General features: G+C 62.7%; 119 protein-coding genes (2 of these 119 only partly in view). 37 read left to right on the top strand and 82 right to left on the bottom strand.

The annotated features are described in order from the left end of the window. The 35 genes from NWI01_RS00835 to NWI01_RS20215 form a co-directional block, all read right to left on the bottom strand. Nucleotides 1–1,465, bottom strand: partial view of a DUF935 domain-containing protein gene (locus tag NWI01_RS00835; RefSeq protein WP_210242930.1) — the 5' portion only. The gene continues 98 nt to the left of window position 1, outside the view; only the first 1,465 of its 1,563 coding nucleotides appear in the window; its start codon is at nucleotides 1,463–1,465; its stop codon lies beyond the left edge, outside the window. After that, nucleotides 1,455–1,679, bottom strand: a complete 225-nt coding sequence (locus NWI01_RS00830; RefSeq protein ID WP_210242929.1) for a ClpX C4-type zinc finger protein — start codon at nucleotides 1,677–1,679, stop codon at nucleotides 1,455–1,457. The genes NWI01_RS00835 and NWI01_RS00830 overlap by 11 nt, the downstream gene beginning before the upstream one ends. After that, the gene (locus NWI01_RS00825) at nucleotides 1,672–1,947 is read right to left on the bottom strand and encodes a hypothetical protein (RefSeq protein WP_141381851.1); all 276 of its coding nucleotides are present in this window, start codon (nucleotides 1,945–1,947) and stop codon (nucleotides 1,672–1,674) included. Before NWI01_RS00825 ends, NWI01_RS00830 begins: the two co-directional genes overlap by 8 nt. Next, nucleotides 1,947–3,581 (bottom strand): hypothetical protein, encoded by a 1,635-nt coding sequence (locus NWI01_RS00820; RefSeq protein ID WP_141381850.1) that lies wholly within the window; start codon nucleotides 3,579–3,581, stop codon nucleotides 1,947–1,949. The genes NWI01_RS00825 and NWI01_RS00820 overlap by 1 nt, the downstream gene beginning before the upstream one ends. Then, the gene (locus NWI01_RS18710) at nucleotides 3,578–3,748 is read right to left on the bottom strand and encodes a hypothetical protein (protein WP_181410318.1); all 171 of its coding nucleotides are present in this window, start codon (nucleotides 3,746–3,748) and stop codon (nucleotides 3,578–3,580) included. The genes NWI01_RS00820 and NWI01_RS18710 overlap by 4 nt, the downstream gene beginning before the upstream one ends. Then, entirely contained in the window at nucleotides 3,745–4,296 is a 552-nt protein-coding gene (locus tag NWI01_RS00815) for a hypothetical protein (protein WP_181410317.1), read from the bottom strand. The genes NWI01_RS18710 and NWI01_RS00815 overlap by 4 nt, the downstream gene beginning before the upstream one ends. After that, nucleotides 4,293–4,472, bottom strand: a complete 180-nt coding sequence (locus NWI01_RS00810; protein ID WP_141381849.1) for a hypothetical protein — start codon at nucleotides 4,470–4,472, stop codon at nucleotides 4,293–4,295. The genes NWI01_RS00815 and NWI01_RS00810 overlap by 4 nt, the downstream gene beginning before the upstream one ends. A gap of 180 nt (nucleotides 4,473–4,652) precedes the next feature. Beyond that, on the bottom strand, nucleotides 4,653–5,267 hold the full coding sequence (locus NWI01_RS00805) for a DUF3486 family protein (RefSeq protein ID WP_141381848.1): 615 nt from the start codon (nucleotides 5,265–5,267) through the stop codon (nucleotides 4,653–4,655). 3 nt (nucleotides 5,268–5,270) lie between these two features. Next, nucleotides 5,271–5,564 (bottom strand): VpaChn25_0724 family phage protein, encoded by a 294-nt coding sequence (locus tag NWI01_RS00800; protein WP_141381847.1) that lies wholly within the window; start codon nucleotides 5,562–5,564, stop codon nucleotides 5,271–5,273. Beyond that, a complete protein-coding gene (locus NWI01_RS00795) occupies nucleotides 5,561–5,944 on the bottom strand; it encodes a DUF2730 family protein (protein WP_181410316.1) in 384 nt (127 codons plus the stop codon). The genes NWI01_RS00800 and NWI01_RS00795 overlap by 4 nt, the downstream gene beginning before the upstream one ends. Next, entirely contained in the window at nucleotides 5,941–6,093 is a 153-nt protein-coding gene (locus NWI01_RS18705) for a hypothetical protein (protein WP_181410315.1), read from the bottom strand. The genes NWI01_RS00795 and NWI01_RS18705 overlap by 4 nt, the downstream gene beginning before the upstream one ends. Next, nucleotides 6,083–6,346 carry a hypothetical protein gene (locus tag NWI01_RS00790; protein WP_141381845.1) on the bottom strand — a complete coding sequence of 88 codons (264 nt, stop codon included), beginning with the start codon at nucleotides 6,344–6,346 and terminating at the stop codon, nucleotides 6,083–6,085. Before NWI01_RS00790 ends, NWI01_RS18705 begins: the two co-directional genes overlap by 11 nt. Next, nucleotides 6,343–7,197, bottom strand: a complete 855-nt coding sequence (locus NWI01_RS00785) for a glycoside hydrolase family 108 protein (RefSeq protein ID WP_141381844.1) — start codon at nucleotides 7,195–7,197, stop codon at nucleotides 6,343–6,345. The genes NWI01_RS00790 and NWI01_RS00785 overlap by 4 nt, the downstream gene beginning before the upstream one ends. 107 nt (nucleotides 7,198–7,304) lie before the next feature. Further along, complete coding sequence (locus NWI01_RS00780) at nucleotides 7,305–7,703, bottom strand: hypothetical protein (RefSeq protein ID WP_141381843.1); 399 nt, start codon at nucleotides 7,701–7,703, stop codon at nucleotides 7,305–7,307. After that, on the bottom strand, nucleotides 7,700–7,927 hold the full coding sequence (locus tag NWI01_RS00775; protein WP_141381842.1) for a hypothetical protein: 228 nt from the start codon (nucleotides 7,925–7,927) through the stop codon (nucleotides 7,700–7,702). Before NWI01_RS00775 ends, NWI01_RS00780 begins: the two co-directional genes overlap by 4 nt. Next, nucleotides 7,924–8,091 (bottom strand): hypothetical protein, encoded by a 168-nt coding sequence (locus NWI01_RS19265; RefSeq protein ID WP_210242928.1) that lies wholly within the window; start codon nucleotides 8,089–8,091, stop codon nucleotides 7,924–7,926. The genes NWI01_RS00775 and NWI01_RS19265 overlap by 4 nt, the downstream gene beginning before the upstream one ends. Then, a complete protein-coding gene (locus NWI01_RS00770; RefSeq protein ID WP_141381841.1) occupies nucleotides 8,088–8,603 on the bottom strand; it encodes a GcrA family cell cycle regulator in 516 nt (171 codons plus the stop codon). Before NWI01_RS00770 ends, NWI01_RS19265 begins: the two co-directional genes overlap by 4 nt. Then, nucleotides 8,600–8,788 (bottom strand): hypothetical protein, encoded by a 189-nt coding sequence (locus NWI01_RS00765; protein ID WP_141381840.1) that lies wholly within the window; start codon nucleotides 8,786–8,788, stop codon nucleotides 8,600–8,602. Before NWI01_RS00765 ends, NWI01_RS00770 begins: the two co-directional genes overlap by 4 nt. A 151-nt stretch (nucleotides 8,789–8,939) precedes the next feature. Beyond that, nucleotides 8,940–9,617 carry a regulatory protein GemA gene (locus NWI01_RS00760; protein WP_181410314.1) on the bottom strand — a complete coding sequence of 226 codons (678 nt, stop codon included), beginning with the start codon at nucleotides 9,615–9,617 and terminating at the stop codon, nucleotides 8,940–8,942. 5 nt (nucleotides 9,618–9,622) lie between these two features. Beyond that, the gene (locus NWI01_RS00755) at nucleotides 9,623–10,099 is read right to left on the bottom strand and encodes a hypothetical protein (RefSeq protein ID WP_141381838.1); all 477 of its coding nucleotides are present in this window, start codon (nucleotides 10,097–10,099) and stop codon (nucleotides 9,623–9,625) included. Continuing rightward, on the bottom strand, nucleotides 10,096–10,503 hold the full coding sequence (locus tag NWI01_RS00750; RefSeq protein WP_210242927.1) for a LexA family protein: 408 nt from the start codon (nucleotides 10,501–10,503) through the stop codon (nucleotides 10,096–10,098). Before NWI01_RS00750 ends, NWI01_RS00755 begins: the two co-directional genes overlap by 4 nt. Then, complete coding sequence (locus NWI01_RS00745) at nucleotides 10,500–11,036, bottom strand: host-nuclease inhibitor Gam family protein (RefSeq protein WP_141381837.1); 537 nt, start codon at nucleotides 11,034–11,036, stop codon at nucleotides 10,500–10,502. The genes NWI01_RS00750 and NWI01_RS00745 overlap by 4 nt, the downstream gene beginning before the upstream one ends. Further along, nucleotides 11,029–11,427 carry a hypothetical protein gene (locus NWI01_RS00740; RefSeq protein WP_141381836.1) on the bottom strand — a complete coding sequence of 133 codons (399 nt, stop codon included), beginning with the start codon at nucleotides 11,425–11,427 and terminating at the stop codon, nucleotides 11,029–11,031. Before NWI01_RS00740 ends, NWI01_RS00745 begins: the two co-directional genes overlap by 8 nt. After that, complete coding sequence (locus NWI01_RS00735) at nucleotides 11,424–11,678, bottom strand: hypothetical protein (protein WP_141381835.1); 255 nt, start codon at nucleotides 11,676–11,678, stop codon at nucleotides 11,424–11,426. Before NWI01_RS00735 ends, NWI01_RS00740 begins: the two co-directional genes overlap by 4 nt. Beyond that, nucleotides 11,665–12,078, bottom strand: coding sequence for a transcriptional regulator (locus NWI01_RS00730; protein WP_141381834.1), 414 nt, complete (start codon nucleotides 12,076–12,078; stop codon nucleotides 11,665–11,667). Before NWI01_RS00730 ends, NWI01_RS00735 begins: the two co-directional genes overlap by 14 nt. Then, entirely contained in the window at nucleotides 12,078–12,455 is a 378-nt protein-coding gene (locus NWI01_RS00725) for a transcriptional regulator (protein WP_141381833.1), read from the bottom strand. The genes NWI01_RS00730 and NWI01_RS00725 overlap by 1 nt, the downstream gene beginning before the upstream one ends. Beyond that, entirely contained in the window at nucleotides 12,452–12,832 is a 381-nt protein-coding gene (locus tag NWI01_RS00720) for a hypothetical protein (RefSeq protein ID WP_141381832.1), read from the bottom strand. The genes NWI01_RS00725 and NWI01_RS00720 overlap by 4 nt, the downstream gene beginning before the upstream one ends. Then, on the bottom strand, nucleotides 12,832–13,533 hold the full coding sequence (locus NWI01_RS00715; RefSeq protein WP_210242926.1) for an AAA family ATPase: 702 nt from the start codon (nucleotides 13,531–13,533) through the stop codon (nucleotides 12,832–12,834). Before NWI01_RS00715 ends, NWI01_RS00720 begins: the two co-directional genes overlap by 1 nt. Before the next feature lie 82 nt (nucleotides 13,534–13,615). Next, a complete protein-coding gene (locus tag NWI01_RS00710) occupies nucleotides 13,616–15,772 on the bottom strand; it encodes a DNA-binding protein (protein ID WP_181410313.1) in 2,157 nt (718 codons plus the stop codon). Further along, nucleotides 15,769–16,227 (bottom strand): hypothetical protein, encoded by a 459-nt coding sequence (locus NWI01_RS00705; protein ID WP_141381829.1) that lies wholly within the window; start codon nucleotides 16,225–16,227, stop codon nucleotides 15,769–15,771. The genes NWI01_RS00710 and NWI01_RS00705 overlap by 4 nt, the downstream gene beginning before the upstream one ends. Beyond that, nucleotides 16,224–16,457, bottom strand: a complete 234-nt coding sequence (locus NWI01_RS00700) for a hypothetical protein (protein WP_141381828.1) — start codon at nucleotides 16,455–16,457, stop codon at nucleotides 16,224–16,226. Before NWI01_RS00700 ends, NWI01_RS00705 begins: the two co-directional genes overlap by 4 nt. Continuing rightward, complete coding sequence (locus NWI01_RS18700) at nucleotides 16,454–16,618, bottom strand: hypothetical protein (protein ID WP_181410312.1); 165 nt, start codon at nucleotides 16,616–16,618, stop codon at nucleotides 16,454–16,456. The genes NWI01_RS00700 and NWI01_RS18700 overlap by 4 nt, the downstream gene beginning before the upstream one ends. Further along, nucleotides 16,608–16,808: a hypothetical protein gene (locus tag NWI01_RS00695; RefSeq protein ID WP_141381827.1), complete on the bottom strand. Its 201-nt coding sequence runs from the start codon at nucleotides 16,806–16,808 to the stop codon at nucleotides 16,608–16,610. Before NWI01_RS00695 ends, NWI01_RS18700 begins: the two co-directional genes overlap by 11 nt. Next, nucleotides 16,801–17,127: a hypothetical protein gene (locus NWI01_RS00690; protein ID WP_141381826.1), complete on the bottom strand. Its 327-nt coding sequence runs from the start codon at nucleotides 17,125–17,127 to the stop codon at nucleotides 16,801–16,803. Before NWI01_RS00690 ends, NWI01_RS00695 begins: the two co-directional genes overlap by 8 nt. Continuing rightward, entirely contained in the window at nucleotides 17,124–17,429 is a 306-nt protein-coding gene (locus NWI01_RS20215; RefSeq protein WP_375782163.1) for a helix-turn-helix domain-containing protein, read from the bottom strand. Before NWI01_RS20215 ends, NWI01_RS00690 begins: the two co-directional genes overlap by 4 nt. Nucleotides 17,430–17,503: 74 nt before the next feature. On the opposite strand from NWI01_RS20215, the gene NWI01_RS00680 reads away from it, so the two are divergent. Both NWI01_RS00680 and NWI01_RS00675 read left to right on the top strand, forming a co-directional pair. Continuing rightward, the gene (locus NWI01_RS00680) at nucleotides 17,504–18,322 is read left to right on the top strand and encodes a S24 family peptidase (RefSeq protein WP_141381824.1); all 819 of its coding nucleotides are present in this window, start codon (nucleotides 17,504–17,506) and stop codon (nucleotides 18,320–18,322) included. 220 nt (nucleotides 18,323–18,542) lie between these two features. Beyond that, nucleotides 18,543–19,376 carry a DNA adenine methylase gene (locus tag NWI01_RS00675; RefSeq protein ID WP_141381823.1) on the top strand — a complete coding sequence of 278 codons (834 nt, stop codon included), beginning with the start codon at nucleotides 18,543–18,545 and terminating at the stop codon, nucleotides 19,374–19,376. 422 nt (nucleotides 19,377–19,798) lie between these two features. Here NWI01_RS00675 and NWI01_RS00670 read toward each other — a convergent pair whose 3' ends face one another. The 3 genes from NWI01_RS00670 to NWI01_RS00660 form a co-directional block, all read right to left on the bottom strand. Then, on the bottom strand, nucleotides 19,799–19,972 hold the full coding sequence (locus NWI01_RS00670) for a Flp family type IVb pilin (RefSeq protein ID WP_141381822.1): 174 nt from the start codon (nucleotides 19,970–19,972) through the stop codon (nucleotides 19,799–19,801). 261 nt (nucleotides 19,973–20,233) lie between these two features. Further along, entirely contained in the window at nucleotides 20,234–21,781 is a 1,548-nt protein-coding gene (locus tag NWI01_RS00665) for an MDR family MFS transporter (RefSeq protein ID WP_141381821.1), read from the bottom strand. 149 nt (nucleotides 21,782–21,930) lie between these two features. Further along, a complete protein-coding gene (locus NWI01_RS00660; protein ID WP_141381820.1) occupies nucleotides 21,931–22,449 on the bottom strand; it encodes a YcgN family cysteine cluster protein in 519 nt (172 codons plus the stop codon). Between the two features lie 367 nt (nucleotides 22,450–22,816). Here NWI01_RS00660 and NWI01_RS00655 point away from each other — a divergent pair, with 367 nt between their 5' ends. From NWI01_RS00655 to NWI01_RS00645, 3 genes are all read left to right on the top strand, one after another. Beyond that, a complete protein-coding gene (locus NWI01_RS00655; RefSeq protein WP_301293767.1) occupies nucleotides 22,817–25,048 on the top strand; it encodes a transglycosylase domain-containing protein in 2,232 nt (743 codons plus the stop codon). Between the two features lie 193 nt (nucleotides 25,049–25,241). Beyond that, entirely contained in the window at nucleotides 25,242–25,820 is a 579-nt protein-coding gene (locus NWI01_RS00650) for a DUF1214 domain-containing protein (RefSeq protein WP_141381818.1), read from the top strand. After that, nucleotides 25,817–26,395: a DUF1254 domain-containing protein gene (locus NWI01_RS00645; protein ID WP_141381817.1), complete on the top strand. Its 579-nt coding sequence runs from the start codon at nucleotides 25,817–25,819 to the stop codon at nucleotides 26,393–26,395. The genes NWI01_RS00650 and NWI01_RS00645 overlap by 4 nt, the downstream gene beginning before the upstream one ends. A gap of 93 nt (nucleotides 26,396–26,488) precedes the next feature. Here the strand turns inward: NWI01_RS00645 and NWI01_RS00640 are convergent, their stop codons facing one another. Together NWI01_RS00640 and NWI01_RS00635 are read right to left on the bottom strand one after the other, a co-directional pair. Next, nucleotides 26,489–27,265, bottom strand: coding sequence for a hypothetical protein (locus NWI01_RS00640; RefSeq protein ID WP_141381816.1), 777 nt, complete (start codon nucleotides 27,263–27,265; stop codon nucleotides 26,489–26,491). An 18-nt stretch (nucleotides 27,266–27,283) separates the two neighbouring features. Then, nucleotides 27,284–27,487: a hypothetical protein gene (locus tag NWI01_RS00635; protein ID WP_141381815.1), complete on the bottom strand. Its 204-nt coding sequence runs from the start codon at nucleotides 27,485–27,487 to the stop codon at nucleotides 27,284–27,286. A gap of 238 nt (nucleotides 27,488–27,725) precedes the next feature. Between NWI01_RS00635 and NWI01_RS18695 the strand changes: the two genes are divergently transcribed. Beyond that, on the top strand, nucleotides 27,726–27,905 hold the full coding sequence (locus tag NWI01_RS18695; RefSeq protein ID WP_181410326.1) for a hypothetical protein: 180 nt from the start codon (nucleotides 27,726–27,728) through the stop codon (nucleotides 27,903–27,905). 189 nt (nucleotides 27,906–28,094) lie between these two features. Here the strand turns inward: NWI01_RS18695 and NWI01_RS00630 are convergent, their stop codons facing one another. Continuing rightward, complete coding sequence (locus NWI01_RS00630; RefSeq protein WP_141381814.1) at nucleotides 28,095–28,280, bottom strand: hypothetical protein; 186 nt, start codon at nucleotides 28,278–28,280, stop codon at nucleotides 28,095–28,097. Nucleotides 28,281–28,305: 25 nt separating this feature from the next. Between NWI01_RS00630 and NWI01_RS00625 the strand changes: the two genes are divergently transcribed. Next, nucleotides 28,306–28,512: a hypothetical protein gene (locus NWI01_RS00625; RefSeq protein ID WP_141381813.1), complete on the top strand. Its 207-nt coding sequence runs from the start codon at nucleotides 28,306–28,308 to the stop codon at nucleotides 28,510–28,512. 243 nt (nucleotides 28,513–28,755) lie between these two features. Continuing rightward, the gene (locus tag NWI01_RS00620; protein WP_141381812.1) at nucleotides 28,756–29,076 is read left to right on the top strand and encodes a hypothetical protein; all 321 of its coding nucleotides are present in this window, start codon (nucleotides 28,756–28,758) and stop codon (nucleotides 29,074–29,076) included. A 97-nt stretch (nucleotides 29,077–29,173) separates the two neighbouring features. On the opposite strand, the gene NWI01_RS00615 is transcribed toward NWI01_RS00620, so the two are convergent. After that, nucleotides 29,174–29,359: a hypothetical protein gene (locus tag NWI01_RS00615; protein ID WP_141381811.1), complete on the bottom strand. Its 186-nt coding sequence runs from the start codon at nucleotides 29,357–29,359 to the stop codon at nucleotides 29,174–29,176. A gap of 157 nt (nucleotides 29,360–29,516) precedes the next feature. Here NWI01_RS00615 and NWI01_RS00610 point away from each other — a divergent pair, with 157 nt between their 5' ends. Beyond that, nucleotides 29,517–30,047, top strand: coding sequence for a thermonuclease family protein (locus NWI01_RS00610; RefSeq protein WP_141381810.1), 531 nt, complete (start codon nucleotides 29,517–29,519; stop codon nucleotides 30,045–30,047). 539 nt (nucleotides 30,048–30,586) lie between these two features. On the opposite strand, the gene NWI01_RS00605 is transcribed toward NWI01_RS00610, so the two are convergent. From NWI01_RS00605 to NWI01_RS00595, 4 genes are all read right to left on the bottom strand, one after another. Next, nucleotides 30,587–30,772 (bottom strand): hypothetical protein, encoded by a 186-nt coding sequence (locus NWI01_RS00605; RefSeq protein WP_141381809.1) that lies wholly within the window; start codon nucleotides 30,770–30,772, stop codon nucleotides 30,587–30,589. Between the two features lie 318 nt (nucleotides 30,773–31,090). Next, complete coding sequence (locus NWI01_RS00600) at nucleotides 31,091–31,276, bottom strand: hypothetical protein (RefSeq protein WP_141381808.1); 186 nt, start codon at nucleotides 31,274–31,276, stop codon at nucleotides 31,091–31,093. Continuing rightward, nucleotides 31,273–31,602: a hypothetical protein gene (locus NWI01_RS19480; RefSeq protein ID WP_244613598.1), complete on the bottom strand. Its 330-nt coding sequence runs from the start codon at nucleotides 31,600–31,602 to the stop codon at nucleotides 31,273–31,275. Before NWI01_RS19480 ends, NWI01_RS00600 begins: the two co-directional genes overlap by 4 nt. After that, a complete protein-coding gene (locus NWI01_RS00595) occupies nucleotides 31,599–32,690 on the bottom strand; it encodes a toprim domain-containing protein (protein WP_244613588.1) in 1,092 nt (363 codons plus the stop codon). The genes NWI01_RS19480 and NWI01_RS00595 overlap by 4 nt, the downstream gene beginning before the upstream one ends. 32 nt (nucleotides 32,691–32,722) lie before the next feature. Here NWI01_RS00595 and NWI01_RS18690 point away from each other — a divergent pair, with 32 nt between their 5' ends. The 6 genes from NWI01_RS18690 (at nucleotide 32,723) to NWI01_RS00570 (ending at nucleotide 37,446) form a co-directional block, all read left to right on the top strand. Then, nucleotides 32,723–32,866, top strand: a complete 144-nt coding sequence (locus tag NWI01_RS18690; RefSeq protein WP_210242924.1) for a hypothetical protein — start codon at nucleotides 32,723–32,725, stop codon at nucleotides 32,864–32,866. A gap of 40 nt (nucleotides 32,867–32,906) precedes the next feature. After that, complete coding sequence (locus tag NWI01_RS00590; RefSeq protein WP_141381807.1) at nucleotides 32,907–33,368, top strand: hypothetical protein; 462 nt, start codon at nucleotides 32,907–32,909, stop codon at nucleotides 33,366–33,368. A 69-nt stretch (nucleotides 33,369–33,437) separates the two neighbouring features. After that, nucleotides 33,438–34,256, top strand: a complete 819-nt coding sequence (locus NWI01_RS00585) for a hypothetical protein (protein ID WP_141381806.1) — start codon at nucleotides 33,438–33,440, stop codon at nucleotides 34,254–34,256. A 33-nt stretch (nucleotides 34,257–34,289) separates the two neighbouring features. Continuing rightward, on the top strand, nucleotides 34,290–34,868 hold the full coding sequence (locus NWI01_RS00580; protein WP_210242923.1) for a hypothetical protein: 579 nt from the start codon (nucleotides 34,290–34,292) through the stop codon (nucleotides 34,866–34,868). 256 nt (nucleotides 34,869–35,124) lie between these two features. Further along, nucleotides 35,125–36,342 carry an integrase gene (locus tag NWI01_RS00575; RefSeq protein ID WP_141381804.1) on the top strand — a complete coding sequence of 406 codons (1,218 nt, stop codon included), beginning with the start codon at nucleotides 35,125–35,127 and terminating at the stop codon, nucleotides 36,340–36,342. Nucleotides 36,343–36,477: 135 nt separating this feature from the next. Beyond that, nucleotides 36,478–37,446 (top strand): DUF2336 domain-containing protein, encoded by a 969-nt coding sequence (locus NWI01_RS00570; protein WP_141381803.1) that lies wholly within the window; start codon nucleotides 36,478–36,480, stop codon nucleotides 37,444–37,446. A gap of 153 nt (nucleotides 37,447–37,599) precedes the next feature. Here NWI01_RS00570 and cckA read toward each other — a convergent pair whose 3' ends face one another. The 7 genes from cckA to flgB form a co-directional block, all read right to left on the bottom strand. Next, nucleotides 37,600–40,155, bottom strand: coding sequence for a cell cycle histidine kinase CckA (cckA, locus tag NWI01_RS00565; RefSeq protein WP_141381949.1), 2,556 nt, complete (start codon nucleotides 40,153–40,155; stop codon nucleotides 37,600–37,602). 153 nt (nucleotides 40,156–40,308) lie between these two features. Then, entirely contained in the window at nucleotides 40,309–41,388 is a 1,080-nt protein-coding gene (gene flhB, locus NWI01_RS00560; RefSeq protein ID WP_141381802.1) for a flagellar biosynthesis protein FlhB, read from the bottom strand. 10 nt (nucleotides 41,389–41,398) lie between these two features. Continuing rightward, nucleotides 41,399–42,169 carry a flagellar biosynthetic protein FliR gene (fliR, locus tag NWI01_RS00555; RefSeq protein WP_141381801.1) on the bottom strand — a complete coding sequence of 257 codons (771 nt, stop codon included), beginning with the start codon at nucleotides 42,167–42,169 and terminating at the stop codon, nucleotides 41,399–41,401. A gap of 16 nt (nucleotides 42,170–42,185) precedes the next feature. Continuing rightward, nucleotides 42,186–42,449, bottom strand: a complete 264-nt coding sequence (gene fliQ, locus NWI01_RS00550; RefSeq protein ID WP_011314428.1) for a flagellar biosynthesis protein FliQ — start codon at nucleotides 42,447–42,449, stop codon at nucleotides 42,186–42,188. Nucleotides 42,450–42,561: 112 nt separating this feature from the next. Next, nucleotides 42,562–42,873 carry a flagellar hook-basal body complex protein FliE gene (fliE, locus tag NWI01_RS00545; protein ID WP_141381800.1) on the bottom strand — a complete coding sequence of 104 codons (312 nt, stop codon included), beginning with the start codon at nucleotides 42,871–42,873 and terminating at the stop codon, nucleotides 42,562–42,564. Between the two features lie 15 nt (nucleotides 42,874–42,888). Next, nucleotides 42,889–43,314, bottom strand: a complete 426-nt coding sequence (gene flgC / locus NWI01_RS00540; protein ID WP_011314426.1) for a flagellar basal body rod protein FlgC — start codon at nucleotides 43,312–43,314, stop codon at nucleotides 42,889–42,891. A 29-nt stretch (nucleotides 43,315–43,343) separates the two neighbouring features. Next, entirely contained in the window at nucleotides 43,344–43,751 is a 408-nt protein-coding gene (gene flgB / locus NWI01_RS00535) for a flagellar basal body rod protein FlgB (RefSeq protein WP_141381799.1), read from the bottom strand. Nucleotides 43,752–44,186: 435 nt separating this feature from the next. Between flgB and NWI01_RS00530 the strand changes: the two genes are divergently transcribed. Next, complete coding sequence (locus NWI01_RS00530; RefSeq protein WP_141381798.1) at nucleotides 44,187–45,053, top strand: flagellar biosynthetic protein FliO; 867 nt, start codon at nucleotides 44,187–44,189, stop codon at nucleotides 45,051–45,053. Next, nucleotides 45,050–45,805: a flagellar type III secretion system pore protein FliP gene (gene fliP / locus NWI01_RS00525; RefSeq protein ID WP_141381797.1), complete on the top strand. Its 756-nt coding sequence runs from the start codon at nucleotides 45,050–45,052 to the stop codon at nucleotides 45,803–45,805. Before NWI01_RS00530 ends, fliP begins: the two co-directional genes overlap by 4 nt. Nucleotides 45,806–45,865: 60 nt before the next feature. On the opposite strand, the gene NWI01_RS00520 is transcribed toward fliP, so the two are convergent. The 6 genes from NWI01_RS00520 to fliL all read right to left on the bottom strand — a co-directional run bounded on the left by NWI01_RS00520 (nucleotide 45,866) and on the right by fliL (nucleotide 55,396). After that, on the bottom strand, nucleotides 45,866–47,422 hold the full coding sequence (locus NWI01_RS00520) for an alginate export family protein (protein WP_141381796.1): 1,557 nt from the start codon (nucleotides 47,420–47,422) through the stop codon (nucleotides 45,866–45,868). A gap of 981 nt (nucleotides 47,423–48,403) precedes the next feature. Beyond that, nucleotides 48,404–52,129: a tetratricopeptide repeat protein gene (locus NWI01_RS00515; RefSeq protein ID WP_141381795.1), complete on the bottom strand. Its 3,726-nt coding sequence runs from the start codon at nucleotides 52,127–52,129 to the stop codon at nucleotides 48,404–48,406. 190 nt (nucleotides 52,130–52,319) lie between these two features. Beyond that, complete coding sequence (locus tag NWI01_RS00510) at nucleotides 52,320–53,123, bottom strand: MotE family protein (protein WP_141381794.1); 804 nt, start codon at nucleotides 53,121–53,123, stop codon at nucleotides 52,320–52,322. Beyond that, nucleotides 53,120–53,554: a DUF6468 domain-containing protein gene (locus tag NWI01_RS00505; protein ID WP_141381793.1), complete on the bottom strand. Its 435-nt coding sequence runs from the start codon at nucleotides 53,552–53,554 to the stop codon at nucleotides 53,120–53,122. Before NWI01_RS00505 ends, NWI01_RS00510 begins: the two co-directional genes overlap by 4 nt. After that, nucleotides 53,551–54,756: a flagellar motor switch protein FliM gene (gene fliM, locus NWI01_RS00500; RefSeq protein ID WP_141381792.1), complete on the bottom strand. Its 1,206-nt coding sequence runs from the start codon at nucleotides 54,754–54,756 to the stop codon at nucleotides 53,551–53,553. The genes NWI01_RS00505 and fliM overlap by 4 nt, the downstream gene beginning before the upstream one ends. A 151-nt stretch (nucleotides 54,757–54,907) precedes the next feature. Further along, a complete protein-coding gene (gene fliL / locus NWI01_RS00495; protein ID WP_141381791.1) occupies nucleotides 54,908–55,396 on the bottom strand; it encodes a flagellar basal body-associated protein FliL in 489 nt (162 codons plus the stop codon). Between the two features lie 439 nt (nucleotides 55,397–55,835). Between fliL and flgF the strand changes: the two genes are divergently transcribed. From flgF to NWI01_RS00465, 6 genes are all read left to right on the top strand, one after another. Beyond that, on the top strand, nucleotides 55,836–56,603 hold the full coding sequence (flgF, locus tag NWI01_RS00490; protein WP_141381790.1) for a flagellar basal-body rod protein FlgF: 768 nt from the start codon (nucleotides 55,836–55,838) through the stop codon (nucleotides 56,601–56,603). 12 nt (nucleotides 56,604–56,615) lie between these two features. After that, the gene (flgG, locus tag NWI01_RS00485; protein WP_141381789.1) at nucleotides 56,616–57,404 is read left to right on the top strand and encodes a flagellar basal-body rod protein FlgG; all 789 of its coding nucleotides are present in this window, start codon (nucleotides 56,616–56,618) and stop codon (nucleotides 57,402–57,404) included. Nucleotides 57,405–57,473: 69 nt separating this feature from the next. Then, entirely contained in the window at nucleotides 57,474–58,586 is a 1,113-nt protein-coding gene (gene flgA, locus NWI01_RS00480) for a flagellar basal body P-ring formation chaperone FlgA (RefSeq protein ID WP_181410310.1), read from the top strand. Between the two features lie 5 nt (nucleotides 58,587–58,591). Then, the gene (flgH, locus tag NWI01_RS00475; RefSeq protein ID WP_141381787.1) at nucleotides 58,592–59,350 is read left to right on the top strand and encodes a flagellar basal body L-ring protein FlgH; all 759 of its coding nucleotides are present in this window, start codon (nucleotides 58,592–58,594) and stop codon (nucleotides 59,348–59,350) included. Nucleotides 59,351–59,612: 262 nt separating this feature from the next. Further along, nucleotides 59,613–59,906: a hypothetical protein gene (locus NWI01_RS00470; RefSeq protein ID WP_244613587.1), complete on the top strand. Its 294-nt coding sequence runs from the start codon at nucleotides 59,613–59,615 to the stop codon at nucleotides 59,904–59,906. 114 nt (nucleotides 59,907–60,020) lie between these two features. Next, a complete protein-coding gene (locus NWI01_RS00465; RefSeq protein WP_141381785.1) occupies nucleotides 60,021–61,886 on the top strand; it encodes a patatin-like phospholipase family protein in 1,866 nt (621 codons plus the stop codon). 225 nt (nucleotides 61,887–62,111) lie between these two features. Here NWI01_RS00465 and dksA read toward each other — a convergent pair whose 3' ends face one another. Both dksA and NWI01_RS00455 read right to left on the bottom strand, forming a co-directional pair. Beyond that, on the bottom strand, nucleotides 62,112–62,477 hold the full coding sequence (gene dksA, locus NWI01_RS00460) for an RNA polymerase-binding protein DksA (protein ID WP_210242922.1): 366 nt from the start codon (nucleotides 62,475–62,477) through the stop codon (nucleotides 62,112–62,114). Between the two features lie 247 nt (nucleotides 62,478–62,724). Continuing rightward, complete coding sequence (locus NWI01_RS00455) at nucleotides 62,725–63,144, bottom strand: flagellar assembly protein FliX (protein WP_141381783.1); 420 nt, start codon at nucleotides 63,142–63,144, stop codon at nucleotides 62,725–62,727. 331 nt (nucleotides 63,145–63,475) lie between these two features. Between NWI01_RS00455 and NWI01_RS00450 the strand changes: the two genes are divergently transcribed. From NWI01_RS00450 to NWI01_RS00435, 4 genes are all read left to right on the top strand, one after another. Next, nucleotides 63,476–64,600 (top strand): flagellar basal body P-ring protein FlgI, encoded by a 1,125-nt coding sequence (locus NWI01_RS00450; protein ID WP_141381782.1) that lies wholly within the window; start codon nucleotides 63,476–63,478, stop codon nucleotides 64,598–64,600. After that, nucleotides 64,600–64,989, top strand: coding sequence for a flagellar assembly peptidoglycan hydrolase FlgJ (gene flgJ, locus NWI01_RS00445; protein ID WP_181410309.1), 390 nt, complete (start codon nucleotides 64,600–64,602; stop codon nucleotides 64,987–64,989). Before NWI01_RS00450 ends, flgJ begins: the two co-directional genes overlap by 1 nt. Beyond that, nucleotides 64,986–65,477: a hypothetical protein gene (locus NWI01_RS00440; protein WP_141381781.1), complete on the top strand. Its 492-nt coding sequence runs from the start codon at nucleotides 64,986–64,988 to the stop codon at nucleotides 65,475–65,477. The genes flgJ and NWI01_RS00440 overlap by 4 nt, the downstream gene beginning before the upstream one ends. 180 nt (nucleotides 65,478–65,657) lie before the next feature. Continuing rightward, nucleotides 65,658–66,023, top strand: coding sequence for a hypothetical protein (locus tag NWI01_RS00435; protein WP_141381780.1), 366 nt, complete (start codon nucleotides 65,658–65,660; stop codon nucleotides 66,021–66,023). 119 nt (nucleotides 66,024–66,142) lie between these two features. Here the strand turns inward: NWI01_RS00435 and NWI01_RS00430 are convergent, their stop codons facing one another. The 4 genes from NWI01_RS00430 to NWI01_RS00415 form a co-directional block, all read right to left on the bottom strand. Next, nucleotides 66,143–66,508: a hypothetical protein gene (locus tag NWI01_RS00430; protein WP_141381779.1), complete on the bottom strand. Its 366-nt coding sequence runs from the start codon at nucleotides 66,506–66,508 to the stop codon at nucleotides 66,143–66,145. A gap of 29 nt (nucleotides 66,509–66,537) precedes the next feature. Next, nucleotides 66,538–66,903, bottom strand: coding sequence for a flagellar biosynthesis regulator FlaF (gene flaF / locus NWI01_RS00425; protein WP_141381778.1), 366 nt, complete (start codon nucleotides 66,901–66,903; stop codon nucleotides 66,538–66,540). Nucleotides 66,904–67,163: 260 nt separating this feature from the next. Beyond that, on the bottom strand, nucleotides 67,164–68,774 hold the full coding sequence (locus tag NWI01_RS00420; protein WP_141381777.1) for a flagellin N-terminal helical domain-containing protein: 1,611 nt from the start codon (nucleotides 68,772–68,774) through the stop codon (nucleotides 67,164–67,166). 405 nt (nucleotides 68,775–69,179) lie between these two features. Beyond that, complete coding sequence (locus NWI01_RS00415; protein ID WP_141381776.1) at nucleotides 69,180–70,757, bottom strand: flagellin N-terminal helical domain-containing protein; 1,578 nt, start codon at nucleotides 70,755–70,757, stop codon at nucleotides 69,180–69,182. Between the two features lie 351 nt (nucleotides 70,758–71,108). On the opposite strand from NWI01_RS00415, the gene flbT reads away from it, so the two are divergent. Next, nucleotides 71,109–71,537: a flagellar biosynthesis repressor FlbT gene (flbT, locus tag NWI01_RS00410; RefSeq protein WP_141381775.1), complete on the top strand. Its 429-nt coding sequence runs from the start codon at nucleotides 71,109–71,111 to the stop codon at nucleotides 71,535–71,537. 178 nt (nucleotides 71,538–71,715) lie between these two features. On the opposite strand, the gene NWI01_RS00405 is transcribed toward flbT, so the two are convergent. The 5 genes from NWI01_RS00405 to NWI01_RS00385 form a co-directional block, all read right to left on the bottom strand. Continuing rightward, entirely contained in the window at nucleotides 71,716–73,173 is a 1,458-nt protein-coding gene (locus NWI01_RS00405) for a pyridoxal phosphate-dependent decarboxylase family protein (RefSeq protein WP_141381774.1), read from the bottom strand. Between the two features lie 172 nt (nucleotides 73,174–73,345). Beyond that, nucleotides 73,346–74,851, bottom strand: coding sequence for a flagellar biosynthesis protein FlgL (locus NWI01_RS00400; protein ID WP_141381773.1), 1,506 nt, complete (start codon nucleotides 74,849–74,851; stop codon nucleotides 73,346–73,348). Between the two features lie 21 nt (nucleotides 74,852–74,872). Then, complete coding sequence (gene flgK, locus NWI01_RS00395; protein ID WP_141381772.1) at nucleotides 74,873–76,741, bottom strand: flagellar hook-associated protein FlgK; 1,869 nt, start codon at nucleotides 76,739–76,741, stop codon at nucleotides 74,873–74,875. A gap of 158 nt (nucleotides 76,742–76,899) precedes the next feature. After that, nucleotides 76,900–78,741 (bottom strand): flagellar hook-basal body complex protein, encoded by a 1,842-nt coding sequence (locus tag NWI01_RS00390; RefSeq protein WP_141381771.1) that lies wholly within the window; start codon nucleotides 78,739–78,741, stop codon nucleotides 76,900–76,902. A 186-nt stretch (nucleotides 78,742–78,927) separates the two neighbouring features. Continuing rightward, nucleotides 78,928–80,301, bottom strand: coding sequence for an NAD(P)/FAD-dependent oxidoreductase (locus NWI01_RS00385; RefSeq protein WP_141381770.1), 1,374 nt, complete (start codon nucleotides 80,299–80,301; stop codon nucleotides 78,928–78,930). 220 nt (nucleotides 80,302–80,521) lie between these two features. Between NWI01_RS00385 and NWI01_RS00380 the strand changes: the two genes are divergently transcribed. Continuing rightward, complete coding sequence (locus NWI01_RS00380) at nucleotides 80,522–81,055, top strand: SixA phosphatase family protein (RefSeq protein WP_141381769.1); 534 nt, start codon at nucleotides 80,522–80,524, stop codon at nucleotides 81,053–81,055. Between the two features lie 23 nt (nucleotides 81,056–81,078). Here the strand turns inward: NWI01_RS00380 and NWI01_RS00375 are convergent, their stop codons facing one another. After that, nucleotides 81,079–81,648: a hypothetical protein gene (locus NWI01_RS00375; protein ID WP_141381946.1), complete on the bottom strand. Its 570-nt coding sequence runs from the start codon at nucleotides 81,646–81,648 to the stop codon at nucleotides 81,079–81,081. Between the two features lie 240 nt (nucleotides 81,649–81,888). On the opposite strand from NWI01_RS00375, the gene NWI01_RS00365 reads away from it, so the two are divergent. The 3 genes from NWI01_RS00365 to NWI01_RS00355 all read left to right on the top strand — a co-directional run bounded on the left by NWI01_RS00365 (nucleotide 81,889) and on the right by NWI01_RS00355 (nucleotide 86,231). Further along, a complete protein-coding gene (locus NWI01_RS00365) occupies nucleotides 81,889–82,323 on the top strand; it encodes a hypothetical protein (protein ID WP_141381768.1) in 435 nt (144 codons plus the stop codon). Between the two features lie 554 nt (nucleotides 82,324–82,877). Then, nucleotides 82,878–84,008 carry a lysylphosphatidylglycerol synthase transmembrane domain-containing protein gene (locus NWI01_RS00360; protein WP_141381767.1) on the top strand — a complete coding sequence of 377 codons (1,131 nt, stop codon included), beginning with the start codon at nucleotides 82,878–82,880 and terminating at the stop codon, nucleotides 84,006–84,008. Between the two features lie 132 nt (nucleotides 84,009–84,140). Beyond that, complete coding sequence (locus tag NWI01_RS00355; RefSeq protein ID WP_141381766.1) at nucleotides 84,141–86,231, top strand: hypothetical protein; 2,091 nt, start codon at nucleotides 84,141–84,143, stop codon at nucleotides 86,229–86,231. 155 nt (nucleotides 86,232–86,386) lie between these two features. On the opposite strand, the gene NWI01_RS00350 is transcribed toward NWI01_RS00355, so the two are convergent. The 3 genes from NWI01_RS00350 to NWI01_RS00340 form a co-directional block, all read right to left on the bottom strand. Then, nucleotides 86,387–87,415 (bottom strand): NAD(P)/FAD-dependent oxidoreductase, encoded by a 1,029-nt coding sequence (locus NWI01_RS00350; protein WP_141381765.1) that lies wholly within the window; start codon nucleotides 87,413–87,415, stop codon nucleotides 86,387–86,389. 259 nt (nucleotides 87,416–87,674) lie between these two features. Next, entirely contained in the window at nucleotides 87,675–87,995 is a 321-nt protein-coding gene (locus NWI01_RS00345) for a 2Fe-2S iron-sulfur cluster-binding protein (protein WP_011314384.1), read from the bottom strand. A gap of 110 nt (nucleotides 87,996–88,105) precedes the next feature. Continuing rightward, nucleotides 88,106–88,483 (bottom strand): Hpt domain-containing protein, encoded by a 378-nt coding sequence (locus NWI01_RS00340; protein ID WP_244613585.1) that lies wholly within the window; start codon nucleotides 88,481–88,483, stop codon nucleotides 88,106–88,108. Nucleotides 88,484–88,857: 374 nt separating this feature from the next. Here NWI01_RS00340 and NWI01_RS00335 point away from each other — a divergent pair, with 374 nt between their 5' ends. The 3 genes from NWI01_RS00335 (at nucleotide 88,858) to NWI01_RS00325 (ending at nucleotide 96,880) form a co-directional block, all read left to right on the top strand. Further along, a complete protein-coding gene (locus tag NWI01_RS00335) occupies nucleotides 88,858–94,281 on the top strand; it encodes an apolipoprotein A-IV repeat region-like domain-containing protein (protein WP_141381764.1) in 5,424 nt (1,807 codons plus the stop codon). 297 nt (nucleotides 94,282–94,578) lie between these two features. Next, complete coding sequence (gene dgcA / locus NWI01_RS00330; protein ID WP_181410308.1) at nucleotides 94,579–95,580, top strand: N-acetyl-D-Glu racemase DgcA; 1,002 nt, start codon at nucleotides 94,579–94,581, stop codon at nucleotides 95,578–95,580. A 193-nt stretch (nucleotides 95,581–95,773) separates the two neighbouring features. Then, nucleotides 95,774–96,880 (top strand): hypothetical protein, encoded by a 1,107-nt coding sequence (locus NWI01_RS00325; protein ID WP_244613584.1) that lies wholly within the window; start codon nucleotides 95,774–95,776, stop codon nucleotides 96,878–96,880. A gap of 137 nt (nucleotides 96,881–97,017) precedes the next feature. Here NWI01_RS00325 and NWI01_RS00320 read toward each other — a convergent pair whose 3' ends face one another. Together NWI01_RS00320 and thiD are read right to left on the bottom strand one after the other, a co-directional pair. Then, complete coding sequence (locus tag NWI01_RS00320; protein ID WP_141381942.1) at nucleotides 97,018–97,830, bottom strand: UDP-2,3-diacylglucosamine diphosphatase; 813 nt, start codon at nucleotides 97,828–97,830, stop codon at nucleotides 97,018–97,020. 157 nt (nucleotides 97,831–97,987) lie between these two features. Continuing rightward, nucleotides 97,988–98,800, bottom strand: coding sequence for a bifunctional hydroxymethylpyrimidine kinase/phosphomethylpyrimidine kinase (gene thiD / locus NWI01_RS00315; protein ID WP_141381941.1), 813 nt, complete (start codon nucleotides 98,798–98,800; stop codon nucleotides 97,988–97,990). 178 nt (nucleotides 98,801–98,978) lie between these two features. Between thiD and NWI01_RS00310 the strand changes: the two genes are divergently transcribed. Then, nucleotides 98,979–99,224: an Lrp/AsnC ligand binding domain-containing protein gene (locus tag NWI01_RS00310; protein ID WP_141381761.1), complete on the top strand. Its 246-nt coding sequence runs from the start codon at nucleotides 98,979–98,981 to the stop codon at nucleotides 99,222–99,224. Nucleotides 99,225–99,301: 77 nt separating this feature from the next. Continuing rightward, entirely contained in the window at nucleotides 99,302–99,727 is a 426-nt protein-coding gene (locus NWI01_RS00305) for a CHRD domain-containing protein (RefSeq protein WP_141381760.1), read from the top strand. Between the two features lie 18 nt (nucleotides 99,728–99,745). Here NWI01_RS00305 and NWI01_RS00300 read toward each other — a convergent pair whose 3' ends face one another. From NWI01_RS00300 to NWI01_RS00275, 6 genes are all read right to left on the bottom strand, one after another. Further along, nucleotides 99,746–102,052, bottom strand: coding sequence for a xanthine dehydrogenase family protein molybdopterin-binding subunit (locus NWI01_RS00300; RefSeq protein WP_141381759.1), 2,307 nt, complete (start codon nucleotides 102,050–102,052; stop codon nucleotides 99,746–99,748). Nucleotides 102,053–102,141: 89 nt separating this feature from the next. Further along, nucleotides 102,142–103,668 carry a murein biosynthesis integral membrane protein MurJ gene (gene murJ / locus NWI01_RS00295; protein WP_141381758.1) on the bottom strand — a complete coding sequence of 509 codons (1,527 nt, stop codon included), beginning with the start codon at nucleotides 103,666–103,668 and terminating at the stop codon, nucleotides 102,142–102,144. Between the two features lie 43 nt (nucleotides 103,669–103,711). Further along, nucleotides 103,712–104,860, bottom strand: a complete 1,149-nt coding sequence (locus NWI01_RS00290) for a DegT/DnrJ/EryC1/StrS family aminotransferase (RefSeq protein WP_141381757.1) — start codon at nucleotides 104,858–104,860, stop codon at nucleotides 103,712–103,714. A 15-nt stretch (nucleotides 104,861–104,875) separates the two neighbouring features. Further along, nucleotides 104,876–105,805 carry a Gfo/Idh/MocA family oxidoreductase gene (locus NWI01_RS00285; protein ID WP_375782162.1) on the bottom strand — a complete coding sequence of 310 codons (930 nt, stop codon included), beginning with the start codon at nucleotides 105,803–105,805 and terminating at the stop codon, nucleotides 104,876–104,878. Nucleotides 105,806–106,163: 358 nt separating this feature from the next. Next, on the bottom strand, nucleotides 106,164–107,606 hold the full coding sequence (locus tag NWI01_RS00280) for a mannose-1-phosphate guanylyltransferase/mannose-6-phosphate isomerase (protein WP_141381756.1): 1,443 nt from the start codon (nucleotides 107,604–107,606) through the stop codon (nucleotides 106,164–106,166). A gap of 126 nt (nucleotides 107,607–107,732) precedes the next feature. Next, nucleotides 107,733–108,250, bottom strand: the 3' portion of a protein-coding gene (locus NWI01_RS00275; RefSeq protein WP_141381755.1) for an NAD-dependent epimerase. It continues 502 nt past the right edge of the window; only the last 518 of its 1,020 coding nucleotides appear in the window; its start codon lies beyond the right edge, outside the window; its stop codon occupies nucleotides 107,733–107,735.

Genomic DNA, 108,250 nt, shown 5'->3' with positions numbered 1-108,250 from the left:
GCGCCGCGAGCTCGGCGCGCAGCTCATCCAGCGTGTGACATCGTGTGACAAGGCCGCGCACCTCATCGATCATGCCGTCGATGCCGGGACCGCAGAGCCGTTCGGCCCGCCGCCGCAAGGCGGCGATGTTGTCGGCGGTTTCACTCGCCCGCGACGCGTTGAGCGCGGGCGGCGCGCCGAAACCGCCTCCGCCGAACATGTCGAACGGCGACGATGATGTGGGGGGCGTCAATAGTTCCTCGCCGGCATCCGGGTCGGGTATTCCAAGCTTGTCGTTCATCCAGCTCTTGCTGACCTTGAGCCCGAGCGGAACCAGCGCGCGCACGTTGTTGGCGAGCTGAGTCAGATCGGTCTCGTCATCCTTCCCGATCCGCAGCCGCGGATAGGCCGACTGGTTGCCGTATTCGAGCTTGATCCACGGCCGCACCAGATCCCGGTTCAGAATCGCGGAGAGCGCCTTGGCGTCGGCGCGCTCGATATCCTTCTGCACCTGCCGGTGCTCCTGGCCGACCGCGTGGCCGCCGGCGATCGCGTCGGTGGTCGCGGTCTGGCCGAGCACCGCCTTGGACATCTGCTGATCGAGCCAGTCGCAGCGCTCTTTATAAAGCACATGGCTGGCGCCGATGTTGGGCGCCTGGATGAACTCGATCATCATCGATTCCGGCACGATCGCGGCGCAGTCGCCGGCGATGTTGGCGACTGCGCGGAACAGCGTGTCCTTGTCGTCCTGGCCGGAGCCCGCCGGATACTTGCCGACGCGGACCGGTTGTCCGAACGTCTGCACAAAGATCGCCCAGTCGCGCTGGGAGAAAGCCTTGAACATCCAGAACCACGTCGCCAGCCGCGCGATGCCGGAGCGGATCGGCAGGCCGGACTTCGCGCGCAGCGTCGCCGAGATGAACTTGAAGGGCGTCAACGGCACGTTGCCGCTATTGGTGCGCAGCAACGGCGTCCGGCCGTCGCGGCGGTCGAACGTGAACCAGCGCGGATCGCGATATTCGAGCCGCGCCGGCTGCCACTGGCCGGTCGATGTGTCCCAGATGATCTCGGTCTGGCTGAAGCCTTTGCCGACCGCGTCGAGCACGTCGAACAGTTCATCCTGCAATTCATCGCGGTTGAGCCACGCGCGGATGCGGTCGGCCTGCTCGACGTGGAGCGGATCGTCGCTGGCTGCATCCACGAAAATTTCAAGCTGCGAGACCGATCGCTTGCGGGTGCCGAGCACGCCGACATAATGCATGTCGCGCTCCTCGATCTGCTCGGCCAGCTCAAGGTAATCGAGCGGGTCGCCCTGGTCGGCCTGCCGCAGCATGGTGGCGAGCCGGCGCGGGTTGAGACCGTCGGCCGGATAGCCAGTGATCGGCGTGCGCACGCTGCCGAGCGCCGGACCGGCGACTTCCGCCGTGAGCGTCTCGCGCCGGATCGGCTGACCATCGGGACCGTACAGCACGGGTTTATCGGGCACGGGATTCTCCTTCGATCGGCACCGGCCGGCAGAAAGCGCAGCGCACGACGTCGCGCATATACACATCGTCACGGCGCTTCTGCTCGACCTGCATTGACGCGTCCCGAATGCATTCGGCGCAAATGAAAGTTCGAACCGGACCGGCGAGCATCACGTCGGTTTCCCGATTCGATTTGCCGCAAAATGAGCAATAGACCGGATCGGGCTCAGCCATGATCATCTCTTTCGGTGAGTTGCAGGCCGAGATTGTCGAGCGCCACCAAGAGATAGTCGGCCCATTCTTCGGCGAACTTCCGGTGCCCCTGATCGAGATTAAAAAGGTACCACCCGACAGGGTCGCGCAGTCGCACATCGTAGTGCATCTGCACTTCATATTGCGAAGGCTTTGACGCATAGATCGATGCTGCGATGCGCTCGCGGATATGGCCGGTCGGCTCAACGGTTTCGCCGAACCTGTTCTGGATCGGATACGGCATCGCCATTACCGTATCCCCGCGCCGAGCGGCGGCTTCCACCAATCGCGCAAGCCGTCGTCAACATCGTCCGCCAACCCGGCGTCCGTGCCGGCGCGATCGGTCGAAGCCGCACGGTAATCGAACTCAACGAGTGTGCCGCGCGTGTGCGCGTAGGCCAGCACCACGGCCACCGCGACATCGCCGTGGCGCTTCTTGCCGTCTTTGTCAGTGGTGCGCACGTCGGGGATGCGCGGCACGCCGCGCAGCTTGGTGACGATGGCGAAGTCGTCGAGTTGGTCGGCGCCGGCCGGCAGCGTGATCCAGCTATCCTCGAAGGCGGTCTTGAGCGGCGGGAAGTTTTCCAGGTACCAGTCCGCCGACATCTTCACCTGCTCGACGCGGAGCACGCCGTATTTCTGCGCGGCGACCTCGGCGAGATACGCGCCGTTGCCGGTAGCGTCCATCTTGCCGCCGGTGAAGCGCGGCAGCCGATCGCAAATGTAGAACAGAACCTGACGCTGCTGTTCGAACGGAATGTTCAGCATCTCGACCAGGAACGGCACCGTCCGCCGCAACGTCTTGCCGATCTCGATCGGCGCGATCACCGACAGGTCCGACTTGCGGCCGAAGTCCTGCCCAAACCCATGTTGCCGGTCGGGATCGAGCGCCTTCAAGGCCGGTTCAAGGTGCTGTTCACACCATGCGAGGATGTCGCTTTTCCGCGCTTCTTTCGGCAGGAAGGTGAAGCTGTCCGGCCGCTCCAGGCGGAACACCGGCAGATCGCCGTTCATCCGCGCCTCGACAAGCGGGCGCGGGAAGTATGCGCCACCGCCTTTTGAGGGGATGCAAAACAGCTCTTCGTCGGCGTCGTCGCCGTAGTCGTTGATGACGCCGGCACGCCACGCGGCCTCGGCCTCCGGCGACCAGGTCTCGCCGGTGCGCAGACAGACGCGCTGATAGAGGCCGTCGTGAAGCGCTTCGTCGAAGTCGCAACTCAGGACGTGATAGCTGTTGCGCTTGCCGTGTGCGTCCTCGATCAATTTGTTGAAGTAGTTGTCGGCTCCAAAGTGCGTCGAGATCACCAGAACCCGGCCGCCCCAGATCAGCAGCGCCAGCGCCGCCTTCATGACGCCAGCGAGATCGTCGTGGAACGCCGCCTCATCAATGATGACGAAGCCCTGCCGGCCGCGCAGCGAGCGCGGTCGCGACGCCAGCGCGATGATCTCGAAACCGGACGCAAACTGGATGCGGAACGCCTGGATGCCTTTATCCGGGTTGCCGTCATCGAACATGAATTCTTCGGTGGCCGACACGGCGGCGTTGAACGCCCGTGCCCACATGCCGCACACGTCGATGAACTCGCGCGCCATGTCGAGGTTGTAGCCGATGTAGAAGGTATCCATGCCGCGGGCCGTGCGCGCCTTCGACGACGTCAGAACGGCGTCGGAGCCGATGCCCCACGTTGCCCCGATACGCCGCGACTTTACGCAGAGCACCACGCGGTAAATATGGGTCGCGGTCAGCAGCCGCTTCTGATGGCCGAGCAGCACGCCGTCGATGCCGCTGGCCGATTGCGCGAGCTGCATGCCGACATCGAGGCCGGCGCGGCGAGCCTCGATCCATTCGGCTTCCGTGATCTGGCGCGGCGCGGCGTCGATCATTTCACCCCCGCCAGCCAGAGCATGCCGAAGCTGACGATGGCGACTACCGCACAGATCCCGGCCCATTCATCGCGCTGGCCGTTAAAGGCCATGCCGAGCCATGCGCGCGCGAGCGCGATGAATCCGATCGGGCCGAGGATCGCGGCGACGATGTTGACCCACGTCATGCCGTCCTCGCATCGATCAGCGAGAGCCCGTCCTGCACAAGCTCGACAAGATCAAGTTGACGCCCATCAGTAACGAAATCTGGCTTTCTGGATTTCTGGCCAGCGGGCAGCATCCATCGCGCGGGCGGTGGCACGATCGAAGGGTCGGCTCGCTCCCACCTGAAATATCCGAGCGCGCCGACGGCCGGGATGAAGCCGCAAGGTATGGCTTTCGCCAGCATCAAGGCGCGCGGGCCGAAATACCACCGGCTCTGCGGCGGCTGGCTCGGCTTCGTGACGCTCGTGACATCGACACTGCCGATGATGCCGCCGCGCTGCAGCTCATGAGCCGGCGGGCACGTGACGCCGATCTTCGCCATGAACTCGGCCGCGCCTTCGTATTCGTCGCGCGTCATGCCTTTTGCGGCATGGATCGCGATGCGCCGCTCGATCGGTTTCGGCAGATGCCGCAACATCAGCGGACCACGATTCTCACAGTCCTTTCCATGAAAGATCGCCCAAGCCCAGGGCTGGCGAACCGACAGGGCGATGTCGGGAAGATCGATCAAAGCCCGACCTCCTGCAAGAATCCCTCAAGGCCGACCGGCTGTGCCTGGACGGTGAAGTAGCTTTCGATCCGCTGCCAGATGCGATCATGACGCGCGCACAGCAGCCTGCCGACCTGCTCGACCGTTTCGCGTCGGATCGACCCTTTCGCAATCCGACGCTCGACGCGGCGGCGCATCCTTCGCTCATGCGCCGTGAATTTTTTCCAGTCAGCGCGAATCTCTGCGGGCAGCAACCGCCAGCACTTTCCGCACACGATCTTTGCGTCCGCATCGTCGGCAGAGCTACGCGCGGCCGTACGCCGGCAGTGAGGGTTGAGACATGGAATGCGATCGGGAGACGACGACATGCTGCACCATCATCCCTTCTTCTCGATGCCGAGAATCTGCGACACGATCGCGTCGGCGGTTTCCTGCGAAATGCCCTTGACCTTGGCGACCTGGTTGACGGCGGCCCTGGCCTTGGCGTGCAGTTCTTCCTCGATCTTGCGGCGGCCCGCGTGACTGAGGTTCTGCGATTCCACGGCGTGCTTGAGCGCGCGCGAGGTCATCATCAGCATTTCGGCGGTGTCGCCATCCGGCGACAGATCGCCGGCGTTGCCGAGCATTTCGCTGATCAGCGTCTTGAGCGTCTCGGCAACCATCAGCGTCAGGTTGTCGTCGCCGGACTGTTCCAGCTTCGGCGCGATGACGCGGGCGATCTCGCGGGTTTCTTCTAAGCGGCGGGACAGAATGGCGATGCGCAACGCGGTGCGATTGAAAGCGGAGCGCGAGATCACGGGCGGCTCGGCCGCCGCGTCATGGCTCAATGAAGCCGCCTTCAAGCGCGCGTTGAAGCCGTCGAGGATTTCAAGCTGCGAGAGCTTGCGCTCCTTGAGTTGCTCGAATGCCCACAGCTTGGCCTCATCAGCCCAATCAGGAAGCGTGTCGATCGCCGACAGCCGCCCGCGCTTCGCCCGCCCATGTCGCGCCATGGATCAGTCCCTCGGCCGCGACGGCCGTCGAATGCCTGGGATTATGAGACGACGCTCGACGTGCTCCGCACCCTTCGCCGTCAGTTCCGCGATGACGCACGAGCCGAAGCTCGATAGCTTCACCGCGCCGACGTCGGCGAGCCAGCGCAATTCCTCCCGCAACCAATCGCGAGATTTGTTGATGGCAGCCATATCGAGCACGGAGCCAAGCCGCGAATCGCTGGCCGCACCGTTGTCCTCCGAATGAAGCTCTTTCAGAATGATGAGGCGCGCTTCTTCGCGAATGATATCAGTCATCGGGCAACCTTTTCCAAAAGCACTTCCTGAATCCGATCGGCCATGGCCGAGATCGGTTTGACCTTTTCCGAGATCCCGCGCATCTCGGTGCGTAGCTCGCCGATCGCCAGCTCCAGCCGGTGCGTCGTGTCCTTATCCGGCATGTGCTCGATATGGCTCTGCATGCGCGTGATCTTGTCCTCGGCGACGTCGATCTTCGCGGCCAGATTGGAGACATGATCCTTGCTGGCCTTGGTCTCCACCTTGCCCTCAACCTCGGCGATGCGCGTCTCGTTGCGGCCGGATCGATGTGTGATGACCACAAATATCAGTGTCCCCATTGACGTGATGACGCTGAGCCACGACGCCAGCGCGCCGAATTCGATGCTCAACGCACTCACGGGCGCGCCTTCCAGCATCCAAGTTGCTCGCCGTGCTCGTTGTGGGCGAGGATGCTGGCGGCGGCCGTCAGGTCGTTGCGCGCGATCTCATCAACGGTGCTGGCCCGCATCCGGATCGGCTCCCAGCCGTCGCAGGCGCTACCGTTCATCGTTGTCTGGCACCCAGCGACCAAGACGCTCGCGCAGATCATCACCATTAAGGGTCCGAACCTCATCATTCTTTTTCGCGCGCTCCCGCAGGTTATCGAGTGACTGGCGTTGCTGTTTGGCTTGCTGGACGGCCTTGCCGGCCGAAAACACTTTCGCGAACGCAAGGCCGATCGCGGCCGCGATGCCCAACCCGGCCGCGAGCGCGCGGCCGACCTTCGAGGTGGCGAGCCATGTGATCACCGCGCCGATCATGCCGGCACCCCGAGCACGTCACCCTCGATCGCGCGTCGCGCGACGCGGGACTTGTGCGCGGCATAGATCGAATAGCCGACGCCACCGACCGCGACGACGATTCCGGCGATGGTGAGACCGAGATAGATGTTGGTGAGCCAGTCGGCGGTGCCGAGGAAGGGCTGCAACTGCGCCTGCGCGCCCTGGATAAGCCCGGCGAGCGCGCCACCGCCGACAGCGCTCCTGGTCGAGGTATCAGCGTCGATCGCCGGCTGCATCACGTCGCTGGCATACGCCTTGGCGACGCCGAAGGCTTCGACCGGCGCCGGGCCGACCGAACCGCTCGCCCAGGCCTGGCCGATCGCCTTGACGCTGGCGACACGCGCGCTCCAGCCCTTGCCGAAGGTGGACCACGTTTTCAAGTTCTGCAGCATGCCCAACCGCCGCGCGCAGATCGCGGCGATCAGCGCGTCATGGTCAGGGTGCTGGCGCGCGGCGTTGATGGTGTTGATGCCGACGTGGCCATCGGCCGCAACGCCGAGCGCGCGCTGAAGCCACAGCGCGCTCTGATACGGCCCGGAGTTCACCGCGCCGTCGAACACGACGAGGCTCACGCCGCGCGGCAGCTCGTCGGCGCGAACGGCGTCCCAATATTGCTGCTTGTAAATGGCGTTTCGCTCCGCGATCCAGTCCGGCTGCCCGCGCATCGCCGGCGTCAGGGGCCGCAAATCGCGACCGTGACGGCAGCGATAGGCGTCATAGACGCGCTGAATCACGCCTTCGAGCGTGACGCCGCCCGGATCGCGCGGATGGTGGGAGAAGCCGCCCTCGTGCTTCAGGGTGACGGCGAGCGATTGTTCGAACAGGGTCATCAGTGAGGCTCCGGCAGCGGAGCCTCACGAATCCCGTAATTACCCGATTAGCGCCATCTGACAGGTGTCAGACGATCCACGTGAAACACGGAGACGGAGCAGCGAGGTCAGAAAAGGTCTTTCTGCCTCTTGTCGCGGTGGCCGCCGCGATGATGCGCACGGTGGCGATGCACGGTGCGCTGCGTCACGCCGAGGCGGTGGGCGATCTCATGAGCATGGGAATCGCCCGTCCCGTCAAGCTCATGAATCCGCTCGGCTATGGCGCGGATGAACTGCCGGTAGGTGCCGCCGATCACGAGCGGGATGTCACAGGTCTCGCCGCCGAAGCGCTCGCTGACCATGGCGGCGGCCTTGAGGCCGACGCAGGCGACAAGCCAGTGATCGGCCGGAACCTTCTGCGGGAAGTAGACGCGGGTGCCGCCGCGGCGCGCGGCGATCGCCAGAGCGCCGGCTTCGCCGATCAGCTCCGCAATCTCCGCCAGCACGCCGGGCAGCTTCTCTGTCATCGAAGGATGGTCACGATGACGTTGTTGCGCACGATGTAGGTCAGGCCGTCGGCCTGGATCGTCAGATCCCCGGTGCCGATGTCAGAGGCCGCCTGGACGGCGCGTTTCAGCGAGCCTTCAAGAGCGCTTCGCAGCGCCTCGATATCCAGCCCGCCGGCGCGCTCGACGAACCTCAGCAGCGCATGGTCGGACACGCGGATGATATCGGCGCGGGGTGATTTCATCGGCTGGCCTCCTTGGGATAGCGGCGCGCGAACTCGCGCCGGACAACGTCGGCGAAACCTTCGCCATGCTGTTCCGTCAACTGTGCCAGCAACGCGGCTCTCGCCGGCCAGGAGAGCTTGCTCATCTGCTTAAGCAGGGACTCGATTTTCTCCTGACCGCTCACGGGATCGGCCTCCGTCCGGTGCGCGGCTCGACCGCGCGAGCGTGATGGCCGGAGCAATACGGACCGCCCTGGCGCGCCGGCGCGCCGCAGAAGAAGAAGTCCGGCTCAAGCGGATCGCCGACCGGCCAGTGGCAGCAATCGGCGGTGAGCTGCACGAGGGAGCGGCGCTGGCTGGCCGGAATCGCGAAGTCATCGATCTTCGGCGGCAGCGGCTCGTCCCGCTTTGGCGCGGGACCAGGAGTCCGGGCGCGTGAGGTCCGCGCCGGCTTCTCGCGCGGGCACGCCGCGTGGCCATTGCACGGCTTGGGATGCACCCGGCCCGGCGCGGCCAAACCGGCGCGCGTCACCTTGCTGATGACGGCGTTACGCGTGACGCTGCCGAGCAGCGAGGCGCATTCGGAGGCGCTGATGCCGGCGTTCCAGAGCGATGTAAGAACGCGCACCCTGGTCTCGCTCCAGCCCGATTCCTTCTGTGCCCGCGTGAGCTCCGTGTCCGTGACCGGCCGGTTCATGGGTGCGCCCTCCTGCGGATGTTATAGATCGCGCGAGCCGTTGCTCTGTTTTGAATTCCCGCGCGCGACTTGTTCAGTTCCTGCCAGCGCGCTTTGGCTTCGTCGGCTGCCTCAAGAAGCGCGCGCTCGTCAGGCGTCAGATACTTGCGCCAATCGTATTTTGAATCGCGTTTGATAAAGCTCACGACGAGTGCTCCTTTCCCACATGCGGCGCGCGACAACGCGACCACGCGTTGAAATCTTCGACCCGGCAGCGGCTGCACGGTCGCGGCTCTCCTGCGGCCGACATGACAACGCCTCGCCCCTCGCAACACAGGCAGGTCTCGCGTGCTGTCGTCACGGCCGACCTCCGTGCAGAGCGGCGCGCAGCTTGCCGCCGAGCGCCTTCTGAACGTCATCGTAATGACGCTCATTCATCGCGTTCCAGTCGTGCAGCCATGTGATGCGCGCCGCGTAGCCGAGCAGGTCGTTCATCGGATCGACCGCGCCGCCGATCTTCTTGACCGCGCCGAGCGCGATCAGCCGCGCCCATTGAGCGTCGATAACAGCGCGCTTGCTGGCGATGACGTTGCCGCTATCCGGCCATTCGACTCCGGCGGCGCGGGACAGCCATGCCTTCAGGCCTTCGATCGCAGCGGTCCCCGACCGGGCGTCACGCAGGAAGCGGGTGTGTGACACGCCTGTCTGGCGCTGAAGAAATGACAGCATGGCGCGGTCCGTGCGGTCGCGGGCCACGCCAAGATCATAGGCGGCGATCCACAGCGCACGGAGCTTGCCGCCGATCGGGCTGTCGAGGCCGGCGACCGCGCCGGACGCCGCCGCGCCGCCGGTCGCGTCGCGCAGCTTCTCGATGACGCGCACGGCCTCCCGAGTGCTCAACGCTTTCGCCGACCGCTTGCCGGTCTCGCGCGCGAGAAAATCGCGATAGGTGTCATTATCCATGCCGACACGGGATTTCAGGGTGTGAATGGTCGCGATCATCGACGTGGAGGCTGGCTGAGAAGAGAGGCTCATGTGGATCATCCTTTCTTGGCGAAGCCGTTCCCGTCGCGCGTGCCGAGCGGGACGATCGCGAGTTCAAGATCGACGGCGTTGAGGGCGGCATCGAGCAGGTCGGCGCGCGGCATGCTGCGGAAGCGCCAGAAGCGGAGTGTGTCGACGCCGATGCCGGCGCGCTCGGCCACGTCGGCCAGCGTGGCGCGCTGCTCGTTCATTTCGACGAAAAGCCCGCGCACCACCGGAATGGTGTGTTCGGGAATCTTGATGGCCTGGATGCGCGCCAGATCCTGCGCGGCGCGCTTCTTGAGGATGAACGAAGGATCGGCGTTCATCCGCCGCATCAGTTCCGCCTGCGCGGCACGCCGATCCGCTGTTTGCTGCTTTATCGCGGCTTTCCGCGCGGCCTGAAACTTCGGGTCGGCCTGCAGGGCGCGCATGCGGGCGGCGCGCGCCGCCCGCTCGGCGTCCGACAGGCGGATGGTCCGAGTCTGTTTCATGCCGACGCGACCCGCTCGCCGGCGTCGTCGAGAAACAGGGCGACGGCGTCAACGATGACATCGGCGGGATCGTCCCCGCTCTTGCGGCAATGAGCGCGCAGCGCCACCTCGACGGTCGGCGGCAACGTGTAGCCCGGCAATGGCGCAGCCGCCGCGCCCACAAGCGCGATCGAGCGCTTGCTCCCAAACTGTCTGACGATGTGGCCCCGCTTTTCGAGGCCGGTGACAAGGCGGTGAATGCTGGACTTGGATGACACTCCAAGACCAACGGCGATGTCGTCATATGACGGGCTGGAACGGTATCGCGCGATATGCGCCTGAATGACGTCCAGACATTCTCGCTCGCGCGAGGTCAGGCCGAATTGCGGCGCTAGCGCCATGTGCATCTGCGGCGCAGACATCATGACGCCTCCGCAAGCTGCTCGTCGGCGAACGGCTCGACGGTGAAGGTCTCGCCGGCTGAGGCGATCTTCACGCCGTCAATCTTCTTGGCGAGATTCGGGTTGCGCAGCATCGCGACCTTGTCGATCTCGACCGTCTCGCGCAGGAAGCCTGCGAATTCGGCACCGGCATCCTTGATGCGCGCAATGACATCATCCACCTTGCCGCGAAAGCTGACCTTGGCCGGATTATGCCGCCACGACACCTTGCCGGTGCCGAGATCGACGGTCTTGCTTTTGTCGCCGCCGGTGAGCGTGGCGCGATTGGCGTCGCAATACGTCTGCAAGCCCTTGAACAGGTCTTTCGCCGCTGCCTGCAGCGGTTGGGTCATATCGACGTATTTCTGTTTCGTATCGGCGAGCGCCTGATTCAAATCGGTTTCAAGATGCTCGATATCGCGCATGACCTTGCCGTATTCGGCCAGCATCGCGGTCGCTTCCTCGCGGGATTGCGGCACGCGCACCGCAACGGCAGCCATCGCCCTTGCCTTAACCATTCGTCGTCTCCTTTTCGGTTGGGGTTGGGGTTGGGTCGTTCTCGCGGCCGTAGCCGAGATCGGTCAGCGCCTGGGCGACCATGTCGATTTGAGTATTCACCGCGCTGCGCAGCGCGGTGCGGCGGTCGGCGTTGCCTTCGGCCTGCAGATCGTCGGCGGTGAGCAGCAGCGAGAGCGTGAGTTCGGCGAGCCGCGCGTGATCGCGATACGCGCGCGCAAGCGCCATGATCTCGACAGTTGAGGCTTGCAACGCGCGGCGCTTGCCGCTTTTGAGGATCGCGGCGGCGATGGCGAGAACATCGCTCGCCGAAATCGCCGCGACCTGTTCGGCCAGGGTCGGCAAGGCCGGCGCGACTGGCGGGGCGTCGGGTGTGGTGACGGGATCGGTCATGACGCACCCTGTCGACGATCGCGCGGGCCGAACGCGCTCGGCAACAACCGCACGTTGGTGTCGCCCTTCAGGCACTCTGCGAGCACCTTGAAAGTGTCGAGGGCGATGCCGACTTCCGCCATCGCGGCCTTACTCGCGGCGGCATGGAGATCGCGCCGGAACTGATGCCATGCGGTCGCATCGGGACAGGGATCGCCGCGACACCAGGCGTCGAAGGTGTCGCGCAACAAAGCGAGATCAGCGGCCAGCATCGTTATCCTCCTGAGTGAGACGGGAATGCGGGCAGCCGCCGCGGCAGGCGCGATACAGCTTCGCGCGGATCGAGGATGCGCCGGTGTTGTCCATGCGTTGCTCATTCAGGCAGCGCTTCTGCTCGATCGCGCCGAGCACGGGACAATCAGTCGGCGGCGGCGGAAGAGCTTCGCGGGCACGTTCTTCGATCTTCGCAAGGTTCCCGCTATACTTGTTGTACAGCACACTGCACAGCACGTTGCGGCGGATACCGATGCGATGCGCCGTCTTGCCAAGGTTCGTCCGGTTGGCCTCGATCGCGAGCGTCTCGATCCAGTCGGGCATTGGATCGCCCCAGCCCGCGCGGGCATTGGCGATGAAATCGACGCCGACAGGCTTTTCTCCTTTGCGCGCAAACATCACTCGTCCTCCTGAGTAAGACGGGAATGCGGGCAACCGCCGCGGCAGGCGCGATACAGCTTCGCGCGGATCGAGGATGCGCCGGTGTTGTCCATGCGCTGCTCATTGAGGCAGCGATCGCGGCCGATCTCGCCGACGATCGGGCACACGACCGTCTCGCCCATGAGAGCGCCGCGCACCTTGGCGGCCACGCGGTCGATATCGCCGGGATATCGATGCGCCAGAACGTGGCTGATCACGGCCGACGAATATCCGATGCGCTTGGCGGCTCTCGCCGCCGTGGTGCGGTTGCACTCCTGCGCAAGTTCGACAATCCAGTCGGGCGGCGCACCCCATGCCTTGCGAGCCTTGGCGAGGAAATCGACTTTCTGTTTCAAAGCACGATCTCCTCGCTATGCGGGCCGTCAAAAACCGCCCTTTGGTTACGGTCAAAGATCAGTGAGACCTGCACCAGCATCGGCGGCTTCGGGCCGGTGTTCATGCGCGGCAAGAGTCGCCACGCGTCCGATTTGGCTGCCGCGTCGCGATGGAGCGTGAGATATCCTGCGTCGCGCAGCCGTCGCAGGTATCGATCAGCCACCTCGGGCTGGATGACGAGTGTGTCCGTCGACGCCGCGATGGCCAGCTCGCGCGTTGTGAATGTCTTGAGGCTGCGGATAGCAACCCACAGCGCTTCTTGCGCGGTGCCGCCGATGAGATTGCGCGTCGGCACCGGCACTCGCAACCTCAGCATCTTTCCATGGTTGACGGGCATCACGCGGCCGCCTTGGGCTTGCGTTGATATGCCTCGACGTGCCGGACCTGCGGCGGCTCCCCGGTGAAGAACGGCTCGCTCGCCCGCACCTTAAGATCGATGGCTTTGAGGCCCTGATTGCGGGCGAGCTCGGAGGCGTGGGCCAGATTCACAACGATGCGGCGCGCACGACCGCCAGACGCCGAGCGGATCGTGTCGAGAAGGTCATCCTTGATGGTCACGCCTGGCACGAACGCCCTGGCAAGCTCGCGGGCATCGTCGAGGTCGCAGGGCTGTGCCTGGAACCAGTCGAGCACGCGGTTATGCACACGCTCGACGGTGAGCAGCTTCGCCGGCAGCTTTTCTTCGCCGATCAGGATGATCGGTGCGCCGGAAGATTCCTGCAGCTCGCGCACGATCTCGATCATGCCCTTGTCGACAAGCTTGTCGGCTTCGTCGACAATCAGCGGCCGGTCGGGGTCTTCGCCCAGGCAGGCGATCGCCTGTTCGGCCATATCCGCCGTCGTCGCCTTGACCAGGACGGTTTCGCCAAATTCGCGCAAGATCGCGCGAAGGAAGGTACGGCGAGTCCAGCTATCGCCGACCTCGACGCGGACCGCGTTGGATTTGTTCTGCGCAAATATAGAAGCGTAGGTTTTGCCGTAGCCGGACGGACCGCTGCAGACGCCGAGTCCGGGCAAGTGAGCGGCGCGTTCGATCAAGCGGCGGGTCATGACCATGAAGGCCGCGACATTCTTGATCGGCACCGGGCCTTTGACTTCGTGAGACGAGCGAGACGACATTCTATTCAAGTCCTTTAATTGCAACGGGATCGGCTTCTCCGTATGTGTCGAGAAAGCCTCTGTACTCGGGACCCTCGCGGTACCCACCGAGCCAAAGCAGGTCATCGGCATCCACGAATTCATTGCAGGCGATCCGCGCCTCGATGGCGCGCGCCCGATTCCAGCGCTGGTGTGAGGTCTCCTGCGTCCGCAGCTTGCGGACCTTGGCGGCCGGCGCGGAGGCTTCCTCGGCACGGAGCTGCTCGGCCAACGCCGTGATGGCGTCGGAATGTACAGTTTCAGTCGGCTTCGATGCGCTCGCCGCGGCGGTGAGCGCCGGGGTTTCATGCACTCTTGAAGACTTCGGAAATTCAACCAGCGTGCCGGCATCGACCAGCGATTGCCGATGGATAGCCGAGGCGAAGTCCTTCGCCTTGATCCGCCGCGCCTCGCGCTTAACCTGATCCATGCGCTCGTTGATGTGACGCTTCTGCGCGGCGCGAGCTGCAGCGATCGCCGCCGCCGGATCGACGCCCGCAAGTTCCGGCGCGACCGCTTCGCCGAGATAGGTCTCGCCGTCCGTCTCAAAAACATAGGCGCGGCCCATGTCATCGGTGTCCATCCGCACGAGCACGGTGTCACCGACGTTGAGGAAGCCGCCGATATAATGCGTGTCGTTGATGCGAAGGCCGGTCTTGGTGACCACGCGCAAACCATCCTTGCCCGCGACCGGCGCGAGCAGCATATCGAGGGCGCGGACATCTTCGATTTTGCGGATCGACACTGCCGCCATGGCAGCTTTGGCGAACGGCGTCTGGCCTTTAAGCCCTGCATGGGGCGCGCGGCCATAAACATCCTTGCACCAATCGTCGACCCGCGTCTGCAGCTCCGCGGCCGACAGATCAACCTCAAACATATCCTCCGGCTTCTCGCCGAGGCGTTTTGAAAAGCTCTTCCGATTCTCAATCACTTTGCGGTCGGCAACGCTGTGGCCGATGAATCCGGGAAGTGTCCGCATCAGGCCGCGCTGCAATGTTCCGATTGCGCGCTCGACGTGGCCTTTTTTCTCTGGCGAGAAAGGCGGTGCCAGCTCGACCTCGATATTGAGAGAAGCGAACAGGCGCTGCGTGACGCGGGCGATGAAATCCGAGCCGTTGTCAGTCTTGATCCGATCCGGCACGCCCCATGAGAGGATTGATTTGCGGATGAGAAGACCCACCGCGGCGGCACGCGGCGTCTTGGTCACCAGCGCGACCATGCGGCGCGACCAGATATCTTCGCAGACGTAGACATGGTAACGGCCGTCCGTCGTCAACACGTCCGCCGGCGAGGCATCGATCTGCCACACTTCATTGAGGCGCATCGCCGGATTCGCCACGCGCGCGGCGAAGCGCATGGTTGATTTGAAGCCGTCGGGGTTGCGGATGGACTCGAGCTCGACGCGATAGCTCGCTTTCCATGCCTTCAAGGCGTGTTGAAAGGTGCGGATCGGAGGAAGATCAAACACGCGATCGCCGATCATCACCTTCGGAAAGCGATCGGCGATCAGGGCGCGGATGTGGTGTGCGGTAAGTTGCGGCTGCTTGGCGAGCAGCGCCAGCACCGCGACCTTCAACTCGCCGTCGTTTGCGCGATCGAGAACGCCAGTGCCCTTGCGGGCTGCGGCGCGATCAACCGCCAGCTTCGACTTGCGACCAGCCTTCGCATGGGCGCGCCACCGGGCCAGCGTGCGTGGCGCGAGGTGCTTGACCTCGGCGCGAATCCAGTCAGCAACGTCGAGAGCATCGGGAGCGTTGTAAAGGTCGCAGAAGTGGCGGTCGGAGCGCTTGTGCCCAACGCCGGCCTCCGCGGCGATCTTGTCGGCTAGTCCGAGAATGGCGAGCCGCGCATCGCGGGCCGACGCGGCGCCGCCTTTGACATTGACGGCCTCGGGCTCGGCAGCGGCGTCGCGCGCCATTGAGGCGGGGACTTCAATCGCGTCGATGTGCTGGCCGACATAGGCGACGCGCGCTTCGGAAGGCAGCGAATCGACCGCGTATTCGAGGCCACCGCCGCGCGCGTTACGCAGTCGGGAGGTCCAGCCTTGCCGTTCTGCCGCAAAAAGCACGCCACGCTTGCTTGCTGGCAGGCCGGGCAACCTCAACTCTGCGATCTCGGCGGCGGATAAAAACAACTTCACCGGCCGGCCCTCCATTGAGCGTCGGCGGCATTGATCTCGCGGTCCAGCTTGTCGCGAGCTTCCTTCGCCATTTCGCGGCGGATCAGCGCTTCGTATTTGGCGTGAACCGCGATCACGTCGGTGTCGGCGAGAAGCGCATTCATCAGGCGCAGGTCGCCGGTGACGGCGAGAAGCGCGACCAGACGGTGCGCCGGGATATTATTGCGCTCGTTGGCCACGGATGAATACTGATCGAGCATCGCGACCGTGATGGTCTCGCCGAGGTAGTCGCCCATCATGTTCGCAACGACATCGCGCGATCGGCCGGATTCCTTGATCGCCTCGGCGACGGCGCGGGCAACGCGGGCCGAGCAGCGCGCGGCCTTGACGCGCTCCGGCGCGAAACGCTCAACTACCGGAGGCGGCGTGAAGTCGCGAAACAGGTCCGGCGTGCTGGCATCGCGGCGGCGCGTCATATCCACGCCTCCGGCAGTTCGACGACGATCCAGTTGCGGCGCGGCTCGCGGGCGCGGAGACCATCGAGCAGGTTGAGATATTCGGACTCCAGTCGCGCGACGTTGCGATCGTCGTATTCGCGCGCGCGATCGGGGTGCGCGGTTGTGTACGGCGTCGGGATGGGCGTCGATTGATCGTATCGACCTGTAAAGAAGCGTGGACCGCGCGGTGTGGCGAGCGCGAACCTCATGGCTGCCTCGCGACGTGTACGGCAATAGCCGGCCGGAGGGTCGATGACGCGACGCAGCCTTGATCGTGGCTGATGCGGGCCATCAAGCCGGCGAGCGAGAAACCGGCCAAGACAAGCAGCGCGACGACGAAGCGGAGAAGCTCGAAGCGGTCACGCGGCATGGTTGATCCCCATGGCGAGGGCGACCACTGCCGGCACGATCAGCCTGTAGCCGTCGCCGTTGAAATTGGAGCCGATGGCGATGCCTTCGAAGCCGAGCCTGTGCTCGACGCCGGTGGCGCGGTCGCGGACCAGGAGGCTGGCATCGTCGACGTTGAGCAGATCGACGGTCATCTCGACTGAGTCACGCATGCGTGTCTCCGTCGTTAAGACGCGAGATCAGACCTTCGATTTCGCCCACCATCAGCGCGGCGCGGACGCGGGCTTCAATCGACGTTGTATCGATGTGTGGGGGGAGACGGTTCTCGATCGTGCAACGAGTCACGGCCGGCGACAGGATGGCGCGCCGACCAGCCCATAGACCCGTAAATCCGCTACGATCCAGCTCGCGCGCCAACGCCTCAACCCAGTCGGGAAGATCGCTTCCCCATGCAGCGCGCGCGCGTTCGAAGGCCGGGACTAATTCATCCGCAACCAACTTTGCACAATGGGGGCAGAGGCGCGTCGTCATACGCGCCCCCCGGTCGGGCTCAGTTTTGCTGTACGCTTCTGAGTCGACCTCTGAGCAGCGCTTCGGGTACGAGTTTTGACAATTAAATTTCCCTCACTGTCGAACCAGTGAGGCCAAAGCTCGTGCAGATTTTTGCCAAGGAAATCAGCTATGATTTCGTTGGAAGGCTTGCGTGGGTAAGACAAGGCGGCTCGGAGAGTGGCGTCGGCCAAGCCGTTGTTGCGGGCCAATTCGGCGAGCGACGTATTGCGCTTATGAATTGCGGCTACGACGTCGGCCCGATGCCAGCCTTGAGGGATCATCATTGAGCGATTTCGGTTCAAGAATGAAGTTAGAATCATCGGAAATGCAACGAACGAAGCAATGTTGAGTGAAAATGGCAAAAAAGACAAGCGATTTCGGCTCAGAAACCATCTTCAAGGCCGATGATTTTGCCGAAATCGGTAAGAACCGCTTGTCGGCTAAGCAGATTCGGGAATTTTCGAAGGTTTTAATGGAGGTCCCTGATCACGCCGCATTGCCCGACTGGACGCATCTCACGGTCGGAGATCGGCTAGCGATCGTGTCGACTTTGATTCCCGCGGAGCAGCTAGAAAACCTCATGGGTTCCGGCGCTCGATACGCGATCTCGCGCTATCGTACTGGAGCCAAGGTTCCGGTTGACGCTGTGGCCGCATTGGCAGCAGAAACGATGCTTCCCGTAGATTGGATCGTTTCCGGGCGCGCTCAAGCGCGGCAACCACCGCTCGTGCGGATTACGCCGGACAATCCGCAGGCCGATCCCGACGACGTGCCAATCCAGAAGCTTGCTTTCAAGGCCGCCGCCGGGCGCGGCGCACTGATCCTTGACGAACTCGCCGATCACGTCCGGTTTCCCCGCGCGATTCTTGCTCACGTCGGCGTCGCCCCGCAGCACGCACGCCTGATGGAAGCCAGTGGCGAAAGCATGAAGGAGACGATTCATGATGGCGATACGCTGCTCGTCGACGTGTCGCCGGCGGCGGTGGAGATCGTGGAAGGCAAGATTTACGTATTCGGGCTCGGCAACGAAGCCTACGTCAAACGTTTGCGCCGCACTGGCGACGCGGTCATCATGATCTCGGACAATCGCGAGCTGTTTCCTCCAGAGGAAGCGCCTCGGCATTTGCCGATGCGGATATTCGGGAGGGTGAAGTGGGCCGGACGAAGCCTTTGAGCAGTTCAACCATCCATTAAGCAGAATCGTTGCGAGACGCGGTTGGTGTCCTCTGCCTTGGAGTGGCGGGGGTATCAGCGTTGTGGGAACGCTGACAGCCGCGGGCCTATCCTGGCAGACTGACCCGCTCGACGACCGAATCCGTTCTCGCCGACCCGCCGCTGCTGCACACGGGGTGCACAGCACAGCGACGGTAGGCAGGCCGGAGTATTTTGACGAGATGGAGTCGCGAGTTGTCTACAGGGCCGTCGCGCCGGTTAAGCCGGCGGCCGGTTATATCGGTGGCAAGAAGAAGTTATCCAAGATGCTGGTCGACCGGATCAGCCGGATTCCCCATGAGACCTATGCCGAGCCGTTCGTTGGAATGGGCGGCGTCTTCCTCAGACGCCCGCGCGCCCCGAGAGGTGAGATCATCAACGATCGATCCGGCGACGTCGCGACCTTCTTTCGAATTCTCCAGCGCCATTACGTGCCCTTTATGGACATGCTGCGCTGGCAGTTCACGGGCCGTCAGGAATTCGAGCGATTGAAGGCGAGTGATCCGGGCACGTTGACCGATCTGGAGCGCGCGGCGCGATTTCTTTACCTTCAACGGACGGCGTTCGGCGGGAAGGTTGCGGGTCGCAACTTCGGAGTCGATCCGCTTGGCGGTCGATTCAACGTGACGAAGCTCGCGCCGATTTTGGACGCGCTGCATGATCGGCTCGCCGGCGTCGTCATCGAGTGCCTGCCCTGGGCTGATTTCATCGCGCGTTACGATCGGCCGGGCACGCTGTTCTACCTCGATCCGCCCTATTGGGGCGGCGAGAACGACTACGGCGCGGGAATGTTCGATCGGGTCGAGTTCGAGCGGATGGCCGCCGTTTTAAGAGGCCTTCAAGGCCACTTCATTCTCTCGATCAACGACGTTCCGGATATCCGAAAAACCTTCGCCGGATTCACGATAAAACCGGTCTCATTGACCTATACGGTGGCGCGATCGACCAACGCTCACCCGGCCCGCGAGCTGATCATTTCGCGCCGCCGATTCTGCCGCCGGAGGATTCCCACTTAGGATTCCCACTTGGATAGCGGTCCGATGGCGCATCCCAGAAGGAAACACCTGTATTTGTTGGAATTTTTTGCGTAACCCCATAAGTGGGAATCCACCCAGCGCGTGACGGTTATTTCTTCCCACTTGCTCGGGCCAACCGCGATTTTTCGGGGATTACTTGAGATCGCCCCGTCGGGCTGTGCCATGTGAAGTTGCGCGCGCCGGGGGATCGCCAAGCCCGCCGAGAACGGGAGAAACCCGCCAACGACGGGCACTTCCCGTATTTCTTCGGCTAATCCCGGCCAATCCCGGTTAGTGCCATACAAACTTGCGCGTCACACGTGTGATGTTCCGGCGCAACTGTGGAGCATGGCGTAAACCTACTCCGGGAGCGTCACGCTGTCAAGGTATTTTTTCCTAGGAATCTTTACCGCGCACCGGACCTATTTCAGCAAGCCGTTCAGGGCGTCGAAGCGCTCCCTGAGCGAACCGCCGATGCCGCTCACCGCGGCCACGATGACGATGCTGATGCCGGAAGCGATCAGCGCATATTCGATCGCCGTCGCACCTGACGTGTCCCACAGAAATTCCGACGCAAACTTTGCAAGGCGGCGCAATGCCCAACTCCGCTATCTGGATCCCGCGATATTCCGCGTTCCTTTTTGCAACTTAAAGGCGAAAGATTGCCCAGACCCTAAGCGACGCCCTGAACGAATGCTTAAAGCTGATCCGTCATGGCCGGGCTGTTGAGTTCGTCCAAAAGAACATACTCTTTTTGATTTGACGCGTTTTCTTTACGCAAACCAGATTCCATCCCCGGGTCGGGTCCGAGGACATGGTTCGCTCGAAAACGCTTTACCGACGAAGCTCCGCGCGGATCAGGCCGAAGGGCCGGCGAGCGGCCGCTCTTCCATTCGCGCCAGGAGCAGCGCGGCGACGGCCATCATCGCGGCCGTGGCGGCGAACACATAACGGAACGCCGTCGTGAGGTCCGAAGCCTGGATCGCACTGATCCGGCCGCCGCCCTCATGGCCGATCATGGCGTCGGTTCCCAGCGTCATCAGCAGGATGGCGGCGAACGCGGCGACGACGAAGGAACAGGCGAGCGCGCGAAAAAAATTCATCGCGCCGGTGACGGTTCCGACCTGCTCGCGCATCACCGCATTCTGCAGCGACACCACGCTGACCGGAAAGATGGTGCCAAGACCGAACGCGAACAGCGAGAGCATCGCCAGCAGCGGCCATAGCGGCATCGTCACCGCAGCCATGATCGCGGCCATCACAGCCGCAAAAGCGGTGCCGACGATCGCGATCCGTTTGTAATGGAGGGTATGCGTCATGGCGCGGCCCGCAAGCATCGCGCCGCCGGTCGAAACCGCCGCGATCGGAATCAGCGCCAGTCCGGATTCGCTGACGCCGAGATGATGGACGACCTGATAATACAAGGGCAGATGCACGGTGATCCCGATGATCGCACTGAGCGCGAGAGCACTCGCGGCTATCGCATACGGGACCACCGACCCGCCTATCAGCGACAGCGGGAGGAATGGTTCGGACGCCTTGCGCGCGTGCCAGACGAAGACCGCGGCGAGCGCCAGCGAGACTCCCAGCATGGCGACGATTTCCCGCGAGAGCCAGGCGAAACGGTTGCCGCCCCATGTCAGCACCAGCATGAACACCACAGCCGACGTCATCAACAGCAGGCCGCCGGTCCAGTCCACTCTGCGGCGGCGGTGAAACACCGGGATGCTGCCCATCTTCGGCAACAGCAACGCCAGCGAGACGAATCCAAGCGGCACGTTGATCCAGAAGATCATCGACCAGTGCAAGTGCTCGGCGAATACGCCGCCCAGCACCGGCCCGGCGATGCCGGCCGCGGTCCACACGCCGCTGAAATAAGCCTGATACTGGCCGCGCTCCCGCGGCGTCACCACATCGGAGATGATTGTCTGCACCACAGGCAGGATGCCGCCGCCGCCGATGCCCTGCACGCCGCGCGCCACGATCAGCGTCGTCATGTTCTGCGCCAGCGCGCAAAGGACCGAACCCGCGATGAACAGGCCGAGCGCGGTGACGATCATGGCGCGGCGACCATAGATATCGCTCAGCGTGCCGAACAAGGGCGCGACCGCTGTCGACGCCAGGAGATAGGCCGTGATGATCCATGCCAGCGTGGTGACATCGTGGAACTCGCGGCCGATGGTCGGCAGCGCGGTTGCGACGATGGTCTGGTCAAGGGCGGCGAGAAACATGGTCAGCATCAGGCTGACCAGGATGGTGCGGATCTCGCTCCCGCCCGGCTGGGCGGGCGCCACGACCGGCGGCGCATCGCCCTCACCTTCAGCCAGACCGGGGCGCGCCGCGTCTTCGCCGGACGAAATCGGGGGACCGGACCGACCCCGACCCAGGCGCTCATAGGTATTCATGCGGACGGAATATGATCTGGCTCAAAGGCGCGGGAAGCTGCCGCGGTTCTCTACTTTGCTATTTTATAATGTTGGCGAGAGCCTTCTGACAGCGATGGGCCAACAAAAAAATTACCAACCCACGATCGCAAATCTGTGATCGGAACGGGTCAACGCCGGGGTGGCGGTTTGCGAAGCCGGGCGCGCTTCGGCAACAGAACCGGCCACTGCACGATGTGATCCTCGAGTTCGGAATCGGGAATCTCGTCCTCGGTGCCACGCACCCTTCCGCGCACCGAAACACCCGCCTCATGGACGGTATGGGGGTCGCCGGAAATCAGCGGGTGCCACCAGTAAAGATCGCGCCCCTCCGCGACCAGCCGGTATCCGCAGCTCGGCGGCAGCCAGTTCAGGGTGCGGACATTGTCCGGGGTCAGGCGGACGCAATCCGGAACCTGCTCGGAGCGCTTCGGATAATCCTTGCAGGCGCAGAGCCCGGCATCCAGAAGCCGGCAGGAGACGTGCGTGAAGTAAATGTCGCCGGTATCCTCGTCCTCCAGTTTTTCCAGACAGCAGCGCCCGCAGCCATCGCACAGGCTTTCCCATTCGGCGGGCGACATTTCATCCAAGGATTTGGTCTTCCAGAAGAATCCCTTCTGTTCCGAGGATTGCGCGGGTCGTTCGGTCATGGAGTACGCCGATGGTTGTGTCAGAGAATGCCGATCTCCGTCTATGGGCTTCGCCGGCACTTCGCGCAAGCGCGCCACGCGGGATCAGGGACGCCGCGAGCGCGGCCGCGCCGGGCTGACGTCACGGCCGGCCATTGGTTTATCACCCGCGCTCGGATAGAAGAAAAACGGCTTCCCCGAGAATACCTGAACGTCGTTCCAGCGGAGTTTGGAGACGCCTTCACGAGTGCCTTGGGTTTGCCGTAACGTTCTTGCATGAGGTGGCGGCGGCATCCCGGATCAAAGGCGCCGCCATGCCGCAGATCGATCACAGGCCCCGGTGCTCAACATCCTGCCCCCCGATTGGAAGAAGCGAATCCGGCATATCATGCTGGATCTCGACGCGCGCATCGATTCCACCCTGTTCTCATCAGCGGTCGGCGCGCGCGAGCTTTATGAGCGCTTCTCCACCTTCATGGACCGCTTTTATGTCGGCCATTGGAAACGCTGGGTCTTCGTCGAGCCATTGTCGGAAGCCGCGACCCTGGGTCTCGGCGGTCTCATCCTCCTGCTGGCGCTGGCGCAACCGGCGTTCCGCGAAACCGCCGACGAGGACTGGCTGAAGAAATCCGATCTCGCGGTGACCTTCCTCGATCGCTACGGCAATCCGATCGGCAGCCGCGGCATCAAACACAACGATTCGATTCCGCTGGAGGAGTTTCCGGACAACCTGATCAAGGCGACGCTCGCGACCGAAGACCGCCGCTTCTACAATCATTTCGGCATCGACGTCGGCGGCACCTTCCGCGCGGTGGTGACCAACGCGCAAGCCGGCGGCGTGCGGCAGGGCGGCTCCTCGATCACCCAGCAACTCGCCAAGAACCTTTTCCTCTCCAATGAGCGCACCATCGAGCGCAAGGTCAATGAAGCCTTCCTCGCGGTCTGGCTGGAAACCCGGCTGAGCAAGAACGAGATCCTGAAACTGTATCTCGACCGGGCCTATATGGGCGGCGGAACCTTCGGCGTCGACGGCGCGGCGCATTTCTATTTCAACAAGTCGGTGCGTGACGTCAATCTCGCCGAATCCGCCATGCTCGCCGGCCTGTTCAAGGCGCCGACCAAATACGCCCCGCACATCAACCTGCCTGCCGCTCGCGCCCGCGCCAACCAGGTGCTCGACAACATGGTCGATTCAGGCTTCATGACCGAAGGTCAGGTGTTCGGCGCGCGGCGCAATCCCGCCACCGCGGTCGACCGCCGCGACGAGAACTCGCCGAATTATTATCTCGACTGGGCATTCGAGGAAATGCGCAGGCTGGTCGAGACCTTTCCGCGCTCCTATACCGAGCGCGTATTTGTCGTGCGCACCACGATCGACATGAACGTGCAGCACGCGGCGGAAGAGGCGATCGAGAGTCAGTTGCGGCAGTTCGGCCGCGACTATCACGCCACGCAAGCGGCAACGGTTGTGGCGGATCTCGACGGCGGCATACGCGCCATGGTTGGCGGGCGCGATTACGGCGCGAGTCAGTTCAATCGCGCGACGGACGCCCTGCGCCAGCCCGGATCCTCGTTCAAGCCGTATGTCTACACCACGGCGCTGCTCAACGGCTTCAAGCCGACATCCAAGATCGTCGACGGTCCTGTCTGTCTCGGCAACTGGTGCCCGCAGAATTATGGTCATTCCTACTCCGGCACGGTGACGCTGACCCAAGCGCTGACGCGTTCGATCAACGTCGTGCCGGTGAAGCTCTCGATCGCGCTCGGCAAGGGCGCGAAGAATCCCGCCAAGGCGGGCCGCGCCAAGATCGTCGAGGTCGCTCGCAAGTTCGGCATCGTCACGCCGTTGCCCGATACGCCCTCGCTGCCGATCGGGGCCGACGAGGTCAATGTGCTCGAACATGCCGTTGCCTATGCGACGTTCCCGAACAAGGGCAAGGCGGTGACGCCCCATGCGGTTCTCGAGGTCCGCACCGGCGCCGGCGATCTGGTGTGGCGCTACGACCGCGACGGTCCCCAACCGCGCCAAGTCATTCCGCCTTCAGTCGCCGCCGACATGGCGGGCATGATGAGTCATGTGGTCAGCGAAGGCACCGCGCGCCGCGCGATCCTTGACGGCATCCCCGCCGCGGGCAAGACCGGCACCACCAACGCTTATCGTGACGCATGGTTCGTTGGCTACACCGGCAATTTTGCATGCGGGGTCTGGTACGGCAATGACGACTATTCACCGACCAACCGCCTGACCGGCGGCGCGCTGCCCGCCCAAACCTGGCACGACATCATGGCAGCCGCGCATCGCGGCATCGAGATCAAGGACATCCCCGGTGTTGCCACGCCAACGAAACCGGCCGCAGGCATGACCGCCAGAACCGCCGACAGCCAGGACAATGCAACCCCGGCGCCTCCGCCTATCCTGACCAGGCGCGGAGCCGATATCCTGGTCCGCGTGGAAAAGATGCTTGATGAAGCAGCCCGCACAATCGGAAAAACCTCGGCTGGAGGGGCGGTCAATCCGGTGCGCTCGGACGCCCTCAATCCCACCTCCCCCAACGGCGACGCCAGGAATGTGGCAACCGCGTCCGGCGACCGGGCAATCCCGAAGCCAGGCAAGAACTAGAGTCTGTTTCAACTGCGTTGAATCAGACTCGTCGCTTATCTTTTTGTTTGAGCATGATCTTTTCCGAAAGCCGGTTTCCACTTTTCGGAATCATGCTCTAGAGTCCTCACCGCTTCATGGAAACCGTGAAAGACTCCGTCCTTTTATTTGATCTACAAGTGATCGTCAGATTTCAACACCGGAGCGCCGACCCGTGCGGCTGATTATCATCACCTTGCTGGGTCTCGGTCTCGCCACCGCGATCGGCCTTGGAGCCACCTGGATCACCGCAACGCGCGGCACCAATCTCGGCACGCTGACCATCGGCGCATGGACGGCAAGGCCAAGGATCGGATCCGCCGAGATCGATCCCTATTCACGCGCCGCAATCGCGCGGAGCGGAGAACTACCGATCGGAGCCGGAGACGGCATAGCATTTCTCGCCAAAGCCGATGACGCGCAGCGGCCGCTCGATGGCCGGTGCGAGGTCATTATCGCGGGGATCACACCAGCGGCACGCTTCTGGACGCTGACGCTCCACGACCGCAAAGGCTATCTGGTCGCGAACGCGCTGCAACGCCATGGCTTCACCAGCCAGGAGATCGTGCGGAACTCCGATGGCTCATTCATTGTGCATGTGGCGGCGCGCGCGCGCGCCGGCAACTGGCTGCCGACCGGCGGCATCGAGCGCTATGTGCTGATGCTTCGCCTTTATGATACTCCCGTCGGGGTGGGCACGCGAACCCGACGCGACGCACCCATGCCTTCGGTCACGACAGAGAAGTGCTCATGATCCGCCTGCTGTTTGCGATTGTCGGGGGCATTCTGCTTGGCGGGATCGTTCATCTCGTCAGCGTGTTGGCGCTGCCGCGGATCGCATCCCAGGACGCCTATTCGCGACTGACGGAGATCACCACACTGAACGCCGTAACGCCGTTGCCGCCGGCGGAGCCCGCCAACTCGCTGATGCCGTACATGGATCCCGCATTCGCCACCGCGATCTGCCGCTACGACCTGTCGGACGGATCGATCAAGCTCACGGTGCCTGTGAGCGAGGCGTATACGTCGGTGTCGTTCTATACCCAAAGCAACGTCGCCTATTACGCCATCAACGACCGCTCGGCCGGACGCAAGGTGATTGAACTCAACCTGATGACCGAGGCGCAGCACGCCGATCTGCCCGAAGAAGAGGACGTGACGGCCGCGGACCGTCTCATCATCGATTCTCCCTCGACGACAGGGCTGATCGTTCTCAAGGCGCTGGCGCCTGAGCCGGGCATGATGGAGCAGGCGAGATCCTCTCTCGCCGCCGCAAAATGCCGGCTGCAAACCGAGCCGCCCGTGATGAAGCCGGAAGCGAAACGATAGATATTACTTTGGCGCGTTCTCTTCACGCGAACAGGTTATCCATCCTTGGAGCTCAAGCCCGAGGATAGGCTTCGTTTGAAAACGCAATGTGCGCTATCCACGCGTGCGCAAGGCGCGGCCGATCACGGGGGCCGAGGCCACGGGCGGATTGGCGCTCAACACCGCGAGGTGCCCGATCAGGCGGTCTGCGTCAGCTGCCACACCGTCCGGCGCATGAATCACCAGATGCTCGAGCGCCCAGCGATAGGATGCGATCCGCTGCTCGAGACACTGCTGCACCCACTGCACGATCAGAGTGTTTTCCTCCATGCGAGCGACGGCGTCAGCGCGCTCGCGCGGCGACAGGTCCGACACCAACCTCAAGCTGGCGTTACGCTTGCTGTCGAGATCGAAAACCTGCCGGGCGGTGTTGAAGAACGGGTCGAAACGGGTGAGGTCGTCGCGAACGTCATCGATCAGTTGCGCATAGCGCGAAGCGTGAGATCGATGCGGCTCGTCGAGAAGCAGCCGGCCGTAAGCGGAGCGATCGAATGCAGGCTTTTGCCGCCATGGCGCAGCCAGCGGGTCGTAGTTGCCGAACACACTCTTCCAGGCAGGCCGCGAATGCGGCGGCTCGACCAGCGGATAGGCGAGATCGCGCAACTGCCGCTCGTTGTCGGTCAATTGAAACCGCGACGGCTGGCGACCGATGCTGCCGGTCGCTTCCGCACCCATCCAGCGGTGCATGTCGTCATTGCGTGCGTCCTGACGAACGCGACCAAAGTCGCCGCCACTGCAAGCGGCGAGCGCTGCACCCAGTAGAATCACGGAAAGAAGCGAAGCGAGACGCGATCGTCCCAGACCTGGCGTCGCGAGCGGCGTCTTCTGCATCGGGTGAGTCCGGAAAAATCAGGAGCGGGCGCGCCGGCGTCGCCGCCGCCTGGCAGCCGTCCCCTGCTCGGGATCACTGCCGCCGTGGGTTTCGTCGGTCATGCGGTCGATGCGAATCACCGGCAGGATGACCACCGTTCCCATCACCTGATCCAGGGAGCGATTGACCGCTGACCCCCGCCGCGACGCTCCATCCGCCGGAAACGCAATAACGGTGCCCATGCCAGTCTCTCCTCGGTCCCAGCGCTCGTCGCGATTTGAGCGGCGACGCGGCGGGATTTAGAACCTCGCATGGTTAACGGCATGTTAACGGCAAGCCGTTGGTTTTATTGATGGAGGGGCGACGAACGATAACGGCGTGCGCCGGCATGTTCTCCTGCCGTTCCAGGGTTTGCGCCACAGCACCGCGGCCCCCGTCCCGGTTGATGGACTCCGCCGAAGTTCAGGCTAGGATGCAGGAATGAACGCTCGCGGCTCGCCACTCTCCAAGATCCTCAACCGCGCGGTCAGGGCTTGCCTCTCGACTACGATCGGGGACAAGCGCCTTGCCGAGTTGCTGAGCAGCGACGAGGATCCGGCCGGGAACTTTGACGAGGTCGCCAAGTTGTTGGGGCAGTCGGGAAAACCCCCAAAGCTGTAGTGGCTGCTTGGTTATAATTTGAGCATAATCTCATCCTGAATCGTTATAATTTGAGTGTATACGCAACACCCGGCAGTTGCATTTATTCTAAAGTTCGTCCGATACTACACCTGCCGCTTAACTTGGCGGTACAGGATTGGGGGCCACGAAATGTCAATTCCGCACGGTGGCCGGCTGGAAGCGAACCAATCAGACCTTCTTAATTACGAGCCGCTCAGCAGTGTCGATCACCGCTCTGCGAGAATCGCTGTCAAGCAACATGAATGCCTTTATCAGGCGGACTGCGTCGGCCAGGTGCTCGGTGCGGCCAGCGTCGGCTTCGCCGCGCATCTGCGCGAGTAGGTTCCGCAACGCATCCATGGTGTCGTCGTTCATAATAATGCTTCCTCGGTAGGACAGAATGTCAGATCTCGGGAAACTTGAAGCACTTCAAAAATCGATCGATGACGCTTGGGGGTTAGCCCAGCGACTCGATTTGGAGCTACTTAAATTCCTTCTGGAAATGGCTAAGCTCGAACTTTACCGAGAAATCGAGGCATTAATCAGTTCGAGCGAGGCCGAGCGCCATGAGATGAAAGCGACGCCGCCTTGCCAAACACTTCAATAGCAGCAGATCGTTAATGAGATCGCGGTTTCTATAGTTAACTCAGTTCAATATTACTAACCATTCTCGTCCTCGGAAACTCTAAGCTAACATCAATTCAGTCTATACGATTTGCGCCAGGTCAATAGGACGGGCGAGCGCGATCGCGCTTCCGGAGGGACGCTGGCATCGACGTTGTAAAGATTGGCCCCCGACGCCACCTTGGGTTGGGATGGAATTCCGCCTCGTCCGTCTTAGATTCGAGCGATGGACCTTTTACTCCGTCCCACCGTCACCGCCGGCGATAAGCTGAAAGACGACTATTGCGTCATTCACGAAGGCCGCTCGGTTGGTAGGATCCAGTTGGCCAGCGAGCAGTCTTCGCAGCGAACCGTATGGGAGTGGCACGTCAACCTGCCTCTCCCGATTCCGCGCTGGTGCAACGGAAGCGCCGACAGCCTGGAGGCCGCCAAACAAGGGTGCAAGGATGCGTGGGAGAAGTTCTATGCGTCACTGACGCCTGAGCGTATCAGACGTTGGCACCTTATCGAAGACTTGGCTTTGTCGAATGAGTGGTGGCTGGAATGAACTGGTCCCGCTACTTCAACCGCGACGAACTTGCCTCCTAAACGCGAAGCCGCCAGCCCCACGAGCGGCTGACGGCTTCCTTGCTTAGTTTCGCGTTCTACGGAACGATGTCGCTCCTGCCCGGCGGGGCGTGCTTGATGCTCTCGCCGCTCTTCTTTTCCTTCTCGGATAGGTGCTTGTCCGCCTCGTCCGTCAGTTCTTGCATAGTCTTACCGAGGGTCTTCTGCGGGTCCTGCTTCGGCTGTGCGGCCGGAGGAAAGTTCGAGCTGGTATCGCTGCCCATCTATAAATCTCCTTTGCTAAAGGTAAGGAGACAACGGCACGCTCCGGAATGCGTTCCTTAAGAACCTCTGTTCCATGGTTAAGCAGGCATCTGTCGCCCAAGAAATGCGGGATCCCATCTCGCGAACCTTAGGCGCACGAGAATTTGAAGAGGAACGATGCGACGATGGGATTGGCAGGCGCCGGTAATCCTCGCCCTGTCGGCTTTTGCGATCGTGTCAGCAGCCATGGCAGCACTCGACAAGTGGCCGGAGTTGCGCACCATCCGCATAGCCTCGCTTCTGGATCGCGTACCGTCCGTATCACAAATCAGTCTGCCATCGCTGACTGGCGGCCTCCGGGTGATCGACGGCGACACGGTTGCCTCCGGCGGTGATCACTACCGCCTAGTCGGCTTCGATACTCTGGAGAAAGGCGATCTCGCCCGGTGCGATTCCGAGCGGCAGCTAGCGGCCCGCGCCACCGCGCGGTTGAGCGAACTGATTACGGACGGCGAAGCGCAACTCACGCGCATCGCTTGCGCCTGCCGGCCGGGCACCGAGGGCACTAGGCGCTGCAATTTCGGCAGGCTCTGCGGCGTGCTGACGGTTAACGGGCGAGACGTTGGCGATGTCCTGATCGGTGAAGGTCTGGCACACCGCTATGTCTGCACTGGTACGGGATGCCCGCGTAGGCCGGGCTGGTGCTGACCGAATAGAAAACCCCGCTTCGGCGGGGTTGGTCATTTCTTCTTCCGTTTAACTTGGCTGTTTGATTGTGGTGGTGAGCCGCCATCGAGCACTTGCTTGTTTTACCGCAACGCCAAAGCGGCGCCTGAACCAGTCTATTGCGGCCATATCTGCGCAACCTTACGGTGACAAGACCTTGGCTACTGCACGGTGCCAAGATCAAATTGCCGTTCTTGCCTTTCTCGTTTTACAGCTTGCCCTCCCAGAACTCGTCGGCGCTCCTCTTGCCAACCGGCTTAGTAATTAAATTGAACCTTTAGGAGTGCTGAGAGACATACCCAGAGACAGGAAGTCGCGTTTGAGTAGCGTCAATGAGTTCCGCCACGATTGTTCAGGCCAGACAGAGCATTCTCACTCTTTGGCTCACCCATCTTGCTGCTCAACAGCACCAACTCTCCCTTGAAATGACAGCTATCCGAGATATGAGGCGCGAAGTTACCGCGAGTTCAATCCGCACTCCGGAGCCGCTTCATCGTGAACTCGATATCGCCGCCGGGTAGCTACCGCCAGGATTCGACCGCGGTCATGTAGGCGGCAGCCGGCCAGCGATCGAGGAACGCCCTCGCCGTCTGGCACGCCTGCTCCCGCGGCTGGGTGAAAGTCTCGCGCGCAAACCCGTCATCGGCCTTGGCTTGCCGGCGTCGTGCCGTCATCCGATCGGCAAGGTCTCTCGGGGTGCGGGCCATTGCGATGCTCCACGGAGAGCTTGATGTAAGGGCCGTGCGCAGAACGAAAAGGCCGCCGCATGCCAGCCCCGCGCCGGGATCAAGGAACGCCAATGCGCCGTATCGATTATCTGTACGGGCGGGTCGTTTCGAACCCCGGTCCCCGCCCTCGTCGAACCCCGCCGGCGGTCCTCCCACACCGGCGGGTTTCTCCTTTAGGAACACTCGTCTGCCACGCGGATTGTACCGTCGGAACGGGGCACCTTCCGCGCCCCCGCGACCCCCGAACCCGAACTGGCCCGTTGGTCGTAGCCCCTTCCAGCGGGTCTTTTTGGGAGACTAAGCCACCCGATCCCCCGCGCACTCCATCATCAGCCACCCGAGCAGCAGCAGCGTCACGCCAACGCCGAGCACCTTGCCCGCCAGATCGCTCCCGCTGTCGCAAAGGCGCATCCAGCCGGCTAGGAACGCCAGCGCCGCCCCAAGGCTGAATACCAGGGAGCCTATGGGTTGGAGCAGGGTCACGTCCCTGCCCTCGGATCCACGATCGTGAACCCCGCGATCGATCTCGGGTGAATGCGGGTCTTTCCATGGCCGGAATTGCTGTCGTGGACCAGCCAGGTATTGCCGTGCAGGTGCCGCTTAAGCACGAACACATGGCCCCGTCTTGCCGCGACCATGCCGGGCGCTGGGGCGGCCAGGCTTTCATCACGGCGCCGATGGTGCTCAAGCTCGTTCCAAGGATCGATGATCAGAACATTCAGGCCAAAGCGAACCACGGCGTCTCCGGCGCAATCGAGAACCCAATCGATCGTCGGGTCTTCCGCGTCGTCGTCGATCTCACAACTCATGAACATGAAACGCTGCTCGATGAACTGATCGCCGCCCTGAGGCGAGGATCGAACGGATGAAGATCGGAGGCCGGCTCCCCGAGGTATGCGTTGCGGAGCAATTTTTGCATGTACGGCTTGACCTTCATTTCGAAGGTCGCAATCCCGATGTTCCAGCCATGCTCACGCGCCAGGTTGGCGGCAAGCTGGGTTGTCCATGTGGACTTCCCAGATCCCGGAATACCGAGGACCGTCATGAACAGCCCAAGCTCCATCATCAGGCCCGCCATGCCTTCCTGCACCGGAAGGTCGAGCCTGCCCCAGCCCGTCGTCACCGGCTGCATCGCCGGTGGATCGGGGAATTCGCTCATCCGGTAGATGCCCTTGACCGGATAGGGCGACGCATGGGCGATCATGTCGACGACAGCCGACGCGCCATGCTGGATCAGCACCTCGTTCGCGTCAGGCTTGCTTCCCCCACAATCCGGATAGGTCACGAACGAGCAGCGAACCCGCCCGAGGCGCCGGGCAAGTTCATCCCGCAGGCGGTGACCAGGGCCGTCGCCATCGGTCATCAGAATGAACCGCTTGATCGTTTTCAAACGCTCCCAGTTGTTGACGAGAAACCGGTACTTGTCGTCGTTGTTCGGATCGATGTCGTCCGCCGTTTCAGGGACCGGTGGCAGCTTGTTGCCATGCGCATCCCTGTCTGGCGGCGCACCGTCCGGAACCGACACAGCGAACGGATATCCGGCGGAAAGCACCGCGAGGCAGTCCGGCTCGCCCTCGGTGATGACCAGCGCGGCCGAACCATCGGACAGCTTCGGATCGTCGAGAACGTCGGCGTTGTAGAACGTGCGCCGACCATTCGCCCGTTGCCACATGACTTTCGAACCGTCGGCGCGAGGCCTCCCGCGATACTTGGCGGCAACCTCCGCTTCGTTCTCAAGGTAGGGGAAGACGAGGATATCGCCGCTCGCGTCGGGAACGACCGCGCCGCTATCGCCAGTGGCGTCGCGCGTCGCGCTGTAAATCCCCATACGAGACACGATCTCTAGATCGATCGCGCGCGCCGCGAACCATTCTTCCGCCCGTCGACTGAGCGTCATAGCTTTTGCCGCCTTTCCAGCTACAGTTCTTGATGGCGCCGAAAATCATCGTTCGACCCCGCACCCCTGCCCGCATTCGCCAGCGGGCGATCCAGATGTTTCGTGAATGGGATGCGTCGATGACGCGGGACTATGGCCCGCTGTACTATCGGCAGATGGGATACACGGTGCATTGAGGGATACCGCCGTTACCGCCTCTCCAGGCTTGGAGGGGATATGTTGCAGATTCCGGAAACGTCATCCGCTCTCAAGCCGACGAACGCCCGCCGCCGACGTAAGCGAACGCCCTCGCCGTTCGATGTCATCGACAAGAACATCAGCCCTGTTGAGGTCGAGCCTGACCTTGAAGCGGAACTTGATCGCCTCGCCGGCTTAAATGACGCCTGGGGGCTGGTCAGCATCTATTGGGCCTACATCCATGCTGCAGAAGCAATTCTGGGCGAGGATAATAAGCCGAGAGCGAAAAACGTCTGCGATCTGCTCGGTGGCGAATGGGTCCGCTTGATCAGCAAGAGCTACGTGGTCGCAGATCGGCTGAAGCGTATTTCCATCACTCGCTCCAACGCCGACGTTGTCGCTGCGGTCCTAGTGCATGCGGCGGCTGCCATGGGCGCCACCTTGACCGAGATCGCCGCCTTGGCGGGTGCTCTGGCCATGCGAGAAGCGGAGGCACGATAATGTTGCAGTTCCCCTCGAACACCATGGGTGCCCGCAAAGTCCTGGCGAAGGGCTGACCGGGCAACCATCATGACCACCTTCGCTCATACAGACTCACTTCAGGCCCTTTCCGGGATTCGGATCGCCTTGGGAACGGCGATTCCCGCCGTTCCGTTCAGAGGAAAGGCGATACGGATGATAAATTTCCAGAACAAGACTTGCAGACACGGCCACATCTTGTCGAGCGACACGATGAGAGTGAGGCGAGGGGTTTGCGTTTGCTTGATTTGCGCAGCTGCTGCTTCACGCAGATATCGCAAAAGTGGCAAAGCACCTAAGGCGTCCGAACGCCAGATTCGACAAGTTTTTGCAGCGTTGCGAGAAGGTAAAACGCTCTCATTCATAACACGGGGCTACATCTCGCACGGACAAACAAAGGAAAAGAAGGAGTATGTCAAAGGCTCCATCATAATTGAGGTGCGCAGTCTTCGGGCATTCATGAATGAGAACGTGGCCGCCGGCAGGCTCATTGCAAGATTGGCCAATGAAAATCTCCTTGCCGCGAACAGGGCCGGTGTGTCAAAGCGCGTCACCCAAGTGCGATCGCGTGGTCCCAACCGGAAGCTACAAAACACAAACATCTACGAGCGAATTTTCCGAGCTACTGCCTTGGTGCCGGTTGATATTCGGAATGAAGTTCGGTCAGCCATGAGTTTGGCCGCCGCAGAAGGTCGCATTAGACCCCACGAAACCGAATCGAGAGTTCGAGAATTCGTCACGGCGCACCATCGCCAGTTCTCAAAATACGTCCCGCACGGCGGCGGCATCATGCAGTCGCTGGATCAGCAAGTTTACGACGACGGCCCGACGCGGCTAGGCGATACGGTAACGCATGGCCTGTGGGACTGACCATAGGACGCGTTCTGAAGGGACGGCTCAACCATGAGCCGTCCTGCGCGCGCGTCTGTAATCCCAAATGGCTCCTGGCCCCGCCGCATGCCGGCCTCGCTGGCGGCCGGATATTGCGGCGAATCGACCGTCGACGCCTTCCTAAAACGGGTCGGAAAGGAATACCCTCTGCCCAGGGTTAAAGGTTTGCGAGGCTTCATGACTGCGAAGGTGGAAGACTTGAAAATCAAGCTTAACGACGCTGTGGAGCAGGGAAAAATGCTCTTGGCGGCGAAGAACCACTGGATGGATCGTGCCCTTTGCGCCGAGCAAGAGCGTGAAAACGTCTTCCGCGTGGTGGAAGACACGGCCCGTGAGCTTGGATGCGATCCCGACAAAGAGGCAATCGTGTCTGCGATCGCTAGGTTGAAGCAGGAGCGCGATGAGGCATACGAACGGCTTAAGCCTTTCGCCAAAATAAATCCGGTTGAGATCGCATTCTCAAAATCGGAGAAAATGTTTCGCATAGACTATGATGCTGCATTTCAAGATCAACTTGCGTTCCGTCATTTTCGGGCTGCTCGCGATATTATCCGCCAACTCACCTCCGGTCCCGAGAAGGAGGAGAAATGAGGAAGGGGCCATCCGATCTCGCCGACATCCCCCTTTTCGCTACTGACGAAGCGATTTCATCTGCTTTTTTGGGGCCGGGGAAAACTTCGGAATGGAGGCAGATTGCGGCTTTACTTGAAACGAGAGGATTGCCCAAAATCGACGCCCTTATGGGCGGTCGGTACGTGCCTGCTGTTAGGGCATTCTTCGACAAGGAATATGGGTTGATCGACAGGGCCCCAAGACTGGCTCCGAGTGGCGTTGAGGATTTAGGCGCATGGAACCGCGAGAGACCGAAACAAAGGCGCGTGCGCCCGGTCTGACGTGGCGCAACGGTCGTCCGGTGTGGCGGGCTACCAAGACGGCAATCGCTGCCGGGTATCCCGTCAAGAACGTGAACCTCTCCAGCTATCTCAATCAGCCGGTCTTGCTTGTGCAGCGATGCGAGAGGCTTCAAGCCGAAATGCTCGCATGGGTGTCGGGACGCAAGGGGCGTATCACCGAGTTCGATGGCACCATTCGCAGCCTGATCGAAGTTTGGCAGTCTGATCCGGAAAGCCCGTATCACAAGCTGAAATCATCGACGAAGAAGCCATACGATGTCTACGCTCGCATGGTGATCATGGAGGTTGGATCGAAGCGGATCGATGACGTGGACGGGCGGGACGTTAAGCGATGGTTCAATGCCTGGGCAAAACCGAAGAAGTCAGGCGCACCATTGCAGATTCCGAAAGCCAGGACCGCGATCGCCGTGATCAAGTCTGCGCTCAGCTTTGGTATCATGTGCAGAAAGGCTGGGTGCGCCGCATTCAAGGCCGTTCTGGCCGAAGTCGATTTCCCCGTTCCAGCATCCCGGACAACGGCTCCGACCGCGGACGACATCACGAAGGTCCGCAAAGCTGCCCGCGCGGTCGGCCATAGCGCCGCCGCTCTCGCCTACGCGATCCAGTTCGACGGCACTGTGAGACAATGGGACGTGATCGGAGAATGGGTGCCAATGTCGGATCCGCGCCCGTCGATCGTTCTGGATCGTGGCATGAAGTGGATCGGCCCGATGTGGTCACAGGTCGATGAAAACCAGGTGTTTCGCTTCACGCCCTCGAAGACCGAGAACACGACCGGCAAGGAGGTCGCCGTCGATTTTACTGTTTGCCCGATGATCATGGAGGAATTGGCGCTGATCACGTCCGAACAGCGCAAGGGGCCACTGATCGTCAACCCGGTGACCGGCAAGCCATATCGACCCGACTATTTTCAAAAGCTATGGCGGACCGTGCGCGACGCTCAGGAAGTCTCCCCGGCGATCTGGAACAGGGATTTGCGCGCTGGCGGTATCACCGAAGGTCGGGCAGCCGATGCATCAACGGACGACCTCGCTAAGCTGGCAGGCCATGCCGACAAGAGGACGACCGCGAAGGTTTATGACCGAGCCCAAATCGAGGCCGCGCGCCGGGTTGCCGTGGCCCGCGCGGCACACCGAAGCAAGAAAAACTGACCACGACGCACACTCGACGCACACGGCGCACAGAGGTCAATGTTTTCAAGCATTAAGGAATTGTTTTCCTTAACGGCCTGTTAAAGCGGTCGCGCTAGGTTGAGACGAACAGTTTCCCCGTAAGCGTAAGCCGACATGACCGCACCTCCGATGTTTCCCGGCTTTGACGGGTTGTTGACGCTGTCCCGCCGGGACGGCGTTGACATCCGCCCCACCCTGCTGCGGGTCCTGACCGACCTTTACGTGCAGACCAGCACGCATACCGTCGAGGAGGAGCGGCACTTCGTCGAACTGACCTCGCGCCTGATCGATCATGTCGACGATGCGACCCGCGCCGTTGTGCGGGCCCGGTTGTCGATCTATCCGCGCACGCCGGCGGCGATCATGAGCAAGCTGCGGCTCGGCGCGTTCGCCGCCGATCGGCAGCTAGACAGCCCGCCGCCGCAAGCCACGCCTCTCAAAGCTCCGCCTGCGGAGACGAGAACCCGTCCGGTTGCGATATTATCGATGGAGCCGCGCGACGCCGCCGAAATCAGCGAGATGTTTTTCGGCGCCAACTCCAAGGACCGCGCATTGATCCTGCACAACCTCGCCACGGCGCCGCTGCGGCCATCGCCGCACATTCATCCATCCCGGGCTGCGCGCGCGATCGAGGTTCTGCACATGGCCGCCTTCGCGTCCGATGTCGGAAACTTCGCGACCGAAATCAGCGCGACCTTGATGCTTCCCGCCGCGATCGCCGAACGCGTGGTGAAGGATCAGGGAGGCGAGCCGCTGGCTTGCGCCGCCAAGGCCATCGGTATCCCCCCACGAATTTTCCAGCAGATTCTGCTATTTCTCGATCCCGCCATCGGCACCTCCGTCACCGAGGTCTACCGACTCGCGCGACTCTACGATGTGCTCAGTGAACGCTCCGCCCGAATCATGCTGGCGGCCTGGCGCGGAGCCACGATGACGGAAGCGCGGGCGAAGTATCGTCCTGCCCTTTATCATGAAGAACGCCACCGCGCCCGCGCGGTCCCGGCGAACATCCGCCCTGAGGGCGGCGTGCAGTCCGGAAGGATTCCGCTTCGCTGGAGCGGCCGCGATGGTTCGGGCGGATAGAGATCAGCATCTTACATGAAGCAGCAGCGCCGTCCCTTGGAGCTCGTCATGCCCGGCCTTGTGCCGGGCATCCACGTTTTTCTTTCGTCAGCGAGACGTGGATCGCCGGGACAAAGCCCGGCCATGACGAGTGGAAACGCTGCCGCCTAACAATTACGCCGCCGTCATCGTCTCCTTGACCTTGGCAATCAGCGCACTGAGCGCGAAAGGCTTCGCCAGGAAAGCGAACTGCTCGTTCTCCGGCAGGCTTTTGTCGAACGCTTCCTCCGCGTAACCCGAGACAAAAATGATCTTGAGACTGGGATTGCGCACCCGCATTTTCCGCAACAGAGTCGGCCCATCCATTTCGGGCATAACGACGTCGGAGACCACCAGATCGACAGCGCCGTCCTTTTCGTCGAGCGCTTCCAGCGCTTCGATGCCATTGGATGCCTCGATCACGCTGTAGCCGCGCGAACGCAGGCCACGCGCATTGAGCGAGCGCAACCCCTCCTCGTCTTCCACCAGCAGGATGGTGCCCTGCCCGGTCAGATCGGTATTCACTGGCTTGGCGGTTGATGACGGCTCCTTCGCCGCGCCGATAAGGCCCGTCGACGCCGGCGGCGCCTCGGCTTGGGGGTGATGGCGCGGCAGGAAGATTCGGAACGTCGTGCCTTCGCCCGTTCTGGAGTTAACGTAGATGAAACCGCCGGTCTGCTTCACGATGCCGTAGACCGTGGACAGGCCGAGCCCGGTTCCCTTGCCCACCTCCTTGGTGGAAAAAAACGGCTCGAAAATCTTGTCGACGATATCGGGCGGAATGCCGGTGCCGGTGTCGCTGATCTCGACGAGCACATAGTCGGCGGGCGGCAAGCCCTTGTGGCCGAACGTCGCGACCTCCGCGGCCGCGACGTTGGCGGTGCGGATCGCGAGCTTGCCACCGTCCGGCATGGCGTCGCGCGCATTGACCACCAGATTGACGATCACCTGCTCGAACTGCGAGACATCGGCCTTGACCGGCCACAGGTCTCGCCCGTGAACGACGCCGGGGAAAGTGACCTTTTCGCCGATCAAACGTTTCAGCAACATGCCGATGTCGCTCAGGGTGTCGCCGAGATCGAGCACCTTCGGCTGCAAGGTCTGCCGCCGCGAGAACGCCAGCAATTGCCGCACCAGGGCGGCGGCGCGGTTGGCGTTCTGCTTGATCTGCATGATGTCCTGGAAAGACGGATCGGTCGGCTTGTGCGCATTCAGCAGGAAGTCGTTCGCCATCATGATGGCTGACAGCACATTGTTGAAATCGTGCGCGATGCCACCGGCGAGCTGGCCGACCGACTCCATCTTCTGGGATTGATTGATCTGGCTCTCGAGCGTGCGCCGCTCGGTCGTCTCGAGCATGTAGACGATCGCGGCTTCCGCATCGTGATCGTCCTCCACCGCGGTGACAAAAAACTGCCCCCATCGCTCGCGCGCGCCGTCAAGCATCACCTCGACCGGCGGAATATCACCCTGCCCCTCCGCCGCGGCGTGAATCGCCGCGTTCAGTTGGCCACGATCGCGTTTGTTGACAGCCGCCAGAATCGACTTGGCGGCGGCGCCGCCCGGACTAAGGCTTTGCGCGAGTTTCGCAAACCGTGCATTGGCGCGACCGACGGCGCCGGATTTGTCGACCGTCGCGATCGCCATCGGCGTGTGGTCGAAGAAGCGCATGAAGCGCACTTCCGCCGCCCGCTGCGGATCGACGCGCTCGTCGCGGGCGCGGCTGACCACCAGCGTCCGCGACGGGCCCGGCGTGCCGTCGGCGCCGAAGGCCAGCTTGTGATACAGGCGCGCCGGCATGGTCTTGCCGTTGCGCATCCGCAGATCGATATCGAAGACCTCGGTGCGGACCTCGCCGGGCGCGGCGATGATCGACGTCAGCAAAGCCGCGCCGTCTCCCGAAACGATGTCGGTCAGCTTCAGGCCGCCCGAGCCGATCTCCGCCAGATCGTGATCCAGCCAGTTGGCAAGCGTGGCATTGACATAGACGAGATCGCCTGGCTGGTTGACAGAGAAGAAGCCGCACGGCGCATGATCGAGATATTCGATCGCATGGCGCAGTTCCTGGAATACATCTTCCTGCCGCTCGCGATCGCGGGTGATGTCGGCGATCGACCATACGGCATATCTGGCGTACCGTTTCGCCTGCGCGAGTTGGCGAACCCGCAATCGCAGCCAGCGACCGTTGGTGCCGTCGGCGGCGGCCACGCGCACCTCTTCCTGCTGGCGCTTGCCCTCGCGCGCCGCCTTCAAAAGACGGAACACCGCTTCTGAAACATCGGGGTTGCCGATGAATACGCGCTCCACCGGCCGTACGTCCTGCATCGACGCAGCTCCGGTCAGGGTGAGATAGGCGGAGTTGGCATAAACGATGTGCCCGCCGGAATCGGTGACGGCGATACCGTCGAAGGCATGATCGGCTATCGGACGCATCAGCGGATCATCGACGGTGCGGTCCGCGAAGCGGACGATCCCGGCCGCGAACGCGAACAACGTGAACAGGCCGACCATCGCCAGCAGGGCCAACAGCGCCAGAATATAAGGCTGGGCCTCGGTACGTCCCAGCGCCATGAACGCCACGGCGGCCGTGACGATCGCGCCCGCGACCAGCAGAACCAGAAGGATGCTGCCGCTCCGCCGCGCCGGCTCCTGCCCGAACTGCGGTGAATCGATGTCGGGATCTGGCGTCATGGAATTCGGCCGAGCCTGTCGCGGCGGGCGCGGGATGCGCTTGCGCCGGGTTCTGAGTGCCTGAATCGGGGTCCGCAGCGCAAGCGCCTCATTGGGTTCATTTCCCGCCATTTTCCCTGCCCCGATGCTGTTCCCATTGCCCGTTGGCCGGCCTCAGACCCGGCGTCCCGCAAGGCCGCGCTTCAAGCCCATGATATAACCGATGATTTCAGCCACGGCGTGATAGTGCTCGACCGGGATCTCGTCGTCGATTTCGACAGCGGCATACAGCGCGCGGGCCAGCGGCACGTTCTCGACGACCGGAATGTCATGTTCGCGGGCGATTTCCCTGATCTTGAGCGCGATGTTGTCCACGCCCTTGGCCACGCAGACCGGGGCGGACATGCCGCGTTCATAAGACAAGGCGACCGAATAGTGCGTCGGATTGGTGATGATCACCGAGGCCTGCGGAACAGCGGCCATCATGCGCTTCTTCATGCGGGCATGGCGCAACTGCCTGATGCGGGCCTTGATATGCGGATCGCCCTCCGACTGCTTGAACTCTTCCTTCATCTCCCGCAGCGACATCTTCTGGCGTTCGAACCATTGCCGATACTGAAACAGGTAGTCCGCGATCGCGACCAGCGCGAGCATCACGATCACGGCGCCGAGCAGCTGCAGCGTCAGACTCTTCGTGATTCCGAGAAGGGCGTTCGGATCAAGCCGCACCATGGCGTCGAGCCGCGAGCGTTCCGGCCAAAGCACCGCCGTCATGACCGCGCCGAGCGCAAGCACCTTGAACAGTCCCTTGGCGAAGTTCGCGGCGGCCTGCTTGCCGAAAATCCGCTTGGCGCCGGACACCACGGAAATCTTGCTGAGCTTCGGCTTGAGCGTTTCGCCCGACCAGACGAAGCGGTGCTGAATGACATTGCCCGCGACGGCGGCCATCATCAGCAGAAGCAGCGGCACGCCGAGGACGGCGGCAAGGCGGTATCCGATCTGCTCGGCCAGCGCCAGAAGGCCGGGGCCGTCGGTTCGGATTTGCCAGGAGTTGGCGATCAGGTTGCGCAACGGCAGCTCGAATCCGTTTCCGATCGAGCCGGAAAACGTGGACAGCACCAGCGTCGCGCCCGCGATCACGAACCAGGTGTTGACCTCCTGGCTCTTGGCGACATCGCCGCGCTCGAGTGCATCGTCGAGACGCTTTTGCGTCGGGTCTTCTGTCTTCTCGGTATCGTCGCTCTCGTCGGCCATGGCGGGGTTCTCAGTTCGGCGACGTCAAATCTTGCATCACGCCGATCAGATAATCCATGTAGGTTCCCATCATGGACGCCAGCACGACGGCGAAAATCATGAAGCCTATGAAAATCGAGAGCGGCACGCCGACGAAATAGACCTGCATCTGCGGCATCAGCCGGGCGAGAACGCCAAGCCCGATATTGAAGACCAGTCCGAAAACCAGAAACGGAGCCGACAGTTGCAGGCCGATCTTGAAAGCGCCGGCAAAAGCACGCGTCGCCAGCGCCGCAACGTCACCGCTCGGCATCAGTTCGCCCGGCGAGAATATCTTGTAACTGTCATTCAGCGCGGCGATGACCAGATAGTGGGTGTCGGTCGCGAACAGCAGCGCGATCCCGAGAAGCGTCAGGAAGTTGCCCATCAACGCGCCTTGCTGACCCTGCGTCGGATCCACCGACGTGACAAATCCAAGCCCGAGCTGCTGTGCGATGACCGAGCCCGCCACATGCAGGGCCGCAAGCGTGACGCGCGCCGTAGCGCCCAGCACCACGCCGATGATAATCTCATGCACCAGCAGGACCGCCAGCGGCGCGACCGACTGCATGTCAACGTGATAGGCGGCGCGATGCAGCGGCAGGATGATGAAGGTCAGAAGCAGAGCGATGGCCAGTTTCACCCGCACCGGAATGTAGCCCTCGCCGAAGCCGGGCAACAGCATCACCATCGCCCCGATGCGGGCAAAGACCAGCATGAAGGCGGCGCCAAGGGCGGGCAGAAGCGAGATATCGATGCGCATCTCGCGCTACTGTGCATCAGCCGCCGATGATTCGCGATGAAATCCGCAGCATTTCGGCGTGCAGCGCATCGGCCATGAACGGCAGCGCCAGAACCAGCGTCACGAAGATCGCCAGAATTTTCGGTACGAACACCAGCGTCTGCTCCTGAATCTGCGTCAATGCCTGCACCAGCGAAATCGCGACGCCGACGATCAGGCCAACGCCCAGCAGTGGTCCGGAAACCAGGACGATGGTCCAGATCGCGTCGCGCGCGACATCCAGGGTTTCAGCGCCGGTCATGACACACCTCTTTTCGATCAGATCAGGAATGATGCAATATCAACGCACTCACCTGCTCCCCGCGCGGAGAGAGATAAAGCAGGGCTTCAAGGTTCGGCATGAGGAGCCTCAATCAGATCGGCATCCTCATGATGTCTTCATAGGATTGGATGACGCGGTCGCGCACCGAGACCAGCGTCGACACCGCGACGTCGGTATCGGCGACCGCCGTCACAACGTCCATCAGGTTGGCCTTGCCCGACGCCATCGCCACCGTCTGCGCGTCGGAAGCCCGTCCCGCGTCCACCACGCCACCGAGCACATCCTTCAGCACCGCACCGAACGAGGGACCATCGCCTCCCTGCGCCTTGCCGGCGACAGCGCCGGAATCCATCATCCTCGCGAGGCTTGCATAGGCGTTTGCTGCGACTGTTGGCGATGCCATGGCCAGATTCTCCGATCAGGACTTGAGGATGTCGAGTGTGCGCTGGATCATCCGGCGTGTCGCGCTGATGATGTTGAGGTTCGCCTCGTAGGACCGCTGCGCGTCGCGCATGTCGGTCATCTCCACCAGCGGATTGACGTTCGGATACTTGACGTTGCCGCTGGTGTCCGCGGCCGGATTACCCGGCTCGTGCTTGATGCGGAACGTCGACGTGTCAGGCCTCACCCGGCCGAGCGTCACCACTTTCGCATCGAGCGCACGATCGAGAGCGGAAGAAAAGGTCGGCACCTTGCGGCGGTACGGATCGCCGCCCGGCGCTTGCGCGGTTGAGTTGGCGTTGGCGATGTTTTCCGAGATCACCCGCATCCTTCCCGCCTGCGCTCGCAGGCCGGACGTCGCGATGCTCATCGATCGCATGAAGTCTGCGCCGTTGTCTGCCATGATGCGATATCCTCCCGTTCAATCCTGCGTCACGCCTTGCCGGCAGCCATCTTCAGAAGCCGCAGGCTCCGGCTGTAAAGCGAGGCCGCGGCGGCGTAGTCCATCTGGTTGGCCGACACCTGGAGCATCTGATCCTCAAGACTGACGGCGTTGCCCGCCGGACGGGTCTGAAAGCCGCCATTGCCATTCTGTCCGAAATGCGCGGACGCTCCGGAACCGGCCATGCTCTGGCCCGACGTGGTGCGGGTCATCGCCAACGTCACGCCGCTTGAGGCATTGCCGCCTTGCGCGTCGAACGTCGGTTCCACGAGATCGTGCGGCCTGAAGTTCGGCGTATCGGAGTTGGCGATGTTTTCGGCCAGAACACGCTGGCGCTCCTGATGCCACTGCATCCGGGTGCGCAGCGCCGCCAGGGCGGAAATATCGTTGAGGGGCACAGGCGTCCTTGCTCCGGCCTCGGGACGGTGCGCCGCCGAGGTAGGCAGAATTTGCCTCCCTTATGGTTAACGACAGGTTAAGAACGCCAAGGCTGGCGGTTCCCGCCCGAACCGGCTTTCCCCTCAAGCGCGTACGCCGGACTTCAGTTCGGTGGGATTACGCACCACCAATGCGTTAACCACCCTTGTTAACCGGAACGCGCAACGCGCAGAAGTTGTTTTGGTCTGGTCGATTCATAGGTTATTAAGGGTTTATTCAAGGTGGTCAGCGGCAGCTTTTGCCGGACGGGATTAACAGACTGGGCCAAGCCTCGATCGTTACGGTCTCGATTGCTACGGTCTCGATCCTAACGACTCGATCGTCACGGGAGGGATGCCGGAAGGCGTTCAACGATCCAAAGCTGGAACCAAGGCACTTTCTGTCAGGGGCACAACATGCAGGCAGTCACATTCGTCATCGCATTCATTGTGGTCCTGGCGCTGATCGCCGGGGCTGCGTGGCTCGTGCGGCGATTCGCGGGAGATCGTCTGGGCGTCAACGCCAATCGCGGACGCATGCCCCGTCTGGCGGTGATCGATGCCGCCGCGGTCGACGGACGCCGACGCCTGGTTCTGGTGCGCCGGGACAATGTCGAGCACCTGCTGATGATCGGCGGCCCGACCGACATCGTCGTCGAGCATAACATCGTGCGCGCCGCTCCCGGGCGCGATCAGGCGTCGCAACGCCCGCTGCCGGGTGGTGAAACGCCAAGGTTGCCGCCACTGGCCGAAACCGGCTGGACGGAGTCCGACAGCACGCGTTCCACTCCCCCCGATCATCCCGAGCCTCCGGAGCCGGAGCTGCCACGACCGGCCCCCCGCCCAGCCTTCGCCGATACCGTGCGAAGGCCGGTCGCCGCCGAGCGCCGCAGCGACCCGCTGGCCGATTTCACCCCCGAGCCCATGAGCCGGACCGACATTCGCGGCAGCCGTCCCGCCCGACAAGAGCCATTGGTGCCGCGTCCAGCACCGGCTCCGGCGCCAGCTCCGCTTCCTCCCGCGTCGGACGCGGATCAAAATCTCGCGGAGATGGCGGAACGTCTCGAAGCCGCGCTCCGGCGTCCCACGGGCGCCAGCAAATCTCCACCCGCAGCGCCCGTGACTTCCGACCCCCCGTCTCGTCCGCGTGGCTCGGAACTTTCGTCTCCAGCCTTGTCGCGGGGCGAACCGCCGCCGGTCGCGCCGCCCGGTCCGAAGTCAGGGTTCGAGCATCTTGAGAACGAGATGGCGTCCCTGCTCGGGCGCGCGAAGTCCCCTTCGTGAGCGCGGCGACCCACCCGCGTAGAGTTTCATTCCTTCTCATTCTGATCACCGCCGGATCGCTCACCGATCCGGCGTTCGCGCAGGATATCAGCATCAATCTCGGCGGTGCCGGCAACGGCGGCGTCACCGAGCGTGCGATCCAGTTGATCGCGCTGCTCACCGTCTTGTCGATCGCGCCGTCGATCCTGATCATGATGACGTCGTTCACGCGCATCGTGGTGGTGCTGTCACTGCTGCGCACCGCGCTGGGCACGGCGACCGCGCCGCCCAACTCCGTCATCATCGCGCTTGCGATGTTCCTCACCGCCTTCGTGATGGGACCGACGCTGCAGAAATCCTACGACGAGGGTATCAAGCCGCTGGTCGCCAACGAGACCACGGTTGAGGAGGCGCTGCAGCGCGCATCCGTTCCGCTGCGCGGCTTCATGCAGAAGAACGTGCGGGAACAGGACCTCAAGCTGTTCATGGACCTGTCCGGCGAGCCTCCGCCGGCTACACCCGCCGATCTTTCGCTGCGCATCCTGATGCCGGCCTTCATGATCTCCGAACTGAAACGCGCCTTCGAGATCGGATTCCTGCTGTTCCTGCCGTTCCTGATCATCGATCTCGTGGTGGCGTCGGTCCTGATGTCGATGGGCATGATGATGCTGCCGCCCGTCGTGGTCTCGTTGCCGTTCAAGCTGATCTTCTTCGTGCTGGTCGATGGCTGGGCGCTGGTAGCCGGCAGTCTGGTGCAGAGCTACGGGACCTGAGCGGTGCGGTGAGACTGGTGTCAATCCGCGGGCGCGTCGGCTGTTGGAGTCGCATGGCCCTTAAAAGAAGAACGTCGTGCTGAAATAGCCGTAGAAGGTGTCGGCCGTGTCAGGCGCGTTGGGAGCGTCGCGCAGGAATCTGCCCTTGATCAGGTAGGCAACGCCGGTATCGATCAGCATGGCATCCGGGATGATCCAGGTCCGCAGGCGGGTTTCGATCTGCTGGCCGGCGAAGCGGCCGGATTGCCCGGAACGGTCCCGTATCTGTGTCGCCGCGAAGGCGTCGGTGGGACTCTCCAGAAAAAGAGGGCGGTAGGCGATGAAGGCATCCCAGATCGGGCTCGGCGTGATTTCCAGGCGTAACGAGGGCGAGATCATGTTCGACCGCTGCGGCACTCCGTAAAGGCCGGTCGGGCCGTATTCCCAGCGCCGGGCGCCGAACAGAGTATCGAAGCGGGTGAAGGTGGAGGGGTTGGTGCTGTTTCCGCTGGCGTGATCGTATTGCAGCACTACCCGCGGCAGCCAGGCTGCATTGAAAGTGTAACCCGCCTCCGCATGAAGGAAATAGGCTGAAACCTGAAGGTCTCGGGTGTCCGTGGGGGCGGTGGTTTCCCGGGAGAGGCCCGTCTGGTAGATCGCCTCGACATCGTAATCGAGTTGCCCGGGCTTCGGCACCCGCGCCAGCCGGATGCCCGGCGTGAACAGGCGACGGTTCCGGGTCTGCACCAACCGCAGGCCTGTTCCGGAATCCTTCTCGTACAGGCCGTATCCATAGACCTCCAACGATCCGCCAAACACGTTCTCGAAGGTATAGGTGCCGCCGTAAAATTGCAGATCCAGGCTTTCCCGGTCGTACACGATCGCATTGTCGAGGATGCCCTGCGTGTCGTTAGGAAACCTGCTGTGCGGCATGGTCCAGAGCAGCGTCATCTTATCCTTGTTCGCCCCCTTCCAGTCGTAGGAGACGCCGGTGAAGGCGTTGATGGTGTTGCGGTACTGGTTACGCGCGAGGATACGGCGCGAGCTCATGTTCTTCGTGAACCGGCCAGTGGTGAGACTGCTCGTCGAGCCTTCGCCCGTGACATCGGACAGATCGAAGTTGAGATAGGCCTGACCAAGTTCGAGCGCGTTCACCTCCGTATTGGCGGCAGACGAGTTTGGCTTCTGGAAGTAGGCGCGGCTATCGAACACCTCCCCGCCGATCCTCACCCTTCCGGCATCATATTCGGCGAAGATCGCGGTTTGAGATGAAACCATGAAGTCGTGGCTCGGGAACGTTGCCGGACGAAACTGGTTGGATATTCCTTCAACGCGAGGACGGAACGTACCGCTGATCTTAAAATTGTCGGGCCGGCCGAGTGCGTCATAGAGAGAAAATGCCGGCTCTATAGGAAGCGGCTTGAAGTAAGGCCATTTATAGGGCGGCGCCTGAGTGTGAGCATTCCCCCCGTTCTGTGCCTGGGCATGACCCTGCCCTCCCTGTGCCTGCCCTTCGGCCTGGGACTGAGGCCGAAGTTGCGCCTGTGCAGGACTCGACGGGATGGTGACAAGCGGAATAGCCGACAGCAAAGCCAGCCTTGCTGTCACGTTAAAAAAAACGCTCTTCATCAAACTCATTATCAACTTCCCAAACTACTCCGCAGGACGGATTCAGATCCGCGGAGCACAACACTCGAAGCAACGTCTCACTCGGCCCTTAGCCAACAAGGCAGCCGTCCGCGAATGCCGCACACACCTCCCTCAACGAGAGACGCGCGCGGCCGCTCAACAGCAACGATTTGAATTAGGACGACTTATGATGCTCCAGGCCGAAGCCTCGATATAGATATCGGTATATGCCGCGCTTGTTTGGTGTCAACACACGGACAGCATCAGACAAAACATAAGTACGCTCATGACTCGAACAGCAACGCAGAAAGAAAATCATCAGTGCTTGAAGGTGGATTCTCAGAATTCTGTACCACCTTGCGATCTCGCTTTGATGTCTCGATCGAAGGCAAACCTGATGCAGGTCATCATTGTCTTCCCGCAAGACCACGCTCGATAACGATCAATAAAGATGAAGATGTCGAAGCCGCTGAAGCCCACGCATCAGAATGAAAAGAACGGCGTCGCTCAATTTCATCTTCGTCAGAAACGAATGAGGGATGATCGTGGATGCGCAGATATGGTTTGATAGAAATTTATACCACCTTGCGATTTCGATCAGGATATCAGTTGAAGACAAGCTTGACGTCGATCGTGATCGTTCAGTCGAAGGATCGAGATTTATTTCGTTTCTGACAGATCGGAAGCAAGGCTCTGGATTGTTCTCCAACGCATTGTCTTGACGCGAACCGGCGACCATCCTCAGACCAAGCCTAAGGGCAAGCTTCATTCGATAACGCTGTAGCGCCTGATAACATTCGATCGTAAAGGGTGATCGATCGCATCTGCCGACATTTGGCGCACGACCCCGAAAAGTGGAAACCGGCTTTCGGAAAGATCATGCTCAAGCAAAAAGATAGGCGGCGAGTCTGATTCAACTACGTTGAATCAGAATCTGGTGTCGCCGGCACGCTCATCCGCCCGCGTTGATGACAGCAGAAAACGATCCAGTCAGCGTGATGCTTCCGCGCTAATCGAGCCGATGATCTGCGGCAACGCGCCGGTCGGAGATGGATCTACTCCCGATTCTTCCGGCGACAGTATCTTATTCGCCGACGCACCGGGAAAACGCGAGTTCATTTCGCGCAAGAAGCCGCTCAGGGTATCCACCTTCGCCGCCATCCTCGCGATCTGTTCGAATTCGGCGCTGTTGCCCGCCGCCGGCTTGCTCGCGGTATCGAAAGCGAGTTTATCGGCGCCGCCGTTCATCAGCGGCGCGTATTTTTCGCGGAAGCGCGCAAGCCCGAGCGCGTCCTCGGAGAGAGAGTAACCGATCACGGCGCGGATGATGTCGCTCTTCTCCGCCTGTGTCAGGGGGGTGAAATCGCGCCAGCGCTCACCATAGTAAAGCTCGATCTGTTCGGACGCCTCGCGCCAGCGCCGCGACGCCCAGTAGATATCGGACCGTAACCGTATGGCTTCGCGTCCGTCGAGGTTGGAGATAATGTCGAGTGCGAGATCGCGGCGGCCGATATCGCTCTGCGCGCGCGCCTCGAGCAGCAGACGCTGCTCGCGTAACGCGCCGGCGAGATCGGCGATCCGCGTCGTGCGAAGCGCGGCGATTGCACGGTCCGGCTTGCGGTTCATCAGGTAGACCGTCGCCAACCGGGCGGCGACCTGCGCGCGCGCCGCGCCCTCCAGGCGGTGATCGACCTGATACTGCAGGAGTTCGCCCGCCTGATCCAGCAGGTCAAAGGCAACCAGACGATCAGCGAGCCGCCGAATCATCTCGTCACCGCGGCGGCCGATCGGTGTCAGGTCGCGAAAATCATAAAACATCGCCAGCGCATCGACCGGCGGAAGATTGTCGCCTTTGGTGCTGAGAAAGAGCCTGGCGAACAATGCCGATGCGTCATCCTGAATTTGGCGTGACATCGCGGAGTCCGGCTCCAGCCGCGTGGCCGTTCTTGAAACAGCAAGCGCCTCCGCATAACGGCCGGCGTCGATATAGAGCGCCATCAGCATTTTCAACGTCTGCACTTCCAGCCTGTCGCCGCGCCACATCACCGACAGCGTTTCGAGATCACGCAGCGCATCCTCCGGCTTGATCTCCTTGCGCTTCTGTCGCAATGCGATGTCGTGTATCTGCGCCTCGGTCGCGGCTTCGCGGTCGCGTGAGGCCATCACCTCCCTGTACTGGGCAAGCGCCTCCTTCTCGCGCCCGAGCGCTTCCGACAGCCGCGCGCGCATCACCGTAATCCGGGGCTTCAACTCGTCGGGAATACCGAGGGCGTCGAGATCGCTGCTGTGCGAAGCGGCGCCGGAAAAATCCCCAACCTCCAGCGAGGCCCGCATCGCCGCGGTGACAATCAGGCGCTGCAGATCGACCGGCAGCACTGATATGGCGAACTGAGCGTTCTTGAATTTCTCCCGCGCCTCCGCCCACTTCTGCTGCTGTGCGAGTACAAGCGCCTTCCAAAGCTCCGAGTCGTAACTCGTTCCGATCGCCGGATTGGCGAGATCCCGCATGGCCGACGCCGTATAGTTCGTCAGCGAACTCGCGACCGAATGGATGATCAGCAGAACAGGATCCTGCTGACCGTGATTTGTTTCGGACAATGCGAGGTCGAGAACCGCCCTGGCTTCGTGATGGAATCCGCGCGCCATGTAGAACCGGGCGAGATCGATCCGCGCCGCGGCGCGCGCGTCATCGTCGCCCGCCGTTGACGCGGCATCGACCAGCTTATCGAGCCGCTCAAAGAAATCGGCTTTGCTGTCGTCCTGCCATTGCCCGACATCGAAGATCGGCTGTGCCGCGGCCGCCGCGCGTCCCGGCGCGGCATTGGCCGCCGACAGGGTAAGACCACCCTGCCGGGTCACCGTAACTTTGTCGGTGGCGACCTCAACGGCGATATCGTCGGATTTCGGTTCGATCACGACGCCATGGATCGACTCGCCCAGCGAGAACTCCACGAACTGCTGACGCCTGATCAAACCGCGCGCCGGCGGCAGCGCGGTCACGACCATCAGGGTGTTGCCCGAGTCGGGATCGACGATCCGGTGCAACCTGCCCGCGCCTGCGAGCGGCACGGTGACGCTGGCGTGAGCCCGATCGACAACATTGCGCTGCGCGGAGAGCGCGTGCGACGGTTGTTGCACGGTATCCGCAAAGGTCAGGATCCAATTCCGGCCCGCCGCGGCGGATGTTGCCTCTTCTGTGTCTGCGGGCGCGAGGGAAGCCAGCTGCGGGCGCGTCAGGCGGATACGAATGGCCTGTCCGTTGTCCAGTGGACGACGATCGATGTCGGTGATGAGCGACCCGCCTTCCTTCCGGATGGCGTCGATATCGATCGGCTGCTCCGAGTCGAACAGCAGCCACACCGTATCGGCTCGCCGAAACAGCGCCGCCGGCGCGGGCGTACCGAAGCCGAACCTCAGACGAAAGCCTTCGGTGCGTCTCTCAGCGTTGAGGGTCGCTGCGTCATTCGCGCTCCCCTCGCTTGATGCCGGAGCAGTCGCGGGCTCCGACGCCACAGCCGCCTTCGCGGGTTCCTGCTTGACGGAAGTATGCTTGGCTTGCTTGTCGTCCGCCGGCTTCGATTCCGAAGCGTTTTCCTTTGAAGCGGCGGTTTCGGATATGGGCGCGGACGGCACTTCGGCGGCAACCGGCTTTTCGATCCGAGGCGGAGCAGGCGCGGCTTCGGACTTCTTTGCCACCGGCGCGGGTTTGACATCAGCCGTCGGAGGTTTGGCCGTCTGCCCAGCCCGCTCCGCAATCGCCTGCGAGGCTGGCGGCGGAGTTTCAGCCGCCGCCTTTCCGGCGGAATCGGCCTGCGGCCGCGCTTCGGTTGACGCGAGCGGCGCAGGCAATATCGGTTTGCCGGTCTGCTGAAAGCCGATATCGACGATATAGTTTTTCTCCTCGCGAAACGAATGCACATCGACATCGCCGATCAGTTTGACGTCGATCCGCGAGCCCTCGCCTTCGACCTTCTGCGCGATCTGCTCGACATTGGCTGGCGCCATCAGCTTCGCATCCGCCAGATCGAACGTCAGCGCCGGCCTGAACAGCAGCACAAGCTTTTGTTCGTTGAGCGCCGAGGATACGCCAGCGCCGTCGGGCAACTCGAAAACATAACGCACAAAGGTCGGTTGTACCGAGGCGCGCACGCGAACCGGCGGCCGTTTCTTCGCCGCTTCGAGGCTGCGCTGTTCACGCAAGGCGCGCTCGGCCGCGCGGGCGCGTTCCGCAAGTTCCCGAACCACCTCCTGCGGCAATCCCGGCGGCGGCCCTTTCCAGCCGTCAGGCATCAGATCGATGAATACGCGCTCGCCGGCGGTCATTGTGTTGACCGTGACGTTGCGCGCCAGCGCCAGACGAATGGCCGAACCGTCCGGATCGCGGCGCGCCGAAGCGACATAATCCGGCACCGCGACCGAGATCCTGCCGACGGGAATATCCACCGGCCGCTTGAATCGGATCACAAGAACGGCGCCCGCCACCGTCACATCGGAGTCGACATCATCATTGAGCTTGAGGACGAGGCGCGCAAAACCGTCCGCTGCCGAAAGGCTCGCCTCTCCGCGGATCGCCTGCGCGCGACTTGCATCAGGAAACGCCGCGGTCAGCAGAAGGGCTGTTACAAGTACCGGAACAAAGCGCCAAAGCCGTCGCGCGCAGGCGCGCGCAAGCGCATGATCCCAAAAATTGGAGAACCGGTTTTCGGAGGAGATCATGCTCAATCAAAATATTAGGGCTGGAGTCTGATTCAACGCCGTTGAATCAGACTCCAGCGACCAACATCGAGCGGCAGTCGTCCGCGCCATCTCAGATCGTCTCTCGACTCGAATCCAGAACCGGACGCTTCGCGCACCGGTGGGACCGAACACTAGGAGCGCGACATTAAGGGGCTGTTAAACAAGGATACTAATTGCGCCCCTGTGGCGTCGGCCTGCCCTCGATCTTCGGAAGATTGGAGGCAGAGGTCGTGCCGCCGCTGGCCTGACGCGCCAGTTCAACCGTCAATCGCTCTGCAGCTTCCGGCGACATCTGCCCGAGAATGTCGGACATCTTGCGCGGCGCGATCTTCGAGGCGATCTCGAAAAGGACCGGCATTTCAAGCCGGTCAAACACCTTGGCCGCTTCCTTCGGCTTCATGTTCTCGTACATCGTCACGAGACCCTTGAAGCGTACGATCTCGGCCTCGTTTTTCTCCGCGGTCGCGGTCGCGATCCGTGCCTCGATGCCCTTCATCTGCTCGACGCGGCCCTGGATACGCTGCTCAGCGGCCTTCAGGAGACTTTCACGAATGTCAATTTCCCGGGCGCGCGCTTCGAGCTCTTCTCGCCGGCTCTGAAGGCGCTCAAGAATGGCCCGCTCCGATGGCGAGACAGTCTGGCCCGGCTCAGGGAGCGTGATCGCACCCGCCTTCGCCGTTTCTGGCGTTCCGACCGCAGGCTTGGCTTCCTCGTTCTTCGCTTCATCCTTCGCGGCATCGTCCTTGCGGGCGTCGCCTTTCTTCGCCTCGACAGATCCGGTGATGTCGCCCGCATCCGAAGCCCGTCCCGGAAAATTCAGGTTCTCCTGCGCCCAGGACTGACCGGCCGAAGCCGTCTGCACTTCGAAGACATAGCCGCCGTCGATCACGAGTCCCGCGACCTTGAGCACCGCGAGGCCGAAGATCGCAACCACCACGATGGGAATAACCCGGATGTCTCTGAAAGCACTCATGCAGCGAGACCGTCTGCCCTTCTGCGTTCGGAAAACGCACGCGCCGCGGCTGCGACGGAGCGGGCATCGCTCGTTACGGCCTCCGGCTCCGGAGCCGTGGGGGTGCGCGCCGCAAGCGCGATCCTGGACAGCCGTCGCATGAGAGCGTCGCCCTCCGCCAGTTGCTTCGCCAACTGACGTGACAGATCGGTCGCCGCCGCGATCTGGTTGCCGAGATTGTCGTTGACGTCGCGCACGGTGTGCTTCAGCCCGCCGATGGCGCGCTCGGCGATCTCCGTCGCCGTGATCAGTTCGCTGATCGTCGCCTTCAGTGACTGTTCATCCGACCTCAGCCGCTTCAGCCGCTTGTTCAGCAGCATGCAGTAACCGATGGTCAGAACGAGAAGAACCGCGACAAGACTCTCGATCGCTAGTCCGAAAGAGTGGTTCATTGGGCCTCCATCATCTTGGTCTGCTCGTCCGCTCTCTCGAACATGGCGAATGTCGTGCTTGGTTTGCGCAATTGCCGCGATACGCGAATGGCGACGCGATCACCGACCCGTCCCATGCGGCCCTCGGTGAGCGTCACGCTGCCGCACCGCACCGCCACCGACGCATCGGGACGCATTTCAAGCGGGAGCGTATCACCAACCTTAAGGGTCATGAGTTGCCTGAGCGGGATTTCGGCCTCGTACAAAACGGCATCGACGGCGATCTGCGCCTGCGCGATCTCGGTGGCGAGGTGGCTTTCCCAGATCGGGTCACGGCCGAACTTTTCGCCCATGAACATCTGCAACAGAACGTTGCGGATCGGCTCAATGGTGGCATAGGGAAGCAGCAGTTCGATGGTGCCGCCGCGGTCTTCCATGTCGATCCGCAGCCGGACCAGAATAGCGGCATTGGCCGGGCGCGTGATCGCCGCGAAACGCGGATTGGTTTCGAGGCGGTCGATCGAGAACGACACCGGCGAAAGCGGCCGGAACGCCTGCTCGGCGTCGGCCAGCACGACCTCCACCAGCCGCTTCACGAGATTGGTTTCGATCGTCGTATAGGGCCGGCCTTCGATGCGGAGCGATGACTGGCCGCGACGGCCGCCCAGCAGGACGTCGATCATGGAATAGATCAGGCTGGAATCCACCATCGCCAATCCGAAATTCTCCCACTCCTCGGCCTTGAACACGCTGAGCACCGCCGGCAGGGGTATCGAATTCAGGTAGTCGCCGAAGCGGACCGAGGTGATGCGGTCAAGCGAGACCTCGACGTTGTCGGAGGTGAAATTGCGCAAGGAGGTCGTCATGAGCCGCACCAGGCGGTCGAACACGATCTCCAGCATCGGCAGGCGCTCATACGACACCATCGCGGAGTCGATGATCGCCCGGATGCCGGAATGGTCGTCGAGGTTGATCTCGCCGACGCTGAAGCCGAGCAGGCTGTCGATTTCCTCCTGCGACAGAACCCGCTCGCCGCTGTTCTTGCCGTTGCCGAAATCACGGCCGCCGTCGTCGACCATGGCGGCCCATTGCTCCGCCATCGCCCCCGTGAGCTCATTGGCGGCAGCGGACTTCGCGGCTTCGGCCGGATCCTCCGAGTCGAGCGAGGCCTCCCACTGAGCTGCGATTGCATCCTGATCAATCTGGTCGCTGTCGTTCGCCATGATCCCATTCCGGCGCAAGAGTGTGATTCCAACTGCGTTGAATCAGGCTCCGGCCTTAATTTTCTGATCGAGCATGATCTTCAACGAAGAACGCTCCAGCGCCCCGTACCCTTCAAACGAACTTCGGAAAACCGAAGGACACCAGCACGCCTCACTGGATGACGACTTCCTTGAACAGCACCGCATTGACATGATCCGGCGAGAGCACTGCATTCACCCGTCTGGTCAGTTCTTCCTTCAGGCGGAACAGCCCCGCTGAACCGTTGAGATCGCTCGGACGCAGCTCGCGCATGTAAGTCTGAAACAGATCGGTGACGCGCGGCAGCGCCGGCCTGATCTTCTCGACCTGCGGCTCCTCCTTCACCTCGAGGACGAGCTTCAGCTTCAAATATTGCACCCGCTCGCCGGGCGCGCCCACCAGATTGACCAGCATGTCCGGGACATCGACGAAGGAAGGCGGCTTCGGCGGCGGCGCCTCGGCGTGCTGTTCGCCGCCGGAATGGTGGAACATGAAGAACCAGATGCTACCACCGGTGACGAGGAACAACGCAGCGCCGATCGCGGCGATCAGCTTGAACCTTTTCCTGGCCGGCGGCGCGTCTCCGTCCGCCGCTTTTCCCGTCTGATCATTCTCCGCCATCGTCAGCTCGCCCTTTCACCCAGGGTCGGTCCGATGCCGCCGAGCAGGCTGGATACGCAGAACAGATGCTGCCGGCGCACACGCGCCCTATTGCCTTGACACTCGCATTCCAAATCCGAGTTCGTCGCCTCCCCGCGCGAAAAATACGGAGAACTTCTGGGCTGCCACACTAGGTCCGCAATGGTTAACGGAACCTTTCTTTTAACCATGACTAGGAAGATTTTGCCGGGCCGATATGGTCAACAGCACCTTAATTGCCGGCTTCTCTCCGGGATCATCTTTAGTAAGCAGCTGATAATAAACATCTTCCGGAGATGGCACGCATTTCGCTACCCCTTTCCCCGAACCGGAAGGCTTGGGAGAGCCTGAAGGTTCGATCGATCCGGTGCGGCGGCTTGGGAGAGCTTCCTCAGACGGATCCCCAAGGGGAGAACCACCGATGGAGAACACCCTCCTCATCGGACTGTCGCGGCAGATGATGCTCGAACGGCAGATGGATGTCATTGCGAACAACGTCGCTAACGTCACCACCAACGGTTACAAGGCCGACCATTCGCTGTTCAACGAATATCTGATGCCGGGCGCGCATGAAGACAACTTCGTCGGCCGCGACCGCCGCTTAAGCTTCGTCCAGGACCGCGCCACCTTCCACGACTTCGCCGGCGGCCCGACCGAGCAGACCAAGAACCCCCTCGATGTCGCCATCGACGGCAACGCGTTCCTGGTGGTGCAGACGCCGAACGGCGAGCGCTACACTCGCGACGGCGGATTGCAGATCAATGCGCAGGGAGAACTGGTGACGGCCGGCGGCCATCCGGTGCTCGGCTCCAACGGCCCGATCAGGTTTCAGCAGACTGACCGCAACATCACGATCTCAGATGACGGCACCGTAACCGTGATCGAGGGCATCAACAACGCGACCAACGCAATCCGGGGCAGGCTGCGGCTGGTCTCCTTCCCGCAGGTCCAAAGGCTGGTCAAGGAAGGCTCCAACCTCTACGCCGCGGGCGAAGGCAACTCCGCCCGGCAGGATACGCAGGCGCGGATCAATCAAGGTTTCATCGAGCGCTCCAACGTCAATGCGGTGACCGAGATGAGCCGACTGGTCGAGGTGTCCCGCGCCTACATGCAGATGGCGACGCTATTGCAGCAGCAAAGCGACCTGCAACGATCCGCCATCGAAAAACTCGCCGACGTTCCGGCATAAGGAGTTCAACTCATGCGCGCTCTTTACACTGCCGCGACCGGAATGGCGGCCCAGGAACTGAACGTCCAGGTCATTTCCAACAACATCGCGAACCTGCGCACCACCGGTTACAAGAAGCAACGGGCCGCATTTCAGGATCTGATCTACGATCACGTCCGCCGCGTCGGCGCTCAGGCGTCAACTCAGGGCACGATCATGCCCGTCGGCATCGATCTCGGCGGCGGCGTGAAAACTGTCGGAACGCCACGGCAGATGAGTCAAGGCACGCTGTCCCAGACCGGCAATGATCTCGACATCGCCATTCGCGGCGAGGGCTTCTTCAAGATCCAGATGCCGGACGGCACCTTTCAGTACACGCGCGACGGCACGTTCCAGATGGACAACATGGGCCGCATCGTCAATGCGCAGGGCAATCCGGTGCAGCCGACGATCACGATCCCGCAAAACTCCGCGGGCATCACCATCAACGCGCAGGGCCAGGTCTCGGTGACGCTGCCGGGGCAGACCACTCCGACCGTGCTCGGCCAGATCAGCCTCACCCGCTTCATCAACAAAGCGGGCCTGCAGCCTGTCGGCGACAACAATTTCAAGGAGACGCCCGCCTCCGGTCCTTTCCAGGACGGCATCGCCAATCTCGACGGCTTCGGTGACATGCAGCAGTCGAACCTCGAACAGGCCAATGTCGAGGTGGTGTCGGAAATCTCCGACCTGATCGCCGCGCAACGTGCCTACGAGATGAACGCCAAGGTCATCAGCGCCGCCGATCAGATGCTGCAATCCGCAGCCGCACTGTTCCGCTAGAGCGTGATCCCGATCAGTGGAAACCAGCTGGACAGGATCATGCTCGATCAAAAAGAAGAGAGGCTGATCATGGCCGTTCGTCCTTTCCTCGTCGCCGTCGTCGCCGGCCTGTTGCTGGCGGCGTCCGCTCCGGTGCTGGCGGGCAACGACGCGGCTGCACGCCGCGCCGATTTTGCAAGCGCGTTCCAGACCGCCGCCGCCATTCCGGCCCCCGTGCTTCGCGGCCGTGTCGATATTACGGACGAAATGGTGCGGATCGGAGACCTCGTCGACAACGCTGGCGATGCAGCACAGATCGCGATCTATCGCGCTCCCGATCCCGGCACCACCGGCACCCTGCCGGCCGCCCAGCTGCTCGACGTCCTCCGCGCGCATCAGGTAATCGGCGTCGAAACTCACGGCATCAGCAACGTCGCGGTGACGCGGCTCGCACGAACCCTCGATCCCGACGACGTCGAATTGCAGATCGCGGTCGCGCTCGAACACCGCAACGGGCTTGGCGACGCCAGGGATATGCTGCTGACTTTCGATAAAGACCTCAAAGCTATCCATCTCGATGCCGCGAACAATGGCGCGATCACTCCGGTGGTCACCCGGTTCGACCCGCGCAGCGGCCGCTTTGATGTCACGCTTGAAGTCGCAAACGACTCGGGCGCGGCCCCAACCCGCCTCCGCTTCACCGGCACAGCTGTGGAGACTATCGAAGCCGCCGTGCTGGCTCGCGATGTCGACCGCAACACGCTGTTGAAATCTTCCGACATCGTCATCGAGCGCCGTCCCAAGGCCGAGATCGGCAACAATGCGGCGAGCCGCGACCGCGTCGTCGGGATGCAGACGCGGCGGCAGATGCGCGCCGGTCAAGCGCTGCACGGCATCGACCTGACCAGGCCGGACCTCGTGCAACGCGACCAGGCAGTGACCCTGATCTATCAGACCGCGGGAATCTATCTCACCGTGCGCGGCAAGGCGACCGAGTCCGGCACGGAAGGGGACGTCGTCAGCGTTCTCAACCTGCAATCAAACCGCACCATATCCGGCGTCGTGGTCGGGCGAGGCCAGGTGTCGGTGTCGCCCGCCGCTCCAGTCGTCCCGCACAAGCTGGCGAGCGTCGAGCCGGCGGCGGAGGCGACAGCCTCGTTCTCCGCCGGGAACAACGCGCCCGCATCCTCGAAAGCCGAGTAACGTTCATGTTGAAGCTCGCGTCCCTCAATCGCATCGTTCTGACCGGCATGTTGCTGGCGGCCGCCGGCCTCGCCAGCGGCTGCTCGTCGATCGATCGCCTGTCGCAGATCGGCGAGTCACCCAAGCTGACCGCGATCGACAATCCGACGACGCAGCCCGGATACAAGCCTGTGCAGATGCCGATGCCGAAGCCGGAGACGGTGTCCTACAACGCCAACTCGCTGTGGCGGAACGGTTCACGCGCGTTCTTCAGGGACCAGCGCGCGGCGCGGGTCGGCGACCTCCTGACCGTGACCGTGAACTTCACCGACAGGGCCAACATCGCCAACCAGACCCAGCGCAGCCGCGTCAGCAAGGACGATTCGGGCATTGACGATTTCGCGGGCGCCAAGCTGTTGGGCGCGACCGCGCAAAAGGTTCTTCCCGGCCGGCTGTTGACGACCGATTCCGAGTCGCTGAGCGACGGCAAGGGTCTGGTGCAACGTCAGGAGAACCTCCAGACCAGCGTCGCCACGGTCGTCACGCAAGTACTGCCGAACGGCAACCTCGTGGTCGAGGGCAAGCAGGAGATCCGCGTCAACTTCGAGATCCGCGAACTGATCGTCGCCGGCATCGTGCGACCCGAGGATATTCAAAGCGACAACACCATCGATTCAAGCAAGATCGCGCAGGCCCGCATCGCCTACGGCGGACGTGGGCAGATCACCGACGTTCAACAGCCGCGCTATGGTCAACAGGTCATGGACGTGCTGCTGCCATTCTAGAGCATGATCCCGAAGCTCCCCGCCGGATCGCGAACCCAGGCGCGAGACGGCGACGACCCGGCGATGCACGCAGCGATGCCGCGCACCGTCGGGGATGCGGCCTCCGGCGGCTCCCCTGCCGGAGGCCGTGTCTATCTGACAAGCGCAAATCACGCATCGTTCGCTGAGGAACAGCGAAATGTGATGAACAATGATCTGCGCGCGGCAAGTTCGATGGCTATATATCCGTGATGTTCCGCAAACCGAGCGCGTCGGAGCGTCCATGAACCTCAACGTCCACGTCCTGCTTGTCGCCGCCGCCTGCCTGATCGGCTTGTCTGACACCGCGCAGGCCCGCCATCGGCACCGCCCTGTCTACATGTTCATGCCTTGGGCGCCCGTCGTAACGCCGATGCCTCCTCCGCGGCTACCCCTCGTCGATACCGGCGTGATCAATCAGCCCGGCGTGCCGAACACATCGCGGCCTGGAACCATCGGCACCGGCGCCCTGCCGAGCGGCCTGAAAGGCGATAGCCCAACCGCGCCGGGATTTCCCGGCTGGGTCGGACGGGATTAGACCCGCATTCGCTCCACATTGCCACGACCCGGCATACGAACGCCGGAATCATTTGCAGGAGCTTTTACCGCAACGGGATACAATGCTTGAACCGAACCCACAGGAGTTGCGGTATTGAAATCCGATCCCGATCTTCAGCAACGCGACGCGCTGCTCCAGACCGTGCTTCGCGACTACTTTGCGTCCGACAACGCAGCGATCCTGCACACCATTCGTTCCAAGGCCGAGTATGTCGATCTTGTCTCCGGCACGATCCTGCTGCGCCAGGGCGACACCAGTAACGACGTGTACTTCGTACTCTCGGGGCGGCTTCACGCGTTCTCGGAGACCGAATCCGGCGCGCGAAAAATTCTCGGAGAGATCGGGCGCGGTGAAACCATAGGCGAGCTCGCGCTGTTCACCGGCGAACCGCGCTCGGCAACCGTCGTGGCGGTGCGCGATACGCTTCTGGTCAAGGTGACGCGCGCGATGATCGAGCGGACGATCCTGCAGCATCCGGAAATCGAGATGTCGATGATGCGGGTCGTGATCCGGCGATTCCGCCAGCGCGAACGCGAGCGGCAGGCGCCGCTGGTGCCCGTCAACATCTGCATCCTGCCGATCACGCCCGGGCCGGATGCGACCGGTTTCGCGCGAAGCCTGCGTAACGCGCAAGCTGCTGAGGCCGGGCCGGTGGCAATCGTTACCGCCAACGACGTCGCCAGCCACTTCGGCGCTCAGGATCACCCGCCGGAACAACGCAACGACGCGCTTGCCGGCTATATCGACGACATCGAAGCTCGGAGCCGCGCGGTGTACCTTGCGGCCGACGGAGGCGACACCGCATGGACCCGGTTTTGCCTTCGTCATGCCGACGAGGTGCTGTTGCTTGCCGACGCCGGCCACGATCCCGGCCTCTCGGCTGTCGAGCAAGCGTGCCTGTCGCCGGCCGCTCCCATTTCGATCGCACGGCAGACGCTGGTCCTGCTGCACCGGACTGATACGAGAATCCCTACCGGTACGACGCGCTGGCTGAACGCACGGCCGGATGCGCGGCACTTTCACATTCGCCCGGAGCGGCCCGCCGACATGGGCCGCCTCGCCCGCATCGTATCAGGACGGGCCATCGGCCTCGTGCTTTCGGGCGGAGGCGCGCGCGGCTTCGCTCATGTCGGCGTCATCAAGGCGCTGGAAGAGGCAGGCATTCCCGTCGACATGCTGGGCGGCAGTTCGATCGGCGCGGTCATGGGGATGGTGCTGACGCTCGGGCGCAACGCGGACGAAGTCGCTGCCGCCGTCCGAAAGGCGTTCCTCGAACATCCGAGAGGCAACGTCACCGGCGACTACAACTTCATTCCGCTGGTGTCGCTGATCAAGGGTGCGCGCACCCGAAGCGCGATGACGCAAGCGGTGCGCGATGCCACCGGCCGGGATGCGATCGACAGCGAGGATTGCTGGACCACCTTCTTCACCATTGCATCAGACTTTTCGACCGGCAGCGAAGCTGTCCTTCAGCGAGGCGACCTTACCCGCAACGTCGGCGCAAGCTATGCGATTCCCGGCGCGCTACCGCCGGTCTTCGTCGGCGGACACATGATGTTTGACGGCAGCACGTTCAACAATTTCCCGGTCGACGTGATGGCCCGGCTCGGCGCCGGCCGCATCATCGGCGTCGATCTCTCGGTTGACCGCGAGCAGTTATTCGACATTGACGATGTGCCGGGGACGCTCACCTTGCTGCGCGACAAACTAAGGCCGCGCGCGAAGCGGCGCTACCGTCTGCCGAGCGTGCCCGAGACGATGCTGCGATCGTCCTTCATCACGTCGATCTCCAAACAGAAGGAGATGGGAAAGTTCACTGACCTGTTGTTCCGGCCGCGGATCACCGACGGTCGCCTGCTCGACTGGAGCCGCTTCGAAGAGGTGGTCGCCGCCGGCTACAGCCAGGCGAGGGAGGTGCTGGCGGGCCTGAGCGATGAGCAGCGGAAGATGTTCGGATGAGGTTTGATTGTATCGTCATGTCCGGCTTATGCCGGGCATCCACGTCTTGAAACGTGAAATGGATCAAAGGCGTGAATGGCCGGGACCATAGGTGAGTGAAGCGGCGCCGTTCTTCGAACGGCCATTCCCGACAACGGCGCGTTGAAACGCGTCATCGCCAACTCAGCCTGTTCGAGAACATGACCCCAACCCGAAGGACCGCGCCGGAGCATCGGCGCAACCGCTCTACTCGTCCCGATAGATCTTTTCCCGCTTTTCGTGACGCTCCTGGGCTTCGACGGAAAGCGTCGCGATCGGGCGCGCCTCGAGCCGCTTCAACGAAATCGGCTCGCCGGTTTCCTCGCAATAGCCGTAGGTGTTGTCCTCGATCCGCTGCAAGGCGGCGTCGATTTTCGAGATCAGCTTTCGCTGCCGGTCACGGGCGCGCAGCTCGACCGCGCGGTCGGTTTCCGAGGACGCGCGATCGGCAAGGTCGGGAAGGTTGACGTTTTCTTCTTGAAGAGTCTGCAGCGTCACCTTCGATTCGCGAAGAATCTCGTCCTTCCATGCCAGCAACTTGGCGCGGAAATATTCGCGCTGGCGCTCGTTCATGAATGGCTCTTTCTCAGAAGGCCTGTAGTTCTTCAGCTTTTCCAAATGCGTTCCTGCTCGGTGAAAACGCCGGGTGATCCGGCTGCGGCGAGCTTATATAGCGGCCGTTTGTGACAAACAATATCGTCGTCCCGAAGTCCACCCCGGACAGATCCAGCTTCCGCTTCTTTCCTTCCCAATGACAGGGAACCAAAATCCTCGATACGTATTAGTCCTATCGCTTCGAGGTTCCATTCCGTTCGCTGCTTCAGAATTGCCTCGCCTTGGCGAGTTCCACCTCGACGCGCAGTTCGATCTCGGCGAGAACAGCATCGAGACCGGTGTCGCCGGAAGACGATTTCAGCTCACTCGCGGCGGTGCGCAGCCGGGTCACGATTGAGGGATCGAAGTTGCCGGAAAGCAGCCCCATCTTGAGATCGTCGAGCACGTCGAGAGCTCCCCTGCCCCGCCGCACCGAGCGCCTGCGCCGCTCCACCGGATCTTCCTCGACACCCTGCAACGCCAGCAACGCATCGATGGTCGCCGTCGCCGTCGCCTTCGGTGCGGCCGCGGCCCTGCTTTCCGTTGCGGAAGCCATGTCCGGCAGGGAAAATTCACTTCCCCCCGTTCGCCGCGCGGACGGGGCCTGCGTTCCCGGCGTCGCGCCGTTCGCTCCGTAAATTCGCATCGATCGTCTCGCCCGAATGTGGTGTTCAACGAAACCTGCCCACCGTCTAAGGCCGGGCCAACGCCGGCCGACGGAGTGCGCACCGGATGATCCGGCAGGAGAAGCGTGGCCCGTTATGGTTAACGAAGCGTGAACGCCCGGCAAATTTTGCCGACAAGGGCAACTTCGCCGCCCCGCTTCGCGCTCACCACCAGCGACCGCACTGAAAAACCAAATAAAATCAACGCAACGAGCCAGCCATCACGTTGGCACGGGTCTCGCATGATTAACGGCGAATGACCGTCATGGGGAGTGACGGGCAGCCCAACCTGACCTCAGCGGGGAGCAGAGGATGTCTGGCCTTGGTTTCACGGGCGTCGTCCGGATCGCCGTTGTGGCGCTTTTGGCGCTGGCGTTCCTCGGAGCCCCTGCCCATGCCACCTCACGGATCAAGGACCTCGCGAACATCGAGGGTGTGCGACAGAACCAGTTGATCGGCTACGGCCTCGTGGTCGGCCTCAACGGCACCGGCGACACCCTCAACAACATCCCTTTCACCAAGCAGTCGCTACAGGCGATGCTGGAGCGCATGGGCGTCAACATCCGCGGCGCCACCATTCGAACCGGCAACGTCGCGGCCGTCATGGTGACCGGCAACCTGCCCGCCTTCGCCACCCAGGGCACCCGCATGGACGTCACCGTCTCGGCGATGGGCGATGCCAGAAGCCTGCAAGGCGGCACCTTGCTCGTCACGCCGTTGCTCGGCGCCGACGGCAATGTTTACGCGGTGGCGCAGGGTTCGCTTGCGATCGGCGGCTTTTCCGCCGAAGGCGCCGCCGCGAGCGTCACCAAGGGCGTGCCGACCAACGGGCGCATCGCCAACGGCGCCATCGTCGAGCGTGAGATCGAATTCGCACTGAACCGGATGCCGAATGTCCGGCTGGCGCTGCGCAACGGCGACTTCACCACCGCCAAGCGCATCGCCGCCGCCGTCAACGATTTCCTCGGCACCAAGACGGCCGAACCGATCGACCCGTCCACGGTGCAGCTCTCCATCCCGGCGGAGTTCAGGGGGAACGTCGTCGCGCTTCTGACCGAGATCGAACAGTTGCAGGTCGAGCCGGACATCACGGCCAAGATCATTATCGACGAGCGCTCCGGAATCATCGTGATGGGACGCGATGTCCGCGTCGCCACCGTCGCGGTGGCGCAGGGCAACCTCACCGTATCCATTTCCGAAAGCCCGCAGGTCAGCCAGCCCAATCCGCTGTCCAACGGGCGGACGGTGATGACGCCGCGCACGGACGTAGGCGTAACGGAGAATGGCAACAAGCTCGCGCTGGTCAAGAACGGCGTCTCGCTTCAGGAACTTGTCGACGGACTCAACGGTCTCGGCATCGGGCCACGCGATCTGATCGGCATTCTACAGGCGATCAAGGCGGCAGGCGCGATCGAAGCCGATATCGAGGTGATGTGATGGATACTCACGCTGTCAACGGTCTGCTCAGCGGCGCTTATCGCAACGCCCAGCGCACGACGCCGACGCTGAACCGCCGCCCGGATCCGCAGCTCGCGCAAGCGCTGGAGCACGTCTCTCCGCAGTCGATCGAGAAGGCGAGAGCGACATCAGAGGATTTCGAGGCGATGTTTCTCAACTCCATGTTCTCGCAGATGACAACCGGTCTGAAAGGCGAAGGCCCGTTCGGCGATACGCCCGGCACCGGCGTGTGGCGCTCGATGCTCACCGAGCAACATTCCAGATCGTTCGCCAAGGCCGGCGGCGTCGGCATCTCCGACGCGGTATTCCGCACCCTGATCATGCAACAGGCGAACCAGACCTCGCTCCCACCGAAGGAAGCCGCATGACGCCGCAATCCCGGAACCCGCAAGAGTCCCCTCTCCTGCCTCCCGTATCGACGCCAGCGGACGCGCGCAAGCTCGCTGACGACATGCTCGACATCATGAACGCGCTGCTCGCTGTCATCGAGCGCGAGACCGAGTTGGTGCGCGCCGGCAAAATCCGCGAAGGGATGGCGCTGGAGAGCCGGAAGACAGAACTGTCGCGGCGTTACGTAGACGCCATCAGGCAATTCAAGGCCAGTCAGGCCTACATGACGCAATCAGCGCCTGATCTGCTCACCGCGCTGCAACGCCACCACGACACATTCCGCGCCATGCTGCAGGTGAATCTCACCGTGCTCGCGACTGCGCACGCGGTTTCCGAAGCAATCGTCCGCGGCGTCAGCGCCGAGGCGCAGCGCAGCGCCACGCCACAGACCTATACGGCAAGCGGCCAGCGCAGCGCGCCCTCGCGTCAGCACATGAGTCCGATCGCGGTCAGCCGTTCGCTGTAACACCCGCGGAAAGCGGCTGCTTCGATCCAGCCCCATATTCCAGTACGATTTAGTTCAAACTCCAGCGCTCCCGACAACACCCCATTGAGGACGTTCTCTAACCCACCGTTGAGAGACAAGCGTTAGGCTTGCGATCAGAAGGGGGTTGGGATTTGACTCGAAGGAGGCCGGGAGTCGACCATGAGTGCGGATTTCAGTATCAAACCTATCGGCACGCCGGTCGCGGCGCCGGTCGTTCAACTGGCGAGCGCAGCCGCCAACGATACCGTGGCGACGGAACTTCCGCCGAGCCAAAGCGTCACGGCGGCGGACATCAGCACGCGCAGCCGCAACGACCTGCAGACCTCACGCGAAGCGCTGTCGCGCCAGGTGGTGGTTGATCGTGACGCCGCCTCGGTGGTTTACCAGGTCGTCGATCGCCGCACGAGCCTTGTCGTGAAGCAGTTTCCCGAAGAGGCGATGCTGCGGCGACGCGCCTACTTTCGCACGCTGGATCTGATGAACGCGGAGCGCGACCCCCCGGCCGCCACTGACCGGCGCGCCTAGAGTCTTTATGTTTTGGCGCGTTTTCTTCACGCGAACCGGTATCCATCCTTAGGGCTCAAGCCCGAGGACATGCTTCGCTCGAAAACGCGATAGAGCCTTTCCGCTTTGAAGGCCAGCTCTCAGCGCTGATGAACGTAGGCCGTCTCAAGGGTGCTTGCGCCGGTCGCCGGATCGCTCATGACGGTGCTGACCTGCGCGGTGCCGGACTTTGTCAGCACGAATTTTGAATCGCCGACCCGAAACCCGTTATTCTTGATCAGGACTTCCTGATACTTGATCGTGGTCCCGTACTGATACTTCGCCTTGGCGCGAAAGCCGTTGACGTTCGAAATCGTTATGGAGAACGGTTTCTGATTGGCGTACTTGCCGCTCCACGTCCCTTCGAAAACATCGGGATCGACGTTGACATACTTCCCGGTGGTCAGGCTGACGTTCTCGCCGACCGTTCTGTAATTCGATGCCAGGATGTTCAGGACGTCGGCCAATGATCCGGCTCCGTCTGTAACCGCAGGAATTACGCCCGCCCGGACAGACCGGCCGCGAGATTGCAGTTGATGTCGATCAGCGCCGTCAGCTTCGCGGGGTCGGGATTGAGCTGCATATCGACTGTCTGCTTCATCACGAAAACGCCGATGTTAGCGATATTCTGACGGACTTCCAGCGGCTGCGGATTGCTGTCGCTATCCGCTGCGCTCATGAAGATCGACCACAAACGGCGATTGAACAGCAGTGCCTTGTGCATGTCGTTGTCAGGTCCATCCCACTTGTCCTGGACCTCCCGAAGCTGCCGCGCCGCCTTCAGCAAAGCCTGCGCCTCGATTTCACGGGGAGACGACGAAGTTTGCGCCGTCCTGGCGTAGGCTTGAGCAGCATTCGACATTTAAATCCTCGAGGAAAAAAGCGGACGCGCGAAGTTCTGCACCGCCGTATGTCTAGCAGCGCCGCCTTTAAAATAGGTTACCCCGCATTCTCATATGCGTCAGGAAAATGACGAACGAACGCAGCGGATTCCGCAAGCGCGCCACCGACCTCGTTGCGAGCATGGTTCTCGATGCGCACATTCGCCAAAGCAGTCGCGAAGCGAGAATGCAAATTTCGAGAGCGAACTCGACAACCTTCATCCTGCCGGGGTTTGCGTCATCAGCGTAGCAACTGCAACACGCTCTGCTGCGACTGGTTGGCCAGCGCCAGCGCGGACACCGCGATCGACTGGCGGGTCGCCAGCGCCTGGCTGTTCGCGGCTTCCTCGTTGGTGTCGGCAAGCGTGAGGTTCGACGAGCCGGTCTGAAGCACGTTGATCAGGTTCTTCGAGAAGTCCTGACGGATTTGCACGATCGACAGGTTCGAGCCGAGCGTCGACGCCTGCGTGCGCAGGGTGGTCGATGCGCTATCGAGGCTCGCGATCACGCTGTTGGCCGAGCCGTTGTCCAGGAAGTCGACGCCGACCGTAAGACTCGTCAGTCCAAGACCAGCCGCATTCATGCTGGCGCCGGTGATGGTGAGCGTGGACTTTCCGCTCTCGTTGAAGATGAGCTTCAGCGTATCACCGCCCAGCAGATTGATGCCGTTGAACGACGCATCCGCCGCCGTCGTGTTTATTTGCTGAATGATGTTGTTGTACTGATTGACGAGCCCGGCGCGTGACGCCTGAACCGCCGGATCCTGAACCGGTGCACCCGCGACAAGGCCGTTGAAGGCATATCCCGCGCCGGCAGCGGTCCCGCCGATCGCACCGATGGTCTCGGCCGCAGCCTCGTTGGCGGTCGAGATTGTGATGACGCCGGCTGAGTTGATCGTGGCCTGGAGATGGTTTGAGGCAAGCTGCGCGTTCAGGTCATTGAGGGTTCTGACGGTCCCGTTGGTGCCGTCGCCGAACGTGATGTTGGTCGCGACGCCGTCGCCGGTCGGCCCGATCGTCAGCGTCTTGCCGTCGAGGTTACCCGCGCCGCCACCACGCGCCGTCGTCCCCGCGGTGAGGCCGAGCTTTGCGAGAACTCCGGCCGGCGTTGAATCCGTCAATGTAAGGTCATGAGCGATGCCCGTGTTGAGCACGATCTGCCCGCCGCCGTCGACCGTCGATGCCGTGTTGGTGTTGCCGTGCAGCACGTCGATCACGCCGAGCAGCGAGTCCAGGGTCTGGTCAACGCCGATCGTGATATTCCCGGAGGCATCGGCGGCCACCGCGCCGGAAGCAACAAAGGTGATGGTCTTGCCGTTGACAGCGAAGCTCTCACCGGCGGCGGGGCCGGTCGGCGTCGCGACCGCGCCGTCGGTCAGCGCACTGATCAAGGTGGCGCCGGTCGCCGCGGCGTTGGATGTGCCGGTCCTCAGCGCCGCGCCGGGCGTCGCGGCGGCATTCGTGAACGGTGTGGTGCCTCTGAGATCGAGCGCGGTCGCCCCCGTGACGGGAAGGCTTTCGACCGACGATTTCTGCGAATAGCCGACCTGGGATTGCAGAACCTGATTGGCGATCGACTTCGCCGTGTCCACCAGCTTCTGCAACGAGGTCAGGCCGGTGTTGGCCGCCTGCAGCACCTGAACGCCGTTGCCGATGCCGTCGAGCAGGTTGCTGATATCGTTGGCGCGATTGTCGAGCGCTGCGGCCGTGAAATAGTTGGTGGGATTGTCGAGGGCGGTGTTGACTTTCTTGCCGGTGGCCAGACGGTGCTGCGTTTGCGCCAGTAGATCGGCGGTGGATTGCAGCGAGAGCAAATTCTGGCGAACGGATGCCGAGAGAACGATGTCGGACATGTCTGGCCTTCCCTGACGTGTGCGGACGCCAGCTCGCCATGAGAGCCGGTTCCCTGGCCGGAAAGGTGAACAAGACGTTTTAATTTATGGTTAACGGCAGATTAATCCCCGCTTGATCGCCGCGGCCAGTCAAGGAGGCAGAAGCCAGCCTCATACACGGTCGGCCTGTGAAGCGTTTTCTGAGCTCAGGCTACGGAATGCAAGACAGCTTAGGGGCTTGGGCAAAAACGTTGACCATGAAGTTCAAGAGCACGCCTCGTCGCCTTACGGGTGACTTTCCTTGTTCTTTCAAGATGTCATGAGCAGACGCTGATAATCCGGCTCAGAAAACTGGACTGAGCCGCCGACAAAAGAAAACGGCGGGGTTTCCCCCGCCGTTTCGTCGTCTTGAAATGTCGCTTGCGATCAGCGGAGCAGTTGCAGCACGCTCTGCTGCGACTGGTTGGCCAGCGCCAGCGCCGACACCGCGATCGACTGTCGGGTCGCCAGCGCCTGGCTGTTCGCCGCTTCCTCGTTGGTATCGGCAAGCGTCAGGTTCGCCGATCCGGTCTGCAGCACGTTGATCAGGTTCTTCGAGAAGTCCTGACGGATCTGCACGATCGACAGGTTGGAACCGAAGGTCGACGCCTGCGAGCGCAGGGTGCTGGACGCGGTGTTGAGCGAGTCCAGAACGGCGTTGGTCGAAGCATTGTCCAGGAAGTCCGTGCCCCTGGTCAGCGACGACAAGCCGAGGCCCGCCGGATCGAAGGTCACGCCCTGGATGGTCAGGGTCGATTTGCCGGTTTCGTTGAACACCAGCTTCAGCTGGTCGCCGTTGAGCAGGTTGATGCCGTTGAAGGAGGCATCCTGCGCGGTGGTGCGGATCTGGTCGATGACCTGATTGTACTGGCCGATCAGCGTGGCGCGGGTGTTCTGCGCATTGGCGTCCTCAACCGGAGCGGAAGCGGTCATCGCGCCGAACGTATTCGGATCGGTGGTCGCATCGCCGCCGAACGCACCGATCGTCGCGGACGCGTGATCGTTCGTCGTGGTGAAGGTGATCGCGCCCGCGGAGTTAATCGAGGCGGTCAGGTTGTTCGCGGCGAGCGCAGTGTTCAACTGGTCGAGGGTCGTCACACCGCCCGTCCCGAAGGTGATGCTGGTCGCCGTGCCGCCATCGGTTGCGCCAATCGTCAGCGTCTTGCCTTCGAGCGCAGCCGGGGCACCCGGCGTGCGGGCCTGCGTTACGCCGCCGCCAGTGAAGCCCATCGAGTTGAAAGCAGCCGCGTTGGAACTCGTGATCGTAAGATCCGAGGCCGTGCCAGTGTGCAGCGTGATCGCGCCAGCAGCAACCGCCGAACCGGAACCACCAGACAAAGCATCAATCTTGCCGAGCAGAGTGTTGACGCTATCAGTCACGTTAATCTGATTGTTACCTGAAGCACCGGAGGCCATGAACGTGATGGTTTGTCCGTTCACGGTGATCGTATCACCGGCGGTGAAGTCGGTGGCGATCGAGTCCGACAATGCCGCACCCGACAACAACGTCGCACCCGTGATGGCAGCCGAATTCTTATTGTTGACGGCGGAACCCGAAACCGTCGCATCGGTCGGAGCGCCGCCCGGTCCGAGCAGGTTGTCGGCCGTCGCGCCGGTGATGGCGGCGGTGGTCGCCTGCGACTTGGTGGAATAGCCCGAGGTCGCCTGCAGCGCCTGGTTGGCGATCGACTTCGCGGTATCTACCAGCTTCTGCAGCGAGGTGATGCCCGTATTGGCGGCCTGCAGCACCTGCACGCCGTTGCCGATCGAATCCAGAAGGTTGTTGATGTCGCTGGCGCGGGAGTCGAGGCCGGCGGCGGTGAAGAAGTTCGTCGGATTGTCGAGGGCCGAGTTCACCTTCTTGCCGGTGGCAAGGCGGGTCTGGGTCGTCGAGAGCAGTTCAGCCGTCGACTGAAGCGAAAGCAGATTCTGGCGAACCGATGCGGAGAGAACGATATCGGACATCTTTCATACCTTTCTGGTGTGAATACACGTACGTCCACAGGCCGAAGACCTTCCTCGGACGAGGCGCCACAGTGATGGGAAGACTCTAAGAAAGCATGAAACAGATCGCGGACCCGCGACCTCCCGCGGGGTCGCTGGCGCGTCGAAATTGCGACGTCGCAACCGGGGCTTAGACGGATACGGCAGCAAAGGTTACAGGTGTCATTTACCAATCGTTAACCACAATCGGAAAGGATCACGGCAAGACCATACCGCGATGCTCGCACTGATGCGGCCGTCCGCCGCATTCTGGTCAGCGAACGGACGCGTCGTCCGTGTCGCGCATGCTCATGGAGATGACAGGAAACCGTCATGGCGCTGAAAGTCGAACTGAAGCCGCATGAACGCATCATCATCGGCGCCTGCGTCGTGACCAACACCGATCAGCGCGCGCGACTGCTGATCGAGGGCGACAAGATTCCGATCCTTCGCGAGAAGGACATTCTGACGCCCGAGACGGCGGACACACCCGCCAAGCTGATCTATCTCGCGGTGCAATTGATGTATCTGTCGCCGGAGCCGCAAATCAATCACGGCACCTATTTCAGCCTGCTGCGCGACGTCATCACGACCATGCCGGACGCTTGGCCAATCATCGAAGGCATCAATAACGACATCCTCAACGGCGATCTTTACAAAGCGCTCAAGGAAGTCAAAAAGCTGATCGCCTACGAGAAGAAGCTCGCCGACATGAACGACACTCCCGCGAACCGCGCCGGCGACAGGCGACGCTCAGCCTGACACCACGCTGCGCGAATCCCGATCGTCTCGGCTTCCGGATCTGCGATAGCGTTTTCGAGCGAAGCATGTCCTCGGGCTTGACCCGAGGATGGATAACCTCTTCGCGTGAAGAAAACGCGTTCAATCAAGATTACCGAGCCTCGCTTCTGATTCCATCAGAAGCGAACAGGCTCAAGCCTCACGATTTACGCGCGCCCAATTCCAGCACAGCCGACATCAGCGCTTCGATATCGCGCATTCCGGTGCGATGGTTGACGATCGCCGCGCGGATCGCAAGCCGGCCGTCCAGCATGGTCGCGGACGGCGCGGCTATGCCGGACTCGTGCAGCGATGCGACGATATCCGCATTGACCCTGTCGGCATCGTCGGCCCGATAGCGGAAGCACACGATGTTGAGTTGCACCGGCGCGAGCAGTTCGAGCTTTGGTTCGGCCGCGATCTTCGCTTCCAGGCAGCGCGCCAGCGCGCAGGTCCGGTCAATCATCGCACCGAGCCTTTCAGTGCCGTAGGCTTTCAACGTGAACCACGTCTTCAATGCACGAAAGCCGCGGGACATATCCAGGCTGTAGTCGCATGGCCACGGCGAGCCCGCCGCAAGCCCGCGCGTTTCCCGGCGCAGATAGGCCGCCGGCGCGGCAAACGTACGGCGGTGCTGCTCACCGTCGCGGACGAGAAGAAACCCTGCGTCGTAGGGCACCTGCCCCCATTTGTGGAAATCAAAAGCGATGGAGTCGGCGCTCTCGATTCCCGCGAGACGAGGCGCGATCTCCGGCGACAACACCCCGAGCGCGCCGAACGCGCCGTCGATATGCAGCCATAATTTCTCGTCACGGCAAACGCCATGCAGCGCCGCGAGATCGTCGATGGCTCCGATATCGACTGTTCCCGCCGACCCGATCACGAGAAAAGGTTCAAGTCCCGCGGCGCGATCGGCGGCAATCCGGGCGCGCAACGCGTCAGTATCGATGCGATGACAGCGATCAACCGGAATTCGCCGCAGGGCGTCGGTGCCGAAGCCGGCGCCATCCATGGCCTGAGCGATGCAGCCATGCGTCGCAACCGATGTATAGGCGATGAGGCGCGCGCCGCGATCCAGCAAGCCGCGCTGGCGCACGGAGGGGCCGATCCGCGCCGAACGCGCCACCAGAATTCCCATCAGGTTCGCCATCGACGTTCCCGTGACGAACACGCCGCTCGCGGTATCGGGAAAGCCGAACATCCGCCGTACCCACAGCACGATCTGGCGCTCGACTTCGACCGGCATCTGATTCCGGCCGGCGACATTGGTGTTCAGCCCCGCCGCCAGCATCTCGGCCAGCATCCCGACCGCCGTACCGCCGCCGTTGACCCATCCCATGAATCCGGGATGGATATTCCCGGCGGTGTACGGGGCGATGTGTTCGGAAAACTCCCGATAGATGTCGGCGACATCGACGCCGTCCCGCGGCAGGTCTTCGCGGAAGCGGGCGCGCGTTTCCGCTGGTATCGGCCGCCAGACCGGACGCTCGCGAACACCGGCGATATGATCGAACATGTCATCGAGCATCCGGTGACCTTCCGCGCGAAGCGTGTCCCAGTCCTCCGGATCGAGCGTTTCATCGACTTCCGGCAGCGTACCGCGCGATGCAGGCTTCATGCCGCGCGCTCCCCGCCGCACGCGGCGTTCATGCGCCACGCATCGTCATGGCGAAGAGCCGGTTCAGTCTCAAAACTGCGCATGAAATAAGATTCCTTGCCGCGCGCGAAGGGTTTTCGATCGGCATGCCCCCGATGAGTTGGGCAGACCTTCGCGCCCGTAGATAATACCGTCAGAGGAACTTCACCAGACTGAGCTGCGAGAGCATGGCCGTGGTCTGGTAGGATGCCTGCAAATCCGTCTGCAGCGCCAGCAACTGACTCGCGACCTCGTCGGTCGAGATGTTCTCCGCCTGGTCGATGATGTTCTGCATCGTCGCCTGCGTCAGTTTCTGCCGCGCGGTGGCATCCTTCATCATGGTCTGCGCGTTGGCAAGATCGACCTGGATATCCCGGATGTTCTGGCTGCCGGGCTCAACCGATAAATTCTGCGCAACGCGCGCGTTCAGCGCCGAAATCTGGCCGGCCGCGTTCGGATCGGCCGGCGAGGTCGTCACCGCCGCAAGAAGCGCAACCGATTCCATCAGCGAGCGGATGGCGTCCTCGTTCGCGCGCATCCCATATTGCACCGTCACCGAGGCATCGACCCGCACCACCGAGGTCCCGCGCGCGGAGCCTGTACCCTCGTCGCCGGTGTACCACTGCACGGTATCCGCGGCCGTCCCGTTCACGGCGGCGGTGGCGGTGGAAAGTGTCGCCGGCGGCGTGACGTCGACGCGCTGCGGCGGCTGGCCGAAGAAATCACGCGAAGCCTGAACGGCGGAGGCCGCGACCAGCGATGTGCCAGCCAACGCTCCGATCGAGGCGGTCAATGCGGCGTTGAGGTTGGCGGCGGTAGCAGTTGGCGTCGCGCCGATCGCGAAGCTGCCGGCGGGCGGCGGCGCCTCGCTGGACGCGGTCAGTTGCACGGTCTCGCTGGAGCCGTCCGGAAGATCGAAGGTGAAGCTCACCGTGTCGCCGTCAGCCGGATTGGTGACGCCGAGATCGATTGAAATGGCGGGCGGCGCTCCAGCCGGACCCGTGACGGTGGCTCCTGTCAATGACGACGACACCGATTGAAGTTTCATGCCGTAGATGGAAGGCGACGCATCTTCCGCGATCGCCACCGAGGTCGCGGTCGGCGAGGAAATTTCGAGACGGCCGAGCCCGCTCGCTCCGAGATCGGCTTGCCTGCGCTCGGAGATGACCTGCTTCAACCCCGCCCGCCCTGCCCCGTCGCCGTTCAGGATCAGATCGGACGAGGCCACCGGCTGGGTGTAGATCTCGCTGCCGGAAAAGATGTAGCGGTCGCCCGCCCGCGTATTGAGGATGCCGACCACTGACGAAAACTGCGCCACAGCGGTTTGCTGGCCTGCGGTCTGACCGGCGCTGTTCAACGCCTGCGATCCGCTGAGTGTGGCGTTCTGCAACTGCGTCCCGATGTCGGAGAGCGCCTGAAGCGCCGTATTGGCGACATTGATGTTGGTGTTGATCTTCATCATGGTGTCGGTATACGCGGCGATGTTCGATAGTTGCGCGCGCGCCGCGATCGCGAAACCTCCGTTCGCGCCCATGCCTGAATAGGTCGTCGACTTCTTGCCGCTGGTCAGCTGGGTCTGAAGATCGGCCATCTGCGCCTTGAGATTCCGGACCGAGCCGCCCAGGATGGTGTTGCCGAAGCTTATGCCGTTGATCGCCATGCGAACCGCCTTACGCTGTCGTTACCATTGTGCCTGCATCAGCGTCTGCATCATGCTCTGCACCACGGTCATCACATGCGCATTCGCCGCATAAGAATTCTGCAAAGCGATCAGATTGGCCATTTCGGTATCCATGTTCACGCCGGACTTGTCGTAGAACTTCTCCTGCAAGGTGTTGACCACGATGCTCTGCCCTTGCGCGACCTGCTGCGCGGTGGTTGCCGTGCCGCTCTGCAAGCTGACGAACTGCTGCAGGAATGACGGCAGCGTGCCCTGGAACGGCGCTGCCGCCGCGCCAAGGCCGGTGTTCGGCGCGTAGCTGAAGCTCGCGAACGTCAGCCTGTCGTAGATGAAGTCGGCGCGCGTGGTGTCGCCGGCCGGCGTTACCGGCGAGGTGCTATAGACCGTGAGCTTCGAGGGATCGGCGAGCAGCGCGGCGTTGACCTGAATGCGCCCGGCCAGCCCCGTGATCTGCGACGCGGAGCCTGTGATCGCGCCGGTATAGAGCGAGGCGCGGTCGGTGAAGAACGGCAGTTGCGGATCGCCGGACGCCAGCGACTGCACCGTGGCCGTGGCCGATGCCGCGGTCACCGTGGATTGACCCGAGCCGTCGCCGACCACCCGCAACTGCGCCCCGGAAGCGGAAAACGCCAGATGCGACGCCGCCCCGATCTGCGCATTCAGTTGCGACACGATCGAGGCGAGCCCGCCCGAGAAATCGATTCCGATCACCCGGTCGTTCGGATTCGCGGCCGTGTTCGGAATCGGCAGCGCGGCCGGATCGTCCACCCGCACCACGGTAACTGTGTGCGAGACGTTAGCGGAGTCGGTGTAGGTGACGCGGAGCGAGTTGCCCGGCAGAATGCCGGACAGATCGAGGTCGAAGCCCGATGGCGGTCCGGTCACCGGCGCGCCGCTCGTGGTGACGTCGGACAACGCGCTGGCGAGCGTCGCCGCCATCTGGTCCACCTGATTTTGCGCCTGCACCAGAATCCTGTCGCGCAACTGGACATCGGCGGCGATCTGGCCGGAGTTGATGCCTTGCGAAGCGATCATGTCGATCTTCGCGCCGTTCGGAAGCTGGCAGATGATGGTGCCGACGCTCGACTTCGCGGGATCGGCGTTCCATTGCGAACTCGCGGTGAGCGAGGACTGCGCGTTGAATGTCAGCGTCGACGCATAAACGCCGCCGACGAGCTGGACGCCGGCCGTGGTGAACACCGAGGTCTGGTTGGCGCCGTCCGTCACCGCGCGGATGTCCATCAATCCTGAAAGCTGGTCGATCGCGGCGTCGCGCTGATCCATCAGCGTCGCGGCCGCCGGATCCTGCGCACCCATGCTTTGCAGCCGCTGATTGAGCTGCGCGATCTGTTGCATCGCCGCGTTGGCCTGCGAGACCGATGCGGACAGGCTCTGCTCGGTATTGGATCGCAGCGTCTGAATGCCGCTGGTGGTCGCGTTGAGCTGGTGCGCCAGCGCCTGCGCGGCGTTCAGCACCGACGACTGCGCCGCCGGATTGCCCGAACTCGCCGACAGCGCCTGCAATGCCGAGGTGAACCGGTTATAGGCCGCCTCCAGCGTTCCGTTGTTGCCGGGCGTGCCATAGACGTTCTGCAGCTGGCCGAGCACCCCGGCGATCTGGCTTGCGTAAGCGCCGCCGGCGTTTTCCGTACGCAGTTGCGACTGCACATAGGCGTCGAGCGTGCGGTTGACGCCGATGACGCGGACGCCGGAACCCATGCCGCCGGTCACGACCTGGTCCTGCACCAGCGTCTGGGCGACGTAGCCCGGCGTGTTCGCGTTGGCGACATTGCCGGACACGATCGACAGCGCGGCCTGGTTGGCGCGCAAGCCGGACATGGCGATGGAGAGGGCCGAACTTAAACTCATCTTCTTGCCCGCCTCGAAACCGGATCAATCCGCGCTGTGATCAGAGTTCGGTTCAACCGCGTTGGATTAAACCCTGATCTATTTTCGATTGAGCATGATCTTTTCCGAAAGCCGGTTTTCACTTTGCGCTGGCGCGGCCTTCGGGTCGGGATCATGCGCTATCGCAGCACGTTCAGCAGATCCTGAACCATGCTGTTCGCGGTGGTGATGACCTTGGTGTTTGCCGAGTAAGCCTGCTGCGTCACGATCAGCTTGGTGAACTCATCGGCGATGTCGGCGTTGGAGCCTTCGAGCGACGAGCCGCTGATGCGCCCCGACGCGCCCGCGATCGCGGGCCCCGACTCGTTGGTCACCGCATAAGCGCCGCCATCAAGCGCCTTGAGGTAGTTGGTTCCGTTGAAGTGCGACAACGACACCTGCGCGAGAGACAGGTTCTGTCCGTTCGAGAAGGTGCCGACCACGATGCCGTCATTGTTGACGGAGACCGACTGCAACTGTCCGGCGGCGTAGCCGTTCTGGTTGATCGCATTGATGGTGGCGTTGCCGCCGCTGCTGGCATACTGGGTCAGACCGCCCGAGCCGATATTCAGCGTGAGATTGCCGAGCGACTGGGATCCCACGCTGACGCTGGGAATGGTGATCGACGATCCGACCGGGCTCGAAAGCTGGCCGTTGATGCCGAAGGTGAAATTGGTGCCGACGTTGATCCACGCCGCCTGCGTGCCGGTGGCGTTCGGATCGGCCTGATAGAACAGGTTCCAGGTGTCGGAATGCCCGGCGCCGAGCGAGGCGCTGTCGGTCTTGGCCCAGCGCAGTTGCAGGTTCACCGCCGTCCCGGTCGCGTCATAGGCCGTGACAGCGCCGCCGCTGATCGATTGCTGCTGGAAGATGGTCTGGTCGTTAGCGATCACGACGCCCGCGCCGGGCGTTCCGCCGCCGCCACGCGCGATGTTGGTCGTCGCGCCGAAGCCCATCGCCGTCCAGCCGGCGGAGGCGCTCGTGACCGTCAGATCCTGCGCGGTGCCGGTATGCAGGGTGATCGCGCCGGTGCCGGCATCGATCGTCGGAGCGGTGCCTGTGATCGCGCCGATCCTGCCCAGGAGGTCGCCGACGGTATCGTCGATGCGGACATGGGTCGCGTCCTGCACTCCTGGCGGCAGCGCGGTGCTGGCGTCGGTGAAGGTGATCATGGTGCCGTTCACGGTGATGGTGTCACCGACCGCAAATCCGCCCGGCAAGGAATCGCTCGGCGCTGTGCCCGACAACAGCGTCGCGCTGGTGATGGGACCCGAAGGCGTCTGCTGGTTGGTCGCCGCCGATCCCGTGGTGGTGTTGTCGGTATAGGGCGGAGCCGGCGTGCCGACCACGAGCGGATTGAAATTTGTCGTGAAGTCGGACGGGTTCAATCCGCCGGCCGCCGTAATGGTCCCGGCGGGCGCGGTCGGACTCGACAGCGTTCTCGGCACCGATGGAAGATTGGCGGCGTATTGCACCGTCGTCGTGGCTTGCGCCGGCACGAAGTTGTTCTGGAATTTCAGCACCTGCGGCACATTGCCGAGCGGGTTGCCGGTCTTGGGGTCGACCGGCACGCCCATCAGGTAATAGCCTGCGCTGTTGACCAGATGGCCGCCGGCATCGACCTGAAAATCGCCGCGCCGCGTGTAGTAGGTCACGCCGGAAAACTGCGGCTGGTTGTCGACCCGCCCCGTCGGCGCCTGGACGTTGAAGAAGCCGTCGCCGGTGATCGCCATGTAGGTGCCGACCGTCGAGGCCGACACCGTTCCCTGGCTGCTGATCGTCGCCGTCGCATAGGCTGTTACGCCGCCGGCGGCCTGACGGTTGGGGGCGGTCGAGTCGGGGATCAGGTCACTGAAGGCAGTGGTGATGCCCTTGTAGCCGGTGGTCTGGGCGTTCGCGATGTTGCCGGATATATTTTGAAGGGCGAAGGACTGCGCCTGCAAGCCGCCGACCGAAGTATTCAATGCGTCGAAAATACCCATACGTCGTCTCCAACTCGATCCGGGCGGCCCAAACGCAAGGTCAAACCTCGCCGCGGTCGGCAGACGGCGTCGCAAGCTCCATGCCAACAGCAAAAAGGCGTTATTTCAGTGAGTTAGGGTCTAGCCTTCGTCCCCGGCTCCGGAGCATTCTTGCCTCGCCCGGCAACTCTTGCCGGGAGACAGTCTTCAGAGAGGCGTCGATTTGCGATCCGCCGCGTTGAGCCGCGCCTGCCGCTCCCGCGCCTTGATGCGCGCCCGCTCGCGATAGCGCGCCAGCTTGCCGGCGGCGGCGGAACGCGCCCGCATGGCGATGCCGATCGCATGCCCCGCCGCGCGTCCGGTCTTTCCGCCCGCCCAGACGAGTTCGAACGGCGCGAACAACCGCCAGCGGTCGTCGCCTTCCAGCATGCCGCGTGCGATCAGTTGCCCGGCCATCGCCGAGGTGCCTAGTCCCTGACGGCCGAAACCGCTCGCAACCCAAAGCCCCGGTTGCAACTGGCCGACCTGCGGCATCCCGTGCACGGTCTGACCGACCGCGCCGCTAAAAACCTTCGCGATCTCGACCGCGCCAAGCTGCGGGAAGATCGTGCCGATCCGCCTGCCGATCGCCGCCTTCTGGCGATCCGGCCGCGCCTCCCAGGTGGTTTCCGGGCTCGCCCACATCAGCCTATCGCCATCGACGATCCGAAAATGATCGATGCCATCGGTGTCGATGACAGACCCCTGAAACGTCATCACCTCGGCGAGCCGGCTTCCCAGCGGCGAGGTGACGCCGGCATAACGCCAGACCGGAACCAGCGTATCGGACAAGCGTCGCAATGCACCGCCGAGATGGACATTGCCCGCAAGCACGAGGTGGGACGCCCGCAGACGCGCCCGCGGCGTTGCAATGCGTTTCCTTATCCCGAACGGATCAATGCCGACCACCGGCGTATCTTCGAAGATGCGTACGCCGGCCTTGCGCGCAAGCTCGGCAAGGCCGTGAACATATTTTCGTCCGTCGATCTGGAAGGCGCGCGGATAGTGCACCGCGTGAAAATACCGGCCGGTGCGCAAGGTGTCGCGGACGCGATCGATCTGCCACCCCTCCACCTCGGTCGAAAAATCCTCGCTCAGCATCTGGAGATGGCTGATGAGCCGCTCGCCGGCATCGACGTTGGAAACCTCGAGCACGCCTTCCGTGAGCCCGAGTCCCGGAATGATGTGCTCGGCGGCATGGGCGCGAACATAATCGGCGCCCGCTCGCGCCAGCGACCAGAGATCGTACGCATCATCAAAACCGACGCGCGCGATCAGGTCGGAAAGCGGAAGCGCATAGCCGGGCATCACCGTGCCGAGATGGTGGCCGGACGCATTCCAGCCGACATGGCGTCCCTCGAGCACGACCACGTTCGCGCCGGTCCTCGCCGCCTCAAGCGCCACGGTGAGGCCTGCCAGCCCGCCGCCGACCACGCAGATCTCGACATCGAGATCGAAAGTCAGCCGCTCGCGTCGCCGCACCGGCAGGGCGGACTCCGCGTCACCGGGACCATCGGCCGCAGCTATGCTCTCGGAAGTCATCGCGTTTCCTACCAATGCCCCTGTGACCTGCGCCGTGCGACGTTGTAAACTAGAGCCTTTCCGCCTCTGATAGACTCAGAAGCGGGCTCTATGATTTTATTTTGACGCGTTTTCTTCACGCGAACCGGATTCCACTTCGCTCGAAAACGCTATAGCCCGCTCGGCTGATACCTGTATCCTGCATTCCGGGTCATGCTTAACCTTGAATCGAGTCAGCGTCATGCGCCGCCTTTTACTGCTTCGCCACGCCAAAACCGAACGCGATTCGCCCAGCGGAAGCGATCGGGACCGTCCGCTTGCCGCGCGCGGCAGGAACGACGCCGCCGAACTCGGCCTCTGGCTCGTCGGAGACCCATCGCTGCCGCCTGATCTCGTGTTGATCTCGACCGCCGTGCGGGCGCGCGAGACCTGGGACATCGTTCGTCAGCAGTTTGCGGATCAAACGGCTCAGGGACCCGCCGAACACCTGCTGGAGCTTTACGGCGCCGAGGCCATGCAACTCCTGGCAATCATCCGCTCCGTCAGCCCCGATCATGAGCGCCTGATGATCGTCGGGCACAATCCCGGTCTGCACGAACTCGCGCTTCGCCTCATCGGTGATGGCGATGCAGAGGGGCGCGCGGCGCTGGCCGACAACCTGCCGACGTCAGGTCTTGCGGTGATCGACTTTGCCGTCGAGAACTGGGACCACGTCGTATTCGGAAGTGGGCAACTCAAAAGGTTCGTCAGCCCGAAACTGCTGAAGGAAGCCTGACAGCTCCGGAGAAGAGCAGCGGCTTACGGCAGCAAATCCCGCGGCAGCGCGTCGAAAGTGTAAGCGCGCGGCCTGTTGCGGTGCATGAAACGGCCGATCTGCCAGCCGAACAACACAGACACACCGACGATAAACAACGCGCCCGCCCATTCGCCGGTCACGATCGCCCGCACCAGCAGGGCCGTCATCGCTACGGAGAGCATCGTCAGCACGCCCGTGCCTGCAATGTAAAGCACGGGGTTCAGGCCGCCAGCGAGCATGGCGCGCGCGCCATGCTCTGCGAGTCGCCGATGCAGTTCGACGATGAAGGTGCGGTAGTCGTTGCTCTGCGCGTCCATCAGCGCCAGGGTCCGCCAGGTAGTGGACATCACGATGATCCGTCCGCCGTTCCGGTGGCTGATCTCGGTGCGAAATCGATGCGACTGCATCGACATCGGCCGGTAGGACATGCGCACGGCGACGATGTCCTCATAACGCCATCTCCCCGCCCGGCGGCCAGCGCGCCACGACAGCCCGTCATCTTCCAACGCAAACCGATGCGCCGAGCCGATCGCTGAAGCCCTATAGGCGTATCCGACGCCGGTCGGCGGCATCTCGGGTGGCGGCGACACAATCAGCGATCCTTCGCACGGCGTGCGTTCTCTTTTTCGCGTTCTCTTGCTCGAAGTGCGGTTTCCATCCTATAGAGCGTTTTCAAGCGAAGTGGATACCGGTTCGCGTGAAGAAAACGCGTCAAACCAAAATCATAGAGTCCGCTTCTGATTCTATCAGAAGTGGAAAGTCTCTGGCGTTTTCGAGCGAAGTGGGCGCTGGTTCGCGCGAAGAAAACCCTGATGGCTGAAACCGTTCATTTTCCGCGTCATTTGATCGTCGGCGGGGCGATGGTGTCCGGCATACTGCTCGCTCTTGCCGTGCATATGCTGGGCGCTCAGATGGGTCTCGACCTCGGCGGCCTCTGGCGTTCCGATACCGGGGAGTTCATGCCGGCGAGCGCGGCGATCGCATGGTGGCTGGTCGCAACGGCCAGCTTCTCCGGCAGCTATTTTGTCGCGACGCTGATGCACAGCGCGGCGTCCAACCGCATTCAGCAGCGGCTCCGACAGTTCCTGATCGTAATCGCCGTCCTGTTTCTAGCAGGCGCGGGACAGGCCGCCTCCGCGCCCAGCGCGGCGCCGACCCTCGCGAGTTTCATAACCGGCCTTGTCGTGCTCGGCCTCAGCGCGGCGATGGCTTTCTGCGGCGCTTACTTCACGCTGCGCAAGACCTGACATTCACCGCGCTTCTGTGTGGCGCTTCCCGGTCGCGGGCTCTGGCGCCCGTTTGCCCACGTAACGACGCTGCCATGCAGCAAAGCCAGCGATGGTTTCACGAATTGTTTCCCGTCGTAATACCGCAATGTCACACATCGGATGCATGAAGGTGATGCGTGAGGGGCCGTCGTTGCTTTTGAGTGTCGTCTGCAAGAACTTTCAAATCAGCGATGGAACACGAGGCCTCTTATGCCTATATGCACGGCCAACGATATCACCCGCAGCGGACGCGCATCCGCCAAGTAGACCGTTTTGTGTTGAGAGTTTTTCGCGTATGAGAGACGGAACAGCCGCTTGCCTTCCCCTCTCCTCAATCGGCTTGAAACGTGTCGTGATCTGGTGTGGTGGTCAGAAATTGGCGTCATTGTCCCGACGAGGCCGACGACGGCGTCTTCTGAATTCAGACATACCGGAATCAAGGAGATTACGAGTGTCTTTTGATTTCGAAGCTCGCCTTGGAAGCTACCGCAAGGCCATAAGACCCTCGAAATCGGGACGCTAGCGGAGGACGAATGCGTCGGCTGCTGACCGCGCTGCAGCGCGGCTTCAAGGAAAGGATTGGCTGGAAAGGGCTTGGCGTCATTGCGAGCCTCGTGATCATCGCTTTCGCGATCACGACCCTTATCCACACGCTCCAGGGTGTCGACACAGGTGTCATCCTGATCGCGCTGACGGAGAAGTCGCCCTATCTGATCGCCATGGCCGCGCTTTGCGTGGTCGGCGCGTTCTGCACCCTGACATTCTATGATTTCTTCGCGGTGCGGACGATCGGCAAGGATCATATCCCCTATCGCGTGGCGGCGCTGGCCGCCTTCACGAGCTACACCATCGGCCACAATGTCGGCGCGACGGTCTTCACCGGCGGCGCGATCCGGTTTCGGATCTATTCGGACTATGGGCTGAACGCCATCGACGTCGCGAAAATCTGCTTCATCTCCGGACTGACATTCTGGCTTGGCAACCTGTTCGTGCTCGGCATCGGCATGGCCTGGCATCCCTGGGCGGCGAGCGCGATGGACCTGCTGCCGCCGTCCGTCAACCGCCTGATCGCGTTCGGGTGCCTCGCCGGCATCGCCATCTATCTCGCCTGGATCATCACCGGCCGCAACCGCCGCGAACTCGGGCAAAACGGCTGGAAGGTCGTGCTGCCGTCGGCGCCGCTGACCTTCGTGCAGATCCTGATCGGTGTCGTCGATCTCGGATTCTGTGCACTGGCGATGTATCTGTTGATGCCCGCGCATCCGGACATCGATTTCGTGTCGGTGGCGGTCGTCTTCATTCTGGCCACCCTGCTCGGCTTCGCCAGCCATGCGCCGGGAAGCCTCGGCGTGTTCGACGCGGCAATGCTGGTGGCGCTGCCGCAGTTCGGCAAGGAGCAGATGCTGGCGACGCTGCTGGTCTTCCGGATCCTCTATTTCATGATCCCGTTCGCGCTTGCCATCACCATCATGGGCACGCGCGAGTTGTGGCTCAACGTGGTGCAGCCCTGGCAGCGCCGCCGCAAGATCAACAACGGCAACGGTGACGTCAGCAATGGCAACGACGCCGGCACGGGTCACGACAGCAGCAACAGTGAGAACGCGCCGGATGAAGCGGCATCACCGAAGCCGCACGCCGCCAGGTCGGCCGTCACGCAGGACTGAACCGGCAGGTTGCGGGTTCGAAACAACTCGCTGCGGCTCGCATCCCCGCTATCCGACGATCGCCCCCTCGGCCAAACCGCCCCGCTCACCTCCGCTCTTATTTCCGCCAAAACCATCGCGTCAAAACCGCTCATGGCCCGCGCTCACGCCTCATTCCTCATCGGGATTGTCCTGCCACTGCTTGGTAGCCTTGCTGTTGGAAGCCTTCCTATTGGAAGCCTTCCTATTGGAAGCCTTGCCGCGCAGCAGATCGCCGCGCAGCCGCTTCCCGACGGCATCGCCGAGGCCGGCCCCGCCGCTCCGGTCCCGGATCGGGCCGCCGGCGGAATGCAGATTTCATGGGAGGTCCGCAACCGTTTCCGGCTGTTTCGCGAGGAGCGGGACTTTCAGATCCATGCCGCCGCCGAAAGCAACCAGAGCATTCTCGCCGCCGAGCAGGCGTTTGAACAGCAAAGCGACGGCCGCGGCTGGGCCCGCAACGCCGTGAACCGTCTTTGCATCGATCTCGGAGGCCACGTCAGCGAGCCCTGCACGCGCGACAATGTCAAGGAAAGCTATCTGACACCGACAGAGCATCCGGTCACCGTGCGCCTTACCGGCGCGGTCCCGGTCGGCGCCGTCTGCGCCTGGTCATTCGACGACGGCGACAGTCCCCGCGGCACGACGCAGGACTGCACTGAACCGATCGACTTCCGCGCCCGCTACGGCCACGCCACCAGCGCCACCGTCGACGTCACGAGCGGCGGCGACGCAACCCAGCGGCTGACGGCGCAGATCAAGGTGCGCGACATCCTGATCGCCGGCCTCGGCGACTCCATCGCCTCCGGTGAAGGCAACCCGGATCGAGCCGTCCCGCTGTCGGACGAAGGCTTCTGCTTTCGCTCCTATTTCGGCGGCGCGGGACGCGAATTTTACCGGCCGAGCCGTGCCGGCTATAAAGGCGGCCGGGCCTGCGGCACCTCCGGCTCGCTGCAAAGCTGGCAGCAATTCGGCGCGCTGTGGATGAACGCGGCCTGCCATCGCTCGCTCTACAGCTACCAGACCCGCGCCGCGCTCGCCCTCGCGGTGCGCTATCCACACATCGCCGTGACCTACCTGCCGCTCGCCTGCACCGGCGCCAGCATTCCCGAGGGGATTCTGGGTTCGCAACGCGCGCGCGAATGCCTGACCGCGAAGTCGTCGGCCAAATGTCAGGGCACCGTCAACGGCCAGATCGCCCAGTTGCGCGAGGCGCTTGCGGCGGCCAGACATCGCCAGCCCGAGCGCAAGCTCGATCTCGTGCTGATGACCATCGGCGCCAACGACATCAATTTCTCCGGCCTCGTTTCCGACGTCGTCGTGGACGCGGCGACCGAGCGCGCGCTGTTCAAACGCGGCGGCCTGATCGGATCACTCCACGGTTCGCGATCGAGCCTCGAACGTGACCTGCCGCAAGCCTTCGCCCGGCTGCGCGCCGCGTTGACGCCGCTGCTGGACAACGACCTGTCCCGCGTCGTGTTCGTCTCCTACGCCAACCCGGCGCTGGCGAACGGCGGCACGCCCTGCCCCGGCGGCAAGGCAGGCTTCGACATTCATCCGTCGTTCAATGCCGATCCCGGACGGCTCGCCGCCGTCACGGAGTACGTCCAGAACGAATTCCTGCCTGGGCTGAAAGCGCTTGCGTCGTGCCAGTCCGGCGTGATCTGCCGCGATCCCGCCACCGACCGCATGACCTTCGTCGATGCGCATCAGTCGGCTTTCGCCGATCACGGATTTTGCGCGCGCGCGGACAGCGATCCCGAATTCGATCGCGAATGTTTCTCGGCGAAGGGGGACAGCTTTGTCAGCAGCATCGTGGAGGCTCCGCATCAGCCTCTCGCTTGCGGCCGCGGGGCGAGCGCGTTTCGCGCCTATCTGCCGCGCGCGCGCTGGATTCGCGACGCCAACGACAGCTATTTCACGGCGATGACCTACCCGCAGGCGCAGTCCTCATTGATGCAGCCGTCCGATATCCATGACGCGACATGGGGACTGCTCTCCGCGGTGTACGGCGGGGCGGTCCATCCCACCGCGGAGGGTCATGCGGCGATGGCGGACGCCGCCATGCCGGCGATCGAGGCGCAGCTGCATCTCAACGCCGCCGATGCGGGTGATGTAACGGGCGAACCGCTGCCGCCGCTGACCCCGCCTTCGCCCGCGCCGACGCCGGAAGCCGCCCCGCCACCGGCAATCCCGCAGCAATAAACAGCCGCAGCGATCGCTTCGTCTGATGCGTGGCCCCTTCCCTTCTCCCCTTGCGGGAGAACGTCGCGCGCCGGAATCGACGGATCACCGGGTCGAGCCCGGTGAGAAGACTCAGATGACGGCGCCGAAGACGATGCCGCACACTCCAGCAGGCCTCAGTTCACCCCGAGCTTCTTCTGCAGGCTCGACGACGAGGTGGTGTACTGGAACACCAGCCGCTTGTCCGGATAGACGTAGCGATGCGCCTTCTGCGACATCAGCGCGCCCTCGTGGAAGCCGGAGAGGATCAGCTTCAGCTTGCCGGGATAGGTGTTGATGTCGCCGATCGCGAAGATGCCGGGGACGTTGGTTTCGAACGAAGCGGTCTCGACCGGGATCAGATTGTTCTCCAGATGCAGACCCCAGTTCGCGACCGGACCGAGCTTCATCGTCAGGCCGAAGAACGGCAGCATGGTGTCGCAACTGATCGTCGACGTCGTGTTGTCGCTACCCTTCAGCTGCGCGCCGGTGAGTTTTCCGTCCGCGCCCTCCAGCGCCGTGACCTGGCCGATCTTCAGATCCATCGTGCCGTCCGCGACCAGCTTGCGCATCTGCTCGACGCTGTGCGGCGCCGCGCGAAACTCGTCGCGCCGATGCAAAAGCGTAATGCGCTTCGCCAGCGGATGCAGGTTGAGCGTCCAGTCAAGCGCCGAATCGCCGCCGCCGACGATCAGAATCTCCTTGTCGCGGAACTGCTCCATCTTGCGCACCGCATAGAACACCGAGATGTTTTCATAAGCCTCGATGCCGGGCACCGGCGGCCGCTTCGGCTGGAACGAGCCGCCGCCTGCGGACACCACGACGACCTTGCACTCGAACACCTTGCCGGCGTCGGTGGTGACCCGAAATCCGGGGTCGCCGATTTTCTCGATGCTCTCCACCATCTCGTTGAGATGGAATGTCGGGTTGAACGGCTTGATCTGCTCCAGCAGAGCTTCGGTGAGCCCCTGACCGGTCACCAGCGGAATGCCGGGAATATCGTAGATCGGCTTCTCCGGATAAAGCTCGGCGCACTGCCCGCCGATCTTGTCGAGGATATCGACAAGATGCACCTTCATGTCGAGTAATCCCAGTTCGAACACGGCAAACAGTCCGCAGGGGCCCGCACCGATAATCAGCACATCCGTCTTGATCGCTTCGCTCATGTCAAAAATTCTTTTCCGTTGAAATCCTTGCGCCGGCAATACAGCCGCGCCGCTGCGTGGATATTCCTGACAGGTTTTCTTGCGCGAACGCACGTCCACCGCGCATCGCTATAACCAACTGGCCGGTTTGAGGAAAGCCTTAAACTGCCGCACCGCCTGGGCCGCTTTTAGCCTACGTCACGTAGACCATGCCGCGCCGGATGCGGGCTTATGGAGAGGGACGATCCGATGGACCGCCACAGCCGGCGATGTAACAGGATCAAGCCTGCCGCTCCGGCACCGTCACCACGAGGCCTTCGAGTTCGTCGCTCACCTTGATCTGGCAGGATAATCGCGAGTTCGGCCGCACGTCATAGCCGAAGTCGAGCATGTCCTCTTCCATCGGCGTCGGCTTGCCGACCTTCTCGGTCCATGCGTCGTCGATATAGACGTGACAGGTGGCGCAGGCGCAGGCGCCGCCGCATTCGGCCTCGATGCCGGGAACGGCGTTACGGATTGCGGCTTCCATGACGGTCGCGCCGTTCTCGACGTCAACAGTGCGGGTTTCGCCGGAATGGTCGACAAAGTTGATCTTGGTCATAGGGTGCGGTGCCGCCGAACAGATTATTGATAATAAGGAGGTTCGGCTGTCCTATAACGAAACGATCGGGCCAACGCCAGCGGTCGGCGCAAAAAGGAGGACATTCGTCTTCAAGATCGCAACAGGATCGCACGGATTTCCTGGCAGGCCTGACTGACGGCGTCATTCAGCATCGCCCGCGGCTCCGCCGGATCGGCGCCGCTGCGGAGCGCGTTTTCCAGATCGGAGGCGGCGGCGGCGACGTGAATGGCCCCTATCGCCCGCGCCGACCCCTTCAGCCTGTGCGCCAGCATCGCGGCATTCGGTGGAAGCCGCGCCAGCGAAACGACCAGCTCGGCGGCCTGACCGGCGAACATCGCCAGAACTTCCCGTTCGAGACCGTCATCACCGAGCGTCATGCGGTGGAGGTGATCGAAATCGATCGGTCCGTTCTCCGGAACCAGCGGTGGCGACGGCATCCAGGCGACCTGTCCACAAGAAAACGACATTGCTGCTATCCGAACAATCCGCCACGGCGAACCAGCCTCGCGGAATCTCCGCCAGCCAATCATGGAACTGGTTAACAGAACGTTTCAGGTACGAGGCCGACCTTCCGCGTGATTTCGGTCAAATTCGGCCCGCCTCCCCGTCACTTTCGCGGCGATCGAACGGCTGGCGCCGCCGGTCGTTAACGATGATTAAGATTGTATTAATCACGACCATTTCATTCGAGACGCTAAGCCAATAGGATGTTGGGGGGAATGACCGACAACGGGCGGTGGCGATCGCCGCGCCTGGAACCAGCTTGGGGCTCGGGTCGGCGACCGGACTTGCAGCGGCGGCGCAAACTTGCGGGTTGCGTAACACGAGGGCGTGGACTGAGATGGCGAACAATCCCAAGAAGGTCAAAGATCCAACGGAAGTCGCTCTCTCCGCCATACAGGAGGCGCTGAGCGTCGGCGAGGCATCCGCCGCCGTGGACCTGGATCAGGTTGCGGCCCGTCACGATGGCGCCCCGCCGGTCCCGCCCGCCAGCCACGTCGACGACAGACCCGGCGCCCATACCTCGATTGATCGACAGATCCTTGAACCCGCTGAAGGATCCCACTTCTCGCGACGTCCCGCCAATGATGACCGCGAAACGATCGGCCATATCCTTCAGACCCTCCAGAAGAGCAGTCCGTCCCGCAACGTCTACACACTGGCGACGGTGTTCGCCGGCATCTGGATTCTTGGCGCTGGCCTTCTGACGATCAGCTTTCTGCCGTCGTTGCAGGCGGCCCTCGGCCAGGGTAGCGGCGGGACGCTCGCTCTCGCGGGGCTGATCGCCTTGTTTTTCGCTCCCGTGCTGCTGTTCTACTTTCTGGCCCATATGGCGTGGCGCGGCCAGGAATTGCGCATGATCGCGCAGTCGATGGCCCAGATGGCGATCCGGTTCTCCGAGCCGGAAGGCCTGGCCAGCGATTCGGTGGTGACCGTCGGTCAGGCGATCCGGCGCGAGGTCGCCGCGATGGGCGACGGCGTCGAGCGCGCCATCGCCCGCGCCGGCGAACTGGAAGCCCTGGTCGCCAACGAGGTCGCCGCGCTGGAGCGCGCCTATTCTGACAACGAGGTGCGGATTCGCGCCCTGCTTCAGGATATCGCCCATCAGCGGGACAACCTCGTCGGCCAGGCCGAGCAGGTCCGCAACGCGATCTCGGGCGTTCAGATCGACCTCCGGCATGATATCGAGCTGATCAGCGACGCCATCGCCTCGCGCGTCGAGGAAGTCGCGAAAGGCATCACCGGCGCGCTGGAAGAGCGCGGCGATCACATCACGTCGGCGCTAAGCAATGCCGGCGACAACATGATTTTCGCGCTCGGCGAACGAGGCGGCGACCTGCTCGACCGGCTGGAGGAAGCCAGCTCCGAGACCGCACGCGCCGTTCTGGACGCCAGCGAGCGCCTGACCAGCAGCCTTAATTTCAAGACCGGTCACGTCCACGACGAATTCGTCGATCTGGCCGACCGCGTCCATGACATGCTGAACGAACGGATCGACCGGATCACGGGCGAATTCGAGCAAAAATCGGCATCCATCGTCGACAGCATTTCGGACCGCACCGAGCGGGTTCACGACGCCCTGAAAAATTCCAGCGAATCCCTGCTGCTGGAGCTCGAGCTTCGCGGAAGCGACCTTGCCAGCAAGGTCGATGATGCGGGCAATCGGCTGGCAAGCCGGATTTTGTCGTGCGGTGACAAGGCAAGCGAAGCACTCGACGTCACGGTCAACAGCCTGGTGGCCAACGTCGTCAGCCAGACCGAAACCGCGCACGATACGCTCAGCCTTCAGATGAACGCGTTCGATCAACTGGTGAAAGACCAGGGCGCTGAACTCGCGGAGAAATTCGCGCGCGACAGCGGAACGCTGGGCGCTCTGATCACCCGCCACATCTCGGAGTTTGATCGCACGGTGAAGACCTTCGGCGCGGAGATTGTCGACCGCCTTGGGCAACGCACCGAAGATATCGCACAGAGCATGAAGAATTATGTCGATACCTTCGATACGCGACTGACTTCCAACGGCGGGGAGATCAGCGCGGTGCTGGATCAGCACCTGGCGAGATTCGAAACCTCGCTGCGGTCGCGCGTCACCAATCTTGATTCCGCGTTCGACGCCAGGATCAAGTCGTTCGACGAATCCGTCAACGGCCGCCTGAAAACGCTGGAGCATATCTTCGATACGCGCGCGCAATCGGTGACGGCGACGATCGACAGCCGCCTCGTCACCCTCACCTCGTCGCTGTCCGATGGCGCCGCTCATGCGATCGGCTCGATCGAGAGTCGCCTGAACCACCTTACGATATCTCTGACCGAAGGCGCGACGCAGGCCGTCGTGGCGCTTGAAGGGCGCATCTCAGGGGTGACCGAGGCCATCGACGGCCGCAGCGCGGACCTCGCGGATACCATCACGGCGCGGTTCCAGGAAATCCATCAAGGTCTCGACGAGCGGGTGAGCTTTGTCGCGACCGCGATCGACACGCGGGTCGCGCAGTTCGAGGATCTGCTCGGATCGCGAGTCGAAGCCGTGGCGGGCCGCTTCGAATCGAGCGGGCGCGAGGCCAGCGACATCCTGCTGGCGCGCGCTGAAGAACTGTCGTTCGGCATCAAGTCGCATGTCGAGGACGCGGAACGTTCGCTGACCAATCTGATCGTCAATACGAGCGAAACCATTCAGACCGGCACCCGCTCCGCTCAGCAGGCCCTGCTTTCTATTTCAACCGATGTGGGAGCTCAGCTTCAACTAACCTCGACCGAAGTCGAGCGCGCCCTGACCACCGCCGGAACAGCGGCGGCGGGCTCCATTCTCAACAGCGCCCGCGAGGCGCAGACGACGCTGATCAACTCGTCCGCGGAGACCGCAGATCAGGTCAAATCCCTGTCAGCGGAGATCGAGCGGACACTGACCGCCGCCGGCGCCAACACGGCGGATTCAGTTCTCGCCGGCGCGCGCGCGGCGCAAACCACACTGGTTTCCGCGTCATCCGATGCCGCGGATCAGGTCAAATCGCTCGCGAGCGAGATCGAGCGCACGCTTTCGACCGTCGGCTCCGACGTCGAACGCATGCTGTCCGCAGCCGGAACGTCGACCGCTGACACCGTCCTGTCGAGCGCGATGGAGGCCCAGACCACGCTCGTCAAGGCTTCGACCGACACCGCGAACCAGGTCAAATCGCTCGGAAACGACATCGAGCGGACATTGACGGCAGTGGGCGCCGATACCGCCACCGCCATTCTCAACAGCGCCCGCGAAGCCCAGACCACCCTCACCACCACTTCGACCGAGGCCGTCAATCAGGTCAAGTCGCTTGCAAGCGACATCGAGCAGACCTTGACGACAGTGAGCGCAGGCACCGCCGCCGCCATTCTCAACAGCGCGCGTGAAGCCCAGAGCACTCTCACCTCCACCTCGGCCGACACAGCAAGGCAGGTCAGATCGCTGGCGACCGACATCGAGCAAACATTGACGACAGTGGGCGCCGATACCGCCACCGCCATTCTCAACAGCGCACGCGAAGCCCAGACCACCCTCACCACCACGTCGGCCGATACCGCAAGCCAGGTCAAATCGCTTGCAAGCGACATCGAACAGACGCTGACGACGGTGGGTGCCGAGACCGCGGCCGCGCTTCTCGGCAGCGCACGGGAGGTCCACAGTACACTTACCGCCGCTTCCGCCGACTCCGCCAATCAGGTGAAGGTGATCTCGTCGGACATCGAACGCACGCTCCACGCGGCCGCGGCAAACACCACCGAAATCATTCAGGCGAGCGCACAGAATGCGCAAACCTCTCTTATCTCGGCGTCGAACGAAATCAGCATCAAGGTCAAGTCGGTATCGACCGATGCCGAGCGTTTGATCTTCGCGGCGAGCGGCAGCTTCGGCACCACGATCACCGGCAAAACGGACGAAATCGTCAATTACGTCCAGCAGCAGACCGATCGTCTTTCACAGATGCTCGACAGTAAACGGGGGTCTTTGATCGAGGCTCTCGGAAGCAAGGCCGACCAGCTCAACTCCGATATCGGCCGCGTCACCGACGATGCCCTCAAGACGATCGAGGCCAAGGGCGAGAACTTCTCTCAATCGATCGCCGCGAATGGCTCCAACGTGGTCCGCACCATCACCAGCGCGGGAGAACTGGCGACCGGCGCGATCAGCAAATCGTTGAAGGATCTCGAGGAGGCATCCCGCTCCGCCATCGATCAGTCCCGGCAAGCATCCATCGCCGCCGTCACGGAGATGCAGGAGACCAGCAAGATACTGCGCACGGATACGGTTGCGCTGTTTGAACGGCTGCGCGAGGGCAACATCCTTCTTCAGGAGGTCCTCACCGGGGCGCACGAAAATCTGAATTCGCTGGAGCGCACGCTCGTCACGCGCGTCGCCGACTTCGTATCCACGATGAGGGAGGTTACCTCACAGAGCGGCCTCGCGACCCAGTCACTTGAGGAACAGTTGACGACGTTCAACACCAAGACATCAAAGGCCCTCGATGATCTTGGCTCATTGTCGACCCAGTTCGAGACTCATGGAAAGGCGTTGATCGAAGCCGCAGCGCGTGTCGAGCAGAGCAACCAGAAAACCACGACCTCGGTCGAGGAGCGCAAGTCGGCGCTGGAATCGCTCGTGACAACGATCGACTTGCGAACGACCGACTTCGACCAGCGGCTGACTCGCTTTACCAGCCTGCTGGATGAATCGCTCGCCGCCGCCGAAGAGCGCGCCCGCGATATCGCGCGGGTGGTGGCCGAAACCGCCGGAGCGGGATCGGCCGCGATCAACAGTCAGTTCGAAGCCGTCCGGGCGGCAGCCGAGAACGAACGCCGCCTGACATCAGAGTCGATGAGCGAGATCTGCAAGAAAGCCGGTCAGGAAGCGGAATCGATGCTCCGGCAATCTGCCGACAGGTTTGCCGCGCTGGTGCAGAGCATGAAGCAGATGACGGCCGAAATGCACCGAGAGCTGGAGACGACGCGCGGCGAGCTTCGCCGGGGCGTGCTCGAGATGCCTCAGGAGGCGGCGGAGAGCACCGCTCAAATGCGCAAGGTAATCGTCGATCAGATCGAAGCGCTCGCCGAGTTGAACCGGATCGTCGCACGTCATGGCCATGGGTTCGACGTCGTCAGCAGCGGGCGGTCCAGTTCTCAGCGCGAGGCAGAGCCGGTGATGGCCGCCGCCGGACGGAGCGCGGCGAAGGCACGCACCGCGTCGCGCATGCGCGACAACGGCAATGCGGCGCCTACCCCGGCACCCACCCCGGCGCCGGCGCCGGGCGCGCAACCAGCCCGCCGCGCGGAGCAGACGGCCAAGCCGCCGGTCGCTGACGATGACGGGGACGGCTGGCTTTCGGATTTGCTGAACCACGCCGATACGGCGGAACGCGACGTCCCGCGGGGGCGACAAGCATCGCCTGCTGCCGCGGCTGCCAATCCGCTCGATTCCCTATCGCTGGATATCGGCCGCCTGATGGACCGCAAGCTTGTCGGCGAGATGTGGGACCGCTATCAGCGCGGCGAACGCAACGCCTTCACAAAGCGGCTCTACACACCGGCTGGCCAGAAGGCGTTTGACGAGGTCGCCCGCAAGTATCGCACCGACCGTACTTTCAAACAGACGGCGGACCGCTACGTTGCCGAATTCGAACGGCTGCTGGACGAGGTTGCACGCGACGAGCGGGAACCCTCGGTGATACGCGATCATCTGATATCGGAGACGGGCTTGGTCTATACCTTGCTGGCGCACGCGGCGGGACGGCTGGCATAACCTGCGCTTCGCCGGACCAGCAAACGGAGGTTCACCTCCGTTTGCTGACGACAGCAGGCAGATGAGATCACGATCCCGATGATCAACCCGGGGTTGATGTCATCAGGGGGATGCCGTCAAGAACGCCGCGGCACGCGGCCGGACCGCGCCTTGCGCAAGCGCGTCCAGTGTGGGATCGTCGGCCAACGTCAGCTTCGCACAGCATCTCTGCTGACATGATGCGGAACGTCAGCGCCGGCTCGTTGGATTTATCTTCCCCCGACGCGACCGGCTCGCGGTACATTCGGACCTGCCAGCTTGGAAACATTGTCGAACGACATAACCACGCTCCGGTGCCGCATCGAACGATGGCCGATCGCGGGGAGTTTCAGGATCAGCCGGGGCGCCAAGACCGAAGCGGTCGTGGTTGTCGCCGAAATCAGCCGGAGCGGCCATACCGGACGCGGGGAATGCGTTCCATATGCTCGTTATGGTGAAACGCCGGAGGGTGTTCTCGCTGCCATCCTCGGGATGCAGAAGCCTCTCGCCGCGGGCCTGGATCGTCGATCACTCGCATCCGCGATGACGGCTGGCGCGGCGCGCAACGCGCTGGACTGTGCGCTGTGCGATCTGGAGGCCAAATGCGGCGGCCAGCGGATCTGGACACTCCTGAACCGTCCGGCTCCCTCCCCTCGCTCCACGGCCTACACGATCTCGCTCGGGTCGCCCGAAGCCATGGCGGCAGCGACCGCGCGAGCATCGCACCGGCCTCTCCTCAAGATCAAACTTGGCGGCGACGGCGACCCCCAGCGCATCGCCGCCGTTCGCAAACAGGCTCGCGAATCAGAGTTGATCGTCGATGCCAACGAATCATGGACACCTCATAATCTGGAGCGAAACCTCGCAGCCTGCGAGGCGGCGGGCGTCACGCTGGTCGAACAACCCCTTCCCGCAGGCAACGACGAAGCGCTGGCGCGCATTCGCAGACCCATCGCTGTCTGCGCCGATGAAAGCGTTCATGACCGGGCGTCACTCGACGGCCTTCGCGAACGCTACGACGCCATCAATATCAAGCTCGATAAGACCGGCGGGCTGACCGAAGCGCTGGCCATGGCGGACGCGGCCCGTGCGCTGCGTTTCGAGGTCATGATCGGCTGCATGGTGGCGACTTCGCTGTCGATGGCGCCCGCCATGCTGATCGCGCAGCACGCCCGTTTCGTCGACCTCGACGGGCCGCTGCTGTTGGCTCGCGATCGTGACGACGGCCTTCGCTATGATGGCAGCACGGTCTACCCGCCCGACGTGGCGCTTTGGGGCTGATCCGCCGGACGCTCACGGGACGTCGGAGGATGGCGCGACGGCAATCTCTCGGGGCGGCAAGCGGTGAAGCGCCCGCCGCCCGGAACACAGCGAATGGGGATTTCTGATTCGAACCGCGTAATTCAATTGCGATTCAGGCCGGATCATGGTGATCGTTACAGCAACGCGAAATGATTTACGCGATGAGTTTGCCATGGCCGATGAAGCTTTCGCCCTGTCGCCGATTTCTGCCAGCGCCGCGCCGCTTGGCGAGGCGGACTTCGACGCCATCCGCGAAGCCTTCATGGAGACATCGAGAGGCCGGTGGTTCCTCGCCGAATACGCCAGGCGCAACCGCAGCGCCGATACGGCGATGGTGCTCGATGCCGTGGCGCGCATAGAGCAAACGATCGAGACTCAACAGCAGGCGACGCCCGCCGACGCATTGCCCAAGGCGCTCGCCGCCATCAGGAAAAGTCTCATCGAGGCCAGAACCACCGCAACCGCGGCGCTCGACAAACGCATCATGAACGATGCACTCGTCCCGATCCAGAACGGCGTGCGCATCATTCGCGAAATCTCGTGGCGTTGGCGCGAGATCGGCGGAGACAGCCGGATTTGCGATATTCTCGATTCGCAGACCGACGCAATCGAAAAGGCTCATTCGCAACTTGCCGCCAGAGACGATATGGCGGCGCTGCATTCTGCTTTCAGCGTGATCGAGACCACGCTCGACGAATTGTGGGACTGCCCGGCCTCGGCGGCATCCCCGTCCCGATCCGACGCCGCGCCGCCGGAGACGATCAATGAGATCGTCGCCTTACCCGAAGAAGCAGCGTCTCAGGCGCAGGCAGTGGTGGAAGCTGCCGCCAACGAATCAGAGACGGTAGCCGCTGCTGCACACGACGCGCCGGTCGATGCCGCCGGCGGATCGATGACGCCAAACCATGGCGAAGACGCACACGCCGCCGAGGTCAGTGAACAGGACATGGCGCACGACGATGCCGTGCTCGACATGATCGCGCTTGAAATGGGAGCGCCTGATCTCGAAGAACCCGAGACGGGTCTTGCCAGTACGAGCCTTGCCAGTATTGAAGGATCGGAAACTCCCGATCTGGTGCCAGACTCCGAACCGATCACAGACAATTCAAGCGAGCATCCTGATCGCGAGCCCGAAGCGAACTCCGAGAACCCCGCACCACCTTCACTTGGCGCCTCGCTGCTGGCGAGCGGAGTTGTTTCGAGTCCCACGCCGCGTTCCGATCCGATGGCTCCGTTCAAGCGCATGACCCAGGCGGACAAGATCGCGTTCTTTTCCTGACCGTCCATCTTCCATCACGGATTTGCGAAGGTGACCACGAAACGCGGGCCGGAGCATAGCCGCTCGGCCGCGATCATCGCCGGCGACCGCGCGCGGTGGCTTGCGGATGCCAGGCATCGGGCGGTCCGTCTGAAAATCTACGCCGCCCGCGCGCTTATGGGCAAAACAGGCGACGAACGGGGCAACGGATCGGCCCATGTGATGATCTCAAACCGACCGTCCTCATGTTCGGCAAGCGCGGTGCAACTCTCCACCCAATCGCCGCAGTTCATATAGCGAATGCCGTGCTCGTTGCGGATCGTGGCGTGATGGATATGGCCGCAGATCACGCCGTCGGCGCCGTGACGCCCTGCCTCGCTGGCGAGCGTCTGTTCGAACGCACCGATGTAATTCACCGCGTTCTTCACTTTGAACTTCGCCCATTTCGAGAGCGACCAGTATGGGAATCCGAACGAGCGGCGGAACGCGTTGACGAGGCGGTTGACCCGGATGGCGAAATCATAGGCTTTGTCGCCGAGAAGGGCGAGCCACCGCGCGTTCTGAACCACCAGGTCGAAGATATCGCCATGGATAACGAGATAGCGCCGCCCGTCAACGCCGGTGTGGATCGCGTTCTCGACGACCTCGATGCCGCCGAAATGCGTTCCGTAGTAGGATCTCAGGAATTCATCATGATTGCCGGGCACGTAGATGATGGTCGCGCCCTTGCGCGCTTTGCGCAGCATCTTCTGGACGAAGTCATTGTGCGACTGCGGCCAGTGCCAACTCGACTTCAGCGCCCAGCCGTCGACGATATCCCCGACCAGATAGATCGTGGCGGCATCGTGATACCTGAGAAAATCCAGAAGCTGATCAGCCTGAGAACCGCTGGCGCCGAGATGAACATCGGAGATGAACAGAGTCCGGAACCGGTGATCCGGCTTGACATCATCCATCGCATAGCTCCCCATGAGCATGGGGTAACATGCCGCCATGACAAGGCAATGACACGCGCCAACCCGGATGGCTGCGCCGTCATCAGTCTCTATGGCGTTTTCGATCGAAGCATTTCCTCAGGCCTGGCCCGGGATGGATGACCTGTTCGCGGGAGTTCCGCTTCCTGTTCGATCAGAAACGAAAATGCTCGAACTGGTGAAAATGATGAATCGGTCCATGGCCACGACCGATATTCAGCCGGTCGGCGGCCGCGATCGCCGCCGTCACGTAAGCTTTCGCTCCGCGCACGGCGGTTTCCATGCCGTCGCCTTTGGCCAGACCTGCGACGATGGCTGACGACAGCGAACAGCCAGTGCCATGGGTATTTCTGGTGACGGCACGCGGAGCAGCAAAGGTCATTGTTCCCTGGCGGGTGACAAGATAATCGATGCTCTCGGGGCCGTGCATATGCCCGCCCTTGATCAAGACCGCGGCACAGCCGAATTCCAGCAGCCGCTGGCCCTGCCGCACGATGTCGGGCTCTCCCTCGGCAACGGGTTCGTCGAGCAGGACTGCGGCCTCCGGAAGATTTGGCGTCAACAGCTGCGCGCGCGGAACAAGCTTGCTGCGCAATGCCTCGATCGCATCGGACTCCAGCAGACGCGCTCCCGAGGTCGCGACCATCACCGGATCGAGCACAACATGCGCCGGCTTCCAGCGCGACAGGCCGGCTGTGATGGCATCGATGACGGCAACCTGGGCGACCATCCCGATCTTGAGCGCTCCGACATCGAGATCGCCGAACACCGCGTCGATCTGCGCAGTCACGAAATGCGCCGGAACGTTGTGGATGGCGGCGACGCCTTGCGTGTTCTGCGCGGTCAGCGCCGTGATGACGGACGCTCCATAAACACCAAGCGCGGCGAATGTCTTGAGGTCGGCCTGGATTCCCGCGCCGCCGCTGGAATCGGAGCCGGCGATGGTCAAGGCAACAGGGACTGTCATCATCGTCTCGCGTAAAGGCGTCGGATCACGCCAGCATAATGATCCTAGAGTCTTTCACCGCTTCATGGAAACGGTGAAGGATTCTGGCTTTATGTTTTTGACGCGTTTCTTCACGCGAACCGGTATCCACCCCGCTCGAGGACGCTATATTGGCGCGTCGTCTTTTCGGAGATACGCGATGGTCCCCTTCTTCGTTCAGTTCAAGTGCAAGCTTGGCCAATCCTACGCCGTCGCCAACGCGCTTGCCGAAGCCGAGATCGCCTCGGAAATTTACTCCACCGCCGGGGACTACGACCTGCTGGCGAAGTTCTATGTCGATAACGCCACCGACATCGGCCACTTCGTCAACGAAAAGGTGCAGGTCATTCCCGGCATTCAGGACACCCACACCATCATCACCTTCAAGGCGTTCGGAGTGAAGTAACTGCTCCCGGCGAGGAACAAGCGGCAACAATTCTCGTTGGAACCTGCATCCACCTGGAATCCGCTCGGGAGAAAACGATGAAAGCCAACACGGGTCTTCTCGCCGTCCTCACCCTCGCCGTCGCTGTCACACTCGCGGGTCATGCGTCCGCCGAAAAGCTGAAAGCCATGCTGAACGGCGCATCCGAAGTGCCCCCCAATACCAGCAAAGGCAGCGGGGCGCTTGACGCTCATTATGATGCCGCGTCCAAAAAGCTGGCCTGGAAGCTGACCTACTCCGGTCTGACCGGTCCGGTAACGGCCGCACATTTCCATGGGCCTGCGGACGTCGGCCAGAATGCGGGCATTGTCGTTACGATCCCCGAAGCGACGTCCAGTACGTCGGAAGGCAGCGCCACACTGACCGACGCCCAAGCGGCTGACCTGCTGGCCGGCAGGTATTACGTCAACGTCCATACCGCGGACCATCCCGGCGGCGAAATCCGCGGGCAGGTCACGAAGTAGGCTTCCGGCCCTCTTATTTCACAGGCGTCGCTGAGCGTCCCGGATCGTAGTCCAGACCCGTTCCGGAGTCGCCGGCATGTCGATGTGGCCGATTCCGTACTCGCGCCACAGGCCATCGATGATGGCGTTGACCACCGCCGGGCAGGAGCCGATGGCGCCCGCCTCGCCCGCTCCCTTGATCCCGAGAGGATTGGTGGCGCAGGGAACGTTGCGGGTCTCGAAAATAATCGAGACCCCGTCGGCCGCGCGCGGCAGCGCGTAATCCATCAACGTTCCGGTGACAAGCTGCCCGTCCACGTCATAGACCGTCTGCTCCATCAACGACTGCCCGATGCCCTGCATGGTGCCGCCATGGACCTGCCCCGCCAACAGCAGTGGATTCAGGGTCACGCCGAAATCGTCGACCACCACGTAATTCACCAACTCGATCTTACCAGTCGCGGGATCGATCTCGGCTTCCACGACATGGGTGCCGTTCGGGTAAGTACCGTCAGCGCTGCTGAAACTCTCGTCGGCCGTCAGCTTCGACAGATCAGCGCGCTTCGCGAGGTCGGCGAAGGAAACGGAACGGTCGGTGCCGGCGATGCGGATCGAACCGTCGCTGATCTCAAGATCGGCCACGCTGGTTTCGAGCGCCTCGGACGCGATCTCCCGAAGTTTGGCGCCGAGCTTGCGGGTTGCCCGCTCGACGCTGACGCCGCCGGAGGGAATCGAACTCGACCCCCCCGTGCCGAGACCGGTGGCAACCACATCGGTGTCGCCCTGCTTCATGTGAACCCGCTCGGGAGATATCCCGAACTGATCGGCGATAATCTGCGCATAGGCGGTGGCATGGCCCTGCCCGGTTGATTGCGTGCCGATCAGCACCGTGACGTCGCCGTTGGCATCAAGCCGCACATCCGCCCGCTCGCGTCCCATGGTGCCGCAAACCTCGACGTAGGTGGCCAAACCGATGCCACGCACAAGGCCTAGCTCTTTTGCGGCTTCGGCACGACTGGCAAACTCCTGCCATTTCGCGATCTCCATCGCGCGCGTCATATGTGCCGCAAAATCGCCGGAGTCATAGATCTTGCCCGTGGCGGTCCTGTACGGCATCGCTTCCGGGGGAATGAAGTTTTTGCGCCGGATCGCATCCGGCGTCATGCCGATCTTGCGTGACGCGGCATCGACCAGCCGCTCCACGACATAGGCCGCCTCGGGCCGGCCCGCGCCTCGATAGGCATCGACCGGCACGGTGTTGGTGAACACGGCGCGGACACGGCAATGAAATGCCTGGATATCGTAGAGGCCCGGCAGCATCCCGGCCCCGCTATAGGGAATGTCGGGACCGAAGGTCGAGAGATAGGCGCCCATGTCTCCCATCAGATCGACATCCATGCCGAGAAACCTGCCGTCGTTGGCCAGCGCCATGCGCGCGGTCGTGACGTTGTCGCGCCCCTGCGAGTCGCCGACGAAATGGTCCGACCTCTCCGCCGTCCATCTGATCGCCCTGTGAAGTTTCTTCGCGGCGACCGCGATCAGCGCGTATTCGCGATAGGGAAACAGCTTGGTGCCGAATCCGCCGCCGACATCCGGGCAGATCACGCGCATCTTCTCCAACGGTATCTTCAGCACGGTCTCGCAGAGAATCTCACGCAGGCGATGGCTGCCCTGACTGCCGACCGTCAGCGTCAGATGATCTCGCCTCGCGTCATATTCGCAGACCACGCCGCGCGTCTCCATATAGTTTGTGACGACGCGCGGGTTGACGATCGAAATCTCCGCCACGGCATCCGCCGCGGCGAAAGCGGCATCGGCCGCCTTCCGGTCGCCGAGCGAAACGTCGAACAGAACGTTGCCGGCGTGATCGGGCCAGACCTGGGGCGCGCCATCCTTCACGGCATCGGCAACGCCGGCGACCGAGGCCAGCGGCGTCCACTCGACCTCGATCGCCTCCAGCGCGTCGCGCGCGTGCTCGACCGTATCGGCCACGACAAAAGCAACGGCGTCTCCGACATGCCGCACTTCATCCTTCGGCAGGATAGGATACGGCGGCGCAATGAAAGGCTGGTCCGGCAACTCGACCTGACAGGGCAAGCCTCCAAGATCGGCGACGTCGACCGCGGTGAGGATCAGGGCAACTCCCGGCAAGCGACAGGCGCGCGACACATCGATCCTGTATGTCGCATGAGCATGCGGCGAACGCAGCATCAGCGCATGCAGGGCATCGGGCGGCGCGTGATCGTCGGTATAACGCCCCTTGCCGCGAATGAAGGCGTCATCTTCCTTGCGCCGGACGCTCTGGCCCATGCCGAACTTGACGGGAGCCACTTTGACGGGAGCCATGGGAACTCCAAGCTATATTCCCGGATGATCACAATAATGCAGCGGAACACCACCAAGCACAATGTTCGCGCGGCCCGCTGAAACGGTCGCTAACCCCGCACCAGCGATTTCAGCCAGCGCAGGCCGAACAGCATCAGAATCGCACCGGCATAAACGATAGTTCCGACCACCATCAGCACCCCGAGCGCCGCTTCGTCGCGCATCACGCTCCAATGCGCGAATTGCCCGGAGGCGAAGTGCGCCGTCAACCACAGCGCCGCTGCGAGCATCGCGCCGGCGATCAGGAACCTGCCGAGCGAGATCAGCAGCGGACGACCGATCTCGATGTAACCCGCCCGTACCGCAAACCCGAGCACGAGCAGCAGGTTGATCCAGGCGCCCGCCGCGGTGGCGAGCGCCAGGCCGACCTGCGCCAGAGAGCCCATCAAAGCCAACTTGAGCACGAGATTGACTCCGAGCCCGGTAAGCGAGGCCTTCACCGGCGTCGCGGTATTCTTGCGCGCGTAGAAGGTGGCCACCGCGCTCCGGATCAGAACGAAGGGGATGAGACCGACGGCGTAGGCGGCGAGCGTCGCGCCGGCGGCCGCCGCATCCGCCGCCGAAAAAGCGCCGCGCGCGAACATCGCCCGCATGATGACATCAGGCACGGTGAGAAACGCCGCAATGAACGGAATCGAAAACAGCAGCGAGAATTCGAACGCCCGGCGCTGCGACGCCATCGCGCCCGCAAGATCGCCGCCCGTGATCCGCCGCGACATTTCCGGCAGCAGCACGGTGCCGATGGCGATGCCGATCACCCCGACCGGCAGTTGATTCAGCCGGTCGGCGTAATACAGCGCCGACAAGGCGCCGACCGGGAGAAAGGTGGCGATGATGGTATCGGCGAACATCGCCAGTTGCGTTCCCATGGAGCCCACGGTCGCGGGCCCGAGCGCGCGAAAGAAACCACGCACGTCGGCGTCCAGCGTCGGACGTGTCAGCCGTGGCATCAGGCCGTGACGCGCGGCGTCCGCCGCCAACAGAAAATATTGCAGGAACCCGGAGAGAAGCACGCCCCAGGCCGCCGCGTGCCCGGCGCTCGGAAAAAAGGCCGCGAGCGCCAAGGCCATCATCATCGACAGGTTGAGCAGGATCGGAGCGGCCGCAGCACTGGCGAAGCGGTGCATGACGTTCAGCATCCCGCCATACAGCGTCACCAGCGTGATCAGCAGCAGATAGGGAAAGGTGATCCGCGTCAGCGAAACGGCGAGTTCGCCGCGAGCCGGGTCGTCAACGAAACCGGGCGCCAGTAGAGCGATAACCTGCGGCATGAACAGCCAGGCGATCGCCAGCAGGACCATCTGCGACAACAACAGCAGCGTGAAGATGCGGCTGGCGAACAATTTCGCGGAAGCCGGGCCACCGCCGGAGACATGCGCGTAAGCGGGCACGAATGCGGCGTTGAAAGCGCCTTCGGCGAAAATCGCCCGGAAATGATTGGGTAATCGCAGCGCCACGAAGAAAGCATCCGCGACCGGCCCCGCGCCAAGAATTGCCGCGAGCATGATGTCGCGCGCGAACCCCGTGATTCGGGATAGCAGCGTATAACCGCCGACGGTGAAAATGCGTCCAAGCATCCGGCGTTTCTACAGGATAGCCCTGCCGCGCAAAATGCCGGAATCAGTTCGGAAGCGCGGCGCGCACAGCCTCGATGATCCGGTCCTGAGTCGATTCATCGAGATAGGGGTGCATCGGCAGGCTGATCACCTCGGTCGACAGCCTTTCGCTGACCGCAAGGCCGCCGGCCGCGACCGGAAAGCTCCGATAGGCGGTCTGTTGATGCAGCGACCTCGGATAATAGATCGCGGTCGGAATGCCCTGCGCCTTTAGCGCCGACGCCAACGCATCGCGACTCCCGTTCGGCGCCCTGATCGTGTACTGCGCCCATACCGAGGTGCAATCCGGCGCCACACGAGGCACGATGACAACCTGCCCGAGCGCTTCATTGTAACGTCTTGCGACCGCATCCCGCGCGGCGATCTCGTCAGGGAATATCTTGAGTTTCTCGATCAGGATGGCCGCCTGCATGGTATCAATGCGGCCCGTAAGTCCCAGCCGCACGTTGTCGTACTTGTCAGATCCCTGACCATGCACGCGAACGCTGCGTAACGTTTCGGCCAACTCAGTATCGTCGGTGAAGATCGCTCCGCCGTCGCCATAGCAGCCGAGAGGCTTGGCGGGGAAGAAACTGGTCGCGGTCGCAAGCCCGAACCTGCCCAGCCGCCGCCCTTTGTAGCTCGCGCCGAAACCCTGCGCGGCGTCGTCCAGAACGAACAGCCCCTCGGCCGCGGCGACCGCCGCGATCGCATCATGGTCCGCGGGCTGACCGAACAGGTCGACGGGAATGATGGCCCGAGGCCTGAGACCCTGGCTTTTCGCGACGGCGATGCCGTTCTTGAGCGAAGCGATGTCGATATTGAAGGTTGTCTCATCAACATCGACAAACACGGGTGTCGCCCCGAGCAGCGCTACGACCTCGCCTGTCGCGCAGAACGTGAATGTCGGACAAATGACCGCGTCGCCGGGGCCGACGCTTTTCGCCAGCAGCACCATCAACAGCGCATCGGTGCCGCTCGCGCAGGCCACCACGTGCTTCGCGCCGCTGAAAGCCGCAAGATCGGCCTCCAGACGTGCGACCTCCGGACCGTTGATGAACTGACAATGCGTCAGCACACCCGTTACGGCCTCGTCGATACGTTTGCCCAGGCGACGGCGCTGTTCGGCGACGTCGATGAATGAAATCGCCGGTGAAGGCATGTGTTGCTGCATCTGTTCTCCGGACGATCAGCCGGCGGCGCGGCGCGGCGGCTGCACCGGCGGAGCGACGGGGGGTTGATCCTGAAGGCACCTGGTCGCGATCTCGAGACTCGCAACGCCCTCGGCGCCGCCCACGGCCGGAGCCTTGCCCGAACGCACCGCATCGACAAACGCGATCAGTTCGGCCCGCAGGGGTTCGTCATGACCGACCGGAAGATGACGCATGGAGTAGCTGCCATCCGGCTGGAAACCGAAACATTCCGTGACCTGGCGGGTCAGCAGATCGCCCATCACATATTTGCCGCGGGTTGCGACCGTGACGTTGCGGGCCTTGAAGGGCGTCAGCCAGTTCGTATTGATGTGCGCGAGAACGCCGGATGCGGTCCGGAACTGAAGCAGCGCGATATCCTCCCGCTCAGCGACCGCGCAGGAGAGCTGGGGCTGAACGTCGACGATTTCGGATTCGGTGAACCAGCGGATCAGGTCGATGTCATGCACGGCGAGGTCGATCACCACGCCGACATTCGACATGCGCGGCGGAAACGGCCCGACACGCGTGATCGCGATCGAGAGAATGTCCTCACCCCTGATCGCCTGCTTGATGGCGGCGACCGCCGGGTTGAAACGCTCGACATGGCCGACCATCAGGGTCAAGCCAGCCCGGCGCGCCGCTGTGACGATCTGGCATCCTTCCTCGACCGTCGAGGCGATCGGCTTCTCGACCAGGACATGAACGCCGCGCGCGATACAGGCCAGCGCCAGTTCACAATGAAGATGTGTCGGCGCGGCGACGGTCACGGCGTCGACGCCTGCGTCGAGCAGTTCATCGAATGTCCCGAAGGTTCGGCACCCGGTCATCTCGGCCGCGCGGGCCCGGTGTCCGGGCAAGGGGTCAACGATGCCGACGAGCCTGACGCCCGGAAGACCGGCCAGCACACGGCCGTGATTGCTGCCCATGACGCCTGCGCCGATCACGCCGACGCGCAGCGCACGTTCGGACGCTGCAGCTTTCACCGCAGCCGTGTTCAATGCAGCAGGTTTCAATGCAGCAGGTTTCAATGCAGATGCCTTCAGTGCAGATGGCTTGGAACTCATCAGGTACCCCAAAAACCGACAGCCTAGGCACCCCCGAACCCGACCGCACGCTCTCTCTAGCACGCCATAACGACAGAGGCGATTAGAGGAGCAACAATCCCAACACGTTTTGATTCAAAGAATTACATGACATTCTGACCGGTAGAACGATGAGCGGGTCAACGGACAGAGCCTGGAAAACGTATCCACAGATTAACCGATTCGGCTCCCGTGCCGTAGCTCAGTTTCGCCGGTAATCATCCTCGATCCGCACGATATCGTCGTCGCCGAGATAGCTTCCGGTCTGCACTTCGATCAGTTCCAGCGGGATCTTGCCCGGGTTCTCCAGCCGGTGGACGGCTCCGATCGGGATATAGATCGACTCGTTCTCGTGCACGATTTTGACAAGATCGTCGACCGTCACCCTCGCCGTGCCGCGCACCACGATCCAGTGCTCCGAGCGATGGTGATGTTTTTGCAGCGACAGCCGGTCGCCGGCCTTCACGGTGATGCGCTTGACCTGATGCCGCTCGCCCCTGTCAATCGACTGGTAAGCGCCCCAGGGCCTGTGGACCCGCAGATGTTCGTCCGTGACGTGTGGAGCCAGGCTCTTCAATTTCGTAACCAGACGTTTCAACCCGTTGGCGTCCTTCTGGCGCGACACCAGCACGGCATCCTGCGTGGCGACCACAACGAGATCGTCGACGCCTTCCAGCGCGACCAGCGCTTTATCGGTCGCGACATTACAGTTGCGGGAGTCCTCGAACACGGCGATCCCCTGGGCCGCATTGCCCTGCCCGTCCTTCTCCGACAACTCCCAAACCGCATGCCACGATCCGACGTCCGACCAGCCGCAATCCACCGGCACCACGGCGGCATGAGCGGTCTTTTCCATGACGGCGTAATCGATCGAAATCGCCCGCGCTTTCGAAAAAGATTCCGGATCGAGGATGACGAAGCCCAGATCCCGGCCGGCACGGGATACCGCGTCGGTCACAGCGGCGACGCTGTCCGGATCGACATGGCGATACTCATCCAGCAGAACCGCCGCGCGAAACATGAAGTTGCCGCTGTTCCAGAGATACCCCGCGTCAAGGTAGCCGGCGGCGGTTTGCGGATCGGGCTTTTCCACGAACGTCGTCACCTCTCGCACCTCGCCCGCAATCGCCGGACCAGGGTTGATATAACCGTATTCCGTCGCCGGACGCTGCGGCCGGACGCCGAAGGTCATGATGCGGCCGCCATTGGCGGCGGCTAATCCCTGGCGGCAGGCGGAGACGAACGCCTGAGTGTCGCGGACAACGTGATCCGCGGCAAGCGCGAGCACGACCGCCTCGCTGTTGCGCATCTGCGCGAAAGCGGCTCCGGCGGCGATCGCCGGCCCGGAATCGCGACGTGCCGGCTCCAGCAGGATGTCCGCTTCAAGCCCGATTTCCGCAAGCTGTTCAAGCACCATGAACCGATAGGCGGCGTTGGTGACCACGATCGGCCGGTCGAACAGAACAGGGTCGGAAACTCGTCTCAGCGTATCCTGAAACGTCGAACGCGGCCCGAACAGCGGCAGAAACTGCTTCGGACGCCCCTCCCGCGAGGCTGGCCACAACCGGGTTCCCGCGCCGCCGCACATGATGAGCGGGACGACACGCTCACTCACAACACCATCTCCACATGCCGATTTGTCCATCCCGATCCCGACGTACGCAGATCGATCCTTAAATCCAGCCATTTCGATGCGAACCCGGATCGAAGGGACGCCACAAGCTTTCCGACGAAAGCACGCGATCGGATCATGGAAACCCCGATAGCCGCATCAATTGACCCGATGATACCGACAATACCAGCCGGCAAAACGATGGATACCATCTTCCAGCGACGTCGAGGGACGGAAACCGACGTCACGGGTGAGGTCATCGATATCAGCAAATGTCGCCTGTACGTCGCCGGGTTGCATCGGCAGCAACTCCTTTTGCGCGGGCCGTCCGAGCGCTTTCTCCAGAAGGGCGACGACGCCCATCAACTCCGCCGGCTTGTTGTTGCCGATATTGTAGATTCGCCATGGCGCCGAACTGGTCCCCGCATCCGGGGCATCGCCCGGCCAGCTTGCATGAGCCTGTGGCGCGCGATCGATCAGGCGGACAACGGCTTCCACCACGTCATCGACGAAGGTGAAATCCCGCTGCATGTTGCCATGGTTGAACAGCTTGATCGGCTGCCCCGCGACGATCGCATCGGCGAACCTGTAGAGCGCCATGTCGGGCCGGTACCACGGGCCATAGACCGTGAAAAAACGCAATCCCGTCATCGGAATGCGGTAGAGGTGGCTGTAAG

It is taken from the genome of Nitrobacter winogradskyi (genome assembly GCF_006539545.1).
GTDB classification, from domain to species: Bacteria; Pseudomonadota; Alphaproteobacteria; order Rhizobiales; family Xanthobacteraceae; genus Nitrobacter; species Nitrobacter winogradskyi_A.
This window is presented reverse-complemented; position numbering and strand designations above follow the sequence as displayed.

Excerpts from the sequence above, each read along its gene's own strand:
- NWI01_RS00320 (WP_141381942.1), bottom strand. The coding sequence starts at position 97,830 with ATGGGGAGCTATGCGATGGATGATGTCAAGCCGGATCACCGGTTCCGG.
- NWI01_RS00825 (WP_141381851.1), bottom strand. The coding sequence starts at position 1,947 with ATGGCGATGCCGTATCCGATCCAGAACAGGTTCGGCGAAACCGTTGAG.
- flgJ (WP_181410309.1), top strand. The coding sequence starts at position 64,600 with ATGGATACTCACGCTGTCAACGGTCTGCTCAGCGGCGCTTATCGCAAC.
- flbT (WP_141381775.1), top strand. The coding sequence starts at position 71,109 with ATGGCGCTGAAAGTCGAACTGAAGCCGCATGAACGCATCATCATCGGC.
- thiD (WP_141381941.1), bottom strand. The coding sequence starts at position 98,800 with ATGACAGTCCCTGTTGCCTTGACCATCGCCGGCTCCGATTCCAGCGGC.
- NWI01_RS18695 (WP_181410326.1), top strand. The coding sequence starts at position 27,726 with ATGAACGCTCGCGGCTCGCCACTCTCCAAGATCCTCAACCGCGCGGTC.
- NWI01_RS00435 (WP_141381780.1), top strand. The coding sequence starts at position 65,658 with ATGAGTGCGGATTTCAGTATCAAACCTATCGGCACGCCGGTCGCGGCG.
- murJ (WP_141381758.1), bottom strand. The coding sequence starts at position 103,668 with ATGCTTGGACGCATTTTCACCGTCGGCGGTTATACGCTGCTATCCCGA.
- NWI01_RS00800 (WP_141381847.1), bottom strand. The coding sequence starts at position 5,564 with ATGACTGATATCATTCGCGAAGAAGCGCGCCTCATCATTCTGAAAGAG.
- NWI01_RS00610 (WP_141381810.1), top strand. The coding sequence starts at position 29,517 with ATGCGACGATGGGATTGGCAGGCGCCGGTAATCCTCGCCCTGTCGGCT.
- NWI01_RS00280 (WP_141381756.1), bottom strand. The coding sequence starts at position 107,606 with ATGGACAAATCGGCATGTGGAGATGGTGTTGTGAGTGAGCGTGTCGTC.
- NWI01_RS00620 (WP_141381812.1), top strand. The coding sequence starts at position 28,756 with ATGGACCTTTTACTCCGTCCCACCGTCACCGCCGGCGATAAGCTGAAA.
- NWI01_RS00635 (WP_141381815.1), bottom strand. The coding sequence starts at position 27,487 with ATGGGCACCGTTATTGCGTTTCCGGCGGATGGAGCGTCGCGGCGGGGG.
- NWI01_RS00530 (WP_141381798.1), top strand. The coding sequence starts at position 44,187 with ATGCAGGCAGTCACATTCGTCATCGCATTCATTGTGGTCCTGGCGCTG.
- dksA (WP_210242922.1), bottom strand. The coding sequence starts at position 62,477 with ATGAACGAGCGCCAGCGCGAATATTTCCGCGCCAAGTTGCTGGCATGG.
- NWI01_RS00360 (WP_141381767.1), top strand. The coding sequence starts at position 82,878 with ATGCGTCGGCTGCTGACCGCGCTGCAGCGCGGCTTCAAGGAAAGGATT.
- NWI01_RS00400 (WP_141381773.1), bottom strand. The coding sequence starts at position 74,851 with ATGGCGATCAACGGCATAAGCTTCGGCAACACCATCCTGGGCGGCTCG.
- NWI01_RS00340 (WP_244613585.1), bottom strand. The coding sequence starts at position 88,483 with ATGTCGTTTTCTTGTGGACAGGTCGCCTGGATGCCGTCGCCACCGCTG.
- NWI01_RS00740 (WP_141381836.1), bottom strand. The coding sequence starts at position 11,427 with ATGACCGATCCCGTCACCACACCCGACGCCCCGCCAGTCGCGCCGGCC.
- flgH (WP_141381787.1), top strand. The coding sequence starts at position 58,592 with ATGTTGAAGCTCGCGTCCCTCAATCGCATCGTTCTGACCGGCATGTTG.
- NWI01_RS00630 (WP_141381814.1), bottom strand. The coding sequence starts at position 28,280 with ATGAACGACGACACCATGGATGCGTTGCGGAACCTACTCGCGCAGATG.
- NWI01_RS00470 (WP_244613587.1), top strand. The coding sequence starts at position 59,613 with ATGAACCTCAACGTCCACGTCCTGCTTGTCGCCGCCGCCTGCCTGATC.
- NWI01_RS18690 (WP_210242924.1), top strand. The coding sequence starts at position 32,723 with ATGGCGCCGAAAATCATCGTTCGACCCCGCACCCCTGCCCGCATTCGC.
- NWI01_RS00645 (WP_141381817.1), top strand. The coding sequence starts at position 25,817 with ATGATCCGCCTGCTGTTTGCGATTGTCGGGGGCATTCTGCTTGGCGGG.
- NWI01_RS00695 (WP_141381827.1), bottom strand. The coding sequence starts at position 16,808 with ATGCGTGACTCAGTCGAGATGACCGTCGATCTGCTCAACGTCGACGAT.
- NWI01_RS00680 (WP_141381824.1), top strand. The coding sequence starts at position 17,504 with ATGGCAAAAAAGACAAGCGATTTCGGCTCAGAAACCATCTTCAAGGCC.
- NWI01_RS00690 (WP_141381826.1), bottom strand. The coding sequence starts at position 17,127 with ATGACGACGCGCCTCTGCCCCCATTGTGCAAAGTTGGTTGCGGATGAA.
- NWI01_RS00655 (WP_301293767.1), top strand. The coding sequence starts at position 22,817 with ATGCTGGATCTCGACGCGCGCATCGATTCCACCCTGTTCTCATCAGCG.
- NWI01_RS00745 (WP_141381837.1), bottom strand. The coding sequence starts at position 11,036 with ATGGTTAAGGCAAGGGCGATGGCTGCCGTTGCGGTGCGCGTGCCGCAA.
- NWI01_RS00675 (WP_141381823.1), top strand. The coding sequence starts at position 18,543 with ATGGAGTCGCGAGTTGTCTACAGGGCCGTCGCGCCGGTTAAGCCGGCG.
- NWI01_RS00520 (WP_141381796.1), bottom strand. The coding sequence starts at position 47,422 with ATGAGTTTGATGAAGAGCGTTTTTTTTAACGTGACAGCAAGGCTGGCT.
- NWI01_RS00355 (WP_141381766.1), top strand. The coding sequence starts at position 84,141 with ATGGCCCGCGCTCACGCCTCATTCCTCATCGGGATTGTCCTGCCACTG.
- NWI01_RS00755 (WP_141381838.1), bottom strand. The coding sequence starts at position 10,099 with ATGAAACAGACTCGGACCATCCGCCTGTCGGACGCCGAGCGGGCGGCG.
- NWI01_RS00790 (WP_141381845.1), bottom strand. The coding sequence starts at position 6,346 with ATGATCGGCGCGGTGATCACATGGCTCGCCACCTCGAAGGTCGGCCGC.
- fliR (WP_141381801.1), bottom strand. The coding sequence starts at position 42,169 with ATGCGCATCGATATCTCGCTTCTGCCCGCCCTTGGCGCCGCCTTCATG.
- flgF (WP_141381790.1), top strand. The coding sequence starts at position 55,836 with ATGGAGAACACCCTCCTCATCGGACTGTCGCGGCAGATGATGCTCGAA.
- NWI01_RS20215 (WP_375782163.1), bottom strand. The coding sequence starts at position 17,429 with ATGATCCCTCAAGGCTGGCATCGGGCCGACGTCGTAGCCGCAATTCAT.
- NWI01_RS00820 (WP_141381850.1), bottom strand. The coding sequence starts at position 3,581 with ATGATCGACGCCGCGCCGCGCCAGATCACGGAAGCCGAATGGATCGAG.
- NWI01_RS00385 (WP_141381770.1), bottom strand. The coding sequence starts at position 80,301 with ATGACTTCCGAGAGCATAGCTGCGGCCGATGGTCCCGGTGACGCGGAG.
- NWI01_RS00590 (WP_141381807.1), top strand. The coding sequence starts at position 32,907 with ATGTTGCAGATTCCGGAAACGTCATCCGCTCTCAAGCCGACGAACGCC.
- NWI01_RS00585 (WP_141381806.1), top strand. The coding sequence starts at position 33,438 with ATGACCACCTTCGCTCATACAGACTCACTTCAGGCCCTTTCCGGGATT.
- NWI01_RS00440 (WP_141381781.1), top strand. The coding sequence starts at position 64,986 with ATGACGCCGCAATCCCGGAACCCGCAAGAGTCCCCTCTCCTGCCTCCC.
- NWI01_RS00375 (WP_141381946.1), bottom strand. The coding sequence starts at position 81,648 with ATGCCGCCGACCGGCGTCGGATACGCCTATAGGGCTTCAGCGATCGGC.
- fliE (WP_141381800.1), bottom strand. The coding sequence starts at position 42,873 with ATGGCATCGCCAACAGTCGCAGCAAACGCCTATGCAAGCCTCGCGAGG.
- NWI01_RS00515 (WP_141381795.1), bottom strand. The coding sequence starts at position 52,129 with ATGATCTCCTCCGAAAACCGGTTCTCCAATTTTTGGGATCATGCGCTT.
- fliQ (WP_011314428.1), bottom strand. The coding sequence starts at position 42,449 with ATGACCGGCGCTGAAACCCTGGATGTCGCGCGCGACGCGATCTGGACC.
- flgC (WP_011314426.1), bottom strand. The coding sequence starts at position 43,314 with ATGGCAGACAACGGCGCAGACTTCATGCGATCGATGAGCATCGCGACG.
- NWI01_RS00720 (WP_141381832.1), bottom strand. The coding sequence starts at position 12,832 with ATGCCCGTCAACCATGGAAAGATGCTGAGGTTGCGAGTGCCGGTGCCG.
- NWI01_RS00575 (WP_141381804.1), top strand. The coding sequence starts at position 35,125 with ATGGAACCGCGAGAGACCGAAACAAAGGCGCGTGCGCCCGGTCTGACG.
- NWI01_RS00405 (WP_141381774.1), bottom strand. The coding sequence starts at position 73,173 with ATGAAGCCTGCATCGCGCGGTACGCTGCCGGAAGTCGATGAAACGCTC.
- NWI01_RS00420 (WP_141381777.1), bottom strand. The coding sequence starts at position 68,774 with ATGTCCGACATCGTTCTCTCGGCATCCGTTCGCCAGAATTTGCTCTCG.
- NWI01_RS00300 (WP_141381759.1), bottom strand. The coding sequence starts at position 102,052 with ATGGCTCCCGTCAAAGTGGCTCCCGTCAAGTTCGGCATGGGCCAGAGC.
- NWI01_RS18700 (WP_181410312.1), bottom strand. The coding sequence starts at position 16,618 with ATGCCGCGTGACCGCTTCGAGCTTCTCCGCTTCGTCGTCGCGCTGCTT.
- NWI01_RS00325 (WP_244613584.1), top strand. The coding sequence starts at position 95,774 with ATGGCCGATGAAGCTTTCGCCCTGTCGCCGATTTCTGCCAGCGCCGCG.
- NWI01_RS00285 (WP_375782162.1), bottom strand. The coding sequence starts at position 105,805 with ATGGGCAGCAATCACGGCCGTGTGCTGGCCGGTCTTCCGGGCGTCAGG.
- NWI01_RS00310 (WP_141381761.1), top strand. The coding sequence starts at position 98,979 with ATGGTCCCCTTCTTCGTTCAGTTCAAGTGCAAGCTTGGCCAATCCTAC.
- flgK (WP_141381772.1), bottom strand. The coding sequence starts at position 76,741 with ATGAGTTTAAGTTCGGCCCTCTCCATCGCCATGTCCGGCTTGCGCGCC.
- NWI01_RS00350 (WP_141381765.1), bottom strand. The coding sequence starts at position 87,415 with ATGAGCGAAGCGATCAAGACGGATGTGCTGATTATCGGTGCGGGCCCC.
- NWI01_RS00345 (WP_011314384.1), bottom strand. The coding sequence starts at position 87,995 with ATGACCAAGATCAACTTTGTCGACCATTCCGGCGAAACCCGCACTGTT.
- NWI01_RS00665 (WP_141381821.1), bottom strand. The coding sequence starts at position 21,781 with ATGAATACCTATGAGCGCCTGGGTCGGGGTCGGTCCGGTCCCCCGATT.
- NWI01_RS00660 (WP_141381820.1), bottom strand. The coding sequence starts at position 22,449 with ATGACCGAACGACCCGCGCAATCCTCGGAACAGAAGGGATTCTTCTGG.
- NWI01_RS00305 (WP_141381760.1), top strand. The coding sequence starts at position 99,302 with ATGAAAGCCAACACGGGTCTTCTCGCCGTCCTCACCCTCGCCGTCGCT.
- NWI01_RS00415 (WP_141381776.1), bottom strand. The coding sequence starts at position 70,757 with ATGTCCGATATCGTTCTCTCCGCATCGGTTCGCCAGAATCTGCTTTCG.
- NWI01_RS19480 (WP_244613598.1), bottom strand. The coding sequence starts at position 31,602 with ATGAGTTGTGAGATCGACGACGACGCGGAAGACCCGACGATCGATTGG.
- NWI01_RS00390 (WP_141381771.1), bottom strand. The coding sequence starts at position 78,741 with ATGGGTATTTTCGACGCATTGAATACTTCGGTCGGCGGCTTGCAGGCG.
- NWI01_RS00380 (WP_141381769.1), top strand. The coding sequence starts at position 80,522 with ATGCGCCGCCTTTTACTGCTTCGCCACGCCAAAACCGAACGCGATTCG.
- fliL (WP_141381791.1), bottom strand. The coding sequence starts at position 55,396 with ATGGCGGAGAATGATCAGACGGGAAAAGCGGCGGACGGAGACGCGCCG.
- NWI01_RS00775 (WP_141381842.1), bottom strand. The coding sequence starts at position 7,927 with ATGAAATCACCCCGCGCCGATATCATCCGCGTGTCCGACCATGCGCTG.
- NWI01_RS18710 (WP_181410318.1), bottom strand. The coding sequence starts at position 3,748 with ATGACGTGGGTCAACATCGTCGCCGCGATCCTCGGCCCGATCGGATTC.
- NWI01_RS00505 (WP_141381793.1), bottom strand. The coding sequence starts at position 53,554 with ATGAACCACTCTTTCGGACTAGCGATCGAGAGTCTTGTCGCGGTTCTT.
- NWI01_RS00705 (WP_141381829.1), bottom strand. The coding sequence starts at position 16,227 with ATGACGCGCCGCCGCGATGCCAGCACGCCGGACCTGTTTCGCGACTTC.
- NWI01_RS00810 (WP_141381849.1), bottom strand. The coding sequence starts at position 4,472 with ATGCGCCGCCGCGTCGAGCGTCGGATTGCGAAAGGGTCGATCCGACGC.
- NWI01_RS00595 (WP_244613588.1), bottom strand. The coding sequence starts at position 32,690 with ATGACGCTCAGTCGACGGGCGGAAGAATGGTTCGCGGCGCGCGCGATC.
- NWI01_RS00730 (WP_141381834.1), bottom strand. The coding sequence starts at position 12,078 with ATGTTTGCGCGCAAAGGAGAAAAGCCTGTCGGCGTCGATTTCATCGCC.
- NWI01_RS00335 (WP_141381764.1), top strand. The coding sequence starts at position 88,858 with ATGGCGAACAATCCCAAGAAGGTCAAAGATCCAACGGAAGTCGCTCTC.
- NWI01_RS00805 (WP_141381848.1), bottom strand. The coding sequence starts at position 5,267 with ATGGCGCGACATGGGCGGGCGAAGCGCGGGCGGCTGTCGGCGATCGAC.
- NWI01_RS00455 (WP_141381783.1), bottom strand. The coding sequence starts at position 63,144 with ATGCGAATTTACGGAGCGAACGGCGCGACGCCGGGAACGCAGGCCCCG.
- NWI01_RS00570 (WP_141381803.1), top strand. The coding sequence starts at position 36,478 with ATGACCGCACCTCCGATGTTTCCCGGCTTTGACGGGTTGTTGACGCTG.
- flaF (WP_141381778.1), bottom strand. The coding sequence starts at position 66,903 with ATGTCGAATGCTGCTCAAGCCTACGCCAGGACGGCGCAAACTTCGTCG.
- NWI01_RS00770 (WP_141381841.1), bottom strand. The coding sequence starts at position 8,603 with ATGAACCGGCCGGTCACGGACACGGAGCTCACGCGGGCACAGAAGGAA.
- NWI01_RS00780 (WP_141381843.1), bottom strand. The coding sequence starts at position 7,703 with ATGACAGAGAAGCTGCCCGGCGTGCTGGCGGAGATTGCGGAGCTGATC.
- flgG (WP_141381789.1), top strand. The coding sequence starts at position 56,616 with ATGCGCGCTCTTTACACTGCCGCGACCGGAATGGCGGCCCAGGAACTG.
- NWI01_RS00830 (WP_210242929.1), bottom strand. The coding sequence starts at position 1,679 with ATGGCTGAGCCCGATCCGGTCTATTGCTCATTTTGCGGCAAATCGAAT.
- NWI01_RS00450 (WP_141381782.1), top strand. The coding sequence starts at position 63,476 with ATGTCTGGCCTTGGTTTCACGGGCGTCGTCCGGATCGCCGTTGTGGCG.
- NWI01_RS00615 (WP_141381811.1), bottom strand. The coding sequence starts at position 29,359 with ATGGGCAGCGATACCAGCTCGAACTTTCCTCCGGCCGCACAGCCGAAG.
- NWI01_RS00290 (WP_141381757.1), bottom strand. The coding sequence starts at position 104,860 with ATGCAGCAACACATGCCTTCACCGGCGATTTCATTCATCGACGTCGCC.
- NWI01_RS00625 (WP_141381813.1), top strand. The coding sequence starts at position 28,306 with ATGTCAGATCTCGGGAAACTTGAAGCACTTCAAAAATCGATCGATGAC.
- NWI01_RS00700 (WP_141381828.1), bottom strand. The coding sequence starts at position 16,457 with ATGAGGTTCGCGCTCGCCACACCGCGCGGTCCACGCTTCTTTACAGGT.
- fliM (WP_141381792.1), bottom strand. The coding sequence starts at position 54,756 with ATGGCGAACGACAGCGACCAGATTGATCAGGATGCAATCGCAGCTCAG.
- NWI01_RS00365 (WP_141381768.1), top strand. The coding sequence starts at position 81,889 with ATGGCTGAAACCGTTCATTTTCCGCGTCATTTGATCGTCGGCGGGGCG.
- NWI01_RS00510 (WP_141381794.1), bottom strand. The coding sequence starts at position 53,123 with ATGAGTGCTTTCAGAGACATCCGGGTTATTCCCATCGTGGTGGTTGCG.
- NWI01_RS00640 (WP_141381816.1), bottom strand. The coding sequence starts at position 27,265 with ATGCAGAAGACGCCGCTCGCGACGCCAGGTCTGGGACGATCGCGTCTC.
- NWI01_RS18705 (WP_181410315.1), bottom strand. The coding sequence starts at position 6,093 with ATGAACGGTAGCGCCTGCGACGGCTGGGAGCCGATCCGGATGCGGGCC.
- NWI01_RS00605 (WP_141381809.1), bottom strand. The coding sequence starts at position 30,772 with ATGGCCCGCACCCCGAGAGACCTTGCCGATCGGATGACGGCACGACGC.
- flgA (WP_181410310.1), top strand. The coding sequence starts at position 57,474 with ATGGCCGTTCGTCCTTTCCTCGTCGCCGTCGTCGCCGGCCTGTTGCTG.
- NWI01_RS00580 (WP_210242923.1), top strand. The coding sequence starts at position 34,290 with ATGAGCCGTCCTGCGCGCGCGTCTGTAATCCCAAATGGCTCCTGGCCC.
- flhB (WP_141381802.1), bottom strand. The coding sequence starts at position 41,388 with ATGGCCGACGAGAGCGACGATACCGAGAAGACAGAAGACCCGACGCAA.
- cckA (WP_141381949.1), bottom strand. The coding sequence starts at position 40,155 with ATGACGCCAGATCCCGACATCGATTCACCGCAGTTCGGGCAGGAGCCG.
- NWI01_RS00760 (WP_181410314.1), bottom strand. The coding sequence starts at position 9,617 with ATGAGCCTCTCTTCTCAGCCAGCCTCCACGTCGATGATCGCGACCATT.
- NWI01_RS00785 (WP_141381844.1), bottom strand. The coding sequence starts at position 7,197 with ATGACCCTGTTCGAACAATCGCTCGCCGTCACCCTGAAGCACGAGGGC.
- NWI01_RS00750 (WP_210242927.1), bottom strand. The coding sequence starts at position 10,503 with ATGATGTCTGCGCCGCAGATGCACATGGCGCTAGCGCCGCAATTCGGC.
- NWI01_RS00735 (WP_141381835.1), bottom strand. The coding sequence starts at position 11,678 with ATGCTGGCCGCTGATCTCGCTTTGTTGCGCGACACCTTCGACGCCTGG.